The organism is Streptomyces sp. NPDC044921, from assembly GCF_056432865.1.
The window spans coordinates 1-112152 of the sequence record NZ_JBWKIF010000017.1; the positions used below are offsets into that span (position 1 = coordinate 1).

Below are 112152 nucleotides of genomic sequence, written 5' to 3' on the forward strand. Positions count from 1 at the left end.
GCTGGAACAGTTCCCACAGCTCGTCCGGCACCATGCGCTCGACCATCACCACACGGTGCAGACTACCCAGGCACGCCAAATGAGACGACGTCTTAGCCGTCGCCCCGTCCGAACACCGGCCCCAGCACCAGCTGGGCCGCTCCCACCGCCACGGCTCGCCCGCCGCCCGGCGCGAGCCGGACGGGGACCACGTCCTGGCCCGTGCGCCGGGCCCGTTCCTCCAGGACCGCACCGACCCCGCGGACGAACGGCTCCGGCGCCGAGGTCACCGTGCGGCCGCCCAGCAGGACCACGTCGATGTCGAGCAGGCCCACCAGGTTCGCCGCCCCGGCCCCGAGCACCCGCGCCGCCTCCTCGACGTCGCCGCGCGCCACCGCACCGAGGCACAGGGCCTCCAGGCAGCCGCGGTCACCGCAGGTGCACGGCGGGCCGTCGAGCTGGATCACCTGGTGGCCGAACTCACCCGCTCCGGTCCTGGCCCCCCGGTGGACACTGCCGCCGATCACGAGCCCGGCTCCCAGCCCCGTACCGAGGTGCAGGTAGGCGAAGGAGCCGCCCTCTCCCCCGACGGCCAGTCCGAGGGCCGCGGCGTTGGTGTCCTTGTCGACCACGACCGGTACTCCGAGCCGCCCGGCCAGGGCCTCCCGCAGGGGAAAGCCGTCCCACTCGGGGAACCCCGTCACCCGGTGCAGCACCCCCCGCGCATGGTCGAGCGGCCCGGGCAACACGACCCCGGCCCCGAGCAGGGCCACGTCCCCCCTGCCCGGCAACGCGCCGGGCAGCGCCGCGCCGACTCCGCGCGGGATCCCGGCCGTCGGCAGCGCGTCGGCCCGACCCGGCGGGGGGCCGGCCACGCCGCCCGGCGGCACCTCGCCCGATCCACCCGGCGGGGCCGCCCCGGCCCCGCCCCGCGGCGCCACGTCCTCCCGACCCGGCGACACCGCCTCACCTCCGCCCGGCAGCGCCACGTCCACGCCCACCCCGCGCGACGACACCGCCTCACTCCGGCCCGGCAGCGCCACGCCCACCCCGCGCGACGACACCGCCGCACCCTCACCCGGCAGCGCCACCTCCACGCCCGCTCCACCCGGCGGCAACGCCTCAACCCCACCCGGCGACGCCCCGCCCGGCTTGCCCGGGAGCGCCGCGCCGGGGCCGCACGGCGCCACTCCGTCGCCCTCCCCGGGCAAACCCCGGCCGGGGGGGGGGGGGGGGGGGGGGGGGGGGGGGGGGGGCGCCCCCCGCCGCGGCCCCCCCCCCCCCCCCCCCCCCCCCCCCCCCCCCCGGCCGCCAGGACCGCGGCCACCGCATCCGTCACCGCACCCAGCACGGCCTCCGCCCCGGCCCCCAGGTCCAGCGCGGTCCGCCGCTCCCCCACCACGGCCCCCCGCAGATCCACAAGTACGACCCGCAACTCGTCGCGGTCCAGATGGACGCCGACCGCGTGTCCGGCCTCCGGCACCAGGCGCAGGACCGTGCGGGGCTTGCCCCCGGTCGACGCCCGCCGCCCCGCCTCCGCGGCCAGCCCGTCCTCCCGCAGCCGTGCCGTGATCTTGCTGACGGCCTGCGGGGTGAGCCCGGTCCGCTCGGCCAGTTCGAGCCGGCTGATGCCCTCGGCCCCGGCCCTCCGCAGCAGGTCAAGCACCAGCGCCGTGTTGTGGCTGCGCAGGGCGGGCAGATTCGCCCCGGCCCCGGTCCCGCGCCTGCCGACCCCTCCGGCCGTACCATCGTTCGCCCTGTTCACGCCTCCATTGTCCCCGGCGCTTGCACTTTGGCAACAGCGTTGCGAAAGTGGACGGCATGACTGGCACACCCCTCGGCTCACTCTCCGGCTCACCCTCCGGCACGGCCCCCGGCTCGCCCCTGCGCGTCGGCCTCGTCGGCTACGGCCTCGCCGGCTCCGTCTTCCACGCCCCGCTGATCGCCGCCACCGAGGGCCTCGTCCTCGACACGGTGGTCACCTCGAACCCCGAGCGGCAGCAGCAGGCCCGCGCCGAGTTCCCGGACGTACGCCTCGCCGCCTCACCGGACGAGCTGTTCGACCGGGCCGCCGAGCTGGACCTGGTCGTCGTCGCGTCCCCGAACAAGACGCACGTACCGCTCGCGACCACCGCCATGGAGGCGGGCCTGCCGGTCGTGGTCGACAAGCCCGTCGCGGGCACGGCCGCCGAGGCCCGCGCGCTCGCCGCCCTCGCCGAGGAGCGCGGACTGCTCCTGTCCGTCTTCCAGAACCGCCGCTGGGACAACGACTTCCTGACCCTGCGCAAGCTGCTCGCCGAGGGCGAGTTGGGCGACGTCTGGCGGTTCGAGTCGCGCTTCGAGCGCTGGCGTCCGAAGCCGAAGGGCGGCTGGCGGGAGTCCGGCGACCCGGCGGAGATCGGAGGTCTGCTCTACGACCTCGGCAGCCACGTCGTCGACCAGGCCCTGGTCCTCTTCGGCCCGGCCGCCGCCGTGTACGCGGAGACGGACGTCCGGCGCCCGGGCGCCGAGACGGACGACGACACCTTCATCGCGCTCACGCACGCGAGCGGCGTCCGCTCCCACCTCTACGTCTCCGCGACGACCGCCCAGCTCGGCCCCCGCTTCCGCGTCCTGGGCTCGCGGGCGGGCTACGTCAAGTACGGCCTGGACCCGCAGGAGGCGGCCCTGCGCGAGGGGCGGCGCCCCGGCCCGGACTGGGGCACCGAGCCCGAGTCGCAGTGGGGGCGCGTGGGCTCCGGCGAGTCCCCGGTGACCGGCGGCGGCCGCCCCGAACCGACCCTCCCGGGCGACTACCCCGCTTACTATGCGGCCGTGGCGCAGGCCCTGCTGGCGGGCGCCCCGAACCCGGTGACCGCGCTGGAGGCGGCCGCCGCCCTGGACGTACTGGAGGCGGCCCGTCGTTCGGCCCGCGAGAAGACGGTGGTGACGCTGTGACGCACAAGAGCCCGCACGGTTCCTCGCACAACCAGGAGCTCACCCCCAAGTTCCATCCGGAACTCACCCCGAGTCTGGAGGAGCTGGAGAAGGAGGAACGCCGCCTGGTGTTCCGCCAGTTCACCCACGACGACGCCTGGGCGCTCGGTTCGCTCCTGGTGGAGCTGGCCCGGGAGCGGCAGGCCCCGGTCGCCATCGACATCCACCGCGCCGGCCAGCAGCTCTTCCACGCGGCGCTGCCCGGCTCGACGCCCGACAACGACGCCTGGATCGCCCGCAAGCGCCGGGTCGTGGAGCGCTACGGCTCGGCCTCCTACCTGGTCGGCGCCCGCTTCCGCGCCAAGGGCACCACGTTCGAGGAGTCCTCGCGCCTCGACCCCGACACCTACGCGGCGCACGGCGGCTCCTTCCCGATCACCGTGGAGGGCGTGGGCGTGATCGGCGCGGTGACGGTGTCCGGCCTGCCGCAGCTGCAGGACCACCGGCTCGTGGTGGAGGCCCTGGAGCAATTCCTCGGCGCCTAGGCCACTTGGAATCATCACCGGCTCCCTCCGGTTGGCACCTGCGTACACGTGATCGAGCAGGCGTCCACCGGAGGGAACCGAACAGATGAGCACTCCCGTGAAGGAAGCGGTCGGCAGGTACGGAATCTGGAGCATGGCACTGCGCTCGGAGGACACGGACCGCCGCGGTGAACGGGCCGAGGCCGCCGCCGAACTGGAGGAACTCGGCTTCGGTGCCGTCTGGCTGGGCGGCAACAGCTCCGCGGCCAACGCCGCCCCGCTGATCGAGGCGACGTCGACGCTGACCGTCGGCACCAGCATCCAGAGCATCTGGCAGCACGAACCGGACGCCGCCGGCACGGCGTTCGCCGAGCTGGAGTCCGCCCATCCCGGCCGTTTCGTGCTCGGTCTCGGCGTCAGCCACGCCAAGCTCGCGGAACAGTACCGCCGCCCGTACTCGGCGCTGGTCTCCTACCTGGACCGCCTGGACGCCGCCGGGGTGCCCGCCGACCGCCGGGTCCTGGCCGCCCTCGGTCCCAAGAGCCTGAAGCTGACGCGCGACCGTTCGGCCGGGGCGATCCCCTACCTGGTCACCCCCGAGCACACCGCCCACGCCCGCGAGGTCCTGGGCGACGGCCCCCTGCTCGCCCCCGAACTGGCGGTGGTCCCGGAGACGGACCCGGCCCGGGCCCGCGCCCTGGCCCGGGAGTTCCTGGCGTTCTACCTCTCCCTGCCGAACTACACCAACAACTTCCTCCGCCACGGCTTCACGGAGGAGGACCTGGAGGACGGCGGCAGCGACCGCCTCGTCGACGCCCTGTTCGCCTGGGGCGACGAGACGGCCGTCCGCGCCAGGATCGACAGCTTCTTCGAGGCGGGCGCGGACCACGTGGCCCTCCAGGTGGTCGACGGCGCGCCGGGCGACACCCTCCCGCGCAAGGCCTGGCGCGACCTCGCGGCGCTGCTGGGCTGACGCCCCCGGGGCGCGGGGAACGTCGCGACCGGCCACGGACTGCCCGCAGCCGGAGGCCGGTCGCGGACTACCCACAGCCGGAGGCCGGCCGCGGTTCCCCGCTCGCCACGGAAACCGGCCGCGGTTCCCCGCTCGCACGGAAACCAGCCACGGTTCCCCGGCCCACCCGGCGGACGGAGCGCCTACGCGTCCTTGAACTCCTGCCGCTGCCGCCCCAGCCCCTCGACCTCCAGCTCCACCACGTCCCCGGCCCGCAGGAACGGCTTCGGCTCCGGCGCCCCGAGCGCCACCCCCGCCGGCGTCCCGGTGTTGATCACATCGCCCGGGTACAGCGTCATGAACCGGCTGAGGTACCGCACGACCTCCCCCACGGGAAAGATCTGCTCGGCCGTCGTCCCGTCCTGCTTCAACTCGCCGTTGACCCACAGCTTCAGCGAGAGGTCCTGGGGGTCGGCCACCTCGTCCGCCGTCACCAGCCACGGCCCGAGCGGGTTGAACGTCTCGCAGTTCTTGCCCTTGTCCCAGGTGCCGCCCCGCTCGATCTGGAACTCCCGCTCGGACACGTCGTGCGCCACGGCGTACCCGGCGACGTGCGCCAACGCCTCCTGAGCCGACTCCAGGTACCGGGCCGTACGTCCGATGACGACGGCCAGTTCGACCTCCCAGTCGGTCTTCAGCGACCCGCGCGGCACCAGGACGGTGTCGTTCGGTCCGACGACCGTGTCGGGCGCCTTCATGAAGACGACGGGCTCGGCGGGCGGCTCGGCGCCCGTCTCCCGCGCGTGGTCGTGGTAGTTCAGCCCGATGCAGACGATCTTGCCGATCCGCGCCAGCGGCGGCCCGATCCGCAGCCCGGTGGCGTCCAGCACGGGCAGTTCCCCCGCGTCGGCGGCCGCCCGGAGGCGGCCGAGCGCGTCCTCGTCGGCCAGCAGCGCGCCGTCGATGTCCGCGACGACGCCCGACAGGTCCCGCAGGGTCCCCTCGGCGTCGAGCAGCGCGGGCCGCTCCGCCCCCGCCGTACCGACTCGCAGCAGCTTCATGATCCGTCTCCCTCGATCGCGGGCGCCCGCCCGATGCGCGGCCCGGATGCGGCGGGGGAGCCATCGGAGGACTGGTCGATCCTCCAAGCTCGGCGTTCGCTCGGCAATACCCCGTTCACGTACTGGACCGTCACCTCACCGGCCGGCTACCGGTACAGCACGGCCCGCTCGACGGCACTCCACGTCGTACTGGTCACCACGTAGAGCGCGGCGGCCAGCGGCACCACCGCCACGGTGACCAGCGTGAAGAACGACAGGAACGGCATCACCCCGGTCACCGCCGCCAGCCCCGGGACCCGCTCCCCCGTACCGGCCGCGACGACCGGGTCGGCGGCCATCATGCGCTTGCTCAGGCGGTAGCTGAACGCGGCGACGCACGCGACGACGGCGAACAGCACGGCGTACACGAGCCCAGCCCCGCCGAGGAGCCCGTCCTGGAGCACGTCGGCCCACCGCCCGCCCAGCGGCGCGGCGAACAGCTCGTGGCCGAGCAGTTCGTTGGCCCGCCCGCCGATCGTGTCGCTGGAGAACAGGTGGTACAGCAGGAAGAACGCGGGCACCTGCAGCAGCCCGGGCAGGCAGCCGGCCAGCGGCGACACCTTCTCCCGCGCGTGCAGCTCCAGCACGGCCCGCCGCAGCCCCTCGGGGTTCTTCGCGTGCTTCCTCCGCAGCTCGGCGATCTTCGGCTGCAGCGCGGTGCGGGCCTTCTGGCCGCGCGCGGCGGCCCGGGACAGGGGGTGGACGAGGAGTCGTACGAGCGCGGTGAACAGGACGATCGCGGCGGCGGCAGCGGACGCGCCGAACAGCGGCTGGAGCAGGTCGGCGAGTCGCTCGACCAGGGTGGCGAAGACGGACATGGGTGAGCCCTCCGGGGGTCTCGTCGTGCCGGATCGGGACAGGCGGCATGACGACCCGCGCGGGGACGGCTCCCTGAAGGGCCGGTGGAGGTCCGTGAACTCCCGGGAGGTTCCCTACGCGACGGTCGCCCGGAGGGGGTGACCGGGTGCGCGCGGACGGGTGCGCCCCCGGGCGTCGGGATCGCGCTGGGGCAGGAAGGCCGTACGGCGGTCGCGGTCGCGGATGGCCGTACGGACCCGGGTGCGCGGCACGGCGGGCGCGCAGCGGGAGGCGACGACGGCGCACAGCGCGAGGGCGGCCGAGGCCGTGGCGGTCGCGGCCAGGGCGACGGTGGCGGAGAGGCTGCCGGTGTCGAGCAGCGCCACCTGGACGATCAGGAGGAGCAGCGCGAGAGCGGGACGCAGAGCCGTCCGACCGCGGTTCACCGGCTGCCCCCTCTCGTACGCGTGTGTGCCCTGCCGTCGGTTATACAGGATCACCCTCCCGTGCGGACGCGGCACTTCCTAAACGGGTTTGAGAAACCCCCGTCGTAACTCTCGACAACCCACCCGCCACACCCGATGCTTCTCGATGCCACCGGCCCGTCACCCCGCACGGGCCGGCACCCGTGACGCCGGTCCGGGAACCGGCGCCTGCCCCGAAACCCTCTGGGCCCGAATCCCTTACGGAGGAGCCGTGATCCGACGCAGATCCCTGCTGGCCGCAGCGGGGGGTACGTTCCTCGGCAGCGCCCTGGCGACGGGCACCGCGCACGCGGACGCCACGATCGCCGTCAACCCGTCGACCACGTACGGCACGTGGGAGGGCTGGGGCACCTCCCTCGCCTGGTGGGCCAACGTCTTCGGCGCCCGGGACGACTTCGCCGACCTGTTCTTCACCACCAAGTCGGTGACGTACAACGGCAGAACGCTCCCCGGCCTGGGCCTCAACATCGCCCGGTACAACCTCGGCGCGTGCAGCTGGAACAGCGTCGGGGGCGAGACCATGGTGGAGTCGCCCAACATCCCCGGCTTCAAGCAGATCGAGGGCTTCTGGCAGGACTGGAACAACGAGGACCCCTCCTCCTCCGCCTGGAAGTGGACGGCGGACGCCAACCAGCGCGCGATGCTGGTCAAGGCCACGCAACGGGGCGCGATCACCGAACTGTTCGCCAACTCCCCGATGTGGTGGATGTGCAGCAACCACAACCCCTCGGGCGCGGCCGGCGGCGGCAACAACCTCCAGACCTGGAACTACCGCCAGCACGCCTCCCACCTGGCGGCCACGGCCCTGTACGCGCGGAACAACTGGGGGGTGAACTTCGCGACGGTCGACCCCTTCAACGAGCCGGCCTCCACCTGGTGGACCGCGACCGGCACGCAGGAGGGCTGCCACATGGACCCGGCCGTCCAGGCCGCCGTCCTCCCCCACATGCGCAGCGAACTGGACAAGCGGGGCCTGACGAACGTCCGGATAGCCGCCTCGGACGAGACGAACTACGACACGGCCCGCTCCACCTGGGCCTCCTTCGGCTCGTCGACGAAATCCCTGGTCTCCCAGGTCAACGTGCACGGCTACCAGGGCTCGGGCGGGCGACGCGACCTGCTCTACACGGACGTGGTGACGACGTCCCGCAAGAAGCTGTGGAACTCCGAGACCGGCGACAGCGACGGCACCGGACTGACCATGGCCTCCAACCTCTGCTACGACTTCCGCTGGCTGCACCCCACGGCGTGGTGCTACTGGCAGGTCATGGACCCCACGGCGGGCTGGGCGATGATCGCCTACGACCCGAACACGCTCCAGCCGACCACCGTCCAGACCAAGCACTACGTCATGGCCCAGTTCAGCCGCCACATCCGCCCCGGCATGACGATCCTGGACACCGGGGTCGGCTACGCCGTGGCGGCGTACGACGCGCAGTCCCGCCGCCTGGTCCTGGTCGCCGTGAACACGGCCACCACACCCCAGACCCTCACCTTCGACCTCTCCCGCTTCACGACGGTGACGGGCGGCTCCGCAGGCCTGGTCCCCCGCTGGAACACGGTGACGACGGGAGGCGGCGACCTCTACACCCCCCGCTCGGACATCCGCCTGTCCGGGAAATCGGTCAGCGTCCCCTTCGCCGCGAAGTCGGTCCAGACCCTCCACGTCGACGGTGTGACGCCCTAGCGGGCCCCGGCGACGGTTCGGGGCGGGCCGTGGAGCCCTGGTGACGAGCGTGCGCGCGGACACGGTCCGGCCTGCGCATCCCTCACGCTCGTCACCTCGCGGCAGTACGGTGTCCCCCATGCGCCCCGACACGCCTGCCGAGAACGTCGACCACACCGCCGAGGCGGCACGCCTGGAGCGGACCGCCGGCCTGTACCCCGAGGACGCCGAGGCCCTGCTGCTGCGGGCGGCGGCCCACCTGGAACTCGCCGGCGACCGCCCCACCGCGACCAAGCTCTACGACCGCCTCCTGTCCTCCCCCGAGTCCCTGGACCACCCCCACCTGGTGCGGGCCTTGAAGGCCTCGAACCTCTGGGAGTACGGCCACGAGGCCGAGGCCAGGGCGATCATCGACGGCGTCCGGGCGGCGGCCCCGCGGGACCCGGCGCCCTGGGTGATCGTGGCCGAGGCCCTGGAGTCGCACGACGAGCTGGAAGCGGCGCACGACACCTTCACGGAGGCCGTGCGCCTCCTCCTGACGGACGTGCCGCGGCCCCCGCAGCCGACCCACCCCCTGCTCTTCGGCCGCCACCGGGTCCGCCGGATGCTGGGCCGCTCCCACGACGAGTGGGACGCCCTGGCCGACACGGTCCACTCCCTCCCGGTCTCCCTGGACGAACTGCACGACCCCAAGCGCGTGTGGTCCCTCGGCTCGGAGAACCCGGCGGAGCTGGAAGCGGAGATCCTCCGCCTCCGCGCGGAACTGGGCGCCTACCGCGAGGCCCTCTCCCGCCCGTTCCCGGTGGCGATCCTGCACTGGCCGGCGGCGGAACTGACGGAGCTCCTTCAGGCGTATCCGGCCCTGGCCGAGGAGTACCCCTCCCACGGCGAACACCTCGCCTCGATAGAGCACGCCCTGCGCGAACTCTCCGCCTCCGGCACCCCGAACCTGGGCATCGTCACGGGCACGGTCCCGTCGTACGAGGCCTTCGCGGCATCGGAGGGCTCCTCCCCCGGCGACGCGACACTCCTCCCCCAGTACGCCACGACCCTGGCGGCCCGGGGGCGCGCGGTGGCGTGGCCGCCGCAGGAGGGGGCGGGGTGCTGGTGCGGGTCGGGGCGGACTTACGGCGAGTGCCACGGCAGCACGGACTGATCCCGCCCGGGGCCGACCACCACGACCACCGACGGAGCGCCGCTGAACCGCCCGGCGTACGCGAAACCGCTGCCGCGCCCGCCACGCCGAGCGGCCGGCAGCACACCTCCGCGTCACGAGAGCCTGGCCCTCAGCTCACCTGGCCATACAGCCCGTGCGTGTGAGTCGTTGCTGTTAGAACTGATCCTTATCGCCACGAGATCGTCTGCGTGGGAGTAAAGGATCAGGGGGATCAGGCATGGCCGAAGCAGCCGACCAGCCGCAGCCCATCGCGGGCGTCTACGAGAAGCTGATCACCAGCGACCTCCAGGACGAGCTAGAACAGTTCAAAGCCGCTGGCTGGACGGCCATTGACGCTGAGGTCACACCTGAATCCGCCCCCCACGTCCTGGCCCGCTACATCAGTGAAGCCGTCGGCCACAAACTGAGCCAGCTACGCCCCGAAGACCGAGTCACGGTAGCGAACCGCATCCTCGCTTCCCTTGCTGAGAGCGCCTGCGAGCAGAACGAGACAACAGGTCCGAGCACCATCGCCGAGGGTCCTCGCCAGTTGCTGACGCTCGCCCAACAGGAAGCTCCAGGCGTCTATGCACTGCGCCCTCTCACGCCCCTGTCCGAAACGTCCCTGATCACCAATGCTCCCGAAGATCTCAGCCTCGGTGCAGAACTGAGGGCGGAACTCGCCACCGCCGATCGCATTGACCTGCTCTGTGCCTTCGTGAAGTGGTACGGCATTCGTGTCCTTGAGGATTCCTTGCGTGCCGCGAAGGAACGGGGGGTGCCGATCCGTGTCATCACGACCACGTACATCGGTGCGACCGACCGTCACGCACTCGACCGCCTGGTCCGCGACTTCGGTGCCATCGTCAAGGTCAACTACGAGATCCGATCTACGCGGTTGCACGCCAAGGCGTGGCTGTTCCGCCGCCGCACGGGCTTCGATACGGCGTACGTCGGCAGCTCGAACCTTTCGAAAGCAGCGCTCCTGGACGGCTTGGAATGGAATGTCCGGCTGTCTTCTGTCGCCACACCAGCCGTACTCAACAAGTTCGAGGCGACCTTCGACGCCTACTGGAGTGACTCCGCATTCGAAACGTATGACCCTGACCGCCACGGCGCACGTCTCGACCAAGCCCTGGCTCAGGCGGGAGGTAGCACCTCCACCACCGACCTGAAGATCAACCTGTCTGGACTGGAAGTACGTCCCTTCCCCTACCAGCAGGACATGCTGGAACGCCTACGGGTGGAGCGCGAGCTCCGAGGACGCAACCGCAACTTGTTGGTCGCCGCCACCGGTACAGGCAAGACCGTCATGGCGGCTCTGGACTATCGGAGCCTCGCCAAGGGCTTCCCTCACCGCCGGCCGAAACTGCTGTTCGTGGCACACCGCAAGGAAATCCTCAAGCAGTCTCTCCGCACCTACCGAGAGGTACTCGACGATGCCTCGTTCGGTGAGTTGCTCTACGGCGGAGAGGACCCGCAAGCGTGGAACCACGTCTTTGCCAGCGTTCAATCTCTCAACATCCGACGTCTTGAAGAACTGGCCCCGGACCACTTCGACATCATCGTCATCGACGAGTTCCATCACGCCACGGCGACCACCTACCGGCGGGTCATCGACCACTTCAAGCCCAAGCAACTACTCGGTCTGACCGCTACCCCCGAGCGGATGGACGGGCGCAATGTGCAAGACGAGTTCTTCGATGGCCGCATCGCAGCCGAGATGCGCCTCTGGGAGGCCCTGGAGAACGACCTGCTGTGCCCCTTCCATTACTTCGGCATCCCCGATGGGACAGACCTGACGAACCTCACTTGGCAGAAGGGCGCGTACGCGGATCAAGACCTCGGAAACCTCTACACAGGCAATGAGGCGCGTGCTCGGATTGTCGTCAAGCAGATCCAGGACAAGGTCTCCCAGCCCGGAACCATGCGCGCGCTGGGCTTCTGTGTGGACAAGAAGCACGCCCACTTCATGGCGGACTACTTCGAGAGGGCCGGTTTCCAGGCAACGGCCCTCACCAGTGACTCTCCTGCCGCAGTGCGAGCTCAAGCGCTCGCTGATCTGCGGGAAGGGAAGCTGCAGGTCATCTTCTCCGTGGACCTCTTCAACGAGGGCCTCGACATCCCTGATGTCGATACGCTCCTCCTCTTGCGTCCCACCAACAGCGCTACGGTCTTCCTCCAGCAACTCGGCCGCGGGCTGCGGCGTACTGAAACGAAACCTGTTCTCACCGTCCTTGACTTCATCGGCCAGCATCGGGCGGAGTTTCGCTTCGAGGAGCAGTTCCGGGCGCTAACGAATCTCTCCAGGAACCGTCTCGTCGATCACATCGAGCATGACTTCCCGCTCCTGCCGTCCGGGTGCCAGATCATCCTGGAAGGCAAGGCCAAGAACTTGGTGCTCGACAACATCCGCACGCAGCTCAATGCGAACGTCAAGACCTTGGCCAAAGAGGCCAGGGCTTACGAGACACCGCTGCTGGCGGACTACCTGCGGGAGAGCCGCAGGGAGCTCAAGGAGCTGTACAAGAGCGACAACTCCTGGACCTCTACTCTGCGCCGAGCTGGTCTCATCACGACCGCCGCCCCCGCGGGCGAATCGGCGCTCCTCAAGCGTGTCCACGCTTTCCTGCACGTGGATGACCCTGACCGAGCCAACGCCTACCTCCGCCTCCTGGCCGACGAGGTACCGCGCTACGACGATCTAGACCGCACAGACCAGGCATACGCCCGCATGCTCTTCTTCAACCTGTGGGACAACGCGGGCGGTTTCACCAGCTACCAGGAAGGCTTCGACTCGCTACGGGACCAGCGCGCCGTCCGCGATGAACTTCGACAAGTCCTGTCCTACGTGGTCGACCAAGCAGACCACTTCCCGATCCCGCTAACTGGCAGCCACCGTCAGCTGCCGCTCAGGGTGCACTGCTCCTACAACCGCTCCGAAATCCTGGCCGCCCTGGGGGTGGCCCGCCTGGGCGGGCAGATGCCCAGGTCCTTCGCTCAGGGCGTGCAGTGGGTTGAGGAGTTGCAGACAGACGCGCTCCTGATCACGTTGGAGAAGAACGAGAAGGACTTCTCCCCCACTGTCCGATACAAGGACTACGCACTGAGCCCAACGCTCTTCCACTGGGAGTCACAGAACGCAACGGCCGCGAACTCCCCCACTGGCCTGCGGTACCAGCACCATGCCGAGCGGGGCAGCCACATCTTGCTCTTCGTCCGCCGCTACACGAGCACCGACATCGGCAAGTCTCAGCCGTGGATGCTCCTAGGCCCCGCGACCTACGAGGGCCACACGGGGAGCAAGCCCATGGCGATCACGTGGCGGCTGGAGCACAAGCTGCCTGCCGACGTGTGGACGTACGCAGCCATCACTGCCGGGGGTTGAGCAAGTCCAGTGTCAGAGCGGTCAGTTAACGTCATGGCATGGACTTAGCTTCGATCAAACCTGGGCTGCTGACCACCCGCTCGGCGATGCACGAACTGTTCGGCGGAGGTAGCCAAGGGGGGATCATCATCCCCAAGAACAGCCCGACCATCCTCATCTACACGGATCACGACAGCGGTAAGAAGTACGGCTACGAGGACGGTTGGCTGGAGGAAGAGGACGGGTTCGGTCCGGTCTTCGAGTACACGGGGCAGGGCACCCGCGGTGACCAAACGTTTCTGGGACACCGCGGGTCTCGTAACGCCGCGGTTCTGTCCCACGCAGAGGCCGGCAAGTCACTGCGCGTCTTCATGGCCGCGGGGAAGGTCCCCGATCCGACCTCGGCCGCTAAGCAGCAGCGGTACGTGGGCGAGTTCGAGCTGGACGCACAGCTGCCGTACACACTACGTGAGGCACTCGACGAGGAGCGTAAGCCTCGTCTCATCATCGTTTTCCGACTACGCCCCAAGGGCGACTTCGAGCGCCTTGCCGAGGACGTCATTACGCGTGCGGAAGTAACCGACCCCCAACGGGTCTCCGCTGAAGTAGTCACCACCACATTGGTGGAGCCGAAGAGGAAACGAGCCTCGGAGAGCAGGCGGGCTGCGCAGCCAAGCCTGATCGCGGACTTGCGTCAGGCAGTGATGCGAGAGCAGTACCTCGCGGAGCTCACCAAGCGCGGTCACGATGTCGGCGCATTCCAAATCAAGATCTCAGGCACGACCACCATCCTAAAAACTGACCTCTACGACGCCACCGAGCACGAACTCTACGCCATAAGAGGAGCGAATAGCCGCGAGGAGATAAGGATGGCCGTTGGCCAACTCAAGGATTGCGCGCGACACATCAGACCGAAGAACCCAAAGCTGACTGCACTGCTCCCCGACAAGCCGCAGGATGACTTGGTCAACTTCCTCCACGCAGAAGGAATCGACCTCGTCTTCGGTGACACCAATGGCTACACGAGATGCGCAGCACAGTAGCGATACCGCGCCCCTATCCCAGGAGCAACCTTGCCCGAGTCAGCAGAGCACGTATTCCTTTCTCAAACAGCCCTGAAGATCATGGAGAGCGCATCTAGATCTCAGCTCTTCGGATACACAGAGGGCCAGCGCAAGCGTTTTGACTTCTCCTGCGACCTCAAGAAGGACTGGTCGAAGGTGGTGGCAGGACAGACCCTCTGGAGGCATGGTGGGGACGGGATAGACAAGGATATGCGCACGCTCCTCCACGAGCAGGACATTGCCGCGGCCGTCTACATAGCGCGCCACGAGAGCAGCAACCGTTCTCGCCTTGCCGAGGTAATCCAGGACTACCGCAACACCATGCGAGAAAGCCTATCTCGCCTGCGGGTCTTTTGGGTGCCGGCGGACTTCGACGCGGACAACGAGGTATCGTGTAACGCCGTCCATGACTTGCTAAGAGAGGAGATCACCAAGGACCTGCTCCTGCACGTAGCACTCGGCGGCCTCACAGCCAAGGACGTGACACGATTTGCTTCCTCCAGGCGCCCGAGCCTGCCCCTTAAAATCCTGTCACACGTCAAAAATCACGGATACCGTAACCATCGCCATACAGCCAGAGCCCTGGACGTGGATCTCAACGCTCTCCGACTCGAGATAGAACGGCTCTTCGCCATCGGATTCCTGAAGAGTGAAAGCCTACAAGGGGGTGAATACACCGTGACGGACAGCGGACAGGCCATGCTTGATATCTGCTCCCGTCTACGGGCTTACCTCCACGGAAACCTGGGCAACGGTAACGAGAATGAGGACTTTGAGCACATTTGCAAGCTGCTAGGAATCGACTATCCATCGATACCCGTAACGGCTAGCTTACTGATCGGCGACGCTGATATCGACATCCAGAACCCGACGGCACTGCTGTTGCAGCACGTGGCCCAGGCGGACGCGGACGGTTCCGTCGACTGGCCCGAACCGCACTACAGCTTGCCTTCAGGCTCCGAGCCCTGCGCTCCTGAAACGGGTCAGGCGACCACCGATTCTGCCTCGTAGTGCATGTGGGCGCGGTCGAGGATGTCGTCCGGGTCATGGCCGCGACCACTGGTCCAGTGGAGCAGATCAGCGATCAACTCGACTGCGGACTCAACGAGGTGGCCCTCTCGAACGCGACCCTGCTGATCCGGCTGACGTGCGACTCGCGCGTAGCTCTCGAGCACCTGGACGGCGCGCTGGATGCGACGACAGCCTTCCTGGTGGCTGAGCTGGAGCTCGCACCAGACCGCCTTGCCTGCCGCAGTGACAACCGTTCCCCAGTCCACTGCCATCGCCTCGATCAGATGCAGGCCACGACCACATTCGTCACCACACCCCGCCGCCTTGAGCGTAGGCACGACCGGACTCTTGTCATGAACTTCAAGGCGCAACCGCTCTCCCCTCCACTCAACGATGAGAGTCGCCGACGTTCCTTCGCCCACGTGCTTGACCACGTTGGTGGCCAGCTCGGTGACCAGCAACTGGACCTCATCGATAGCGAGGGGCGCACCCCACCGGCTGAGCTGCTGCGCAGTCGCCATTCTCAGCAGACGCACTTCTGCCGGCGCAGCTTCGAAGGGCAGAACACATCGAAGTCGGGGCTCCGTGACGTGATGGTCGGGCATGCCCACTCCTCCCTCCTTGGCCACGCGATGCGCCGGTTGCCGTATCCGTACGACTGCGCTGCGTAGCGACTGGAAAGAGCATGGCACAGAGAAATCTCGCTGTGTAACTTCTCATGAGAATCTATCGAGTGAATCCGGTGGTGAGCCCGGTTCACCGCTACCTAGCCTGTGGGGCGTCTTATGGGCTGCGGCCCTGCACACGGCGAAGGAGCCACATGCCCGAACGGAGCACTACTCGGCGTCGTCAACTGGGCGCCACCATGCGCAAGTTGCGCTCCCGTACGGGGATGACGCTTGAGGAGGCCGGGAGGCTGGTCGGCGTATCGAAAGCGACCGTCAGTAGGTACGAGACCACCGCCGGACCGGTCAAGTGGCTTGTCATCGACGCGCTCTGCCGCGAGTACGGAGCAACGGACGCAGAGCGTCGGGCAGTGGTCAACCTGGCCAAGAACGCCAAGGAACAGGGCTGGTGGAGTTCCTTCGCCGACTCCATCCCGGAGAGCATGAACCTGATGCTCACCCTTGAGGACGAAGCAGTCAGGGAGAACCACTTCTGCTGCGTGTACGTCCCCGGGCTGTTGCAGACGCGCGCCTACAGCACAGCTCTCCAGAAGGCCAACGAGGTGCCGTTGGACCCCGCCGAGGTCGAGCGGCTCGTCGACATCCGGATGAAGCGGCAGAAGATCCTGACCCGCCCCAAGCCACTCCACCTCTGGGCGATCCTTGATGAGTCGGTGATTCGCCGCGTCGTCGGTTCACCAGCGGTCATGGAGGAGCAGCTCAACCGACTGCTCGAAGCCAACGAGTCCCCGCACATCACCCTTCAGGTATTGCCGTTCTCAAAAGGCGCCCACGCTGCCGCACTGGGCAGCTTCGTCATCATCGGCGGCCCCGAACCGGCCCTCGACGTCGTGTACGTCGACTTCCACACGGGTTCGCTCTTCCTGGAGAAGGAAGAGGAACTGGAGCGATACAGACTTGCGTTCGAGTACCTGCGCGCACAAGCGTTGGACATGGAGGCTTCCTCCGCCCTGATCCATCGCGCCCGCAAGGAGCTCTGAATGACCGCTGGCCCCCAGATAGCCTGCGAGCCCACGTGGTTCAAGTCGTCCTACAGCGGCGCCAACACCACCGAGTGTGTGGAGTGCGCCTACGTGTCGTGCGCTGCACTCATACGGGATTCCAAGAACACCCGAGGGCCCATCATCCGAGTAGGGCACGAGGCGTGGCGTTGGTTCGTGAGTGCGGCGCCGAGGCTGTGACTAACCGCCCTGCTCGTGCGGGACGCTGCGAGGCTACTTTGGGTTCTCGGGCAGGTTCCCGTTCCCGCCCAGGTTGGCGACCATGCGGCGCAGGACGTTGATCGTGGTGATGAAGTCGGTCTGAGAGATGCCCTCGTGCGTCTGGTGGTGGACTCGGAGGTTGCGTTCCTTGGCGCGGAGGCGGGCGGCCTCGCCCTCGTCCGTGAGGGTCAGGCCTCCTGTTGTGTCGTCCTCGGTGAGCCAGCCCCGGGCCGCCAAGTCGTCGTAGACCGCGTCGAAGTCGGTGTCCTGGTCGTCGTAGGGGGTCAGGCGGGCGGTGAGGGTGGTGCGGGTCCAGGTGCCCGGGGCGCCGGAGGCGTGGTTGAGGGTCCACCAGTGGGGCTGGGTGAGGTTCTCCACCGCCAGTTGGGCCCGGATGGCCCCTACGACCCTGCGGTAGGCCTCACCGGTCCATGCGCCGATGGGCTGGGCGGCCAGTTCCTCCGGAGAGTAGTCCCTGATCGGGTTCTCGGCGTGGGTGTTCACGGGGCCTTGTCGTCCCTTCTGCGCCGTGGTGGGGCGGACGGGACGAAACCTAGGACCTCAATCGAGGTCGAGGTCAAGGACGAAGGTGCGGACCGCCTCGTGGAGGCGGGCCGGCTGGTCCAGGTGGACGTCGTGGGAGGCGTCGGGGATGCGGACGACCTTGGTGTCGGGGCGGTGGGTGAGCATCGTCGCCGGTTCGTCGGGGCGCATCGTGCCGTGTTCGCCCTGGACGAGGAGGGTCGGGCGGGTGACGCGGGACCACTCGGACCAGTAGGCGGTGGTGGCGAGTTCGGCGACCGTGTCGATGATCGTGGTGCGGTCGAAGGTGGGGTGCCAGCCGTCGTCGCGCTGTTCCAGGGTTCTGGTCCATGCCTCGTGGCCCAGGAAGGCTTCCGCCTGCCGCAGTGACGTGAAGGGGGTCGGCCAGCTGTCCAGCCAGCTCGCGATCCGGGCGGGGAGGTCGGGGGTCGGTCCCGCCGGGCCTGCTTCGACCAGGATCAGGGAGTGCACCAGGTGCGGGTGCGACGCGGTCAGCAGCATCGCCGTGTGGCCGCCGAGTGACTGGCCGAGCAGGGTCACGGGTGCCAGGTCCAGGTGCTCGATGAGCGTGACGGCGTCCTCGACGTGCGCCGCGCGGGTCGTGGTCGGTGGTGTGCGGGTACTGGCGCCGTGGCCTCGGGCGTCGTACGTCACCACGCGGTGGCCGTCGGAGAGCAGGCGCGGGGCGAGGGTGTCCCACTCGCCCTGGTGGCCCGCCAGGCCGTGCAGGAGGAGGAAGGTGAACCTCGGGTCCGTGGCGGGGCGGTGGTCGGTGTGGGCGAGGCGCGTGCCGTCGGGGGTGGTGAGGGTCGCGGACGTCGGAGAGGGCATGTGGCGGCTTCCTGTCGTCGTCGACGGCACGGTCGTCCGGGGCGGCCGATTCCGGAGGCGCCGGCGACTCGGGCGCGTCGGCGACTCGGGCGCGTCGGCGCCCTCAGCAGGCCGGCGGCCTCGGCGGTCGCGCGACGGCCACCGCCGGTTTCTCACCGTGGTGGCCGTCGTACGCGGTTCAGGAGCCTACGCCGCCGGGCTCAGGTCCGCGCGGCCGAACAGGAGGGCGTAGCCCGGGGGGAGTTGGGCCAGGATGCGGGTCACCAGGTCGTCGCCGATCAGGGGTGGTAGCACGCTGAGGACGGAGCTGACGTCCCAGCGGGCCGTGGCGGAGGTGGCTCCCGGAGTGCGGGACGCCACCTCGTCGACGAACCGCGCGGCGGTCAGCCGGTGCGTGGCCGGTATCTGGGAGGCGATCAGGCGGGCCGCCTCTTCGGGGAGGGCGCGGGCGAGGTCGACCCGTTCGTCGCCGATGACGTGGGCCCCGAGGGCCGCCAGGACGGTACGCGTGACCTGCTCGGCCTTGGTCCAGGTGTCGTACTGGCCCGACGTGCGGACTGCCTCGACGAGTCGGGGCCAGCCGTTGTCGTCATCGTGGTCTCTCGTGGTCACACCGGGCACTGTCGCCGTGCTCATGTGCGGGTTTTTCCTCCGGGTGCGTGGGTGCGGCCCCGGGTCGCGCCACCGGCCGGCGGGAGCGGGACCCCGTACGGCAGCTGGTACGGGAGCTCGTTAGCGGCGGCGCGACCCGTGGACGGGCGGTCGTTCGCGGTGCCGTGCGGTCAGCCGCTGATCTGCTTGCGGCTGTCGCCGCCCGTGATCTGGATGCGGCGGGGCTTGGCCTGCTCGGCCACGGGGATGCGCAGGGTCAGGACGCCGGCCTCGTACGAGGCGTCGATGCGCTCCGTGTCGAGCGTGTCGCCGAGGAAGAGCTGGCGCGTGAACGTGCCGGTGGGGCGCTCGGCGACCAGCGGTTCCGCGCCCTCGGGGGCGGGGGACCTGCGCTCGGCTCGCACGTTGAGGACGTTGCGTTCGACGTCCAGTTCGATCGTCTCGGGATCGATGCCGGGGAGGTCGAAGTGGACGAAGAAGTCGTCCCCGGAACGGTAGGCGTCCATCGCCATCGCGGACGGGCGGGTGGCGGAGCCCAGGACCTGCTGGGTGAGTCGGTCGAGCTCACGGAAGGGGTCCGTGCGCATGAGCATCACGGGTCAACTCCTTTCATCAGGCGCTGTGAGTGCGATGCCCTACGTTCTGCGTCTTCTTATATAGCTCGGAGGAGGAAACTTGACAACCCCCGACTCAGGTTCGAGTTCGGGGGTGGTCCCGGGGTGTGGGGAGCGGAGGGTTAGCCTCGTGATCTCGCAAGCGTGGCAGGAGGCAGGTATGGCGAAGGTTCCCAGCGCGGTGGTGGCGGCGAGCGGGCTCGTGGGCGGGTACGGCGTGGCCCGGTGGACCAGGCAGCGGCCGCTCGGCGGGGTCGTGCTGGCCGTCGCCGGGGCGACGGCCGCGCGGCAGTGGCGGCAGCAGGCCGGCGGGGTGGCCGCGGGGGCGTTGTCGGCCGCGTACGTCGCCGCGTTCGCCGGGTCGCACCCGTTGGCCCGGAAGGTGGGGGCCTGGCCCGCCGTGTTCGGCGTGGCGGGGGCCGTGGGGCTGGCGTCGTGGGCGGTCGCGGATCGGCGCCGGCGCGGCGCGTAGGCGCGTAGGAAGCGGCGCGGCACGTAGGAGGCGGCGCGGCACGTAGGAAGCGGGCGGCGCAAGGGCGGCGGCACGGCCCGTACGTGGCGCCGCGGACCGTACGCGGCGGCACGGCGCAAAGGCGGCGGCACGCCCCCTGCCCTGGCGGCCCGGCCCGGCCCACGCGCGTAGGCGACGGGGCGGCGGGAGCGACGGGGCGTGAACCCCGGCCCGGCGTCGCCTCCCGGTGGGCCGCGCCCGGCCCCCGGACACACAGCAGAGAACCCGGCCCTGTCACCAGGGCCGGGTTCTCATGTGGAGCGCCGGGCAGGCCTTGCACCTGCATCTCCCCACAGGAAGTGGGGCGTCTTTCCTTGGACCACCAACGCATCGTCCGCTTGCCGGAGTTCCGGCCGCTGGACGCAGATCAACTATAGCGCAGATCCAGTTACCGGCTTCACCACCCGTCGTCGCCCCACCGTCCCTCGCCCGTACGCGAGTTACGACGCCGGCGTGCGACGACGCGACGTCTCCCGGCGGGCGGGGGCGTAGCGCCCCGGGAGGGCCCGGTGCCGCGGACGCGGCGGTCGGGCCCTCCCCCGCCCGGCGGGGTCACGTCGCCGTGCTCGACGTCGGCTGCGCCTTGCCCGCCGCCGTCAGCGGCTTGGCGATGTCCTCCAGGGAGCGGCGTTCCGCCTTCACCGCGAGGAGCGCCGCGACCAGGCCCGCCAGGCACATCAGCGTCGCGCCGATCGAAAAGGCGAGGACCGTGTCGCCGACGACGCCGGACTCCGTGAGCTTGGCGAACAGCAGGGGGCCGCTGATGCCGCCGGCCGCGGTGCCGATGGCGTAGAAGAACGCGATCGACATCGCGCGGGTCTCCATCGGGAAGACCTCGGAGACCGTCAGGTAGGCGCTGGAGGCTCCGGCCGAGGCGAAGAACAGGACCACGCACCAGCAGGCCGTCATCGTGGCCGCGCTGAGGGAGCCCTGGTCGAACAGCCAGGCCGTGCCGAACAGGAGCAGGCCGGACAGGATGTACGTGCCGGAGATCATCACGCGGCGGCCGACCGTGTCGAAGAGCTTGCCCAGCAGCAGCGGGCCGAAGAAGTTGCCGAGCGCGATCACGGCGAAGTAGTAGCCGGTGCTGCCGCTCGGGACGTCGAAGAACGTCGTCAGGATCGCGCCGAAGCCGAAGGTGATCGCGTTGTACAGGAACGCCTGGCCGATGAAGAGGGAGAAGCCGAGGATGGCGCGCTTGCGGTAGTCGGAGAAGACCGTGCGGCCGATCTCCAGGAAGGAGACGCTGCGGCGCTGGTGGATGGTGATCTCGCCCTCCGCGGGCGGCAGCGGCTTGCCGTTCCCGCGTTCGATCTCCTGCTCGATGGAGGAGACGATGCGTTCCGCTTCCTCGTCGCGGCCGTGGATCAGCAGCCAGCGCGGGCTCTCCGGGACGTGCCGGCGGACCAGCAGGATGACCAGGGCGAGGACCGCGCCGAGGGCGAAGGTGAGGCGCCAGCCGACGTTGGCGGCGAAGATGTCGGTGTCCAGCGCGACGATCGACAGCAGCGAGCCGAAGACCGCGCCCAGCCAGAAGCTGCCGTTGATCATGAGGTCGACGCGGCCGCGGTACTCCTTGGGGATCAGCTCGTCGATCGCGGAGTTGATGGCCGCGTACTCGCCGCCGATGCCGAAGCCGGTGAGGAAGCGGAAGAGGAAGAACCACCACGTGTCGAAGGCGATCGCGGTGAGGGCGGTGGCGCCCAGGTAGACCGCCAGGGTGATCATGAAGAGTTTTTTGCGCCCCCATTTGTCGGTGAGGCGGCCCCAGAACAGGGCTCCGGTGCAGGCCCCCGCCACATAGAGGGCGGCGGCGATGCCGGTGACCTCGCCCGAGGTGATGGGCAGGCCGCTGCCGGGTTCCGACAGGCGGCTTGCGATGTTGCCTACGACGGTGACTTCGAGACCGTCGAGGATCCACACGGTGCCGAGACCGATGACGATCGTCCAGTGCCAGCGTGACCAGGGGAGGCGGTCGAGTCTGGCGGGGATGTCGGTGGTCAGGGTCCGGCCGGTCTCGGCCTGCGCGGTGCTCATGGGCTCCCTCCTCAGCGAGAAGAACTCCCCTCTAGTGCCCGGGCCGGGTCCCCTTACGCTCCGAGCGCGTGCGTCACCGTGTAGATCAGCAGGCCCGCCAGGGAGCCGACCACCGTGCCGTTGATGCGGATGAACTGCAGGTCGCGGCCGATGTTCGCCTCGATCTTCTTCGTCGTGTGCTCGGCGTCCCAGCTCGCGACCGTGTCGGTGATCAGGGAGGTGATCTCCTTGCGGTAGGTGGTGACGACGTAGACGGCCGCGTCCTCCACCCACCTGTCGACCTTGTCCTGCACCTTGCGCTCGCCCGCCATCCGGGCGCCCAGCGACAGCAGTGAGGCCCGTACGCGCAGCCGCAGCTCGCTGCGCTCGTCCTCCGCGGCCGCGACGATCATGGACCGGACGGCCGTCCAGGCGCTGGCGATGAGGTCCTGGACCTCGCCGCGGCCGAGCACCTCGCCCTTGAGCCGCTCGACGCGGGCGCGGGTGTCGGTGTCGGACTGCAGGTCGGAGGCGAAGTCGGCGAGGAAGCGGTCGAGGGCGCCGCGCGCGGGGTGGGCGGGCATGTCGCGCATCTCGGTGACGAAGCGCAGCAGTTCCTTGTAGACACGCTCGCCGACCTTCCGGTCCACGAACTTGGGGGTCCAGCCGGGGGCGCCGCCCTGTACGGCGTCCATGACCGAGTCGCCGTGCAGCACGAGCCAGTCGTGGGCGCGGCCGACGATCAGGTCGACGACGCGCTTGTGGCCGCCGTCGGCGACGACCTTCTCCAGCATCTTGCCGATGCCGGGCGCGATCTCCTGGGCGCCCGCGCGGCGCGTGATGGCCTCGCCGACCACCGCCTGGACGTCGGAGTCGCGCAGCACGGTCAGGGCGCCGCGCAGGGCGGTGGACAGCTCGGCCGTGACCCGGTCGGCGTGCTCGGGGACGGCGAGCCAGGCGCCGAGGCGGCTGCCGATGCCGACGGCGCGCAGCCGCTGCCGTACGACGTCCTCGGAGAGGAAGTTCTCCCCGACGAACTCGCCCAGGGAGACGCCCAGCTGGTCCTTCTTGGTGGGGATGATCGCGGTGTGCGGGATGGGGATGCCGAGGGGGTGACGGAAGAGGGCCGTGACGGCGAACCAGTCGGCGAGCGCGCCGACCATGCCCGCCTCGGAGGCGGCGGCGACGTAGCCCGCCCAGGCGCCCGCGCCGGAGTTCTGGGCGATCTTGGCGAGCACGTAGACGACGGCCACGAACAGCAGCAGTCCGGTGGCGGTGAGCTTCATCCGGCGTACGCCGCGCTGTTTCTCCTCGTCCGCCGGGCTGAAGGTCGTCATCGCACGGTTCACGGTGGCGCCGGGACGGGCATGCTCCCCGCCGACACCGCCCTTTTCTTCCGCTTTCGTCCGTTCCATCCGCTCCACCCGTTCGGTGATCCCGCACACATTGTCCCTTCCTGACCGACTCCTGGAACGGAACAGGAGTTCCCGGCGTCTGTCGGGAGGGGGTACTGCCACGGGGTCCTGTGAGCCTCCCCCGGTCCATGACGCATCATGGGCACATCAGATCGGAGCCCCGGGGGCTCCCATCGCCCGAGGAGAACTACACAGCATGACCCGAGGACGTGGCTACGCCCTCTTGGCCCTGGTCGTCGCAGCGATCGTGGCCCTTTCCACCGCCATATTCGTCGGGGTGGCGTCCGACAACGGCGAGCCGGGCCGCGACGCCCTCGGTGACGGCCGCGCCCCGAACTCCGCCGCTCCCGCCTCCACCGGCACCTGGGTCAGCACGTGGTCCACGTCCCCGGCCGCCGGCGAACCCGGCACCGAGACGACGGGCATGGCCGACCGCTCGGTGCGCAACGTCGTCCACACCAGCGTCGGCGGTACGAGTGCCCGCGTGACGCTGTCCAATCTCTACGGCCGCTCCCCGCTGAGCATCACGGGCGCCTCGATCGCCCTCGCCGCGGGCCCCGGCACGCCCGCCGCGCTGCCGGACACCCTGCGGCAGCTGACCTTCAACGGCGGTCCCACGGTCGTCATCCCGCCCGGCCGGCAGGTGATGAGCGACGCCGTGCGCATCGCCGTCCCGCACGACGCGGACGTGCTGATCACCACCTACACGCCGGCGGGCTCGGGCACGGTGACGTACCACCCGCACGCCCGGCAGATCTCCTACCTCGCGCAGGGTGACCACACCCGGGACGCGACCGGCGCGCCGTACACGGAGCAGACCAAGAGCTGGCGGTACCTGACCGCGCTGGACGTGCTGAGCAACGAGTCCGAGGGGACCGTCGTCGCGCTCGGCGACTCGCTGACGGACGGCATCACGTCCACCATGAACGCCAACAACCGCTGGCCCGACGTCCTGTCCGACCGGCTGCGCGCGGAGATCGCCGCCGGACGCGACCTGCCGCGCTACAGCGTCGTGAACCAGGGCATCAGCGGCAACCGGGTCCTCACCGACGGGCTGGGCCGCCCCGCGGACAACCCCAGCGGGCTGAACCGCTTCTCGCGGGACGTGCTGCAGCGGACGAACGTCAAGGTCGTCGTCATCGACCTCGGCGTCAACGACATCCTGCGCAACCCGCGGCTCGCCGACCCCCAGGCCATCCTGGGCGGCCTGCGCACGCTGGTGGACCAGGCCCACGCGCGCGGCCTGAAGGTGGTGGGCGCGACCCTGATGCCGTTCCACGGCCACCGCGGCTACACGGACGCGCGCGAGTCGGTGCGCCAGACCATCAACGCCGAGATCCGCTCCGGGCGGGTCTTCGACGCGGTGGTCGACTTCGACAAGGCGCTGCGCGACCCGTACGACCCGCGCCGGCTGCGCGCCGACTACGACTCGGGCGACCACCTGCACCCCAGCGACAAGGGCTACACGCGCATGGCCGAGGTGTTCGACCTGGAGTCCCTGAAGGGCGCGGCACCGGCGGAACTGTAGTTCCGGCGGCGGTGGACCGCCCCCCTCCCGGGGGGGGGGCGGCGGGCGCGTCAGTCCAGCTCCCGGCGCTCCGCCCGGCGCTCCAGTTTCTCCTGGCGCCGCGCCTCGCGGATCCGCTGCTTCTCCGCGCGCGTCAGCTTCCGCTGGACCCCGACGCCGCCCCAGAAGGCGAACCCGGTGACGATCACGCGCGGGGCGCCGGGTCCGCCCGGCACGCCCTCCTCGCGGTGGTCGAAGCCGCCCATGACGCCGATGCCGCGGACGACGACCTCCACACCGGGCGGGACGATCACGTCCACGCCGCCCATGATCGCGATCGCGTTGATCTCGACCTCGCGCTCGGCGAAGTTCGCCTCGCGCAGGTCGATCTCCCCGCCGCCCCAGAAGGCGAAGCAGGTGAACCGCCGCGGCACCGTCCAGCGCCCCTTGCGCTGGAAGCCGGACATCACGGCGACGGCCCACGTCGAGGACCCCTCGCCGCCGACGATCCGCCCGGACCAGTCCGGCCCGGCGGCGGGCTCCTTGTGCAGCGACACCACCGGCGTCGTGACGCCGGGGGCGGGCAGGTCCCGGGTGATCGGCGCCAGCTCCCCGTAGGTCCGCGCCCGGTACGTCGCGTCCAGCCGTTCCTCGAACTCCGCCATGTCGAGCCGCCCCTCCGCGAGGGCGTCCCGCAGGATGGCGGCGACCTTCTCACGGTCGGCGTCGGAGGCGCGGAGGTCCGGGACTGCGTCGTCGGTCATACCCAGCAGCCTACGAGTTGCCCCTGCCGCGCACTACGCGCTCGCACGCTCCGGCGGGGGTTCGCGGGTCTCCCCCGGGGCATGCAGCATCCTGGCGATCACCGCCTCGATGTCCGGCTCCCGCACCGACAGGTCGACCAGCGGGTAGCGCGCCGCGATCCCGGCCACCAGCGGCGCCGCCGACTCGGCCGCCGGGAACGCCAGCCACTGCCGCGGCCCCTCCACCCGGACCACCCGCGCGGGTGCCGGCGCCTCGATGGGCGGCAGTTCCCGCTCCAGGTCCACCACCAGGGTCCGTTCGCTCTCCCCGGCCTCGTGCAGCCCGGTCAGCGGCCCGTCGTACATCAGCCGCCCGTGGTCGATGACCATCACCCGCCTGCACAACTGCTCGATGTCCTGCAGGTCGTGCGTGGTCAGCAGCACCGTCGTGCCGCGCTCGGCGTTCAACTCCCGCAGGAACTCCCGCACCTTCGCCTTGGAGACCACGTCGAGACCGATGGTCGGCTCGTCCAGGTACAGCACCTCCGGGTCGTGCAGCAGCGCCGCCGCGATGTCCCCGCGCATCCGCTGCCCGAGCGAGAGCTGGCGCACCGGCACGTCCAGCAGGTCGGCCAGGCCGAGGAGTTCGACCAGCCGGTCGAGGTTCGCCCGGTAACGGGTGCCGGGGATCCGGTACATGCGGTGCATCAGCCGGTAGGAGTCGATCAGCGGCAGGTCCCACCACAGCGTCGTACGCTGCCCGAACACCACCCCGATGCGGTGCGCGAGGCGGACGCGGTCCCGGGAGGGCTCGATGCCCGCCACCCGCACCCGGCCCGCGCTGGGCGTGAGGATGCCGGTCAGCATCTTGATCGTGGTGGACTTCCCGGCGCCGTTCGGACCGATGTAGCCGACCATCTCGCCGCGCTCCACCCGGAACGAGATCCCGTCGACGGCCCGCACCCGCCGCCGCTCCCGCTTCATGAAACCGGTCTTCCGGCGCACCTCGAAGACCTTCTCGACACCGTCGAGCTCGATGAACCCGCTGTCCGGACCGGTCAACTCAACTCCCTGTACTCCGGTACGAGCGCAGCCCCGCCCGCCATGCCGTGCCCGCCAGCGCGCCGCACACCACCGCCACCAGCGGCGAGGCGTACGCCGCCCACCCGGGCAGCCCGATCGGATACGGCCTGCCCAGCACATGGGCGGCGGGCACCCAGTTGACGAAGGCCAGCGGCACCACGAAGGTCACCGAGCGCACCAGGTCCCTGCCGAACACACCGGGCGGGTACTGCAGCAGGGTCGTCCCGCCGTAGGTGAAGGCGTTCTGCACCTCGGCGGCGTCCTGCGCGAAGATCTGGAAGGCCGCGCCCGCCACGAACACCGCCGAGAAGATCGCCGCGCCGCTGACCACCATCACCGGCACCAGCAGCGCCTTCGCCACGGTCCAGTCGACGTCCACCGACACCAGCGCCCAGCCCAGCACCACCGCGCCCTGGGTGACCCGGCCCAGCCGGCGCAGCGCGAAGCGGTCGGCCCCGACCTGGGCGAGCACCGGCGCGGGGCGCACCAGCAGCGTGTCGAAGGAACCGTCGCGCATGCGGGCGCCCACGGTCTCCATCGAGCCGAGCAGCAGATCGGCGATGCCGAACGCCGTCACCGACAGCCCGTACAGGAAGGCCACCTCGGGCAGCGACCAGCCGCCCAGCGAGTCCACCTGCGAGAACATCAGCAGGATCGCCACGAAGTCCAGGCCGGTCACCGTCAGGTTGCCGACCACCGTGACGGCGAAGGAGGCGCGGTAGGTCATGCTGGAGCGCACCCACATGCCGGCGATCAGCCGGTAGGCCCGCACCCCCTCGGCCAGGGCACTGCGCTCACCCACCCTGCACCACCACCCGCCGGGTCGCGGCCGACTGCACCAGCCGGCCCGCTGCGAGCAGCGCCACCGCCCACGCCGCCTGGAACGCGAACGCCCGCAGGGCGCTCGTCTCCCCCATCAGCACGTCCGCCGGCATCTGGATCTGCGCCGCCCACGGCAGCACCCGCACGACCTCGCCGAAGGCGCCCGGGAACGCGTTCAGCGGCAGCACCATGCCGGAGAAGAAGATGCCCGTGACCATCAGGGCCTGGTTGACGCCCATGCCGTCCATCAGCCAGAAGACGCTCAGCGCCGCCAGGTAGCGGATCGCGAAGCTGACGACCGCCGCCAGCAGCAGCGTGATGACGAAGGCCGCCCACGCGATGACGTCCGCCGGCAGCGCCATGGGGAAGAACGCCGCGCCGAACAGGAAGGGGATCACACCCCGCCCCAGCATCTGGAACAGCGCCCGCCCCAAGTCCCCCGCCAGCCACCACAGCTGAAGATCGGCCGGCCGGTACAGGTCGACGGCGATCTCACCGGTGCGGATGCGCTCCATCAGGTCCCGCTCGGCACCGCCGCCCTGGATGGCGAGGGTGGCGTAGAGGCACTGCCCCAGCCAGACGTAGGTGACGGCCTGCGCCTGGTCGTACCCGCCGAGGTGCGGCTTCTCGTCCCACAGGGCGAGGTACGTGTGGACGAGGATGACGCCGAAGACCGTGTTGGTGAACACCCCGGCCGCCGTGGCCGCCCGATAGGTCGCGTACCGCCTGAATCCCCCCGCCGCGACGGCCGCGTACAACCGTCCCGAGCCCACCTCCACCACCCTCCCCGCCGCCCGGCACCGAAGCGCAGGAGCCTAGTGCTCCGACGGACCGGCCCGCCACGCGATTTCCCGCACGGGCGGGGGCGCCACGGGGCGAGCGCGCGCCGGCAATGACGGTACGATCCGTTGCGTCCGCGTGGGCCGAGGCGCCCGTGGCCAGGGCGAGCGGCGTGACGGCGGTGCCGGCCGGGCGGAGCGTGCGGGCCGGCGCGTCCCCGGCCGGACCACCCTCGGGGGCGTGTCCCCCTCGGGGCGGATCTCGCACGAGCAGGATCTCGGCGCGCACAGGCGGGCGAGGGTGCGGTCCACCCTGGGCTCGCCTGCGCGTTCGTCCGCGCCGCCCGCCTCGCCCACGGCTCACGGCACGGCCCTCGATCAGGGAACTGATCGCCGGATGGGACAGTCTTCATCACAGGGGCGCAAGAGCGAGCAGAGACGTACGGGAACGACGTACGACGCGAAACAGGAGTCCGTGCACGACATGAGTGACGAGCCTCAGCCGCAGCAGCCGAACCCGGGCTGGGCACCGGGAGAGCCGCAACCGGACGGCGACTCCGGCACGCCCGCCGGGAAACCGAAGCGGACGGGCTGGCGCCGGGCCATCCCGACCTGGCGCATGACGCTGGGCGCGTTCCTCGTCACCGCCCTGCTGCTCGTCGGCGCGTTCTTCCTGGGCTACTCCCTGGTGAAGATCCCGCCGGCCAACGCGCTCGCCACCAAGCAGGCCAACGTGTACCTGTACGCGGACGGCTCCGTGATCGCCCGCGACGGCGAGGTCAACCGGGAGAACGTCACCCTCGCGCAGGTCTCCAAGGACGCCCAGCACGCCATCCTGGCCGCCGAGGACCGCGACTTCTACACGGAGTCGGCCGTCGACCCCAAGGCCATGGTCCGCGCCGCCTGGAACACGGCCCTCGGCAAGGGCAAGCAGTCCGGCTCCACGATCACCCAGCAGTACGTGAAGAACTACTACCTGCGCCAGGAGCAGACCGTCACGCGCAAGGCCAAGGAGTTCTTCATCGCGATCAAGCTGGACCGCGAGGTGAGCAAGGACCACATCCTGGAGGGCTACCTCAACACCAGCTTCTTCGGCCGCAACGCCTACGGCATCCAGGCCGCCGCCCAGGCCTACTACGGCATGGACGCCAAGGACCTCGACCCGGCCCGGGCCGCCTACCTGGCCGCGCTCGTCAACGCGCCCAGTCAGTACGACGTCGTCGCCCACCCCGAGAACCGCAAGGCCGCCGAGTCCCGCTGGAACTACGTGCTGGACGGCATGGTCAAGAAGGGCTGGCTCAGCGAGTCGAAGCGGGCCGGCATGAAGTTCCCGGTGCCGAAGGAGTCCACCCTCTCCACCGGCATGTCCGGGCAGCGCGGCTACATCGTCCGGATCGTCAAGGACTACCTCGTCCAGAACAAGATCGTCGACGAGGCCAGGCTCGACGCCGGCGGCTACCGCATCACCACCACCCTGCAGAAGCCCAAGCAGGACGCCTTCGTGAAGGCCGTCAACGACAAGCTGATGGACAAGCTGGACAAGAAGGGCAACAAGGTCGACCGCTACGTGCGCGCGGGCGGTGCCGCCGTCGACCCCAAGACCGGCAAGGTCGTGGCGATGTACAACGGCATCGACTACGTCAAGCAGTACACCCCGAACGCCACCCGCAGGGACTTCCAGGTCGGCTCCACGTTCAAGCCCTTCGTGTTCACCGCGGCCGTCGAGAACCACAGCGAGACGCAGGACGGCCGCGTCATCACCCCGAACACGATCTACGACGGCACCAACAAGCGCCCCGTCCAGGGCTGGGCCGGCGACCCGTACGCCCCCGAGAACGAGGACCAGGTCTCCTACGGCGACATCACCGTCACCGAGGCCACCGACAAGTCCGTGAACTCGGTGTACGCGCAGATGGCCGCCGACGTCGGCCCGCAGAAGGTCAAGCAGACCGCCATCGACCTCGGCATCCCCGAGGCCACGCCCGACCTGGCCGACGGCCCCGCCATCGCGCTCGGCACCGCCACCGCCAGCGTCCTCGACATGGCCGAGGCCTACGCCACCCTCGCCAACCACGGCCGCCACGGCGCCTACACGATGGTCGAGAAGGTCACCCGGGAGGGCACCCCGATCGACCTGCCCGAACGGCGCACCCGGCAGGCCGTCAGCCGCGAGGCCGCCGACACCACCACCAAGGTCCTGCAGAGCGTCGTCCAGAACGGCACGGCCGCCGCCGCCCAGGCCACGGGCCGCCCCGTCGCCGGCAAGACCGGCACCGCGGAGAACGACAAGGCGGCCTGGTTCGCCGGCTACACGCCCGACCTCGCCGTGGTCGTCTCCGTCATGGGCCAGGACCCCGTCACCGCCGCCCAGAAGCCGCTGTACGGCGCCCTGGGCCTGCCGCGCATCAACGGCGGCGGGCCGCCCGCCGAGATCTGGGCGCAGTTCACCCGCGACGCCCTCAAGGGCAAGCCGGCCAAGGACTTCGACCTGCGGCTCCAGCCCGGCGCCGACGTCGCCCAGGCCCCCGGCACCGAGGCCCCGGCCGACCCGGCCACCGGAGCCACCGACGGCGGCTCCTCCACCGGCGGCCAGGACGACGGCGCCCAGACGCCCAGCCAGACCCCGAGCGCGCCCGAGGGGCAGAACCAGGGCCAGAGCGCCGGCGCCACCACCGACGGCGGCACGGGCGGGGAGTCCCCCACCGGCGGCGGCACCGCGGACGGCGGCACGGGCGACGGCGGCGCCACCGGCGGTGACGGCGGCACGGCCGACGGCGGGGCCACCGGCGGCGACACCGGCGACGGCGGCACCGCGGAAGGCCCGACGGGCCCCGGCTGGGGCGTCGTCCCGCAGGGCGCGCGCCGCGAATGACGCGATGACTCAGTGGCCGCTGGTCGCCTTCAGCCCCACCACGGCGACCAGCAGCAGGCACACGAAGAAGATCCGGGCGGCGGTGGCCGGCTCCCCCAGCACCACCATGCCGAACACCGCCGCCCCGGCCGCGCCGATCCCCACCCACACGCCGTAGGCGGTACCGATGGGCAGGGTCTTGGCGGCCTGCGACAGCAGCAGCATGCTGGCGACGATTCCGGCGCCGGTGAGCACACTCGGGACCGGGCGCGTGAAGCCGTCGGTGTACTTCAGGCCGACGGACCACGCCACTTCGAGCAGACCGGCGACGACGAGCAGGACCCAGGCCATGGCGGCACCTCCGGGAAACGGGCTGACGGTGGCGGTGCGTCGTCTTTGCCTTGATCCCGGTACGGCGCGTCTCGTCGGGGTCCCTCCAACGTAGCAAAGCCCCGGTCCACGGCGAAGGGGCCGGTGACGAGCGTCACCGGCCCCTTTCCGCTGCCGCGCGGACCTACAGGTACAGGCCCGTCGAGTCCTCCGACCCCTCGAACCGGTCCGCGGCCACGGCGTGCAGGTCGCGCTCGCGCATGAGCACGTACGCGATGCCCCGCACCTCGACCTCGGCACGGTCCTCCGGGTCGAACAGGACCCGGTCGCCCGGCTCCACGGTCCGCACGTTCTGCCCCACCGCGACGACCTCCGCCCAGGCCAGCCGCCGGCCGACCGCCGCCGTGGCGGGGATCAGGATGCCGCCGCCGGAACGCCGCTCGCCCTCGCTGGTGTCCTGCCGCACGAGTACGCGGTCGTGCAGCATCCGGATGGGCAGCTTGTCGGGATGGGTGCTGTGCTCGTTTCTGTTGGCGCTCACGCCCTGAAACCTACCTGTCTTCCCGGGGGACGTCCGCAGTCGGGTCAGCCCTTGCGCCGTCGCGAGCCGAGCGCGAGCAGCCCGACCACACCCACGACGACGAGCGCGACGGGCACGACCCGCTCCAGCCGGGGCGCCCCGTCCTCGTCCACGAAGCGCGCGCGCACGTCCGAGACGGCCTTGTTGACCCCCACGTAAGCCCGCCCGAGGGTGTGGTCGATGTTCGAGGCGACCTTGGCCTTGGCATCCCCGACGATCGTCTTCGGGTGCACGCGCACCCCGATCTCGTCGAGCGTCTCGGCCAGGGTCGCGCGGCGGCGCCTGATGTCCGCCTCGATCTGCGCCGGGGTTCTGGTGTCCGCCGTGTCCGCCACCGTGTCGCCTTTCGAAGTCGGTATGAGCCTGTGCCGGACAGTCTGTCAGCTCCACGGCTCATCGCATCGCGTCGACCCCCGGTTAGGCTGGCCCGATGAGCGAGCGACTGCAGCCGGGGGACGTGGCCCCCGCCTTCACCCTGCCCGACGCCGACGGCACCGAGGTGTCCCTGGCGGACCGCGAGGGCCGCAAGGTCATCGTGTACTTCTACCCGGCCGCCCTCACGCCGGGCTGCACGAAGCAGGCCTGCGACTTCACGGACAACCTCGAGCTGCTGGCGGGCGCGGGCTACGACGTCATCGGGATCTCCCCCGACAAGCCGGAGAAGCTGGCGAAGTTCCGCGACAAGGAGTCCCTGAAGGTGACCCTCCTCGCCGACCCGGACAAGAAGGTGCTGGAGGCCTACGGGGCCTTCGGCGAGAAGAAGCTGTACGGCAAGACGGTCGTCGGCGTCATCCGCTCCACGGTGATCGTGGACGAGCAGGGCAAGGTCGAACGCGCCCTGTACAACGTCAAGGCGACGGGCCACGTGGCCAAGATCATCAAGGATCTGGGGATCTGACCCACCCTGCCCCACCCGAGAGCGGCTCGCACCGGTACACGCCGGCCCGGGCCGCTCCGCTTTTCGGGCGTGACGATCGGATGAACGGTTCGTTATTCCGTACGAGATCACGAACGCGTGGTCGACGTGCGATCGGCAGGGGGCGCGATGGGGGCCAGTGCGTACACGAGGGAACGCCTGGAGGAGGCGGCCCGGGGGGCGCGGACGCTGTCGGAGGCGTTGGGGAGGTTGGGGGTGGAGCCGGGGAGTTCGACGCGGCACTACGTCAGCCGGCGGATGAAGAAGCTGGGCGTGGACACGTCCCACTTCGCGCGGGAGGGCGGCAAGTGGACGAAAGAGGTCCTGCAGGCGGCCGTGGCGGTCTCGGCCAGCACGAATGACGTGTTGCGTCATCTCGGCCTGGATCTGGTCGGAGGACATCACACGCACATCAGCCGCAGGATCAGGGCGTACGGCATCGACACCTCGCACTTCGTGCCCGTGGCCCGCACGGAGAGGATGAGGGACAACCAGCGCCGCCGAACCGCCGCGGACATCCTCGTCGAGGACACGTCGCCACACGCCCGGCGGGTGCCCGGCGCCCGCCTCAAAAGGGCGATGCGGGAGGTGGGCGTCGAGGAGCGCTGCGCCCTGTGCGGCATCGAAGCGCTCTGGCTGGGCGAACCCCTGCCCCTGGAGGTGGACCACATCGACGCCGACTGGCGGAACAACAGGGTGGAGAACCTCCGGCTCCTGTGCCCCAACTGCCACGCGACGACCGACAGGTACCGGGGACGCGGCGCGCGGCGCGGACAGGGGCGTACCGCATGAGTCCACGACAGGCCCCGCCCACAGCCGGGCAGGTACGGGCCGCGGTCGCCGCGTCCACCTCCCTGGCGGAGGTGCTGCGCCGCCTGGGCCGTCCGGACAACGGCGGCCAGCGGGTGATGCTGCGCCGTTGGCTCGCCCAGGAGCACCTCGACACGGCGCATTTCCTGGGACAGGCGCACAACCGCGGCAAGCCGGGCACAGTTCCGGTCAAGCGTCCCGAGGAGATTCTGGTCCGGCACGGCGGCCGGCACCGCACCCGAACCTCGCTGTTGCGCCGGGCGCTCGCGGCCGTCGGTGTGCCGGAGCGGTGCGCGCGCTGCGGCACGGGACCCGAGTGGCTCGGCAAGCCCATGACGCTGGAGGTGGATCACGTCAACGGGGACTGGAGCGACGACCGGCGCGAGAACCTGCGCCTGCTGTGCCCGAATTGCCATGCGATCACCAGGACGTGGTGCCGAGGAGGCCGCCGGGCGATCCGCGAGGCCCAGTAGAGTAGGCACCGCTGTGGGCCCGTACCCCAGCTGGCAAGAGGGCGCCGGTTTAGGTCCGGTGTGTCGTGGGTTCGAGTCCCACCGGGCTCATCCGGGAAGGGCGCACACATCAGTGGGCGCCCTTCCGCGTACCTCAGCCCACCAGCTCCCGCACCACTGGTACCAGTGCCCGGAACGCCTTCCCCCGGTGGCTGATCGCGTTCTTCTCCTGGGGGGTCAGTTCCGCGCAGGTGCGGGTCTCGCCCTCGGGCTGGAGGATCGGGTCGTAGCCGAAGCCGCCCGTGCCGGCGGGTTCGTGGCGCAGGACGCCGCGGAGCTGCCCCTCGACGACCCGCTCCGTGCCGTCGGGCAGGGCCAGGGCCGCCGCGCAGGCGAAGTGGGCCTGGCGGTGTTCGTCGGCGATGTCCGAGAGCTGCGCGAGGAGCAGGTCCAGGTTGGCCTTGTCGTCGCCGTGGCGGCCGGCCCAGCGGGCGGAGAAGATGCCGGGGGCGCCGTTGAGGACGTCCACGCACAGTCCCGAGTCGTCGGCGACGGCCGGCAGGCCCGTGGCCCGGGCCAGGGCGTGGGCCTTGAGCAGGGCGTTCTCGGCGAAGGTGACGCCCGTTTCCCTGACGTCGGGGATGTCGGGGTAGGCGTCGGCGCCGACGAGTTCGTGGGGCAGTCCGGCTTCGGCGAGGATCGCGCGCAGCTCGGTGATCTTTCCGGCGTTGCGGGTGGCGAGGATCAGGCGGCTCATGGGGTCACAGTATTCCGCGCCCGGAAAGGGGCGTGGGGACCTGGGCGGGCGACCGGGGCGAGCTCGCGGCCGGTCACCCGCCGTCCGTCGCCGGCGTTACGGCGTGCACACCTTCGTCAGTTCGCCCGCCGCGTCCGTGACGGGGCTGATGTCGGGCGTCTCGTCGCCGTTCCTGATCGACGTGCGGACGTTGTCCACGGCCTTGTCGAGGTCGTTCACGGCCTGTTCGACGTCCGCGTTGTCGGTCTTGTCGCCGATCTCGCCGAGGTTCTCGTCGATGGAGTCGAGGGACTTGTCGAGCTGCGTCGGGTCGTTCGCGGCGTTCTCCACGGCCTGCTGGAGGTCGGTGACGCTGTCGGCGATGGCGTCGGCGGTCTGGACGCAGTCCAGCGCCTTGTCGACGGCGGCGCAGCCGGTGGTGAGTCCGGCGGTCAGCGCGACGGCCGCCAGGGTGGCGGCGACGGCTGCGGTGCGACGTCGGCGGCTCGCGGCCATGGAACGGTCCCTCTCGTTCGGTCGGGCCGGTCGGGCCCGTGTGGCTGGCCGGGCGCACAGGGATGAGCCGTGCGCCCGTACTCCTTCAGACGCGCCGGTGCTCGGCGCGGTTGCCCGTGCCGAGCACCCGTTTTGGTGCGCCCTTTACTTTTCGAGGACCGTACCGAGGGCGTCGCGCTGGTGGGCGGCGAGTTCGGTGCAGCCGGCGACGGCGAGGTCGAGGAGGGCGTCGAGTTCCTCGCGGGCGAAGGGCTCGGCCTCGGCGGTGCCCTGGACCTCGACGAAGCGGCCGTCGCCGGTGCAGACCACGTTCATGTCGGTGTCGGCCTTGACGTCCTCCTCGTAGCAGAGGTCGAGGAGCGGGACGCCGCCGACGATGCCGACGGAGACGGCGGAGACGGTGCCGGTCAGGGGCTTGCGGCCGGCCTTGATCAGCTTCTTGCCCTGGGCCCAGGCGACGGCGTCGGCCAGGGCCACGTACGCGCCGGTGATGGCGGCGGTGCGGGTGCCGCCGTCGGCCTGGAGGACGTCGCAGTCGAGGACGATCGTGTTCTCGCCGAGGGCCTTGTAGTCGATGACGGCGCGCAGCGAGCGGCCGATGAGCCGGCTGATCTCGTGGGTGCGGCCGCCGATGCGGCCCTTGACGGACTCGCGGTCGCCGCGGGTGTTGGTGGAGCGGGGCAGCATGGAGTATTCGGCGGTGACCCAGCCCTCGCCGCTGCCCTTGCGCCAGCGCGGGACGCCTTCGGTGACGGAGGCGGTGCAGAAGACCTTGGTGTCGCCGAAGGAGACGAGGACGGAGCCCTCGGCGTGCTTGCTCCAGCCGCGCTCGATGGTGATGGGGCGGAGCTGCTGGGGGGTGCGGCCGTCGATTCGAGACATGGCGCCGAGCCTATCCGTACGCGCGGAACGGGCCCCTCCCGCGGTGGGGAGGGGCCCGTCGCCGGTGGTGTCAGGGTCCGTCAGGGGTGAAGCCCGGGACGATCCCCGCGCTTCACATCATGTCCTCGATCTCCGCCGCGATGGGGTCGGCGTCGGTGCCGATGACGACCTGGATGGCGCTGCCCATCTTGACGACGCCGTGGGCGCCGGCGGCCTTCAGGGCGGCCTCGTCGACCTTGGCGGGGTCCACGACCTCGGTGCGGAGGCGGGTGATGCAGCCTTCGACTTCTTCGATGTTGTCGATGCCGCCGAGCCCGGCAACGATCTTCTCAGCCTTGGTGGCCATGTTCGTTCTCCCTGATCCGAACCGCTTTGTCGCAGTAACCCACAGTTGGCCCATCTTCGCGAGCGGTCCTGTCGTGTGTGCCGAAGGATGGCGTCACGCCGGTGCGACCGTCTCGAACGACTGGTCTACACCACGAGCCCGTCTCACGACAAAAGTCTCTCGCCGGAGGGGACCGGAATGAGTGCCGACAGCCCCACCGGCGCCGAGGCCGCCGCCCGTCCCGCGCGCGCCCGCTGGAACCGGCTGTTCCAGGGGCTGCAGAAGATGGGCCGCAGCCTGCAGCTGCCGATCGCGGTGCTGCCCGCGGCGGGGATCCTCAACCGGCTCGGGCAGCCGGACGTGTTCGGGGACGACGGGCTGGGCTGGACGAACGTCTCGAAGGTGATGGTGGGGGCGGGCGGGGCGCTGCTGGACAGTTCGCTGGGGCTGCCGCTGCTGTTCTGCGTGGGTGTCGCGATCGGGATGGCGAGGAAGGCCGACGGGTCGACGGCGCTGGCGGCGGTGGCCGGTTTCCTCGTGTACTTCACGGTGCTGCGGCAGTTCCCGGAGGACTGTCCGGAGGGGTCGGTGGCGGTGCCGAACGTGGGCTGCCAGCTGACCGACGGGGCGCGGACGGTGACGGCGTTCACGTTCCAGAACCCGGGGGTGTTCGGGGGCATCGTGATGGGGCTGCTGGCGGCGTTCTTCTGGGCGCGGTTCCACCGGACCCGGCTGGTGGACTGGCTGGGGTTCTTCAACGGGCGGCGGCTGGTGCCGATCCTGATGGCGTTCGTGGCGATCGCGTTCGCGGCGCTGTGCCTGTGGGTGTGGCCGCCGATCGGTGACGCGCTGGAGAGCTTCAGCGACTGGATGGACGGGCTGGACGCGTGGGGCGCCGGTGTGTTCGGGGTGGCGAACCGGGCGCTGCTGGTGGTGGGGCTGCACCAGTTCCTGAACGTGCCCATCTGGTTCCAGTTCGGTTCGTACACGAAGCCGGACGGGACGGTGGTGCACGGTGACATCAACATGTTCCTGGCGGGCGACCCGGATGCGGGGCAGTTCACCTCGGGCTTCTTCCCGATCATGATGTTCGCGCTGCCGGCGGCGGCCCTGGCGATCACGCACTGCGCGCGGCCGGACCGGCGCAAGGAGGTCGGCGGTCTGATGCTGTCGGTGGCGCTGACGTCGTTCGTCACCGGCATCACGGAGCCGATCGAGTACTCGTTCCTGTTCGTGGCGCCGGTGCTGTACGCGGTGCACGCGCTGCTGACGGGGGTGTCGATGGCGGTGACGTGGGGGCTGGGGGTGCACGACGGGTTCAGCTTCTCGGCGGGGCTGATCGACTACGTCATCAACTGGAACCTGGCGACCAGACCGTGGCTGATCATCCCGATCGGGCTGGGCTTCGCGCTCCTCTACTACGTGATCTTCCGGTTCGCGATCACGAAGTGGGACCTGCGGACTCCGGGGCGGGAGCCGGAGGAGGACGTGGAGGACAGCGCCAAGGCGTGATCGTCCGGGGCGGGCGGAATTGGCGGGTTCCACTCGTTCGGCCTACCGTGCTACAACTGGTCTACACCACTCACCGGTGGAGGTCGCGCGGTGGATACCGCGTTCCCCTTTCTTTGAGACGCCGCCGTCCCCCGTCGATTTTCTCCTGGGCGGCGCCGTGCCCCATGGAGGAAGTTCATGTCCACAGACACCGCCGCGCCCGCGAGCCCGAGCAGAGGGTCGGCCGTGATGGCCGTCCTGCAGCGCATCGGGCGCAGCCTGATGCTGCCCGTCGCGGTGCTGCCCGCCGCCGCCCTGCTGGTCCGGCTCGGCAACACCGACATGCTGGGGCGCGAGTCGTTCCCCGCCTTCATCACGAAGATCGCCGGTTTCATGGCGGCCGGCGGCAACGCCATCCTCGACAACATGGCGCTGCTGTTCGCCGTGGGCATCGCCATCGGCTTCGCCAAGAAGTCGGACGGCTCCACCGCCCTGGCGGCCGTGGTCGGTTACCTGGTCTTCAAGAACGTGCTGGCCACGTTCACCGACGGCAGCCTGCCGAAGAAGGAAGCCATCGTCGACGGCAAGATCGTGATGGTCGAGCAGGCGGTCGACGCCAAGGTGCTCGGCGGTGTGGTGATGGGCCTCGTCGTCGCCCTGCTCTACCAGCGCTTCTACCGCACCAAGCTGCCCGACTGGGCGGGCTTCTTCGGCGGCCGCCGCCTGGTTCCGATCCTGTCGGCCTTCGCGGGCCTGCTCATCGGCATCGTCTTCGGTTACATCTGGCCGGTCCTCGGCACGGGCCTGCACAACTTCGGCGAGTGGCTGGTCGGCTCCGGCGCGGTCGGCGCGGGCATCTTCGGTGTCGCCAACCGCGCGCTGATCCCGATCGGCATGCACCACCTGCTCAACTCCTTCCCCTGGTTCCAGGCCGGCACCTACGAGGGCAAGAGCGGCGACATCGCCCGGTTCCTGGCGGGCGACCCGACCGCCGGGCAGTTCATGACCGGCTTCTTCCCGATCATGATGTTCGCGCTGCCCGCCGCGTGCCTCGCGATCGTGCACTGCGCCCGCCCCGAGCGCCGCAAGGTCGTCGGCGGCATGATGTTCTCCCTCGCGCTGACCTCGTTCGTCACCGGCGTCACCGAGCCGATCGAGTTCACCTTCATGTTCATCGCCCCGGTGCTGTACGCCATCCACGCGGTGCTCACCGGTGTCTCGATGGCTCTGACCTGGGCCCTGGGGATGAAGGACGGCTTCGGCTTCTCCGCCGGCGCGGTCGACTTCTTCCTCAACCTGGGCATCGCGACCAACCCGTGGGGCCTGGCCCTGGTCGGCCTGTGCTTCGCGGCGGTCTACTACGCGGTCTTCCGCTTCGCGATCACCAAGTTCAACCTGCCCACGCCCGGCCGGGAGTCCGACGAGGAACTCGCCGAGCTGCAGAAGGCGGAGGCCAAGTAGCCCGCACGACGGCCGAAGGCCCCGGAACCGCTCGGTTCCGGGGCCTTCGCGCGTGCGGGCCGTTCAGATCTCGTACGTCTGCCGGGGCGCGGCGAGCTCCACGGGACCGTCGTAGACCTCGCGGGCGTCGACCAGGTTGACCTGCGGGTCCGTCCACGGCGGGATGTGCGTGAGGACCAGGCGCCGGGCACCGGCCCGGGCGGCCGTCTCACCCGCCTCGCGGCCGTTGAGGTGCAGGTCGGGGATGCTCTCCTTGCCGTGCGTGAACGCGGCCTCGCACAGGAACAGGTCGGCGTCCCGGGCGAGTTCGTCCAGGGCGGGGCTCACGCCGGTGTCGCCGGAGTACGTCAGGACCCTGCCCTCGTGCTCGACGCGGATGCCGTACGCCTCCACGGGGTGGGCCACCCTGTCGGTGTGCACCGTGAAGGGGCCGATGTCGAAGGTGGACGGCTTGACCGTGTGGAAGTCGAAGACCTCGCTCATGGACGAGGCGGTGGGGGTGTCCGCGTAGGCGGTGGTCAGCCGGTGTTCCGTGCCCTCGGGGCCGAAGACGGGGAGCGGGGCGCAGCGGCCGCCGTCGTGGCGGTAGTAGCGCGCCACGAAGTACGCGCACATGTCGATGCAGTGGTCGGCGTGCAGGTGGCTGAGGAAGATCGCGTCGAGGTCGTAGAGACCGCAGTGGCGCTGCAGCTCGCCCAGGGCGCCGTTGCCCATGTCGAGGAGCAGCCGGAAGCCGTCGGCCTCGACGAGGTAGCTCGAGCAGGCCGATTCCGCGGACGGGAACGACCCCGAGCAGCCGACGACGGTGAGCTTCATGAAGCAGAAACCTCCGCTGGCGGGATGAGTCCGGTAGGGGCGTCGGGGGTCGTGCGGTTCGTCGAGCGTAAGGCGCGAAACCTCCGGTAGCTCCTCCGCCAAGGCCCGTTGTGGGCGAACTCACCTGTGGTGTCACCGGTTCGGCTGGCAGCGCCGGGCGCGGTCCCCGGAAGGAGGGGCGCGCGGGAGGGAGTACGCCGGTACCGTCTCAGTATGGACACGTCCTGGTGGCTGGCGCTCGCCGCGCTGGTACTGCTCGCGCTCGTCGCCACGCTCGTCGACGGCTGGGGACGCGGGCGGCGCACGCTGGAGCGGCGCACCCGGGCGACGGCGCCGCGCACCGCGGTGGCGGACCGGCCGCAGCCCGCGGAGATCTGGTGGGCGGACGTGCCCTACGAGGACGCCGCGCGGACCAAGGACCGGCCGTGCCTGGTGCTGGCGGTGCGCGGGGAGCGGGCCACCGTCGCGAAGATCACCACCCGGTTCCGGGCCGGGCGCGCCGGCGTCATCCCCCTGCCGCCCGGCTCCGTCGGCGACACCCGGGGCCGGGCGAGCTTCCTGGAGACCGACGAGCTGCGGGAGGTTCCGGTGTGGGGCTTCCGGCGGCGGGTGGGCGTGGTGGATCCGGCACTGTGGGACCAGGTGCGGTACCTGGCCGGGTGACGGCGAACAGCGAAGGGGCCGCAGTCGCGACTCCGGCCCCTCGGTGTGTCCGTGCCGTGGGCTACGCCCAGAGCTGCCCCTGCAGCGTCTCGATGGCCTCCTGCGTGGTGGCGGCCGTGTAGACGCCGGTGGAGAGGTACTTCCAGCCGCCGTCGGCGACGACGAAGACGATGTCGGCGGGCTCACCGGCCTTGACGGCCTTCCTGCCCACGCCGATCGCGGCGTGCAGCGCGGCGCCCGTGGAGACGCCGGCGAAGATGCCCTCCTGCTGCAGCAGCTCGCGGGTGCGGGTCACCGCGTCCGCCGAGCCGACCGAGAAGCGTGAGGTCAGCACGGACGCGTCGTACAGCTCGGGCACGAACCCCTCGTCGAGGTTGCGCAGGCCGTAGACCAGGTCGTCGTAGCGCGGTTCGGCCGCGACGATCTGCACGCCGGGCTTGTGCTCGCGCAGGTAGCGGCCGACGCCCATGAGCGTGCCGGTGGTGCCGAGGCCGGCCACGAAGTGCGTGACGGACGGCAGGTCGGCGAGGATCTCGGGGCCCGTGGTCGCGTAGTGGGCGCCCGCGTTGTCCGGGTTGCCGTACTGGTAGAGCATCACCCAGTCGGGGTGCTCGGCCGAGAGCTCCTTGGCTACGCGCACGGCGGTGTTGGAGCCGCCCGCGGCCGGGGAGGAGATGATCTCGGCGCCCCACATGGCCAGCAGGTCACGGCGTTCCTGCGAGGTGTTCTCGGGCATCACGCACACGATGCGGTAGCCCTTGAGCTTCGCCGCCATGGCCAGGGAGATGCCGGTGTTGCCCGAGGTCGGCTCCAGGATCGTGCAGCCGGGGGTGAGCCGGCCGTCCTTCTCCGCCTGCTCGATCATGTGCAGGGCGGGGCGGTCCTTGACCGAGCCGGTCGGGTTGCGGTCCTCCAGCTTCGCCCAGATGCGGACGTCGGGGGACGGCGACAGCCGCGGCAGGCGCACCAGAGGGGTGTTGCCCACCGCGGCCAGGGGTGAGTCGTAGCGCATGATCAGACCATGCCGCCGGCCACGGCCGGCAGGATCGTGACGTTGTCGCCGTCCGACAGCTTGGTGTTGATGCCGTCGAGGAAGCGCACGTCCTCGTCGTTCAGGTAGACGTTGACGAAGCGGCGCAGCTGGTCGCCGTCCACGATGCGGGCCTGGATGCCCGCGTGCCGGGTCTCGAGGTCGTTGAACAGGTCGGCGAGGGTGTCCCCGGTGCCCTCCACCGCCTTCTGACCGTCGGTGTAGGTGCGGAGGATGGTCGGGATGCGGACCTCGATGGCCATGGCTCAGGGCTCCTGTCGGAAGGTGTCGTCGGGTGGTGGCGCGCGGCGGCGCGGGCGTGCGTGGTCGTACGCAGGTGGAGCGTTTCGCCGCGGCTCACGGCCGTACGGCGGCAGGGTGCTGCGTCAACAGATGGCGCTGGCGAGCCTGCACAGGTCGACGTGCAGCCGCGCCACGAGCAGATCGCCCGGCGTCTTTTCGCTCACGTCGTGGAAAACCATGGGCTCATCGTATCGATTCCCGGCCGGGCTCCCCGAGTGTGATCCCACACTTCGGACGTTGTTCATCCGCATCACGAGATGTCCGGGCTGCGTGCGAGCTCAGGCCCGGCTCAGTACGCCGCCACGATCCGGACCTCCTCCTCCGTGACCTCGCCCTCGACGATCCGGAAGGAGCGGAACTGGAACTCGCCGGCCCCGTCGGTGTCGGCGGTGGAGACCAGGACGTAGTGCGCGCCGGGCTCGTTGGCGTAGGAGATGTCGGTGCGCGAGGGGTAGGCCTCGGTCGCCGTGTGCGAGTGGTAGATGACCACCGGCTCCTCGTCGCGGTCGTCCATCTCGCGGTAGAGCCTGAGCAGGTCGCCGGAGTCGAACTCGTAGAACGTGGGCGACATGGCCGCGTTCAGCATGGGGATGAAGCGCTCGGGGCGGTCCGAGCCGGCCGGTCCGGCGACGACGCCGCACGCCTCGTCGGGGTGGTCCTTGCGCGCGTGCGCGACGATCCGGTCGACCAGGTCCTGGGTGATGGTCAGCATGCCGGCAAGGATAAGCAGAAGGGCCGTTCCGTACCGATGGCTGGTACGGAACGGCCCACATGCCGGACGCCCTGAGCGGCAGCCGCAGGGGGTGCCACGAGTACTCCCTGCGGCTGGGCGCCGGCAGGCCCGTCAGCCGACCTTCTCGAACTCCGCGTCGTCGCGGCGCTCGGCGATCTGCGGGTTGCGGCTCTTGAGGACCGCCCAGCCGATGCCGAGGGCGACGGCCCAGCCGGCCGCGACGTACAGGCAGACCCGGGCGTCCTTGTCGTAGGCGATCATGCAGGTCACGCCGATGAGGAAGAGGAGCGCGACCCAGCTGAACAGCGCTCCGCCGGGGGCCGGGAAGGACGAGGCGCGCAGCCGGCCCGCGTCGACCGCGGCGCGGTAGCGGATGTGGCTGATCAGGATCATCATCCAGGTCCAGATGCCGGCCGCGGTGGCGACGGAGGTGACGTAGAGGAACGCCTTCTCCGGGACCACGTAGTTCAGGACCACGCCGATGCCCATGAGCGCCACGGAGACGGTGATGCCGACGGCGGGCGTCTTGCGGGCGTTGAGCCTGCCGAAGGCCTGCGGAGCCTCGCTGTTGGAGGCCAGGTCGCGCAGCATGCGGCCGGTGGAGTACATGCCGGAGTTGCAGGACGACAGGGCGGCGGTGAGCACCACGAAGTTGACGATGCCCGCGGCGAGCGGGATGCCGATCTCGCCGAAGGCGTGCACGAAGGGGCTCTCGCCGGCGGAGAACTCGGTCCACTTCACGACGGACAGGATCACCAGCAGCGCGCCGACGTAGAAGACGATGATGCGCCAGGGCAGGGTGTTGATGGCCTTGGGCAGGGTCTTCTCGGGGTTCTCCGACTCGCCCGCGGTGACGCCGACGAGCTCGACGGCGAGGTAGGCGAACATGACGCCCTGCAGGGTCATCAGGCTGGAGCCGATGCCGTTGGGGAAGAAGCCGTCGTGCGCCCAGAGGTTGGAGACGGTGGCGGTGTCACCGGCGTCGGAGAAGCCGAGGGTGAGCACGCCGAGGCCGATGACGATCATGCCGATGATGGCCGTGACCTTGATCATCGAGAACCAGAACTCGACCTCGCCGAAGATCTTCACCGAGATCAGGTTGACGCCGAAGAGCACCACCAGGAAGACCAGGGCGCTGACCCACTGCGGGATCTCCGGGAACCAGAAGTGGATGTAGATGGCGGCGGCCGTGAGCTCGGCCATGCCGGTGACCACCCACATGAGCCAGTACGTCCAGCCCGTGACGAACCCGAAGAACGGGCCGAGGAACTCACGGGCGTACTCGGCGAAGGAGCCGGAGACGGGCCGATAGAGGAGCAGCTCGCCCAGGGCCCGCATGATGAAGAAGATCACGACGCCCGCGAGGGCGTACATGAGGACGATGCTGGGTCCCGCCTTGGCGATGTTCGCTCCGGCACCCATGAACAGGCCGACGCCGATGGCGCCGCCGATCGCGATCATCTGGACCTGGCGACTGCCGAGGCCCCGCTCGTAGCCCTCCTCGGGCACGTTTTCCGTGTCGACCTGCGCAGAGGTCATGTGTGGTGCGCCTTTCTCCATGCCGACCCGGGCCTCTCGTCGGCCGCGGATCGGGTCTCGATCCCCCCGGATTGCTGGAGTCGTGCCTGGCCGGCGGTTGCCGGCTCGGTGGCGCACCCGGCCGGACATTCGGGTGGTGTCCCGCCGGGCGATCGTGAAGATTTATCACGGTCGTCGGACTGATCACCGGGTGACAGTGTGGGGCACGGCACAAGCAAAAGCGGACAAACCGATGCCCGGGCGGCCATAGGAGGCGGGCGCGGTGACGGGATCGTTATCCGGATTTGAGTGTCCTCTGAGCGAACACGGATCGCCCCGCCCGACGAGGGCCACGGGACCTTCACCGATCAGGGCATGAGCGTTCCGACCAGCGTCTCCTGGAGTCCGCCGAGCCACAGGTAGGCCATCACCATCGGCTTGCGCGGGTCGTCGTCCGGGAGGCGGTAGAGGAGGTCGGTGTCCTCCTCCTCGGCGATCTCCAGGCGGGAGCCGATCGCGAGACGGAGGTCGTTCAGCGCGCCCAGCCACTGCCGGGACTCCTCCACCGACAGCTTCAGCACCGCCCCGCCCTCGCCGGCCGAGGCCGAGGCGAGCGCGTCCAGGGAGCGGACCACCGCGAGGGCGTTGTCCCGCTTGCCCGCCCGCAGGTCGTTCTCGGTGTAGCGGCGGAACTCGGCCGAGTAGGCCCGTTGCTCCTCGGCGTCCCGGGGCGAGGCGGGCCGCTCGGGGTCGCCGTAGGCGTCCGGGAACAGGCGCCGGAGCACCGGGTCGGCGGGCGGCTCGCTCGGGCCCTCGGCGAACAGCTCGGCGAGCGGGTCGCCGGAGGCGTCCTCGGCGGGGCCGGGGCCGATGAGTTCCAGGAGCTGGACGGCCAGCGACCGGATGATGGAGATCTCGACGTCGTCGAGGGCGACGGCCGCGCCGCCGCCGGGGAGCGGTTCGAAGGTTCCGGGCATGAACGCCTTTTCGCTGCTGGGCGGGGTGCTGGCTACTTGCGGTCCTGCTGGAGGGTGGCCCACAGGCCGTAGCCGTGCATGGCCTGCACGTCGCGTTCCATCTCCTCGCGCGTGCCGCTGGAGACGACCGCCCTGCCCTTGTGGTGGACGTCGAGCATGAGCTTGGTGGCCTTGTCCTTGGAGTAGCCGAAGTAGGTCTGGAAGACGTACGTCACGTAGCTCATGAGGTTGACCGGGTCGTTGTGCACGATGGTGACCCAGGGGACGTCGGGCTCGGGTACGGCGAAGACCTCCTCCGCCGACTCGGTGCGTTCGATCTCCAGGGGCGCGGGTGACGTCACACTGCCCATGCTGCCACCCGAGGGGGGTAGTCGCACAAACGGGCCTGGCCGCAAGGCGATCGCGTCCCCCGGGACCGCAATCGTCAGATTGACGAAATGGGGGTACTCTCCTCTCCATGAACACAGCGGACCTTGGGCTGCCGGTGGACGTTCCCTCGACGGCGCTCTTCACGGACCAGTACGAGCTGACGATGCTGCGGGCCGCCCTGACGGCGGGCACGGCCGAGCGGCGCAGCGTGTTCGAGGTCTTCACCCGCAGGTTGCCGGACGGCCGCCGCTACGGCGTCGTGGCGGGCACCGGACGGGTGCTGGACGCGGTGGAGAACTTCCGCTTCGACCCGGGCGTCCTGGGCTTCCTGCGCGAGCGCGGGATCGTCGACGAGCGGACCCTGGAGTGGCTCGCCGGCTACCGCTTCGGCGGCGACATCTGGGGCTACCCGGAGGGCGAGGTGTACTTCCCGGGCTCGCCGATCATGCGGGTGGAGGGCACCTTCGCCGAGTGCGTGCTGCTGGAGACCGTGATCCTGTCGATCCTCAACCACGACTCGGCGATCGCCGCGGCCGCCTCGCGCATGTCGGCGGCGGCGGGCGAGCGGCCGCTGATCGAGATGGGCGCCCGGCGCACCCACGAGCTGGCGGCGGTGGCGGCCTCCCGGGCCGCGTACGTCGGCGGCTTCTCGACCACCTCCGACCTGGCCGCCGGCTTCCGCTACGGCATCCCCACCGTCGGCACCTCCGCGCACGCCTTCACGCTGCTGCACGACAGCGAGCGGGACGCCTTCCGGGCCCAGGTGGAGACGCTGGGCCGGGGGACCACGCTGCTGGTGGACACCTACGACGTCGACGAGGCGGTCCGCACCGCCGTGGAGGTCGCCGGGACCGGGCTCGGGGCCGTGCGGATCGACTCCGGCGACCTGCTGCTGGTCGCGCACCGGGTGCGCCGGCAGCTGGACGAGCTGGGCGCGACCGACACGAAGATCGTCGTCACCTCCGACCTGGACGAGTACGCCATCGCCTCGCTGGCGGCGGCGCCCGTGGACGCCTACGGCGTCGGCACGCAGCTGGTGACCGGCTCCGGCCACCCCACCTCCTCGATGGTCTACAAGCTGGTGGCGCGGGCCGAGTCCGCGGACCCGAAGGCGCCGCTGGTGCCGGTGGCGAAGAAGTCCAGCGGCGGCAAGGCGTCGGTGGGCGGGCGCAAGTGGGCCGCGCGGCGGCTGGACTCCCACGGGGTCGCCGAGGCCGAGGTGGTCGGCACCGGGCGGGTGCCGGCCGCGCTCGCGGACCGGCAGCTGCTGGTGGAGCTGGTCAAGGGCGGCGAGGTGGTGGCGCGCGAGCCGCTGGACGCGGCGCGCGACCGGCACGCGGCGGCGCGCGCGGGGCTCCCGATGTCGGCCACCCAGCTCTCCCGGGGGGAGCCGGTCATTCCGACGGAGTACGTGCACGAGGGCTCGGGTAGCTAATGGCGGTGTGCCGCGATGCGCCGACCCGCGCCCCCTCCCGACCCCGCTCACTTGTTCGTAGGCTCGGCAGTGCACCGGCCGGGCTCGCCGACCCCATAGCCGAAGGACACCGACCATGCGCCGCGCCTTGATCGTCGTAGACGTGCAGAACGACTTCTGCGAGGGGGGCAGCCTCGCCGTGGCCGGCGGTGCCGACGTGGCCGCCGCCGTCACCGAGCTGATCGGACAGGCCGGCGGGTCCGGCTACCAGCACGTGGTGGCCACCCGCGACCACCACATCGCGCCGGGCGGCCACTTCTCCGCCAGCCCCGACTACGTCCGCTCCTGGCCCGCGCACTGCGTCGCCGGCACGGAGGGCGTGGGCTTCCACCCGAACTTCGCGCCGGCCGTCGCCTCCGGTGCGATCGACGCGGTGTTCGACAAGGGGGCGTACGCGGCGGCGTACAGCGGCTTCGAGGGGACCGACGAGAACGGCACCACCCTGGCCGACTGGCTTCGCTCCCGCGACGTCACCGAGGTCGACGTGGTCGGCATCGCCACGGACCACTGCGTGCGCGCCACGGCCCTGGACGCCGCGAAGGAGGGCTTCCGCACCCACGTCCTGCTCGACCTCACCGCGGGGGTGGCCGCCGAGACCACCGAGCGGGCCCTGGAGGAGCTGCGGGAGGCGGGCGTGGAGCTCTCCGGCAAGCCGGTCGTCCAGTAGCCGGAGGCCGTCCGGCGGCCGGGCGGCCGTCCGCCGGAGCGGGGGGCTCCGGCGCGCGGCCGGCCCCGCGGGTCAGGTCCGGGCAACGGGGCCCCTCAGCAGCGACCTGATCGGCCGCCACAGCTCCTGGACCAGGTCCGGGCCGCTGACGACACCGTTGCCGGGGGCCGTGCGCCATATCAGGCCGTCGGGGTGGTGCAGGACCGCCGTGATCTCGTCGGGGGTCGGCGGGGCGGCGTTGCCGCGCAGGTACACCGACCGCAGACCCAGGTTGCGGAGCCTGGTCAGGGCCCGCGCGCGGTTCGCGGAGTGGACGAGCACACGGACGGCGCCGGGGGCGTCGGCGGCGGGGCTGGGCAGGTTCAGCGCCACCACCACCGTGCCGTTCGGCAGCTTGCAGAAACCTCCTGCGGCCATGCGCTCATCCCCCCGTGTCGGTCGGTGTCAATAAGAGAGCCACAGGACGCACCTAAACACGGATCGGCGGTGACCCGCCAGTGGGTCACCGCCGATCATGCTCTGACCTGCAAGGATGCGGATTACCTACCCGCGGGGCCGACCTCCAGCTCGATCGTCGAGCCGTCCTTGGCCTCCTTGAGGATCTTGATCTTCGTGTTGGTGTCAGTGATCTTGACACCAGCGGTCGGGTTCGACTCGTCGTAGTAGTCGTTCGTCCGGTCGTTGAAGACCGGCACGCCCTTCGAGCCCGGGATGTACTTCGCCACGTCCGCCTTGTGCAGCGTCATGCCGTCGGTGCGGTAGAGGCTGAACGGCGAGTCGTAGGCCTGGATGCGGTTGCGCATCAGCGTGCCGTCGGCCCACCTCAGCGCGGTCGGGTGGGAGTCGACCGGGAGGACCAGACCGGTGCCCTTGTGCTCACTGGTGTTGTTGTCCGCCTGGGAGGTGTCCCACTTCCAGATCAGCAGGCCGTTCTGGTACGCGTAGTGCTCGACCCAGTCCGGGCGCTCGGTGAAGCCGAAGTTGTACGGGCCGACCTTGAGGGTCTTGTCGTACGACACGTACTGCCGGTTCTCGGCGATGTAGTACTGCGCGTAGTCCCGGGTGAAGGACGCGCCGATGCGGGAGAAGCCGTTCGCCGTCCAGGCCGCGTCCGCCGACTCGGCGTCGTCGGAGAAGACCGGGGCACCGTCGGCGGTCACCGCGATCCGGTCGGCCGCGAAGCCCTTCATCGCCAGGCCACCGTCGGTCTGGTAGCGGAAGCGCAGGTCGAACTTCTTGCCCGCGTAGGCGTCCAGGGAGTACGCCAGCTTCTTGTAGCCGTCCACCGTGCCGTGCAGGGCCGGCTTGTCGCTGCCGTCCCGCGGGATCGGCTTGCCGTCCACCGTGCCGTCCAGGGCGGTCCAGTTGGCGCCGCCGTCGGTCGAGACCTCGGTGTAGAGGTAGTCGTAGTTGGACTCGATCTCGTACCAGCCGTCGAGGGTCAGCGACGCCGACGTCTTGCCGGTGAGGTCGACGGAACGGGTCAGCGTGTTCTTCAGATTGTTGCCGCTGCCGCTCCACCACTGGGTCTTGCCCTCGGCGGGGGTGACGAGCTCGGTGGTGACCGCCTTCTTGGGCAGGTCGACGATCAGCGCCTGCTTGTGCTTGGTGTTGTACTCCGCGACACCCAGCTTGTGCCAGGAGTCGACGCCGGCCTTGGCGCGGTCGTAGTTCAGCCAGCCCAGCTGGAGCTTGTCCCAGGCGGTCATGTCGCCGGGCAGGTCACCGATCTCGTTCTTGCCGGTGCCCAGCCAGGAACCGGACGACATCAGCGTCCAGAAACCGGTGGAGTTCTCGCCGCCCGCGGTGTCGTAGTGGTCGGGCAGGCCGAGGTCGTGGCCGTACTCGTGGGCGTAGACGCCGAGTCCGCCGTTCTCCGGCTGGACGGTGTAGTCGCCGACCCAGATGCCGGTGTCGCCGATCTTCGCGCCGCCGAGCTTGTTGTTCTCGGGGCCGGTGGCGCCGGCGTCGGTGCCGAAGGCGTACCAGCGGTGCGCCCAGATCGCGTCGGTGCCCTGGGCGCCGCCGCCCGCGGACTCGTCCTCGCCCGCGTGCACGATCTGGAAGTGGTCGATGTAGCCGTCGGGCTCGTTGAAGTCGCCGTCGCCGTCGAAGTCGTAGCGGTCCCACTCGTCGAAGCGCGCGACGTCCGCCTTGATCTGCGCGTCGGTCCTCCCCGCTGCCTTCTGCTGGGAGACCCAGGCGTCCAGGCCGTCGCTGACGACGTTCCACACGCTCGGGCAGTTGGTGTCACCGCAGGCGTTGTTGCCGTAACGGGCCTCGTTGTAGGGCACCTTGACCCAGTCGGAGACCTCGCCCTCGACCGAGTAGCGGCCCGAGGACTGCTTCTCGTAGTACGTCTTGACGGAGTCGACGCCCTTGCCGGAGCCGAAGTACAGGTCCCGGAAGTAGTCCCGGTCGTAGTCGGCCCGCCAGGCGGTGGAGTTGTCCTTCTTGCGGTCCGGCTTGGGTATCTGGTTGTGCAGCGGGCCCGGGGTGCCGCCGTAGCGCGGGTCGGTCTTGTCGCCGAACTCGACCAGGATCGTGAAGATCTTGTCGGTCTTCTCGCGGCCGAGCTCGACGTACTTGCTGTCGCCCTTCTTGCTCTTGAGCTCGACGACCTTCGAGCCCTCGCGGTCCTTGACCTTGGTCTTGCCGGATATGACCTGGGTCAGGGCCTCCTGGCGCTGCGCCTCCCGGGTCTTGCTCAGGGGGCCTTCGAGGTCGTGCTCGTCGTGGTGGCGGTCCGCCGGGTCGTGCCGGTCCACGGTGGTGGACCGGGGAGCGGAGGTGTCGTCGGCCACGGCGTACGTCGAGGCGGTGGCGGTGGCCGCCGCGAGCGCCACACCGATGGCGGCCGCTCTGAACGTCCAGGGTCTACTGGTCACTTGAGTTCCTCCCCCGCGTGCGTGCGCGCGGAAGGAAGGGGTCCCTGGTCAGGTGCGGGTCCGCGCGCGCGTGATCAACGCGTGTAGTCAAGTGACGACATTTGACTAGAGGTTTAGCGGAAAAGACAGACCTTGACTTGGACAAGTCAAGTGCACTATGCGGAGTCGACGTTTCGTTTTACGGACAACCAAACGGTTGTCCCCGCGGTGGGCGGGCGCGTACACATGTCCACTCCGTGGACGCCATGACTCCGTGCGCCCCCTGTGCACCGCCCTTGTTGATTAGGTCACGCTTACCGCTCGTTCCCGTCGGGCAGCCTGCCGGTTAGAGTCGCTTGGCGGAACGCCCGGAAGCCGGCGGAATGCCAGGCCGACGCCCCCGTGGACCCCCACTTTCGAGGACATGATGGCCATGCCCCGTCCGACCGCCGCCCAGCTCGCCTACGGTTCGTGCACCGTGATCCTCTCGACCCTCGCCATGCTGCTGCTGTCGCAGACGAGTTCGGGTGCGGGGATCGCGCTCATCGCCGTCGCGGCGCTCGCCCTCGGGCTCCTGGTCGCCATGACGGTGCCGCTGCCCGGCAGGCGCGCCGCCGCCGTGGAACGGCCCGCGCCCCGGGAGCCGGTGCGGGCCCCGGTCGCCGCCCCGGCCCCGGAGCCGGTGCGGCAGCGGGCGGCGTCCTGACCGCCGCTCTTCCGTCCCCGTGAGGCAGTTGGCGCCGCGCTGCCTCAATTGGTGCTGACCACGACCGTTTTGGCCGCCTTGTCGTGCAGGCCCTGTTTGTAGGGCCGGTCGAAGAAGCTCCAGCCGCCGGAGATCGCCGTCCAGACGCAGGCGCAGCAGAAGGCGAACGGGATCCACAGCACGGCCGCGCGCGCCAGCGCGGTCTGCACGGAGGGCGTGGCGCCGTTGCCGAGGTTGGCCACGCGCAGGTGCAGCAGCCTCTTGCCGAGGGTCTGGCCGGTCCTGGCGGTCAGGAGGGTGTCGTAGGCGATGTAGAGGACGGCGGCGACCGCCGACTGCCAGAAGGACTTGCCGACCTCGATGCGGTCGCCGTCGACGTCGTACTCGTTGACGCCGAAGCCCAGGGTGAGCAGCCAGACGACGACACCCACGAGGATCATGTCGATGACGCGGGCGAGCGTGCGCTTGCCGCTGTCGGCGAGCGGGGGCATGCCGGCGAGCGGGTCGGAGGGGTAGGACCCTCCGCCGTAGGGGTCACCGCCGTAGGGGCCGCCACCGGGTGGGCCGCCGGGTCCGCCGTACGGGCCGCCACCGGGTCCGGAACCGCCGGGTGGGCCGCCAAAGCCGCCGGGGCCGCCCGGACCGCCAGAGCCCGCGGGGCCGCCCGAGCCCGCGGGGCCGCCCGGGTACGGCGGGGGACCGTCGCCGTACGGGGAGCCCGTGCCCTCTCCGGGCGGCTCGCCCGGGGGCCGCTTCCGGAACGGGTCGTCTTCCGGGGGCTGCTGACCGGAGCCGGGGGGCGGTTCACTGCTCATGGCCCGAGTCGATCGCGAAGCGCCGGGCTCCGCATCCGGCAGACGGCCGTCCGGGGGAGTTCAGCCCGCCACGAACGTGCGCGCGGCCTTGTCGTGCCAGCACTGGCGCCACGGCTTGTCGAACAGGCACCAGGCGACGCCGACCACGCCGACGACGAGGAGGCCGGGCACGCTGTAGACCAGCCAGCGGCGCAGGGCCGCGCCGAACTCGGGGGTGTCGTGCCCCTCGATGTCCCGCACGTCCAGGCCCATCAGTCTCTTGCCGAGGGTGCGCCCCCACTTGGCGGTGGGCAGCACCTCGCACAGGAGACCGGCGAGCAGCAGCACGGCCAGGATGATGCCGAGGTGGACCGAGGTCGTGCCGTCGAGCAGCCACACCGTGACGGTCTCGCCGGAGAGCCGGGCCGCGTCGATCTTCTCGTTGACGTGGTCGACGGCCGCGATGCCGAGCGGGACGGCGGCGGTGGCGGTCAGGCCCAGCAGCACGACGGTGTCCACGAGACGGGCGGCCAGCCGCTTGCCGAGTCCCGCGGGCCGGGCCGAGGCCTGGCGCCGGGCAGCCGCCTGGAACACGTCCTCGACCGGCGGCTTCCAGGGCGCGACCGGCGGCTCGTCGCCCCCGCCGGCTCCGGCGAGCCGGTGCACCTGCTGCGCCCAGGAGGACTGGCCGCCCCCGGGGCCGGGACTGAGGGGGGTGGCCGCGGCGGGGGCGCCGGACTGCGGGGGGATGGTGGGCGCCGCCTGCGGCCCGGACAGCGCCGTGGCACCGGCGGCGGGAGCCGCGGCGGGGGCCTGGGCACCCACGGGTCCGGCCGCGGCCTGTGCGGCGGCGGCCTTGCCGGCTCCGAAGCCGGGCCGGTTCGCCCCGTCGGCGGAACCGGCCGCGCCGCCCCGCGCGCTGAAGGCGGGTCCGGCCGGAGCCTGCGCGGGACCGGCCGCGCCGGCGGGACCACCGAAACCGGAGCCGCCCGGCCCGGCGGGCGCCGCCGGGCCGCCGAAACCGGCCCCCGCAAAAGCACTGCCCGACGCGGCCGCGCCGCCGAACGCGGCCCCGGCCGAGCCTCCGCCCGCCCCCGGCGAACCGGCCGGAGCGCCGAAGCCCGGCCCGGCCGGGCCCCTGCCCGGTCCCGAGCCCGGGGAACCGGCCGGGCCGGGAGCACCGGAGGAAGCCTGGGCCGTCGACGAGCCCTGGGAACCGGCGGCACCCGGCGAACCCGCGGCACCGGCCGAACCGAGGCCCGGCCCCCCGGCGTCGCCTCCCGCGCCCGCCGCGCCGCCCCGCGCCCCCGGGCCGGGTCCGGCCGGGTCCCGGCCCGCAGCGCCCCCGGCCGGTTTCGCGCCGCTCCGGGAGCCGCCCGGGCGCGACGCGACCGGGCGGAACGTCATCGTGCCCTCGTCGGGCGCCTCGGCGGTCCCTCCCCCGGGCTTGCCCGACGGGCGGCGGAAGACGAACGTGCTGCCGGAGGCCGCCGCGTGCCCCTCCCGGTCGGCCGGCGGGACCGACGCCGTGCCGTCGGCCCGCGGGGACTCGTCGGCCGGCCGGCCGTGCGCCACCCTCGGGTCGGCGCCCTGCCGGTCCCCGGCCCCGGCGCCCCCCGCCTGCTGGGCCGCCCCCTGCGCGCCCTGCGGCGCGCCCCACGACACGCGGCGGTCCTGGTCGCCGCCGAAGCCGGACTGGCGGGAGCGGTCCGCGCCCCAGGCGGAGGCCGGTTCGGGTCGGCTGCCGTGCTGGGCGTCGGCGGCGGGCTCGTCGACCGGGTCCTCGTCGAAGAAGTGCGGGCCGGTCTCCTCCACCGAGGCGGCGGGGGCCGCCCCCGCGCCCGGCGGCGGCGCGAGCGACTCGCCGTCCTTGGGCGCCGGACGGCTGGTGCCCGGCACCCAGGAGGCGCCGTTCCAGTACCGGACGTATCCAGGGATGGAGGGGTCCGGGTAATACCCTTCGCGGGGCCTGTCGTCACCGGGGGCCGGGGTTGGGGCGCTCATGTCCGTCGTCCCGTATCTGCTCGGGGGCCAAATGGGGGCCTCCACATCTATCAGACGCGCGCGAGCCCCACCCCCGCTCCCACCGGACCCGCCCCTTTCGAGCACCGATGTGCTACGCGGGGGGACGCCCCGGGGCGTCCCCCTGCGAAAAAACTTCCGGCAACGCGCGTAATGGCGCCGCCCCCGCCCGCTCTCTCCTGCTGACCGGCCCTCACGGGCAGCCGTCAGAAGAAGGGAACACCGCCATGCGGACCGTGGTGGAGCGGGAACTGGAGCTGAACCTCGTCCTGTCACCGGAGCGCAGGATCCCGGTGCAGTCGCGGCTCGGGTACGTCACCGACGACCCGTACGCCGTCCACGTCACCTTCCACACCGACTGCGCGCACCCGGTGCACTGGACGTTCGCCCGGGACCTGCTGGTGGAGGGCGTGTTCCGGCCCTGCGGACAGGGGGACGTGCGGGTGTGGCCGACGAAGGCGGAGGGGCGCGGCGTGGTGCTGATGGCGCTGAGTTCGCCCGACGGGGACGCCCTGCTGGAGGCCCCGGCGGCGCAGGTGTCGGCGTGGCTGGAGCGGACGCTGCGGGTGGTGCCGCCGGGGACGGAGGGCGAACAGCTGGGACTCGACGACGAGTGGGACCAGTTGCTCGCCCAGTGAGGCGACGGCGTCAGAACAGCTTGCCCGGGTTGAGGATGTTCAGCGGGTCGAAGGCCCGCTTCACGGCCCGCTGCATCTCCATCCCGACGGGGCCGATCTCGCGCGCCAGCCACTCCTTCTTCAGCACGCCGACGCCGTGTTCGCCGGTGATGGTGCCGCCGAGTTCCAGGCCGAGCGCCATGATCTCGTCGAAGGACTCGCGGGCGCGGCGGGACTCGTCGGGGTCGGCCGGGTCGAAGCAGACCGTCGGGTGGGTGTTGCCGTCGCCCGCGTGGGCGACGACGCCGATGGTGAGCCGGTACTTCCCGGCGATGCGGTCGACGCCGTCGAGCATCTCGGCGAGCCGGGAGCGCGGCACGCACACGTCGTCGATCATCGTGACGCCCTTGACCGCCTCCAGCGCGGTGAGCGACAGCCGGCGTGCCTGGAGGAGCAGTTCGGACTCGGCCGCGTCGTCGGCGGGGACGACCTGGGTGGCGCCGGCGGCCTCGCACAGCGCGGCGACGGCGGCGAGGTCGGATGCCGGGGCGGCGGTGTCGAAGGCGGCCAGCAGCAGGGCCTCGGTGGTCTCGGGCAGGCCCATCTGCGCCAGGTCGTTGACGGCCTTGACCGTCGTACGGTCCATGAGTTCGAGGAGTGACGGGACGTGGCCGCCCTCCATGACGCGGCACACGGCGTCGCAGGCGGCGGCCCCGGAGGCGAACTCCGCGGCCAGCACGAGTTGCCGGGGCGGCTTGGGCCGCAGCCCGAGCACGGCCCGCACGACGATGCCGAGCGAGCCCTCGGAGCCGACGAACAGCCGGGTCAGGTCGTAGCCGGCGACGCCCTTGGCGGTGCGGCGGCCGGTGGACATGAGACGGCCGTCGGCGAGCACCACGTCGAGGCCGAGGACGTACTCGGCGGTGACGCCGTACTTCACGCAGCACAGGCCGCCGGAAGCCGTGCCGATGTTGCCGCCGATGGTGCACATCTCCCAGCTGGAGGGGTCCGGCGGGTAGTACAGGCCGTGTTCGCCGACGGCGCGGGACAGGGCGGCGTTGACGACGCCGGGCTCGACGACGGCGATGCGGTCGACCGGGTTGATCTCCAGGATCCGGTCCATCTTGGTCAGGGAGAGCACGATGCAGCCGTCACTGGCGTTGGCGGCGCCGGACAGGCCGGTGCGGGCGCCCTGCGGGACGACCGGGACGCGCAGGGCGGTGGCCGTGCGCATCACGTGCTGGACCTGTTCGGTCGTCCGGGGCAGCACGACGACGGCCGGGGTGCCCGCCGGGCAGAAGCTCGCCATGTCGTGCGCGTAGGAGGCCGTGATGTCGGGGTCGGTGAGCACCGCCTCGGCGGGCAGGCCGCCGAGCAGCAGGTCGACGAGGTTGCCGGTCCTGTCGTCGGGAGGCGCTTCGATACGGCTCATGATCACAGGGTCGCACCGGTGGTCACCGGTGTGAAGCCCGCCTGCGGCAGCCGTCACCTGCCCGGGTGCGGAAGGGGCCGTGCGGGTGCCCGGTGACACCCGCACGTCCCGGGACGCGCCGCCGGGCTACAGGTTGCCGCGGCGGGCCTGCTCGCGCTCGATCGCCTCGAACAGGGCCTTGAAGTTGCCCTTGCCGAAGCCCATGGAGCCGTGGCGTTCGATGATCTCGAAGAAGACCGTCGGGCGGTCCTGGACCGGCTTGGTGAAGATCTGCAGCAGGTAGCCGTCCTCGTCGCGGTCGGCAAGGATCTTCAGCTCGCGCAGGGTGTCGATCGGCACGCGGGTCTCGCCGACCCACTCGCCGAGCGTGTCGTAGTAGGAGTCGGGCGTGTTGAGGAACTCCACGCCGGCCGCGCGCATGGTGCGGACCGTCTGCACGATGTCGTTGGTGTTGAGCGCGATGTGCTGCACGCCCGCGCCGCCGTAGAACTCCAGGTACTCGTCGATCTGGGACTTCTTCTTGGCGATGGCCGGCTCGTTGATCGGGAACTTGACCTTGAGCGTGCCGTCGGCGACGACCTTGGACATGAGCGCGCTGTACTCGGTGGCGATGTCGTCGCCCACGAACTCCTTCATGTTCGTGAAGCCCATCACCTTGTTGTAGAAGCCGACCCACTCGTTCATCCGGCCGAGCTCGACGTTGCCGACGCAGTGGTCGATCGCCTGGAAGGTGCGCTGCGCGGGCGGCTCGACGATCGGCTTGGCCGCGACGTAGCCGGGCAGGTAGGGGCCGTCGTAGCCGGAGCGCTCGACGAGGGTGTGGCGGGTCTCGCCGTAGGTGGCGATCGCGGCCAGGACGACCGTGCCGTGCTCGTCCTTCATCTCGTACGGCTCGGCGACCGAGCGGGCGCCGTGCTCCAGGGCGTAGGCGTACGCGGCGCGCGCGTCCGGCACCTCGATGGCGAGGTCGACGACGCCGTCGCCGTGCTCGGCCACGTGCCGGGCGAGGAAGTGGCCCCAGTCGGTGGCGGGCTTGATCACCGAGGTGAGGACGAAGCGGGCGGAGCCGTTCTCCAGGACGTAGCTCGCGGTCTCGCGACTGCCGTTCTCCGGTCCGGAGTAGGCGACCAGCTTCATGCCGAAGGCGGTGGAGTAGTAGTGCGCCGCCTGCTTGGCGTTGCCCACGGCGAAGACGACCGCGTCCATTCCCTTGACCGGGAAGGGGTCGGCCTGCCGGGCGGTGTCGGGAGTGTGGTGTGTGGTCTGCGTCATAGCCGCAGGGTCTCCCCGACCGGCAAGGTGCGCAATAGTTTGCGTTTCTGCTGGGCAATCTGTTCAGCAATACGGCCGAAGAACCGGCCTTTCTGTACAGGATGACCACCTCGGGAGGCTGCTGTGGCGATCGATCACCTGGACGGCCGGATCATCCTCCTGCTCGCCCGGGAGCCGCGGATCGGGGTGCTGGAGATGTCCCGGCGGCTGGGCGTGGCCCGGGGCACCGTGCAGGCGCGGCTGGACCGGCTTCAGTCGAACGGAGTCATCCGCGGATTCGGCCCCGAGGTGGATCCGGCCGCGCTCGGCTACCCGGTCACGGCGTTCGCCACGCTGCAGATCCGGCAGGGGCAAGGCGCCGACGTACGGGCCCACTTGACGACCGTGCCGGAGGTGCTGGAGCTGCACACCACAACGGGCAGCGGGGACATGCTGTGCCGGCTGGTGGCCCGTTCCAACGCCGATCTCCAACGTGTGATCGACCGGGTCGTCGGTTTTGATGGCATCGTCCGGGCCTCCACGGCGATCGTCATGGAGAACCCCGTTCCGCTGCGGATCATCCCGCTCGTGGAGCAGGCCGCGGAGGAGACCTGACGTCATGGGGTGAGCGCGTGTGAACTTCTGGGAGTACCTGGCGGGCCGGCACCAGCAGCTGCTCGCCGACGCCTACCAGCACGCGAGCGCCGTCTTCCAGTGCATGGTCGTCGCGACGCTGCTCGGGGTGCTGATCGCCGTCGTCACCTACCGCAGCGAGTGGGCCGGGAACCTCGCGACCACGGCCACCTCCACCGTCCTGACCGTGCCGGCGCTCGCCCTGATCGGCCTGCTGATCCCGGTCGTGGGCCTGGGCGTGGCGCCCACGGTGACCGCGCTGACGCTGTACGGCCTGCTGCCGGTGGTCCGCAACGCCGTCGTCGGGCTGCGCGGGGTCGACCCGGCGCTGGTGGACGCGGCCACGGGCATCGGGATGTCCCGCCCGGCCCGGCTGCTGCGGGTCGAGCTGCCGCTGGCCTGGCCGCCGATCCTGACCGGGGTCCGGGTCGCCACGCAGATGCTGATGGGCATCGCCGCCATCGCCGCGTACGCCTCCGGCCCGGGCCTGGGCAACGTCATCTTCCGCGGGCTCGCCTCCCTGGGCAGCGCCAACGCGCTCAACCAGGTCCTCGCGGGCACGCTCGGCATCATCGTCCTCGCCCTGCTGTTCGACGCCGCGTACGTCCTGATCGGGCGGCTGACCATTCCCAGGGGGATCCGTGCCTGAGACCGGTGACCACGGGGCCTCCATCGAGCTGGAGAACCTGACCAAGCGGTTCCCCGGCAGCGCGCAGCCGGCCGTGGACAACGTGAGCATGGAGATCAAGGCGGGTGAGGTCGTCGTCCTCGTCGGACCCTCGGGCTGCGGGAAGTCGACCACGCTGCGGATGATCAACCGGCTGATCGAGCCGTCCGGCGGCCGCATCCGCATGGGCGGCGAGGACGTCACCGACATCGACCCGGTCGGGCTGCGCCGGAAGGTCGGTTACGCGATCCAGTCCGCCGGGCTGTTCCCGCACATGACGGTCGCGCAGAACATCGGCCTGGTCCCGAAGATGTGCGGCTGGCCGAAGGCCCGGATCAGGGAGCGGACCGAGGAGCTGCTCGACCTCGTCGGCCTCGACCCCGGCGAGTTCCACGGCCGCTATCCGCGCCAGCTCTCCGGCGGCCAGCAGCAGCGTGTGGGCGTGGCCCGGGCGCTGGCGGCCGATCCCCCGGTGCTGCTGATGGACGAGCCGTTCGGGGCGGTGGACCCGATCACCCGGGACCACCTCCAGGACGAGCTGATCCGGCTGCAGCACGAGCTGCGCAAGACGATCGTCTTCGTCACCCACGACTTCGACGAGGCGATCAAGCTCGGCGACCGCATCGCCGTGCTGCGCGAGCGCTCGCACATCGCCCAGTTCGACACCCCCGAGGCGATCCTGACCAACCCGGCGGACGACTTCGTCTCCGGGTTCGTGGGCGCCGGGGCGGCGCTGAAACGGCTGAACCTGACCCGCGTGCGGGACGTGGGGATCACCGACTACCCGACCGTCACGGTGGACGACCCGCTGCAGCAGATCTTCAACCGGCTGCGCGCCGCCGGCACCAACGAGATCCTGCTGCTCGACCGGCGGGGCCGTCCCTACAAGTGGCTGCGGCGCGGCGACCTGATGCGGGCCAGGGGCTCCCTGGCCCGGGCCGGGACGCTGGTGCACGACACGGTCACCCGGGACGCGACCCTGCGCGACGCGCTGGAGGCGGTGCTCACCGACAACGCGGGCCGGGTGGCGGTGACCGGGCGGCGCGGCGAGTACACGGGTGTCGTCGACATGGAGACCCTCATGAACTCGGTGCACGAGATGCTGGAGGCCGACCGGCTCGACGCGATGGAGCACCGGCACGAGCTGGAGTCGCTGCGGGCCGCGCAGACCCAGGCGGAGCAGGAGGGGGCCGGGGGTGCGACGGGTGTGGGCCCGGGAGGAAAACGGTGAGGGCCGCGGCGGCCGAGGGAACACCGGGGCGTCCCGGGCGGAACCCGGGGCCGGACGGGAAACCCTCCGGCCCGGGCGGGGAGTCCTCCGGCCCGGGCGGGGAGCCCTCCGGCCCGGACGGGAAGACGGCCGGGCCTCCTTTTGGACCCGGCGGACCGGAGCGCCGTCCCGCCCGGGTCAGCCGACGGAAGCTCACCGTGCTGCCCGTGGGCCTGATCGCCGTGCTCCTCGCCACCTGGCTCTGGTTCGAGCAGGCCGACCTGGACGCGCTGACACGGAACGCCCTGTCGGACGGCCAGGTGTCCAAGGCACTGTGGCAGCACATCCAGCTGACCGCGATCTCCACCTTCTTCGTGCTGGTCATCGCCATCCCGCTGGGCGTCCTGCTGACCCGCGGGGCGTTCCGCAGGGCCACGCCGGCGGTGATGGCCCTCGCCAACACGGGCCAGGCGACCCCGGCGATCGGCCTGCTCGCCCTGCTGGTGATCTGGCTGGGCATCGGCCGCCGGGCCGCCCTGATCGGCATGGTCCTCTACGCCGTCCTGCCGGTACTGGCCAACACGATCGCGGGCCTGCGGGCGAACGACCCGACCCTGCTGGAGGCGGGCCGCGGCATCGGCATGTCCCCGATGGGCGTGCTGACCCGGGTCGAACTCCCCCTCGCCGTCCCGCTGATCCTGGCGGGCGTGCGCACGGCCCTCGTCCTCAACGTCGGTACGGCGACCCTGGCGGTCTTCGGCGGGGGCGGCGGTCTCGGGGTGCTGATCACGACCGGCATCACCAACCAGCGGATGCCGGTGCTGGTGCTGGGCTCGGTCCTCACCGTCGTACTGGCGCTGCTGGTGGACTGGCTGGCCTCGCTCGCCGAACTGCTGCTGCGGCCGCGGGGGTTGCGGGCATGAGGGGGCGGGTGGGGCTGGCCGTGCTGCTGCTGGCGGCCTCGGGATGCGGCCTCACCAGCGGCTCCCCCATGGCCGACGACGTCCGGCCCGGGTCGGTCGGGCGGGGCGAGCCGCTCCGGGGCGCGCGCCTGACGGTGACGTCGAAGTCGTTCACCGAGGGCCTGATCCTCGGCGCGATCATGGGCATCGCCCTGGAGGCGGCCGGGGCCGAGGTGCTCGACCGGACGGGCATCCAGGGCTCCCTCGGCAGCCGCGAGGCGGTCCGCAAGGGCGACGCGGACGCCGGGTACGAGTACACGGGCACGGCCTGGATCACGTACCTCGGGCACAGCGAACCGATCGCGGATCCGCGGCGGCAGTGGGAGGCGGTGCGCAGGGAGGACGCGGCGAACGGGCTGGCGTGGCTGCGGCCGTCGTCCCTCGACAACACCTACGCGCTGGCGATGAACCGGCAGAACGCGCGGAAGTACGGCACGAGGACCATGTCGGACGTGGCGAGGCTGGCGAAGTCCGACCCCGGTGCCGTGAAGCTGTGCGTGGAGGTCGAGTTCGCGAACCGGGCGGACGGACTGCCGGGCATGCAGAAGCGGTACGGGATGGACCTGCCGGCGCGGAACGTCACGCAGATGGACACGGGGATCATCTACACGCAGACGGCGAAGGGGAGTTGCCCCTACGGCGAGGTGTTCACGACGGACGGGCGCATCAAGTCGATGGACCTGGTCGTGATGGAGGACGACCGGAAGTTCTTCCCCAACTACAACGCCGCGCCGATGGTCAACGCGAAGACGCTGAGGAAGTGGCCGGCGATCGCGGACGTACTGGATCCGGTGACGGCACGGCTGGACAACGCCGTGGCGCGGGACCTGAACGCGAGGGTGGACGTGGACGGGGAGGATCCGCACGAGGTGGCGCTGGCGTGGATGGTGGCGGAGGGGCTGGTCAGGGAGGGGTGACGCGAGGACTTGCAAAGAACCCCTTGCAAAGGCTTCTTTGCAACGCTACCTTTGTGCGCATGCCCGAGAAACCGGCTCCCCGACTGCTCGACGCCCGCTCGCTGCGCGGACTGGCCCATCCCCTGCGGATGCAGCTGCTGATCGCGCTGCGGCGCGGCGGACCCGCCACCGCCTCCCAACTGGCCGGAAAGCTGGGCGAGTCGAGCGGCGCGACCAGCTACCACCTGCGGCAGCTCGCCGCGCACGGCTTCGTCACGGACGATCCCGGGCGCGGCAAAGGGCGGGAGCGCTGGTGGAAGGCGGTGGACCAAGGCGTCCAGCTCGACGAGACCCTGATCAAGGACCCCGATCCGGCCGTGCGCGGGGCCGTCGCCCTGTTCCGCTACGAGCTGGCGAACGTGCACACCAGGGAGGTCGCCACCTGGCTCGGCACCGCGAACGACTGGGCCGAGGAATGGGACGGCGCCACCGATCTGAGCGACTTCACCCTGCGGCTCACTCCGGAACTCGCCCGTGAGCTGATCGGCAGGATGCACGAGCTCGTGCAGAGCTACCGTCCCCTGCCCGAGGACACCCCGGACGCCGAGACGGTACGCGTCCACACGCACGTCTTCCCCAGTCGGACGAAGCTGTGAGAGGCCATCACCCATGCACCCCGACATCCACCTCGCCCTGCACCACGCCCGCGCCGCCGAGCTCCGGGCGGAGGCCGGGTGCCGCCCGGCGCGTCGCCGGGATCTCCGGACGCGCCTGGGCTGGGCCCTCGTGGAGGTCGGGCTGAAGCTCGCCGTCCGGCCCCGGCCGGCCGCCGCCGCGCATTAACAGCTCGGCACGGAACCCTTGCCCGTCTGCAGGGCCAGCAGGGAGCTCACCGTGCCCTTCAGCGTCGTGACGGGGATCAGCCGCAGGCCCTCGGGGAGCTCCGCGCGCGCGTCCGCGCACTCCGCCTTCGGCACCAGGAACACGGTCGCCCCGTCCCGCTTCGCGGCCTGCGTCTTCAGGGCGACGCCGCCCACCGCCCCGACCGTGCCGTCCGCGTCGATCGTGCCCGTGCCGGCGATGACCCGGCCGCCCGTGAGGTCGCCGCCCGTGCCGTCGCCGTCGAGCTTGTCGACGATCCCGAGGGAGAACAGCAGTCCCGCGCTGGGCCCGCCCACGTCGGCGAGCTTCAGGCTGACCTTGACGTCGTCGGCGTCGAGCCCGAGGTAGTCGAGCGCGGCCTCGGTCGCCGCGTCCTGGGACTCCTTCATCTGCCTGGCGTTGTGCCGCTCGATCTCCTTGACGCTTTCCCCGCTCGGGTACAGGGCGTCGCGGGGCATCACGGCCTCGTCGGTGCGGAACCAGCTGTCGACGACGTCCGGGAGGGAGACACGGGTGTCCGGCGAGGTCGCGACGATGGTCGTCATCCGCAGTTGCCCGCTGGTGTCCCGGGTCGGCGCGCCCGAGATGGTGATCACCGGCTCGCCCTTGTGCTCACCGAGCACGTTCGCCGTCTCCCCCGGCTGGGCCACCGAGAACGGCAGGGGCGCGAACACGACCGTGGCGAGCAGGGCCACGACGGGCAGGGCGCAGACGGCGACGGCCTGGGGGCGCGTGAGGCGAGAGAGCACGGGATCAATCTAACGCGGGCGGGAGGGGCGCCCCGGGGCAGGTCGTCCCGCCCCCGCGGGTCCCCGCCCGGGCCGTCGGCCGCGGGTGCGGGGTCCGCGTCAGCGCAGCGCGTCCGCGACCTCGCGGGCCGCGTCGACCACCCGTGGGCCGACCCGTTCCGGTACGACGTCGGCCAGCATCACCACGCCCACGCTGCCCTCGACGCCCGTCACACCCAGCAGCGGGGCCGCCGCCCCGCACGCGCCCGCCTCCAGCTCCCCGTGGGTGAGCGTGTAGCCCGGGTCCGACCGCGGGTGCTGCCGGGCCGCGAGGATGGCCTTGCCCGCGGCGCCCCGGTCCAGGGGGTGCCGGAACCCGGCCCGGTACGCCACGTGGTAGTCCGTCCAGGTCGGCTCCACCACGGCCACGGCGAGCGCGTCCGCCCCGTCGACCAGGGTCAGGTGCGCCGTCGCGCCGATGTCCTCGGCCAGCGACCGCAGCGCCGGCATCGCGGCCTCCCGCACCAGCGGGTGGACCTGCCGTCCCAGACGCAGCACTCCGAGACCGACCCGGGCACGTCCGCCCAGGTCACGACGTATGAGTGCGTGCTGTTCCAGCGTGGCGAGCAACCGGTACACCACGGTCCGGTTCACGCCCAGCCGGAGGGAGAGCTCGGTCACGGTCAGCCCGTGGTCCGTGTCGGCGAGCAACTTGAGGACCCGCAGTCCCCGGTCGAGCGTCTGGGAGGTCTCCGCGGTCACGACGCCCACTCCTTAGTGGTGAGGTCGGCGGCCCCCTGGTCGGCGGATGCGTCACCGAGTCCCGTCGGCGACGCGCTCGAGAGGCCGCCGATCGGCCGGCGGCCCGGCCTGTCCGGGCCGCGTCGCTTCACGGCTGCGCTCCGCGGCGGCGCTGCCACGGGGCGTGTGCGTAGCGGGACAGTAGCGAAGGGGGTTCGCTGAGCGGAAGGCTCCGTCCAGAATCCGGGCACGGGTCCGGGCGCAGTGCTCTGTTTGGGGCGGTATGCGCGCCCCCCAGGTTGTGGAGCCCCCCGGTCCCGTCACTTCATGCGGGTGGCCCACTCCTGGACCTTGGCGATCCGCTGCCGCAGCTGCCCCGCCGTCGCCTCGGCCGCCGGAGGCCCGCCGCACACGCGCCGCAGCTCGGTGTGGATCACGCCGTGCGGCTTGCCGCTCTGGTGCACGTACGCGCCGACCATCGTGTTGAGCTGCCGCCGCAGCTCCATCATCTCCTTGTGGGAGACCACCGGCCGCCGCTCGGCGGGCAGTTCGAGCAGGTCGGCCTCCTCGTCCGGCTTCTTGCGGCTGTGCGCGATCTGCCGGGCCTGCCGCTTCTGCAGCAGCAGCTGCACCTGGTCGGGCTCCAGCAGTCCCGGGATGCCGAGGTAGTCCTGCTCCTCCTCACTCCCCGGGTGGGCCTGCATGCCGAACTCGGCGCCGTTGTACATGACCCGGTCGAAGACGGCGTCGGACTCCAGCGCCTCGAAGGGCAGCATGTCCTGCTCGCCGGTGTCCTCGTCCTGCTCCCGGTTGGCCTCGTCCATCTCCTTCTCGGACTCGGCGTAGGGGTCCTCCTCGCCCTCCTTCTTGGGCTTGTCGAGGACGTGGTCGCGCTCGCGCTCCATCTCGTTGGCGAAGGAGAGCAGGTCGGGCACGGTCGGCAGGAACACGGAGGCGGTCTCGCCGCGCCTGCGGGACCGTACGAAACGGCCGACGGCCTGTGCGAAGAACAACGGCGTCGAGATGGTGGTGGCGTACACCCCGACCGCCAGCCGGGGCACGTCGACGCCCTCGGACACCATCCGCACCGCGACCATCCACCGGTCGGTGTTGTTGCTGAACTCGTCGATCCGCTCGGAGGCGCCGGAGTCGTCGGACAGCACGAGGGTCGCCTTGCTGCCGGTGATCTCCCGGATCAGCTTGGCGTAGGCGCGGGCCGAGTCCTGGTCGGAGGCGATGACGAGGGCACCGGCGTCCGGGATGGCCTTCCTGACCTCGGTCAGCCGCTGGTCGGCGGCGCGCAGCACGGCCGGCATCCACTCGCCGCGCGGGTCGAGCGCGGTCCGCCAGGCCTGGCTGATGGCGTCCTTCGTCATGGGCTCGCCGAGCCGGGCCGCGACCTCGTCACCGGCCTTGGTGCGCCAGCGCATGTTGCCGCTGTAGGAGAGGAAGATGACCGGCCGGACGACGTTGTCGGCGAGGGCGTTGCCGTAGCCGTAGGTGTAGTCGGCCGCCGACCGCCGGATCCCGTCGTCGCCCTCCTCGTAGGTCACGAAGGGGATGGGGTTGGTGTCGGACCGGAACGGCGTGCCGGTCAGCGCCAGCCGCCGCGTCGCCGGCTCGAACGCCTCCAGGCAGGCCTCGCCCCACGACTTGCTGTCACCTGCGTGGTGGATCTCGTCGAGGATGACGAGGGTCTTGCGCTGCTCCACGCGGTTGCGGTGCAGCATGGGCCGCACGCCGACGCCGGCGTACGTCACGGCGACCCCGTGGTACTCCCGGCCGAGCGGCCCCGCGCTGTACTCCGGGTCGAGCTTGATCCCTATCCGCGCGGCGGCCTCGGCCCACTGCTTCTTCAGGTGCTCGGTCGGGGCCACGACGGTCACCTGCTGCACGACGTGGTGGTGCAGCAGCCAGGACGCCAGCGTCAGCGCGAAGGTCGTCTTGCCGGCGCCGGGCGTGGCGACCGCCAGGAAGTCCCGCGGCTGCTCCTGGATGTACTTCTCCATCGCGCCCTGCTGCCAGGCGCGGAGCTTGCTGGCGGTGCCCCAGGGGGCACGCCCGGGGAACGCCGGGGAGAGGTGGTGCGAAGCGGTGCTGGTGCCGGCGGTGGTAGTCACGGTCTCCGTTGGGGGTCGGGCGGCTCGTGCGAGGAGCCTGACGGCTCGGCTACGTATGACAACCGGGCCACCCTACCGGCGCGCCCGGCCCCTCAACGCGCGGACCGGGCCGGGTCCCGTGCCGGTGGGACCGACGTCACAGCTCCCTCAACCGCCCCGCGATCCCGCGGACCTCAGCCTCCGCCCCGGACGCCACGTCGACGACCAGCGTCTACGCCACGTCCTGGTCCGCCCCGGCCGGGTCGACGCCGTTGAGGGCGAAGAAGGTGGCGGTGGCCAGCCAGGCGGTGCGCTTGTTGCCGTCCACCAGGGGGTGGTTGGCGGCGATGGCGTGCAGCAGGGCGGCGGCCCGCTCGTACAGGTCCTCGTAGGCGGCCGTACCGAACATCCGGGCCCGCGGGCGGTGCACGGCTGAGGCGAGCAGCCCCGGGGCACGCGCCTCGGGCGGCCGCCCGCCGAAAGCGGCCTCGGCGACGGCGGTGACCTCGTCGACGGTCAGGTAACGGGTCGGCCGAGTCATTCGCCGAGCCTCCTCAGCAGGTCGGCGTGGTCCCGCGCGAGCCCTTCCGCGACGGCGAGCACCCGCTCGCCCTCCCGGCGCAGATATCCGCGCAGGGCTTCCAGCACCACCTCTTCCGGCGTGCGGCCCCGCGCGTCCGCGAGGTCGTCGAGGGACTGCCGGAGGGCCGGGTCGAGGGACAGGAGGAGATCGGACACGAGCAGAGGCTACGGCCGGAAACAGGGCACGACGACCGGTTCTACGGTGAACAGGGCGGGCGGGGGCAGGGCCGGTGGGGGCACGGGCAGGCCGGTGGTGGCCCGACCGGGTCGCGGTCGGTGGGGCCACAGCCGGACCCACCGTGGCCACGGCCGGTGGAGCTACGGCCGGGGCCGTCGTTCCCGCAGCCGGGTGGAGACCCAGGCTCCCACCAGGGCCACCGCCGCCATCGGCAGGAACACCGCGGCGAAGGCGGCCGGGTGGGAGCCGGAGGCGTGGGTGCCGGCGTGGGAGACCGTGCCGCCGCCCAGGGCCGCGAAGGCGGCGCCGCCGGCGGACAGGAGGACGACGTTGGACAGGCCGTCGGAGATCTGCAGGGCCGCGGAGTTGCTGCCCGCCTCCTCCGGGGCGGAGAGCTTGAGCAGGAGCACGCTCGTGGAGGAGATGACCAGCCCCATGCCGAAGCAGCCGACACCCCAGGCGGCGGCCACGGTCCACACGGGCACGGAGCCGACCAGCACGCTCGGCGCCGTGGCGATGGCAGCGGCGACCAGGAGCATGCCGACGGTCGTCAACCGCTCCCGGTACGGTTCGAGCCGCGGTCGCGACTGCACCCAGGACCCCAGCGCCCACGTCCCGCCGCCCGCGGCGAGCGAGAAGCCGGCCAGGGTCGGGCTGAGCCCGCGCTGGGTGACCAGCATCAGCGGCACGAACGACTCCGCGGCGATGAACGACCCCGCGGCCACACCGCGCAGCAGTACGACGGACGGCAGCCCGCGGGCGGCCCGGTAGGTGCCGCGCGGCAGCAGTCCGAGCACGGCGGGCACGAGCAGGGCCACGCCGAGCGCGCCGGGCAGGAGCGAGCGGGGGCGCGGGTCCTGCGCGGCGTACTGGAGAAGCCCGGCACCGAGGGAAATGGCCAGGGCGAGCCGGATGCGACGGCGGTCGAAGGACGCCTTCGGGCCGCCGGCCTCGCCGGGGACACCGGCTGCGTCTCCCACGACGGCCTCACCGCGCTCACCCTGGCCACTCCCGCGGCCCCGGCGGCCCTGGCCACCCTGGCGGCCCTGGCCACCCGGGGTCCCCGGGGCATCCGGGGCATCCGGGACACCCGGGACACCCGGGTCGTCCCCGCCACCCGGCTCGGCCACGGGTCCGGACGCGCGCCGGCGTATCTGCGGCAGGGCGAAGGCGAGCGGGAGCAGGACGAGGACCGGTATGCCCACGAACACCCAGCGCCACCCGAGCCGCTCGGTCACCGTGCCGGCGGCGAGCGGGCCCACGATCGACGGCACGATCCATGCCGCCGCGAAGGCGGCCATGATCCCCGGCCGCAGCCGTTCCGGATAGGCCCGCCCGACCACCACGTACAGCGCGACGATCACCATCCCGCCGCCGAGCCCCTGCACGGCCCGCCCCAGGATGAACACCCACATCGCCCCGGCGGTCCCCGACAGCAGCAGCCCGGCGCCGAAGGAGGCGATGCCCGCCGTCAACGGCCCGAGGGGCCCGTTGCGGTCCGACCACTGCCCGGCGAACACCATCCCGAACAGGCTCGTCGTGAAGTACCCGGAGAAGGCGAAGGCGTACAGCGGGATCCCGTCCAGCTCCCGCGCGGCGACGGGCATCGCCGTACCGACGGCGGTCGCCTCGAAGGCGATGAGCAGCACGACGGAGACGATCCCGACGCTCAACGCCCGGTACCCCGGTCCCAGCACACCCTCGTCCTCCTCGGCGAGAGGGGACGGGAGGGCGGCACTCACGAGATCGGCGTCACGCGGCTTGGAGTCAGGCATGTCGGCCAGCGTAAGGTCCACGCGCTCCCTTGACCCCTGTCGCGGGACGGTCCCGGACTGAGACCTTGGTCGTACGCCGCCGCCTTCGACCACCGCCTTTCATGAACGGCGTATGGCAGTCGCATTGCACCCCGCCGGATGCCCTTGAGTCCCAGTCCGGCGGAACCGTACGGTCACCGCACCGAGTTCGAGTCGAGCCCGGACAAGGCCGTGTGCCCGAGTGGTTCAGGCGCTCGCCTGCGCCGCATCCATCAGCGAGCTCCGCTCGCGGGGAGTCACGCGGGTTCGAAGCCCGCCACGGCCTCTGCACGCAAGGCGCTCGGCGCTCCGCGGACGAGCGGAAGACGGTCCGGCGGCGTCAGCCGGCGTTCGGGAGGGGGGCCGGGGGCGTTCCGCCGGCGGCCCGTCGCCGGGCCCGGCCTGCGTTCTCCAGGCGCACCGCGTCCAGCCACCGCCACAGACCGGCCTCCTCGAGCCGCAGGCAGGGGCAGGTGATGCGGTGCGGTACGCGGCACACCGCTCCCGGCGCCGGCTCGTCGTCGCGGCTGTTCCAGGCCGTGCCGTTGGCGTCGACGTACCAGCGGTGCCAGGCGGGCACCATGTGCGCCGGTACCGGCAGGTCCGGTTCGAGCAGGACGTGCCGGCCGTAGTAGGTGACGCACCGGTCGCCCAGGAGCCCGCAGTTGGGGCAGAGCGGTGGGGCGGGCGGCTCCGGGCCGGTGGCGCCTTCCAGTGCCGCCTGGGCACGGTCGGTCTTCTCCCACGGCCGCGGCGCGCCCGGTGGCCGCTGCCGGTGTCCGTCGGGGTGGTGCAGCGGGATGATGCCCGGTTCGCCTGTGTCCCCCATGGCCCGAGCATCCGCCCGGGCGCAGAACGGGGGAAGGGCGCGTTCAGAGCGCAACAGGGGCAAGCCGTTGGGTCGTCGGGGCCCGCCGCGCGGCCCGGGAGGCGCACGACCGGCCCGACACCACTCGGAACGTGACCGAACCGGTTGCCGGCCGCACAACCCCGAGCGCCGTTCGGGTGTCCAGGACATGACCGGTAGCCGATGCTCCGGTCGTCGTGCCGTTCGGTGCGACGATCCGTCCCGACAAGGAGAACCACCGTGCACCTGCGCCCCCCGGCAGCCGTCCTGGCCGCTGCCGTGATCGCCGTCGCCGGACCCGCTGTCGCCGCGCCCGTGGCACATGCCGAGGAGGGCGAGCCGAACCTGGTCGTGTCGGCGCTTCCGGCCGCGTCCCTGGAACCGGGTGAGGTCTACGACGAGTCCGTCACGGTCACCAACAAGGGCACGGCGGCCGTGGACGGCGTCACCTTCCGGGTGCGTCTGACGCGCGGGCTGGACTTCCCCGAGCAGGTGACGGGCTGCACCTACTCGACCGTGCGGGACCAGGTCAGGCAGGCCCTGTGCGAGCTCGACGCGGTCGTCGAACCGGGCGCCTCCGTCACGGCGCCCGTCCGGTTCAAGGCGCTCGGCAAGGCCCTGATGGAGGCCGTCGAGTACGGCACGAGCGCGAGCGGGGACGCGCCGGGTGAGGGGTATGACGACAGCCACCGGCGGATGACCCTGACCGCGGACAACACCGCCGACCTCGTCGCGGTCGGCGACGACACCGAAGCCCTGGCCGGCGAGCGGCAGTCCGTCACGGCGACCCTGCGCAACGACGGCCCGGGCTGGGTGCAGAACCAGGACAGCGACGACCTGCCGGCCCTGCTGGTGCAGATACCGCCGGGCACCACCGCCGTCGAGGTGCCCAAGGACTGCGCGCCGTTCGGGATCGACGGGCCGAGCGCGCCGCAGGGCACCCCGGGCAGGCCGAAGTACGTCTGCTGGCCCGCCGACGGCACCCTGGACGTCGGCCAGTTGCTCGCCTACACCTTCCTGCTGCGGGTCGAGGAGTCCGCACAGGACACCGAGGGCAAGGTCACCGCGTCCTCCGTCTACGGCACCACCCCCGCCTACGACGGCGACCGTGCCAACAACACCGCCCTGATCCGCATCGACCTGCCGAGCGACTACGAGCCCGGACCGAGCCCGTCCGACGGCGCCGACGGTGGCGGCAACGGCGGCAACGGCAACGAGCCGGAGGGCCAGGCCGCCGGCGGCAGCGGCGCCACGGCCTCCCCCTCGGCCACGGCCCCGGCCGGCACCACCGGTGGGTCCGGCGGCACCACGGCCGGCGGCACCACCGGTGGCAGCCTCGCCGCCACCGGCTCCGACGGCACGCCGCTGCTCGCCGGTGCCGCGACGGCCGCCGCGGTGATCGGCGGCGGCCTGGTCCTCGTCGTGCGCCGCCGCGGCGCCTGACGGGTCCGCCGGACGGCGGGCCCGTCAGAGCACCCCGCCCGCCTCGTCCTGGAACGTGGTCGTCCAGTAGTGCCGGGACGAGGCCGGCGCCGTGCTGCCCGTGGGGTCGACGGTGGACAGGACCTGGAGCATCGTCATGGCCAGCTGGTCGTGCGTGCCGGCCGTCAGCTCGTGGTCCGACGCGGCGTCGATCGCCCGCTCGCGGTGCAGGAGCCAGAGCGTGAAGGCGAGCGTCGAGACGTCCGTGTTGAGCGGGTGGAGCGCCGCCTCGGCCTCGCTCCAGTCCAGGACCGCGCCCGTGGTGCCGTCGACGACCAGGCTGTGGTCCTCGACCAGGTGGCCGAGGCGTATGAGCCGGTCGGCGCCGGCGGGCAGGCGCGCCGGGGTGTCCGCGTCGGCGTGGAACTCGGCCAGGGTCGCCAGCGGGACGTCCGTGTCCAGGGAGAAGACGTGGGCGTCCTCGGGCAGGCCCACCTCGCGCAGGAAGCGGCGGGTCGGCTCGTGCGTGAGCGTCGCGGGGAAGTCGACGTCCTCGAAGCGCGCCACCTTGCCGGGGCCGAACTCCTGGTCCAGCAGGCGGTGCGGGAGGTCCAGGGAGAGGCCGGAGGCGCCGGAGCGGCCCGCGACCAGGGACAGGGGGCGGATCAGGGCCGCCATCTTCCAGAACGGGGCCGGTTCGCCGTCCGTACCGTCCCGGAAGACGGACAGCAGGTGCTGGGAGGCCTCCGCCACGGCCTGGGGGCCGAAGCGGCCCGCGTAGGAGGCGAACTGACCGCGCAGGCCCGCCAGTTCGTCCGTGGCCTCCGCGAAGCGGACCAGGGTCCGCAGCGAGGGCGCCAGGGGGCGGCGGTCCGTCGGGCCGGGGCGCTCGCGCAGGAGGAACGCCGTCGAGACCTCGCCCGTCGCGCCGTCCAGCAGGACCGCTTCGGTCTCCAGGCCCGCGGGGCCCAGGAGTCCGCCTATCACCAGCTGTTCGCGCAGCTCGGCCGCGAGCAGGCCGTCCGGGCCGGCCGTGGAGCCCGCCACCGTGCGCAGGCCGTCGCGGCGCATGTCGTCGAAGGTCAGCACCCCGCTGCCGGCCGGCAGGCCCGGTCCCGTCAGCCAGTGCCGCGTCGACGCGTGCGTCACCCACGGGTCCAGCTCGGACTCGGACAGGGTGATCACCGCGGCAGCGGCGTCGATCGTACTCATGGGCTCCCCCGCATGCGCTTGCTCCCGTCCCCCGGCGGGGCACGGCGGAACGCCCGGCCAGGCCCGGCAGCCGTCCCCCACTGACCGGAACACTACGCCCCACCACTGACAACGCCCCGGAACAGCGACGCGTGCCCGGCGAGCACGACGCGTCCGTCCCTGATGACGCTCAGAGGACCCTCGCGCGTTCCCTTCCCGCCCGAATCGCCTCGACCGTCTGCCCCACCGTCAGCTCCGAGGTGTCCAGCCACAGTCCGGTCCGCGGGGTGCGGGTGCGCAGCACCTCGTCCAGCGCCCCGACCGTCCAGCCGGCGCCGTACCCCGTCTTCGCCCGCTCCGCCTCCCGCGCGGCCACCGCCCCGGGGCGCGGCGCGAGGACGACCACGTACAGCGGGCGGGCGCGCACCAGGCCGGTGTAGGTCGTGAGGTCCTCGCCGAGCACCACGTCCTGGACGACCGCCGTGAAACCGGCCTCCGCGTACGCGTCCGCCGTCGCGGCCGAGAGCCGGTAGCGCAGGAGCAGTTGCGCCCGTGCCTCGCCGTCCGCGCCGGGGACGTACTCCTCCCGGCCGGACACGATCATGCGCCGGAACACGTCGCCGCGTACGTGCGCGGCCCTCGGCAGCGTCTCGGCCAGCGCCTGTGCCACCGTGGACTTGCCGGCCGCCATCACGCCGGTGATCAGGACGACCCCCGCCGGGAACGGCATCAGGCCCGCTCCGTGACCACCGCGGCCTGCGGGCGGATCGGCAGCCGGTTCACGGGGCGGCCCGTCGCGGCCCGTACGGCGGACGCGACGGCCGCCGGGGAGGCCACCACCGGCACCGCGCTGACCGCCTTGGCCCCGAAGGGCGCGACCACGTCCCGCTCCTCGACCAGCCGCACGATGCGGATGTCGGGCGCGTCGAGTGCGGTCGGCAGGGCGTAGCCGGTCAGGTCGGGGTGGCGGATGAGGCCGCGGGGCGTGCGCAGGTTCTCCGTGAGCGCGATGCCCACGCCCTGCGTCACGCCCGCCTCGATCCGGGCGGCCAGCTGGGCGGGGTTGAGCACCCGGCCCACGTCCTGGGCGACGGCCAGTTCCACGACCCGGACGGAACCGATCTCGATGTCGACGTCCACCACCGCGCGGATCGCGCAGAAGGCCATGCCGACGAAGGCGTCGCCCTGACCGGCCTCGTTCAGCGGCTCGGTGGGGTGGGGGCGGCACTGGGCGGTGGCCCACAGTTCCTTGCCGTCCAGCGCCTCGGTGACGGTCGTGGAGAGGACCCCGTCGTACGACGTGATCTTGCCGTCGGTGATCTGGAGCAGCTCCGTCGACATGCCGAACTTGTGCGCGAGCGGCTGGAGGAGCTGGGTGCGGACCATCTTGGCCGCGCGTTCCACCGCGCCGCCCGACACCCAGGTGTGCCGGCCGCGGCAGCCCGCGCCCGCGGGCGGCTGGTCGGTGTCGACCGGGGCCACGTGCACCTCGTCGATGCCGAGGGTCTCCTGGACGATCTGCCGGGCCAGGGTGGTGAAGCCCTGGCCGGTCTCGACGGCCGCGCACAGCACCGTCGCGACCCCGTCGTGGACCTTCACGGTCGCCGTGGAGACCTCGTCCGCGCCCTCCGCGCCGAGCATGTGCACCATGCCCACGCCGTAGCCCACGCCGCGGCGCACCGCTCCCGGTTCACCGGCGCCCTCGGGGCCGCCGGGCAGCAGCCACTCGTCCTCGGGGGTGTCCTTGGGCAGCGGCGGCAGCGGGAAGTCCCGGACGGCCTGGAGGAGTTCGGCGACCGGGGCCGGGCAGGTCACGGTCTGGCCGGTCGGCAGGACGTCGCCGGTGGCCATGGCGTTGCGCAGGCGCACCTCCGCCGGGTCGAGGCCGAGCTTCTTGGCGATCTTGTCCATCTGCGCCTCATAGGCGGCGCAGACCTGCATGGCGCCCTCGCCGCGCACGTGTCCGGACGGGGGGTTGTTGGTGCGCACGGCCCAGCCCTCGATGAAGGCGTTCGGAACGACGTACGGGCCGCAGGCGAAGGCGACGGCGGCGGCCAGGGCGTCGCCGGAGGTGTCGGCGTAGGCGCCCGCGTCGAGCAGGATCTGCGCCTCGACCTTGACGACTCTGCCCTCGCCGTCGGCGTGGTGCCGGTAGCGCAGGAGGGTGGGGTGCCGGTGGGCGTGGCCGAGGAAGGACTCCTCGCGCGTGGCGGTGAGCTTCACCGGGCAGCCGGTGCGCAGGGCCAGCAGCCCGAGCGGCAGCTGGAAGCCCTGGTCCTCGCGGTCGGCGGTGGCGCCGGGCACACCGGTGACGACGATCTTGACCCGCTCGGGTTCCAGGCCGAACGCGGCGGCGGCCGCGTCCCGGTCGGCGTGCGGATCGGTGGAGGCGAGGTACAGCTCCACGCCGCCGTCCGGGCGCGGGACGGCCAGGCCGGCCTCGGCGCCGATGGGCGCGGGGTCCTGGCGGCCGATGCGGTACAGCCCCTCGACGACGATCTCGCCGGACGCCTGCGGGTCGCCGTGGTGCAGCGGGATGTGCCGGATCAGGTTGCCGTCGGGGTGCAGCGGCTCGGCCTCGAAGGCCTGCTCCGGGTCGGTCACCGGGTCGAGCACCTCGTACTCGACGATGACGGCGGCCGCCGCCATGCGCGCGGTGTCCGGGTGGTCGGCGGCCACGGCGGCGATGGGCTCGCCGTGGTGGCGCACGACCTCGGAGGCGAAGACGGGACGGTCGGCCTTGCCGCGGCCGTGCAACGGACTGCCGGGGACGTCCTCGTGCGTGACGACGGCACGGACGCCGGGCATCTCGCGCGCGTGGGTGGTGTCGATGGAGACGATGCGCGCGCGCGGGTGCGGGGAGCGCAGCACGGCCGCCCACAGCAGGCCCTCGGCCCACAGGTCGGCGGCGTACGGGAAGGTGCCCTCCGTCTTGGCGCGGGCGTCGGCGGCCGGGAGGGAGGCGCCGAGGCCGTGCGGCAGGGGGTCGGGTGCGGGGGCGGCCTCCGCGGCCTGCGCGGTGGCTGCTTCGTTGCTCACGCCTGGCCTCCGTCCTGGCCGTAGGGCTGGTCATGCGGTTCCGGGGAGTGCGGTTCGGGCCCGTGCGGTTCCGGGGGCGCTCCGAAGGCCGACGCGTTCACGCCACCCGCGCCCGGGCCCGCCTGGTGCGGGATCCGGGGCTCCTCGCCGTCGCCCTCGCCCGGGGCGGCGTGCGCCTCGCGCTCGGCGACGACCTCCTTGACGGCGTCCACCACGCCCCGGTAGCCGGAGCAGCGGCACAGGTTGCCGCACAGGGCCTGGCGGGTCTCCAGCTCGGTGGGGGCCGGGTTGCCCTCCAGCAGGTCGTGGACGGTCATCGCCATACCGGGGATGCAGAAGCCGCACTGCACGGCGCCGCAGCGCGCGAGCGCCCGCTGCACGTCGGACGGGTGGCCGTCCTCGGCCAGGCCCTCGACGGTGCGGACCTCGCTGCCGGCGGCGGTCACGGCCGGGACCAGGCAGGACGCGACGAGCCGTCCGTCGACCTGGACGTTGCACGCCCCGCACTCGCCCTGCGAGCAGCCGTCCTTGGCGCCGGCGAGTCCGAGCCGCTCGCGCAGCACGTACAGCAGGGACTCCCCGATCCACGCGTCGGTCACCGGGCGCTCGGCGCCGTTGACGCGCAGGACGTAGGAGGCGAGGGGGTGTTCCTCCCGCGGTGCGGCGGGCGCGGCGGCAGGGTCGTCCGGACCGCCGGCCGCGGCGGGGGCGTCATCCGGGCTGTCGACGGCGTCCCCGGGAGTCGCGTCCTCGGCGGTCGCGTGTCCGGCAGTCGCACGGCCGGACGCTGCTTCGTCCTGCGTCCCGCCGTGGGCGGACGGTTCGCCGGCGGCCCCGGGTCCGGCCTGCGTGTCCGCCAGGCCGGGGAGCGGCCCGGCCGCGGCCTCGGCGGGCCCGTCGGCGCCGCCCCCGCCTTCAACGTCCCCCGGGGCGCCTTCCGCTCCCTCGGCGTCCGCGCGCGGCTCACCGGTGCCGGTGGCGCGCTGCGCGGCCTCCTGGGGGGCCTGGTCGCTGCTGTCGGCCGCCACGTCCCCTTCGGGCACGGCACCGGCCCCCTCGGGGGCGTCCCCGGGGTGCTCGGCGTAGGGCTGGGCGGACTCGGGGTCGGTGGAGGGCTGCTCGGGGTCCGGGCGGCCGGGCGCGTGAGCGGCGGGGCCGGACGGGTCCGGGGCGTGACCGGGCACGCCGGTCCCATCCGGATGGCCCGGCGCGTGTCCGGGTACGTCAGCCCGCTCGGTCCGGCGAGCGGGTGCGTCTGCGTGGCCCGGTTCGTGGCCGGGCACGCCCGCCTGCTCCGGTCCCTGACCGGACTCGTGGGCCCCCTCCGACGCGTGGCCGGGGGAACCCGACGACGACGCCTCCTGGTCGCCACGGCCCGAGGGCACTCGCCCGTGGTCGGCGTAACCCGAGGGGTCCTGCACGTGGTGGGCGAGGACCGAGGGGTCCTGCGGGTGACCGGCATGGCCCGAGGGGTCCTGCGGGTGACCGGCGAAGTCCGGGGCCTCCGGCGCGTGGTCGGCGAATCCGGACCGCTCCGGACCCTGCCCGGCGGTGTCCGCCCGGCCCGATCCCTCGGCGGCACCCTGATGCTCCAGCTCCGCGGCGGCGTCGGCGTGGCCCGGGGACTGCGGCCCGGGGGCCGCGAAACCGGACCGCTCCGGCCCGTGGCCGGGCGCCGACGGCTCGCCGGCGTGACCGGGCGCCGACGGCTGACCGGGTGCCGCGTGCTCGTCCGGGCCCGTCCCGTGCGGCAGGTGGGTCGCGTGCCCCGGGCCGGTCTCCTGCGGCAGGGGCCCGGCAGGAGCGTGCTCCTGGGCGCGGACGCCCCGCGTGCCCCCGTCCGTCGCGTATCCGGAGGCGGATCCCGTGTCCTCCGGCCGGCCGGACCCGTGGCCCTGCCCGGGCGGGAGACCGTGTCCCTGCCCGGACCCATGCCCCTGGCCCTGGCTTTGGCCCAAGTCCTGCCGGTGGTCCTGCTCGGTCCCGAGCCCCTGCGTGTGCTCGGTGCCGTGTCCATGGCCCTGCTCGGTCCCGTGCCCATGGCTCTGCCCGGCCCCGTGCCGGTGCCCCGGGTCGTGGCCGTGCGACGGGTCGGCCGGGTGTCCCTGGTCCTGCCCGGGCCCGTGGTGGTGTCCGGCATCCTGCTGGTGTCCAGGGCCCTGCTGCTGTCCAGGGCCCTGCTCGTACCCCTGCTCCGGCTCGGCCCCCTGCGGGTACGCCCCGGTGCGGTCCTGTTCCGCCGTGTCCTGCCCGGGCTGCTGCCCCCACGGCCGGCCGGTCGCCTGGGTCGCCCACGGGGCGGGCGCGCCGCCCGGGAGCGTGGCCGGCGGGGTGCCGCCCCACTGCTCGACCAGCGACGACGTCGTGAACTCGCCCGACTCGTCCGGCAGGTCTCCCCCGGCGACGGGGATGGACCACTGCCCGGTCACGTCATGGCCGGGCGCGGGCTGCGCCGGTGCGGACTCCTCGAAGTGCCACTGCCCGGTGACGCCCGGGTCGTACGTGAAGCGGTCGTCCGCGCCGTGCCCGCCCGGCGCCGTGCCGGAACCGTACGGCGGCGTGCCGTAGGGCGCCTCTGAGCCGCCGTACGGCTGCTCGCCGGCGTCGTGGCCCTGCTGGTGCGCCGCGTGCGGGTCGTGCCACTGGGCGCCGTCGACGGGCGCGCCGGGCACCGGCCAGGTGCCCGTGGCCGCCGGGTCGGTGCCCGCGGTCGTGGCGGGGGCGACCGTTATCTGCGGCGGTACGTAGCCGTGGCCCGGCGCGGCGAGCGGGCTGTCGGCGGCCAGCAGGGCGTCGACGCCCCCCTCGGGCAGTTCGACGAAGGCGGTGGCGCCGTCGTCGTACTCGCCCTGGGGCAGCGGGTCCCAGCGGCTCCCGCCCCGGGGCATGCCCTCTCCGTGCTGGTCGTCGGTCACGACAGCGCCCTCCCCAGTGCTCGTCGGGCCAGCGCGGCGACGGTGCGCCGCAGGTGCAGTACGGCGGGCGGGAGCTGTGGGACGGTGCCGTCCTCGCCCGGGGCCGCGTCGGGGATGCAGGCCGCGGCGACGTACTCCCCGAAGGCGTTGAGGGCTTCGGGGACGAGTGTGCGGCTGTTGTCCCAGTCGATGAGCCGGCCGACCCACTGCTCGGCCTCCAGGGGGCGCAGCGGCATCGGCGCTATGGCGCCCACCGCGCAGCGCACGCCCCGGCGCGCGGGGTCCAGGACCAGCGCCACGGAGGCGACCGCCCTGCCCGGGCCGGTGCGGCCGGTGGCCTTCAGGAAGACCTGCGGGGCGTGCAGCAGGGGCACGCGCACGTAGCCGATGAGTTCGCCGGCGCGCAGCATGTCCATCCCGGCGAGCAGGTGCGACACCGGGATCTCCCGGCGGGCTCCGGCCGGGCCCGCGATGATCAGGGTCGCCTCCAGGGCGGCCAGCACCGGCAGCGCGTCGCCGGTGGGGGCGGCCGAGGCGATGTTGCCGCCCAGAGTGCCCGCGTTGCGGATGTGCGGCGGGCCAGCGGCGCGCGCGGCGGCGGCGAGCGCCGGGATGAGGGCCGCGAAGTCGGGGCGGCCCATGCGCGCGTGCGTGAGCCCGGCGCCCAGCAGCGCGTGGCCGTCCTGGTACTGCCAGCCGCGGATCTCGCTGATCCGGCCGAGGCCCACGAGCGCGGCGGGCCTGAGCTGCCCGGAGTTGACGGCGGCCATCAGGTCGGTGCCGCCCGCGACGGGCACGGCGGCGGGCACGGCGGTGAGTGCCGCGACGGCCTCGTCCAGCGTCGTGGGCAGCGTGACGGCCTGCGCCGCCTGCGGTGCGTGCGTGGTCAAACCGGCTGCCCCTTCCCGCTGCCCCACCTGGTCCCACCTGTGCTGCCGTACGGTACGTGCTGACAGGGCGGACGTGGCAACTCTGGCACATCTTGGCGAGAGCCGAAGACACGGGTCCGCTAGGAGGCATTCGCCCACCTCACCGGGGAGATGGTCCGTTTTCGCACAGGTTCACCAATGCGTGCCGATTGGCACTTTGGGTGACCCTTGTACGCTTTTTCCGTGGCCTGTTCGAGCTGTTCGGTAGCGGCGGCCGGTGTCACCGGCGGGGCGGCGGACCGTCGATCGGGCGGCCGAGCACCCCGGGCCGCCGCTGCCACGGCAGCGGGCCGGCGGGTGGCCGGTAAGCGACGCCGAGGGCGTCGAGCCGTCGGTAGTGGGCGGCCATCCGGCGCTCGAACCCGTCGAAGTCCCGTTCCGCGGGGGCGGGCAGGGCGCTCCAGGCGACCTCGGCGAAGGCGGCCAGCCGGGGGAACGCCTGGTAGTCCACGCGCGCCTGGTCCTCCATCACCTCGGTCCACAGGTTGGCCTGGGTGCCCAGCACGTGCCGGGCCTCCTCCGGCGTCAGCTCCGGGGGAACGGGCTCGAACCGGTAGACGTCCTCCAGGGTGCGCACCCACCCGATCGGTACCGGCTCGTCGGGGCCGGGCGCCTGACGGTGGTCCAGATACACCTGCTGCTCGGGGCACATGACGACGTCGTGGCCGGCCCGGGCGGCGGCGATGCCTCCGGCGTAGCCGCGCCAGGAGGACACGGCCGCGCCCTCGGCCAGGCCGCCCTCCAGGATCTCGTCCCAGCCGATCAGCCGGCGCCCGCGCGCGGCGAGCCAGATGTCGAAGTGCCGGACGAACCAGGACTGGAGCTCGTCCTCGTCCGCGAGCCCGAGTTCCCGGATGCGCGCCTGGGCGGCCGCGGACCGCCGCCACTGCTCCTTGGGGCACTCGTCGCCGCCGATGTGGACGAACTCCGAGGGGAACAGGTCCAGTACCTCCTCGAAGACGCCCTCGTAGAAGCGCAGGGTGGTGTCAGTGGGGGCGAGTACGTTCGGGTTGATTCCCCAGGTGTCCCAGACGGAGAGCGCGGAGGTGTCGATGACGTCGGTGTTGCCCAGTTCCGGGTACGCGGCGATGGCGGCCTGCGAGTGCCCGGGTACGTCGATTTCGGGGACGACGGTGATATGCCGCTCGGCGGCGTAGGCGACGATCTCCCGGATGTCGTCCTGGGTGTAGTAGCCGCCGTGCGGCTTCTCCTCCCACAAAGGGGAGGCCCGGTGGCCGGTTTTGGTCCGGGCCCGCCAGGAGCCGATCTCCGTCAGCCGCGGGTGCCGCCGGATCTCGATGCGCCAGCCCTGGTCGTCCGTCAGATGGAAGTGGAACACGTTGAGTTTGTGCGCCGCCATCAGATCGAGGTAGCGCAGGACGCCTTCCTTGGGCGTGAAGTGCCGGGCGACGTCGAGCATCAGGCCGCGCCAGCGGAATCGGGGAGCGTCCTCGACGGTGACGGCGGGCACGTCCCAGGCCCGTTTCCCGGACACCGGGGCCCGGCGGAAGGCCTCGGGGCCGAGGAGCTGCCGGAAGGTCTGCGCGCCCCAGAACAGGCCCGCGGCGCTCCCGCCTTCGATGAGGACCCGGTCGGCGCCGACCGCGAGGCGGTACGCCTCGGGCCCGCCGAGGCCGGGCCGGACGCGCAGGCGGAGACGGCCCGCCCCGCCGGTGTCGCCGGTGTGCGGGTCCAGCGGCAGGCCGGTCGCCGCGCCCACGGTCGCCCGCAGCCACCGCGCGACCTGCCCGGCGCCGGGGCCCGCCTCGACGCCGGTGTCCGCGTCGAGGACGAACCCCGGTCCGTCGGCGGTGCCGATGCGCAGGGGCGCCGGAATCAGGTCCGCGACAGGGGTCGCGCCGGACGGAGTTACGCCGAAAGGAGTCACGTCAGTCCTTCACCGCTCCGCCCAGTCCGGAGACCAGGCGCCGCTGTACGAGTACGAAGAAGACCAGCACCGGAATCGTCATCACCGTGGAAGCGGCCATGACCCCGCCCCAGTCGGGGTCGTCGGGCTTGTAGAAGACCAGCAGTGCCATCGGCAGCGTCGACTGGGAAGTGTCGCTGATGATGAACGACTTGGCGAACAGGAAGTCGTTCCAGGCGGAGATGAAGGAGAACACGCTGGTGGCCACGAGACCCGGCAGGACCAGGGGGAAAAGGATCTGCCAGAGGAATCGCGCCCGGCTCGCCCCGTCGATGTAGGCGGCCTCCTCCAGCGCCTCCGGAACGGCTTTCACGAACCCCCGCAGCATCCAGATCGCGAAGGGCAGCGAGAAGGCGATGTGAGGCAGGATCAGCGCACCCAGCGTGTTCAGCTGACCGGCGTCCCGCATGAGGAAGAACAGGGGGATCGTGAGGGCTTCCACGGGCACCATCTGGGCCACCAGAAACATGATCAGCAAGGTGGTCCGCAGGCGGAAACGGAATCGTGTCACGGCGGTCGCGGCGAGAAACGCGATCAGCGCGGAGGCGATCACGACACTGCCCGCGACGACGAGGCTGTTGAGGAAGTAGCGGCCGAATTCCTGTTGCCCGAAGACGCGCCGGAAGGATTCCAGGGAGGGCGCGAGCGTCCACGGCCTGGGCTCGCTGGACTCGATCTCCCCGGCCGGTTTGAAGGCGCCGAGCACCATCCAGTAGAGGGGGAAGGCGACGACGAGGGCGATCAGCAGCGCCGAGGCCTCGGCGGCCAGCCGGCCCGGGCGGCGCACGCGGGCGCGAAGAAGATTCACAGTTCCTCCCCCTGCCGGCGCAGCAGCCGCAGGTACACGAGGGTGACGGCGAGCAGGATCAGCAGCATCACGACGCCGATCGCGGAGCCGAGGCCGTACTGCGAGGACGCGAAGGCCTGCTGGTAGGCGTAGACGTTGAGGACCAGGTTCTGGCCGGCGATGCCGCCGCCGTTCGTCATGACGTAGATCTGTGTGAAGACCTTGAAGTCCCAGATGACCGACTGGATCGTGACGACGACCAGGATCGGCCGGAGCATCGGGGCGAGGACGGAGCGCCAGATCCGCCACTGCGAGGCGCCGTCGAGGGAGGCGGCCTCCAGCACTTCGGCGGGTACGGCGCGGATGCCGGCGTAGACGGTCACCATCACGAACGGGAAGGAGCACCACACCACTTCGAGCAGGACGAGGAAGAAGGCGCTGATCCGGCCGTACGTCCACGAGTGGTCACCGAGGCCGAGCATCCGGTTGACCGGGCCGAAGTCCGGGTCGAAGAGGAACAGCCACACCGTCGAGCCGGTCACGGCCGGGGTCGCCCACGCGCCGAGCGCGGCGAGCATCAGCGCCAGGCGCGGTACGGCGCGCACGCGGGTCAGCAGCACGGCCAGGGCGCATCCGGCCACGAGTGTGGAGACGACGCAGGCAGCGGCGAACAGCACGGTGGCGAGCAGCACCTGCCAGAACTGCGGGTCCCCGAACAGTGCGGCGTAGTTCCCGAACCCCTCGAAGGTGGCCGGCTCCCCGCCGCTGACCTGCGCCTGCGTGTACTGGAAGAGGGAGATCAGCCCGAGCTGGTAGATCGGGTAGACGAGCAGCCCGCCGAGCACGACGAGCGCGGGTGCGAGGTAGAGCCAGGGTGTCCACCCGCCCGACACGAGCGGCGAGGAACCGCCCGTACGCCGACGCCCCCCTCCCTCCGCCGACCGCCCCGCCGCACCACGAACCTCGCCGACCACCCCGGCCACGGCGAACTCGCCCTTGGCGGACCCGCCCACGCCGGATCCGACCTCGGCGGACCCACCCAGGCCGGATCCGACCTCGGCGAACCCGCCCAGGCCGGATCCGACCTCGGCGAACCCGCCTACGACGGGTTCGGGTCGGCCGGACCCACCCACAGGGGAAACCGGCCCGGCGGACACCATCGCCACGGGACCGGGCCCGCCGGATCCACCCACGGCACAATCCAGCCGGGCGGACGCTACCGCGGCGGGGTCAGCCTCAGCGGACCCGCCCACGTCGGCCGACGCCACCGCGGTGGGGTCGGACTCGGCGGACCCGCCCACGCCGGTATTGGGCCCGTCGGACCCATCCACACGGGAAACCGGCCCGGCGGACACCACCGCGACGGGGTCAGGCTCGGCGGCCCGGGTCGCGGCGGGCCCGCTCACGGCGGGATCGGGCCCGGTGGCTCCAGCCACTACCGGATCGGGGGAGCGGCCCGAAGGTGGTCCGACCGGCGCGGCGATCGGCGCCGTGGGGCGGCGGGCGAGCGAGCCGGGCTCGGAGCCGCCCGGGCCGGCTCCCGGGCGGTCACCTTCCTCGTCACTGACCGGGACGTCTCCCACCGGCCCGGCCCCGGCCCGCTCGCCCCCGCCCACGGCGGCCCCGTGCGCGGCCGGCCCGGCCGTCCCGGTCGTCGTCGCGTCCTGTCCCGCCGGGTCCGCGGCGGCCGCACCGGCCGGGTCGGCCGCCGCCCGCTCCCACCGGTCGTTCATCCCGCTCATCCCGCTCATCCCGCGGAGCCGAACGCCGCGTCCATCTTCTTCGCGGCGTCCCCGGAGGCCCGGGCCACGTCCTTCCGGCCGCTGATGATCTCCTGGAACATGGTCGGCAGGACGAGCTGGGAGTCGATCTGGGCCCAGGCGGGGGACGCGGGGACGAACTTGGTGCCGGCCGAGAGGGTCTCGACGAAGGGCTTCACGAAGGGTTCCTCGCGGGCGACCTGTTGGCGGACGTCCGTGAAGGTCGGCAGGAAGCCCATCGCGTCGAAGAGTTCGGCCTGGGTCCTCTTCGACGCGAGCCGCTGCATCAGCTGCACGGCGAGCGTGCGGTGCGAGGTGCTCTTCAGGACGCCGATGTTGTTGCCGCCGGCGAAGGCGGGAGCGATCGAGCCGGGCTTCACCCCCGGCAGCGGGACGACGGCGTACTTGCCCTTGACCTTGCCGGCCTCGACGGCGGTGTGGCTGAAGTCGCCGCCGATCGCCATGCCGGCCTTGCCCGCGGCGAACGCGGAGATCGTGTCGTTGCCGCCCATGCCCGCGCACTTGGCGGCCGGGCAGTTGTCGTCGCCGAAGAGGGAGGTGTACGCCTTGATGCCCTTGCGGGCCTCGGGGCTGTCGATGCCGGACGCGTACGTGCCGCCCTCCTCGCGTGCGATCTCACCGCCGTTGGCCCACACGAACGGCATCGCCCCGTAGGTGTAGGCGCCGCCGACGACCAGGCCGTACAGCTCCGGCTTGGCCTTGCGTATCTCTCGGGCGGTGGAGGCGAGTTCGGCCATCGTCCTCGGGACGGACAGGCCGAGCTCCTCGAACACGTCCGTGCGGTAGTACAGGGCGCGCACGCCCACGTAGAAGGGCGCGCCGTAGACCTTGCCGTCCACGGTGACCGACTGCCGCGCGGTCGGGTCGGTGTCCTTCGCCTCGGTCCAGTCGCCGAACTCCTCCGTGACGTCGAGGAGTCCGCCGTCCTTCACGTATCCGGCCGTGTCGGTGTTGCCGTACTCCATGACGTCCGGGGCGGAGGCGGGGTCGTTGAAGGCGGCCTTGACGCGCTGGGCGCGGGTGTCGATGGGGATGTACTCGACGCTGACCTCGGTGCCCTCGTGGGCCTTCTCGAAGTCGGCGACGACCGCGTCGACGACCTTCTCCTTGGGGGTGTTGCCGACCTCCTGGAAGAGCCACACGCGCAGCGTGCCGGTCTTCTCGTCCTTGTCGGAGGAGGTGTTGCCGGAGGTCTGGGGGGCGCAGGCGGTGGCCAGGAGGGCGGCGAGCGCGCTGAGGCCGACGAGACGGACGGACAGCTTCATGGAGTGCTCCTCCGAGAGGGTGTTGCAACATGCGCAATGAAGGTTTCGCTGTGCACAACACCTCGGAGGCTAAGGACTGCATGAACACGCCGACAAGAGGTCTCAACCACTCTGTGACCGGCGGACGCACCCCGTGCAACGCCCGGACAGCACAAAAGCCTCCAGGGCGCACAAAACGCACCCTGGAGGCTTTACGCCGCGCGGACCGGGCCTGCGCGGCCTACTTGTCGCCCTTGCCGCTGCCCTTGTCGTCGCCGCCGGAGCCCATGGACTCGTAGATCTCCTTGCACATGGGACACACGGGGTACTTCTTCGGGTCGCGGCCCGGAACCCAGACCTTGCCGCACAGCGCCACGACGGGGGTGCCGTCGAGGGCGCTCGCCATGATCTTGTCCTTCTGGACGTAATGGGCGAAGCGCTCGTGGTCACCGTCACCGTGGGAGGTCTGCGGCGTCGGCTCTACGAGGGTCCCCGTACCAGTCCCGCGCTCGGGCTCGAGAGTGCTCATAGGCCCAAGGGTACTGAAGCTCACACGCATCAGTTGAGCGAAGGGTCGTCGGGGTACGTCGCCACCATCGCCAGCTCGTTGCGCTGGCGGCGCAGCACCTCGCGCCACAGCCGCTCCGGGGACGGTGAGGACACGTCGCCGGGCTCGGACTCGACGACGTACCAGGCGCCGTCGGCCAGCTCGTCCTCCAGCTGGCCCGGGCCCCAGCCGGCGTACCCCGCGAAGATCCGCAGCGAGCCGAGGGCCGAGGCCAGCAGCTCCGGCGGGGCCTCCAGGTCCACCAGGCCGATGGCGCCGTGCACCCGGCGCCAGCCCAGCGGGGCGGCCTCCCCGGCCGCGCCGCCGGGGACGACGGCGACCCCGAGGGCCGAGTCCAGCGACACCGGGCCGCCCTGGAAGACCACGCCGGGCTCGACGGCGAGATCCCCCCAGCCCTCCAGGATGTCGCCCACGTCCACCGGGGTGGGGCGGTTGAGGACGACACCGAGGGAGCCCTCCTCGTCGTGGTCGAGGAGCAGCACCACCGCGCGGTCGAAGTTCGGGTCCGCCAGGGCGGGTGTGGCCACGAGCAACCGCCCTGTGAGCGAGGACACCTCGGTCATGCCAGACATGATCCCGCATCTTCCCTCTCCGTGGGGAGCGATGCGGGCGTCCGGAGTGCGCGCAGCTCAGGGCGCACCGGTGCGCCCCGAGCGCACGAAGGTGATCGTGACCCCACGTGCCCGGCACGGAACGGTTCGTGTTGTGACAGAGCTATGACGTGGCTGGGTCCGACTCAGGCTTACAGAAGGGGGGTGGAGGGCGATTACCCTTTCCCTCCTGGCCCCTGCCCGACTCCACGGAACGCGAGATTCATGACCGTCAACGACGATGTCCTGCTTGTCCACGGCGGAACCCCGCTGGAGGGCGAGATCCGTGTCCGCGGTGCGAAGAACCTCGTACCGAAGGCCATGGTGGCGGCGCTGCTCGGCAGCGCTCCGAGCCGGCTGCGCAATGTTCCGGACATCCGCGACGTGCGAGTCGTACGGGGTCTGCTGCAGCTGCACGGTGTGACGGTCCGTCCGGGTGACGCCCCCGGCGAACTGGTGATGGACCCGACGCGCGTGGAGAGCGCGAACGTCGCTGACATCGATGCCCACGCCGGTTCCAGCCGAATCCCGATCCTGTTCTGCGGCCCGCTGCTGCACCGCCTCGGCCACGCCTTCATCCCCGGCCTGGGCGGCTGCGACATCGGCGGCCGGCCGATCGACTTCCACTTCGAGGTGCTGCGGCAGTTCGGCGCGAAGATCGAGAAGCGGGCGGACGGCCAGTACCTGGAGGCGCCCCGGCGGCTGCGCGGCACGAAGATCCGGCTCCCGTACCCGTCCGTCGGCGCGACCGAGCAGGTGCTGCTGACGGCCGTCCTCGCCGAGGGCGTCACGGAGTTGTCCAACGCGGCCGTCGAGCCGGAGATCGAGGACCTCATCTGCGTGCTGCAGAAGATGGGCGCGATCATCGCGATGGACACCGACCGGACCATCCGCATCACCGGTGTGGACCAGCTCGGCGGCTACAACCACCGCGCCCTGCCGGACCGGCTGGAGGCCGCGTCCTGGGCGTCGGCGGCGCTGGCGACCGAGGGCAACATCTACGTCCGCGGCGCGCAGCAGCGGTCGATGATGACGTTCCTGAACACCTACCGGAAGGTGGGCGGTGCCTTCGAGATCGACGACGAGGGCATCCGCTTCTGGCACCCCGGCGGGCAGCTGAAGTCCATCGCGCTGGAGACGGACGTCCACCCGGGCTTCCAGACCGACTGGCAGCAGCCCCTGGTGGTCGCCCTGACGCAGGCCACGGGTCTGTCGATCATCCACGAGACGGTCTACGAGTCCCGCCTGGGCTTCACGTCCGCGCTGAACCAGATGGGCGCGCACATCCAGCTCTACCGCGAGTGCCTGGGCGGCTCCGACTGCCGCTTCGGCCAGCGCAACTTCCTGCACTCGGCGGTCGTCTCCGGCCCCACCAGGCTCCAGGGCGCCGACCTGGTCATCCCCGACCTGCGCGGCGGCTTCTCGTACCTCATCGCGGCCCTGGCGGCCCAGGGCACGTCCCGGGTCCACGGCATCGGCCTGATCAACCGCGGCTACGAGAACTTCATGGAGAAGCTCGTCGAGCTCGGCGCGAAGGTCGAACTGCCGGGCAAGGCGCTCGGCTAGTCCCGCGAGGCCCGTACACGCCGAGGGGCGGCCACCTGGTCCAGGTGGCCGCCCCTCGGCATTTCACGCGGCTCTCGGCGGGCTCACGCGCCCCGAAGGGGCGCGGGGAACTGCGCGACCAGCCACAGGCGGCCCGCAGTTGCCCACGGCGCACGCGACGGAACGCTTACTTGCCCTTGGCGGCTTCCTTGAGCTTCGAACCCGCGGAGACCTTCACGCTGTAGCCGGCCGGGATCTGGATGGGCTCGCCGGTCTGCGGGTTGCGGGCGGTGCGAGCGGCACGGTGGGTGCGCTCGAAGGTCAGGAAGCCGGGGATGGTGACCTTCTCGTCCCCCTTGGAGACGATGTCGCCGACGACGTCGGCGAACGCGGCCAGCACGGCGTCGGCGTCCTTGCGGGTCACCTCGGCGCGGTCGGCCAGCGCGGCCACCAGCTCACTGCGGTTCATGTTGTTACTCCCGTGTTCATCTTGCCGTTGAGGCGTCAGATCGAAGCCGATGCTGCCAGGGTCCTCGATGAGTCCCCGGACCCGGGTCCGTCGTCAGACCCTCGCGCCCAGGGACGCATCCTGCCCCTACCTGCGGCGGGAAAGCCAATCCGGCACCCGCAGGAGTCGTGAGAACACCCTTGGGGAGTCACACGAAAAGAGGGCCTGAGCCTGGCCGCCACGATAGCTCCGCTGCTGACGGGGGTCGTGCGACGCGCCGGTCTCCCGGCCGCCGTGGGCTTGCTCACAGTCCGGGGACAGCCCGCCCCGGGGCCGCTCACCAGGCCCCGGACCAACCGTCCCGGACCGCTCACAGGGCCCAGGACGGCCCCCTCACCACACGGCCGTGGACGTCCCCGTCCTCACACCGCGGACGGGCTGCTCGCCGTCGCGCCGGCCGCCTTGGCCGCCTCGCGCACCGCACCGGCCACCGCGCCCGCGACCTTGTCGTTGAAGACGCTCGGGACGATGTAGTTCGGGTTGAGCTCGTCCTCGGTCACCACGTTCGCGAGGGCGGTCGCGGCGGCCAGCATCATCTCCGTGTTGACCGTGCGGGACTGCGCGTCCAGCAGACCGCGGAAGACGCCCGGGAAGACCAGCACGTTGTTGATCTGGTTCGGGAAGTCGGAGCGGCCCGTGGCCACAACGGCCGCGGTCTGGCGGGCGATTGCCGGGTCGACCTCGGGATCGGGGTTCGCGAGCGCGAACACGATGGCGTCCTCGGCCATGGCGGCCACGTCGTCGCCGTCGAGGACGTTCGGGGCGGAGACGCCGATGAAGACGTCGGCGCCGCGCACGGCCTCCTTGAGCGTGCCGGTCAGGCCCTCGGGGTTGGTGTTGTCGGCGATCCAGCGCAGCGCCGAGCCGGGGGCCGCGTCGACCAGGTCCTCGCGGCCGGCGTGCACCACGCCGTGGATGTCGGCGACGACGGCGTTCTTCACTCCGGCGGCGAGCAGCAGTTTGAGGATGGCCGTACCGGCCGCGCCGGCGCCGGACATCACGACGCGGATGTTCTCGATCGCCTTGCCCGCGACGCGCAGCGCGTTGGTGAGGGCGGCCAGGACGACGATCGCGGTGCCGTGCTGGTCGTCGTGGAAGACGGGGATGTCCAGGGCCTCGCGCAGCCGGGCCTCGATCTCGAAGCAGCGCGGGGCGGAGATGTCCTCCAGGTTGATGCCCGCGAAGCCCGGGGCGATCGCCTTGACGATCTCGACGATCGCGTCGGTGTCCTGGGTGTCGAGGCAGATCGGCCAGGCGTCGATGCCGGCGAACCGCTTGAACAGCGCGGCCTTGCCCTCCATGACCGGCAGCGCGGCCTTGGGGCCGATGTTGCCCAGGCCCAGCACGGCGGAACCGTCCGTCACGACCGCAACGGAGTTGCGCTTGATGGTGAGGCGGCGGGCGTCCTCGGGGTTCTCGGCGATCGCCATGCAGACGCGGGCCACGCCCGGCGTGTAGACCATGGAGAGGTCGTCACGGTTGCGGATGGGGTGCTTCGACGCCATCTCGATCTTGCCGCCGAGGTGCATGAGGAAGGTCCGGTCCGAGACCTTGCCCAGGGTGACGCCCTCGATGCGGCGGAGCTCCTCGACGATCTCGTCCGCGTGCGCGGTCGACGAGGCCGCGATCGTGACGTCGATGCGGAGCTTCTCGTGACCGGACGCGGTGACGTCGAGGCCGGTCACCGAGCCTCCGGAGGACTCCACGGCGGCGGTGAGCTGCGAGACGGCGGTTCCGCTCGCGGGCACCTCCAGCCGGACCGTCATCGAGTAGGAGACGCTGGGCGCCGTTGCCATGGCCGACTTCCTCTGCTTTCACCTGACGCTGAGTTGTGCCGTCCGATCGTCGCACCTACCACTCGGTAGCGGGTAGCCGCCCTCGATTGCGAACGTTTTGTTCGCGGAACGGGCAGCGAAAAGAGACCCACGTCACGCTGACGTGGGCCTCTTCCGGTGAGTCAGTGGCACCGACCCGCCATGCTCGCCTCGCGGCAAGTGGTCGCTCGTAGCGACGAAGGTTGGGCCCGGGGGCTTGGATCGGGCCGGTGCCACCTCCAGGCTAACAAACGGATCCCGTAAGGCCATTCCCGTACCGGTGGTTCATTTCGCCGGCAAGTGGGTAACGGGTTGCGGTCCCCCGCCTCAGTCCCTGAGCAGGTCGGGTACACCCGCCGCGTCGGGCTCGTCCCGTTCGGCGGAGACGACCGTGAGCTGCTGGGTGGCCCGGGTCAGTGCGACGTAGAGCACCCGCAGTCCGGCCGGGGACTCGTCGGCGATCTCCGCCGGGGAGACCACGACCGTCGCGTCGTACTCCAGGCCCTTGGCCTCCAGGCTGCCGAGCGCCACCACCCGGTCGCCGAGTCCGGCGAGCCAGCGGCGGGCCTCCTCGCGGCGCTGCATGGCGACGACCACGCCGACCGTGCCGTCGACGCGCTCCAGCAGCCGGGCGGCCTCGTCGCGGACGGTGGCGCCGAGGCTCTCCCCGGCGATCCTGAAGCGCGGCTCGACGCCGGTGGAGCGGACCGCCTTCGGGGCGACGGAGCCGGGCATGGCGAGGGCGAGGACCTTCGCGGCGAGCTCGGCGATCTCCGCCGGGTTGCGGTAGTTCACGGTGAGCTCGAAGCGGCGGCGCGGGCGGGTGCCCAGGGCCTCGTCGCGGGCCTCGGCGGCCTCGTCCGGGTCGGACCAGGAGGACTGCGCCGGGTCGCCGACGACCGTCCAGGTGGCGTGCCGGCCGCGGCGGCCGACCATGCGCCACTGCATCGGGGTGAGGTCCTGGGCCTCGTCGACGATGACGTGGGCGTACTCGACGCGCTCCTGGGCGAGCCGCTCGGCCCGCTCGCGCTGGCTCTCCTCGCGCACCGGCATCAGCTCCTCCAGGCCGGTGAGCTGGTCCAGCGGGTCGGCTTCGCGCTTGCGGCGGGGGCGGGCCGGGGCGCCCAGGATGGCCTGGAGCTCGTCGAGCAGCGCGATGTCGTGCACGGAGTGCCCCTCGCGCTTGAGGGAGCGGGCGACCTTGCGGACCTCGCCGGGGTTGAGGATCCGCCGGGCCCAGCGGCCCAGGCGCCGCTCGTCGGCCATGGCGTCCAGGACGGCGGCCGGGGTCAGCTCCGGCCACCAGGCGTCCAGGAAGGCGAGGAAGTCGTCCTCGGTGCTGACGTCCTCGTCGAAGGAGGAGCGCAGCTCGGCGGCGAGCTCCGGGTCGGTGTGCCGGCCGGCCGCGCCGGAGCGCTCCCACAGGGCGTCGAGCAGCAGCTTGCGGGCGCGCGGGCGCAGCAGGTTGACGGGGGCGGTACCGCCGAGCGCGGCGCGGCGGATGCCCGCGAGCTCCCCGGCCTCCAGCTCCAGGCGCCGGCCGAAGGCGACCACGCGCAGCCGGGCCGGTGAATCGTTCAGCTCCAGGGCGCCGCGCGCGGCCTTGCGCAGCACCTTGAGCATGCGCGAGGAGCCCTTGGCGCGGGCGACGGACGGGGAGTCGTACAGCGTGGCCTCGGCGCCCTCGACCAGGGAGCCGATGGCGCGGATGGCGACCTGGCCCTCCTCGCCGAGGGAGGGCAGCACGCCCTCGGTGTAGGCGACGAGCAGCGGGGTCGGCGAGACGATCAGGATGCCGCCCGCGTAGCGGCGCCGGTCCTGGTAGAGGAGGTAGGCCGCGCGGTGCAGGGCGACGGCGGTCTTGCCGGTGCCGGGGCCGCCCTCGACGTAGGTCACGGAGGCGGCGGGGGCGCGGATGACCAGGTCCTGCTCGGCCTGGATGGAGGCGACGATGTCGCGCATGGAGTGGCCGCGGGCCTGGCCGAGCGCGGCCATCAGGGCGCCGTCGCCGATGGCGGGCAGTTCCCGGCCGTCGAGGAAGGCCGTCAGCTCGGGGCGCATCAGGTCGTCCTCGACGCCGAGGACCTTGCGGCCCTTGGAGCGGATGACCCGGCGGCGGACGACGCGGCCGGGGTCCACGGGCGTCGACCGGTAGAAGGGCGCGGCGGCCGGGGCCCGCCAGTCGATGACCAGCGGTGCGTAGTCCTGGTCGAGCACGCCGATGCGGCCGATGTGCAGGGTCTCGGCGATGTCGGCGGTGTTGTCCGGGCGCACCGCGCCCTCCGCCGGCTCGACGGCGGTGTACGCGCCGTCCGGCCCCTTCTTGCCGTCCTTGCCGAGCAGCAGGTCGATACGGCCGAAGAGGAAGTCCTCGAACTCGTTGTTGAGCCGGTTGAGGTGGATGCCCGCGCGGAAGACCTGGGCGTCCCGCTCGGCGAGCGCGCCGGGCGTGCCGACCTGGCCGCGCTGGGCCGCGTCGTTCATCAGGAACTCCGCCTCGTGGATCTTCTCCTCGAGACGCCGGTACACCCGGTCCAGGTGTTCCTGTTCGACGCCGATCTCGCGGGCTCTCCGAGAGTCTTCGAGCGCGGTCTCCTGTTGAGCCTGAGCGGCCACCGGGCCCCCTTCTGACGTGCTGGGCAGCCGTCCACCGTACGCGAAGGGGACCCGGTAAGGCTACGCGTCGACCTCGACCAGCCGCTTGCCGTCGAAGGTCACGACCTCGAAGTGGTCGATCTCGTTCGGCTCGAAGGCGGCGCCGCCCTGGACGTACAGCGGTTCCTTGGCCTTCTCCGTCTTCGCGTCCGGGACGCCGTAGCCCCAGTTCGGGACGGACCAGGAGGACAGGGTCTCCCGCTCGCCGTTCTTGCCGACCGCGACGAGGGCGCACTTGAGCGGGCCCTTGACGTTCTTCAGCTCCAGGACCGTGCCGGTCCCCCAGTCCTTCTTCTGGAGGGCGACGGTCGCGGAGACCTTGGTGGCCGGGTCCGTGGCGGAGATCTTGTCGGAGATGCGGTCGAACGCGTCCTTGGCGGGGCTCACCGCGAGCGGGCGCTGCTCCGTGCCGCCGCTGTCACCGCCGCCGCCGTTCGTCGCGACCGCGACGAAGGGACCGCCGACGATCAGCGCGCCGGCCGCGGCCACCATGTAGAGACTGCGGCGGCGCTTGCGGGCGCGGCGGTCGGCGACCTCGTCGACCAGCTTCTCCACCAGGCGCGGGCGCGGCTTCGCGGACAGCGACTCGCCGATCGCGGGTGTGCTGCCGGAGCCGGGCAGGTCGGCGAGGGCGGCGAGCATCGGCTCCATGCCGGCCAGCTCGTCGAGCTGCTGGGCGCACCATTCGCAGGTGGCGAGGTGGGCCTCGAACGCGGTGGCCTCGGCGTCGTCGAGGATGCCGAGGGCGTAGGCACCGACGGTCTCGTGCTCGTTCGGCACCGGAGATCCCTGCATGGGACCAGACATACCCATGCCTCCCGTACCGAACCCTTGGTTACCCCCGTAAACACTCATCACGCCGTCACCCCCCGCTCCTCCAGTGCCAGCTTCATCGAACGCAGGGCGTAGAACACCCTGGAGCGGACCGTTCCGCTGGGTATGCCCAGGGTCTCGGCCGCCTCATTGACGGTACGCCCCTTGAAGTACGTCTCGACGAGCACCTCCCGGTGAGCGGGGGTCAGGTCGTCGAGTGCGTCCGAGAGAGTCATCAGCCACAGCGCCTTGTCGATCTCGTCCTCCGCGGGGATGACCTCCAGCGGCGACGGGTCGACCTCCTGCGGCCGGGCCTGCCGGCTGCGGTGGCCGTCGATGACGATGCGCCGGGCGACCGTCACCAGCCAGGGGCGTACCGATCCGGTCGCCCGATTGAGCTGACCGGCGTTCTTCCAGGCACGGATGAGCGTCTCCTGCACGACGTCCTCGGCGCGCTGCCGGTCTCCGGCGACCAGGCGCAGAACGTAGGCCAGCAGGGGTCCGGCGTGTTCGCGGTAGAGCGCACGCATCAGCTCCTCGTCGGGTTCCGAGGGCTGGGACATGCGATGTCGGGCCCTCGGTGCTCGTTCATTGGCCACGACGGAATCCTTGCGCACGCCCACCTCCGATGTCCGGGGGTTCCCCCAGTCGGTCGCTCGACAAGCCGTACGGAAGCGAGCCGTTGGGCGTTCAAAGGAACGTGGCAGATTTCTTCGAAGTGACGTGACGAGCGGGACATGGGGTCACATTCCCACCCCGCGTTCTTTACATTTCCACCACACTGGCAAGATCACGCCGGGGCTTCCCTACGGGGGCGTAGGTAAACGGCGTGTAATCGAAATCACTTCGGCCGCGCGGGCGCAGAAGTCGCATTCAGGACACGGGATTTCCGTGCACGGACCACTCAATTCCGTTTCAGGCGCGGGCGAGTGCCGCGCGGCGGCGGTGCCGTGCGACGCGTTCGCGGTTCCCGCAGACCTCGCTGGAGCACCAGCGCCGGCGGCGTCCCCGCGAGGTGTCGAGGTACACGATGCGGCAGTTGTCGCCCTCGCACTGGCGCAGGGCCGCCCGCGCCACGGGGTCGGTCAGCAGGTCCACGGCGTCCCGGGCAACGGAGGCGAGCAGGGCCGAGCAGTCGGGCGGAGCGTCCAACTGCCGTACGAGCTGCCCGTCTCCACCGCGTACGGCACGCGGGGCGGGAGGCGCGGCACGGGCCAGGTCGTTGACGCGCGCGAGCGCGAAGTCGTGGGCCGCCACGCCGGTGCCCGGCCAGCCCCGCACCAACCGGTCGATCTGGGCGCGCAGTTCGCGGAAGGCGGCGAGCCAGGTGGCGTCGGCGTGGGTCAGGGCGGTGCCCGGCGGCACCAGCCCGGAGCCGGTGATCCAGGCGCGCAGCACGGGCACGGAGTCGAGCCGCTCCTGCGGGTGCGTGGTGGAGAGCAGATCCAGGCAGATCCGCCCGGCGTCGAACCGCAGCTCGTAGGGGGCCGTGGCTGTACCCAGTGCCATGTGCCTGTCACCGCCTAGGTCGGTGAGACGCCAGTGAGAGGGCTCCGCAACCGTTCCCCTCTTACAGTGCCTGCCCGGCGACGCGCCGGAAAGACCTCGCGCGGGGGCGGGCGCGACGAGCGGGTCCGCCCGGGGCCGGTCCGCCCCGGGCCGGTCCGCCCGGGGCGGCCACCGTCGACGGGCCCCGGGAGGGTCGTGTCCGGAAGGCGCGGTGCGGTGTCGGTGCCGGGAAGGGACGCTGTGGCGTCCCGGAGGCGTGCAGCCCGGTGCGGGCGCCGCCCGCACGGCCGAGAGGCCCGCGCCGACCTCGAGCCCGGGCGGCCCGGCCACGCCACCCGCAGCCGTCCAACGCCCGGCCACATCCCGTGCCACCCGGCGGTCCGGCGGTCCGGCCCCCTCACCGCCCGGCGACCCGGCCCCGCCCCTGGACCGCTGGGCCGCTGGGCCACTGGGCCGCTGGACCGCTGGGCCACGGGTTACCTGGGCCACCTCGGCCACTGAGCCACCTGAGTCACATGGACCACGTGGTCCACCTGGCGATCCGCCAGCGCACGATGTCCAGGCCGAGCCCGGTCGAGCCGTCGCTGGCCACATGACACGCCACGCGGCTCCCAGCACCGCCCCGCGCCCACCGGCAACCCGGCCACCACCCCGCGAGCCCGACAGCCGTCCACCCGCCACCCCGCAACCACCCACCGGCGCCCCTGCACAGCCCGTGAGCCCGACGGCCGGACGCCCTCTACCCCGCAGCCGCCCAACGGCCGACCACCCACCACCCCGGGCAGCGCCCGACGGCCGTTCACCCACCACCCCGCGCCCACCCGGCAACCCGGCCACCACCCCGCGAGCCCGACGGCCGTCCACCACGGCCCCGCCCGGCTGGCCGTCCACCATCGCCCGGCCCGGCTCCCCCGGGGACCAGCCCTCGCCCCCACCCCCGGCACGCCTCCCGCAGGGCACCGCTTCAGGGCGGGTCGGCCGGGCCGTCCGCAGGTCGCCGCCGTGTGACCGGGTCCGCTCCTCGGCGTGTTTCCGCTCAACCCCCGGCGCGGCTCACGCGTCCGCGTACTTCGTTTCCGCCGCCGGGTCCACGGCCAGGCGGTAGCCGCGTTTGACGACCGTCTGGATCAGCTTGGGCGTGCCCAGGGCCGTGCGCAGGCGGGCCATGGCCGTCTCGACGGCGTGTTCGTCGCGGCCGGAGCCGGGCAGGGCACGCAGCAGGTCGGCGCGGGAGACGACCCAGCCGGGGCGGCGGGACAGGGCACGCAGCAGGGACATGCCGGCGGGTGGCACGGGCTTGAGCTCGCCGTCGACCAGCACGGCGTGCCCGCGGATCTCCACCCGGTGCCCGGCGACCGGCAGCGAGCGCGCCCGCGCGGGCAGCTCCTGGCAGAGCAGTTGCACGAGCGGCCCGAGGCGGAAGCGCTCGGGCTGGACCGTGTCGATGCCGCGGGACTGCAGCGGCAGGGCCGTGACCGGTCCCACGCAGGCCGGCAGGACGTCGTGGCCCAGCGCGGCCAGCACCTCCGGCAGCAGCCCGCGTTCCTCCGCCCGGGACAGCAGCGAGGCCGCCGCCGGGGCGCTGGTGAACGTGAGGGCGTCCAGGCCCCTGGAGACCGTCGCGTCGAGCAGCCGGTCCACCGGGCCGAGGTCCTCCGGCGGCAGCCACCGGTACACCGGCACCCCGACCACCTCCGCCCCGCCCACCCGCAACGCCTCCACGAACCCCGGCAGCGGCTCACCGTGCAGCTGGATCGCGATGCGCTGCCCCTCGACGCCCTCCTCCAGCAGCCGGTCGAGCACCTCCGCCATCGATTCCGAGGACGGCGACCACTCCTCCGTCAGCCCGGCGGCTCTGACCGCGCCCTTCACCTTCGGCCCGCGCGCCAGGATCCGCACGCCGCCCAGCCGCGAGAGCAGGTCCTCGCCCAGGCCCCAGCCGTCGGCGGCCTCCACCCAGCCGCGGAAGCCGATCGCGGTCGTGGCGACCACGATGTCGGGTGCCTGCTGGACGATGTCCTTCGTCGCGGCCAGCAGTTCGCTGTCGTCGGCGAGCGGCACGATCCGCAGGGCGGGGGCGTGCAGGACGGCGGCACCGCGCCGCTGCAGCAGCGCCCCGAGTTCATCGGCCCGGCGCGCGGCCGTCACACCGACGGTGAATCCCGCCAGTGGCCCGTGGTCCGGTCGTCGTTCTTCCTGGTACATGGCTCTCGTCCCGCACTCGAGTCGTCGAACTGCTCGTGCACTGCTCGTCGTACTGTCCGTCCACTGCTCGTCGCACTTGTCCGCGTACGGCGCACCCGCATGCCGATCGAGCCTGTCAACGGCTCGTGACAGGCCCGGATCGGCTGGATGTCGCCGGTGTTACGTCACACCTCGGCGTAGCTGAGCTGCGGCTTCGCCTCCGAGGCCGCCGATGTGGCGGGCACCCGGGGGGCGGTGCGCCGAAGGTATACGGCCCACGTGACCGCGAAGCACACCACGTAGAAGGCCAGGAAGGCGACGAACGCGCCGGTGCCGGAGCCGTACGAGAGGAAGGACTGGCGGAAGGCGAGGTTGATGCCGACGCCGCCGAGCGCGCCGACCGCGCCGATGAGTCCCATGGAGGCACCGGAGAGCCGGCGCCCGTAGGCCGCGGCCGCCTCGCCCTCCAGCCCCTTGGCGAGGGCCTTGTGCTGGAAGATGCCCGGGATCATCTTGAACGTCGAGCCGTTGCCGAGCCCGCTGAGCACGAACAGCACCACGAACGCCCCGGTGAACAGGGCCAGCGACTTCTCCATGGAGGCGCTGATCAGGACCGCCGTCGCGACGCCCATCGCCACGTAGTTCCACAGGCTGATCTTCGCGCCGCCGTAGCGGTCGGCGAGCCAGCCGCCGACGGGCCGGATGAGGGAGCCGAGCAGCGGGCCGAGGAAGGTGACGTACGCGGCCTGCAGCGGCGTGCGGCCGAACTGGTTCTGCAGGACCTGGCCGAAGGCGAAGCTGTAGCCGATGAAGGAGCCGAAGGTGCCGATGTAGAGCAGGGACATGATCCACGTGTGGGCGTCCCGGGCGGCGTCCTTGGCGGCCCCGGTGTCGTTCTTGACGTTCTCCAGGTTGTCCATGAACAGCGCGGCCATCGCCGCGGCGACGACGATCAGCGGGATGTAGACGCCGAGCAGCACGCGCGGACCGCCGCCGGCGCCGATGATCGCGAGCGCGGCCAGCTGGATGACCGGTACGCCGATGTTGCCGCCGCCCGCGTTCAGGCCGAGGGCCCAGCCCTTCTTCCGCAGCGGGAAGAACGCGTTGATGTTGGTCATGGAGGAGGCGAAGTTGCCGCCGCCGACGCCGGCGAGGAGGCCGACCAGCAGGAAGGTGGAGAAGGAGGTGCCGGGCTCCATCACGGTGAACGCGGCGACGGTCGGGATCAGCAGCATGCCGGCCGAGACGATCGTCCAGTTGCGCCCGCCGAAGATCGCGACGGCGAACGTGTAGGGGACGCGGACGACGGCGCCGACCAGCGTGACCACCGAGGTCAGGAGGAACTTGTCGGCGGGGGTCAGCCCGTACTCGGGGCCCATGAAGAGCACCAGCACGGACCACATCGTCCAGACGGAGAAGCCGATGTGCTCGGACAGCACCGAGAAGTAGAGGTTCCGGCGGGCGACCTTCTCGCCGGTCTCCTTCCAGAACGCCTCGTTCTCGGGATCCCAGTGCTGGATCCAGCGGCCGCCCCTGCTCGGGGGTGCGGGTGCCGTGCCGGGGCCTGTCATGACGCCTCCACTGTGCTCCGGGACTCGGTGGTACTTCGCGTGACTGGTCCCGAAGGTAGGGAGGGCGCGTTTCCTGCCTGTGCCGGTGGGTGACCGCGAGGGAACTTTGCTCTCACCCCAGGCCGGGGCGGGATGAGAGGTTGTGCCGGTTTTCCGCGATCAGCGCCGCATGGGGCCGCCCCCGGGGGGGTCGGCCGAACCCGGCCGGTTCCCCGTCGGCCGCTATCCTCTAGCGGACCCACACGGGAACGGGAGAGTCCATGTCCGCTGAGTCGGGGGCCGGCCGGCCGAAGGCACCGCGCCCGCAGCGTTCCGCCGCCGGAAACGTCGCCTTCGGAGCGGGAGTGCTCGCGGTGCTGGCGACGGCCACGCTCGGCGCGTTCGCGGTCGTGGCGCTGGTCGGCAGGATCGTGGACACGGGCCCCCTGTCGAGCGTGGTGCCCGACGAGGGGCACCACGCCTTGGTCGTCGGTGGTATCGCGGCCGGCGGGCTGACCGGACTGATGCTTCCGGTGATCCTCTTCGGGATGGTGCGGGGCAACGCGGAGACTCCCCGCGTCGGTCCCGCGGCCGCCGTCCGCAAGGTGCTGGCGGTGCTGGCCTTCGACATCCTCCTGCTGGTCGTGTCGTTCCTCGTCGCCCAGCTGGGGTGGCTCCTTCCGGCGCAGGTCACGACGGTGGTCGCCGTCTTCGCCGTCGGGTTCAGCTGGATGCCGCTCGCGATGGTGCCCTGGGAGCGCTTCGGTCTGGGCGACACGTTCGGCAAGCCGCGCGGTCCGTCCGCGTCACACCAGGCGCAGTGAGTCAGCGAGTTCGTCGGCGACCTTGACGAGCTCGGCGCCGAGTCCCAGGGACGTCCACAGCAGTCGGCACTCGAGTGCCGTGGGGTACCGGAGCGGCAGGACATAGTGGGCGATGCCCTCCACGACCGTTCCGTGCTCCGCCTGCGGATCGGTGGGCTCCTGGCGGTGCACCCGCAGGGCCGGCCCCACAGGCAGCCCGACCTCGGTGAGCACCTGGCCGTCACCGAAGCAGGGGCCCTGCGCTTGCTCCACTTCCGCTCGCAGCGCTTCCACCGTGCGGGCTTCCGGCGGGACGGTCAGCTCCCGCACCGTGTAACTCGCCACGACGGGCCCGTTCCACGGGGCCTGTACGGCCGCGCACAGGGCCCCTTGCCGGACAGCCGCGCCCCAGTACCAGAGCAGGTCCGTCGCGAACGCCTCCCGCCACTGCTCCGGTACGTCACCGCCGAGGTGCTCTCCCGCGAGGGTGCGCGCCCAAACCTCGGGCTCCTCGCTCCGCAGATCCAGGACCAGCCAGTTGTGCGGGGCGGGCAGCTCGACTCGGCACTCCCGCCAGTCCTCCGAACGCGTCATGACCGCGCTCCCGCTTCGGCCAGCGACGCGTCGGAGCCGGTGACGTCAACGTCCGGTTCGCCGCCGAACAGGCCGATGAAGCTCTTGGTGTCGGAGGCCGATCCCGTCCCGGTGCCGCCGAGACCCACCACGTTGTACGCCATGGCCTGCTTGAACGCGTCCGGCGTGCCGATGAAGGCCAGGTCAGCCGGGTCGATGTTCTTGATCCGGGCGAGTTCGTCGACCATGCCCGGCCCCGCGTACATGCTGGCCAGCCCGCGCGGACCGGCGGCGGTGTAGGCATCACGGGCCGCCGAGAAGTTGTCACCGATCTTGAAGAGGTCCCGCCAGTTGCCGCGGATCGTGCTCAGGTCGTTCGCGAAGGAGCTCGGCAGGCCGCGGAAGGCTGCTCTCAGGCCCACGTCGGGCAGGGCCGCTCCGGGGCGTGCCCCGGCCCGTGCCCCGACCATGGACTCGACGAGCGCGCGGCGCGCGGCCGAGTTCATGCCCGGGTTCCAGCCGCGCACGTACTGCGTGGCCGCCGTCCACACGCGGCTGCGGCCGACGGTGGCGGCGGCCTTGGCGCCCGCGGAGAAGACCCGACCGATGCCGAACGTGGCGAGACCCAGTACGTCGACGGCCACGTCACCCCAGGAGCCGTCGCCGTTGACGGCGAGCAGCACATGGCAGATCAGGGAGATCGCCGTCATCACCAGGGCGATGGTGCCGAGCACTCCCGCCAGTGCCTGGCCGATCACGGGAATCCAGCCGACGAGCAGCGACAGCACCCCGCAGACGGCGGCGATGGCCCCCGTGATGTCGCTGACGAGTTTCAGGGTGTCGCGCAAATCGTCGAGCAAGCCGTCGTTCAGGCCGTCGCCCTCGGTGGTGTCGTGAATGCGCCGGGCGGCCTTGTCACCGGCCTCCCTGTGCCGGGTCTTCAGCTTGGCGAGCTCCCCGCGCAGCCCGTCCAGACCCTCCTGGAGGTCGGTGACCGTCTTGTCGAGTCTGCGCCGGGCGGCGTCATCCGTGCCCTCGGGCGGGTTCTCCGCCTTGTTCTTGGCCGTGCTCAGGCTGTTCTGCTGCGTCTCGGCCCGGGTGAGGAGCTTGTCGGCCTCGCCCTGGATGGTCTCCAGGTCGGTGGAGTAGTCCTTGAGGGCGATACCGGCGTCCGCGTAGCGGTCGTGGGCCTTGCTCACCGTCTTGGCCGTCTCGGACGCCTTCTCGGCGAAGGCACGGCCGGCCTCGGAGTCCCAGCTCTCCAGGTTGCCGATCCGGCGCAGCGCGTCGGCGGTCTTGGTGATGGTCTCGGCCGTGGCCGTGAACCGGCGGGCGAGGGCCTTCATGTCGTGGACGTCGCCGGGCACGGGGTCGTCGCTCTCCCCCAGCACCTCCCACCGGTGGGCGGCGGGGCGGGTCACTTCTTCTTCCTCTTGCCGGTGAGCACGTCGTACAGCGCGGTGTCGAGCTCGGTGTAGGCCTTTCCGGCCTCCTTCGCGAGCGTGCCGAGTCCCTTGATCTCCTCGATCATCTTCTTGCGGTTGTCGTCCCAGCCGTCGGAGAACTCCTGGAGCCGGTCGTGCAGTGTCTGATGGCCGACGGTCCGGCGGTCGTAGGCGTCCATGAGCTTGTCGAGCCCTTCCAGCTCGGTCGCCACCGTCCGCAGTCCGGTCCCGGCCGTCTCGAGATCCCGCGTCGAGACCCTGAGCTTCTTGCTCACCGGCGCTCCTCCCCCGCCCGCTCCCCGTCGCGCTGCTGCCAGCGCAGCGTTCCGGCCACCGCGTCGAACAGCTCCACCATGGCGTCCGCGATCGGCTCCAGCGGAGTGCTGAACGTCAGCATCAGCACCTCTTCGCGGTCCGGGACCGGCACGAAGTACTCGACGACGGTGTCCTCGAACTCGGAGCCCAGCTTGCGCGACTGCTTCGCGCGCTCCCGGCGCAGCACCCTGGCCACCCGCCCGACGGCGGGCAGCGTTTCCAGGGTGACCTCGCCGGACCCGGCCAGCGCCGCCACGACGTCGAGGCCGTCGAATTCCTCGTACAGGCGCGAGATCAGCAGGGACGCGGACAGCGGGATGCCGCCCGCCTCGAGGAACGACAGGTACAGCACCACGCCGCCCTGCCCGACCGCTGCCTCGGCCGTTCCGAGCAGGTGTTCCTCGGCCTTCCGGCGCAGCACGGGCTGGTCGTCGACCCCCATGAACTGGCGCTTGATCAAGGCGTGCACGGACGCCTCGCGGCGGTCCGCGGGCAGCAGCGGGACGCGGTACCAGTCCTCGGGCGTGATCAGCCCGAAGACCGGCGCCCGCGTCTCGGCCGGCTGGGATGTCGGAGCTCGTCTCACTGTCGTTCTCTCACCGGCGACGGAACAGGGACCCTCGCCAAGGGCCGCTCATCGCCCGCCCCCGTCGATGCCGGCTCAGCTTAGCCGCCGGACGCGGCATGCCTGCGGCCCTCGCGAACCCTCACCCGAGGCTCACCGCTCGGCCACAACCGAGGCCTCTGCCTGGCCGCCAGGTCCTCCGCCCAGCCGAAGGCCAGGACGCACGCGCCGATGAGGAGCCAGACCAGGGCCATGACCGGCCAGGGGCTTTCCAGGAGGCCGGGGACGTTCTGTTCCAGGAGCGGGAAGCCCCACAGGTGGTCCCAGAGGGTGGCGGCGATCAGGATGCACGTGTTGTGCCAGAGGTAGATCGTGACGGCCCGGGAGTTGAGCAGGGTGATCGTGCCGGCCAGGGGGCGCAGCCGGCGGGGCCATTCGGACCAGGACGGGCTGACGTGGAGCAGCAGCAGGACCGTGCCCAAGGACCACAGGGCCTGGGCCAGGGGCATGCTGTCGAGGTCGTTGCCGGTGCCGAAGCCGTGGCGCAGGGCGTACCAGAGGCCAGCCAGGGCGATGACGGGCGCCACGGACGGGACGACATAGCGCGGCAGGCGCCGCAGGATGCCCTCCTGGTGGGCCATGCCGAGGATCCAGCAGGCGCCGAACGTGGAGAAGTCCGTGAGCGCCGAGGGGATCCGCTCGCCGGGCAGCGTCAGCCAGCCCTGTTCGAAGGCGACGGCCAGGACGACCGGCGCGGACAGCGTGACCACGGGCAGGGCGCGCAGGGCCTTCAGCAGCAGCGGGGACAGCAGGACGTACCAGAGGTAGGCGCGGATGTACCAGAGCGGCCCCGCGAGGTCCGCCGCCCAGTTCTCGCCGATGAGGCCGGGCACGCCGGGCAGCCCCTCGGCGTACGGCGGGTCGCTGAACGGGACGATCCAGAAGGTGAGGTGGAGCCACCACCAGCCGGGGTGCCCGTCCGCGTCCGGTCCCCAGCCCTGCAGGACCATGCCGGTGACGCCGACGACGCCCAGCAGCCACAGCGGGGGCAGCAGCCGGCGCATCCGGCCGCGGATCACCTGGACCGGCGGGCGCTTCAGCGAGCGGGCCATGAGGTTGCCGGCCAGCGCGAACATCACGCCCATGGACGGGAACACCAGCGGCAGCCACGCCCACCCGGTCAGGTGGTACAGCACGACACGGAACAGCGCGACGGCGCGCAGCAGGTCGAAGTAGCGGTCGCGCCCGGGCTTCGGCGAAGGGCTCTGTTCCTTCGGCAGGTCCGGCAGGGCCTCGGTGGCGGGAGCCGTGGTCATGCGACCGGCCTCCCGTCCATCTGCTGCTGGGGCGCGGCGGTCCCGCCCCCGGGCAGCCCGACCGCGCCCGTGCGCCGCAGCTTCTGCCAGCGCAGCCGTCCGCCGGTGAGGGCGGTGATCCAGGACTGCAGCAGGACGACGTACATGAGCTGCCGGTAGAGGAGCTGCTGCAGCGGCAGGGAGATGAGGTGGGTCATGCGTTCCTTGTCGAGGTGGAACGCGTAGGCCGCGCAGACCCCTTGGACGGCGAGGACGCCCAGCCAGGCGCCGATGGTCTTCTCGGTCGGGCCGAACACCAGCCCGTACAGCAGGAACACGTCGATCAGCGGGGCGAGCAGCGGGGCCACGACCATGAACATCGACACCAGCGGCAGGCCCACCCGCCCGAAGCGGCCGGAGGGCCCGCGGTCGACGAGGGCCCGGCGGTGCTTCCAGATGGCCTGCATGGTGCCGTACGACCAGCGGTAGCGCTGGGACCACAGCTGCTGCACGGACTCGGGGGCCTCGGTCCAGGCGATGGCCTTCTCCGCGTAGACGACGTGCCAGCCGTCGCGGTGCAGGGCCATGGTGATGTCGGTGTCCTCGGCGAGCGTGTCGTCGCTCATGCCGCCGACCCGTTCCAGGGCGCTGCGCCGGAACGCGCCGACCGCGCCGGGGATGGTGGGCATGCAGCGCAGCACGTCGTACATGCGGCGGTCGAGGTTGAAGCCCATCACGTACTCGATGTGCTGCCAGGCGCCGATGAGGGAGTCGCGGTTGCCGACCTTGGCGTTGCCGGCGACGGCGCCCACGCGCGGGTCGCCGAAGGGCTGCACGAGTTCGCGGACGGTGGTGGGCTCGAAGACGGTGTCGCCGTCCATCATCACGATGATGTCGTGGCGGGCGTTGGCGATGCCCCGGTTGAGGGCGGCCGGCTTGCCCGCGTTGAGCTGGCGGACGACACGCACCCCGGGCAGGCCGAGGTTCTCGACGATGCGCGCGGTGCCGTCGCTGGAGCCGTCGTCGATGACCAGCACCTCGATGGGGTGGTCGCTGGCGACCAGGGAGCGGACCGTCTGCTCGATGCACTTGGCCTCGTTGTAGGCGGGCACGAGCACGGACACCGGTTCGGTGACGGGCTCGCCCCAGCGGAAGCCCTTGCGCCGGACGCGGCGGGCGTGGGCGACGGAGAGGACCAGCATCAGCCCGAGGCGGGCGAAGACCAGGACGCCGACGACCGCGAGACCGGCGACGAGGACGTCGGTCGTCTTCTCGGAGGCCTGCACCAGGAAGACCCAGGCGTCGCCCTTGAGCGCCTCCAGCCCGGCGACGGGGGTGTGCGCGCTCGGGGCGTGGAGGGCGCCGGTGAGGGTGTGGAAGCGGTAGCCCTCGTCCTGCAGCCCCCTGATGTACCGGTCGAGGGCGGCCACGGTCTGGGACCGGTCGCCGCCGGAGTCGTGCATCAGCACTATGGCGCCCTTGCCGCCCTTCGGCGTGGCGTTGCTGATGATCTTCTCGACCCCGGGCCGGCGCCAGTCCTCGCTGTCGGTGTCGTTGACGATGGTGATGTAGCCCTTGCTGCCGATGTACTCGGTGACCGGCCAGGAGTTGTTGTCCATGTTCCGGGCGTACGAGGAGTAGGGCGGGCGGAACAGCGAGGTGCGGATGCCGGCCGCCCCGGCCAGCGCGAGCTGGTTCTGGGACAGTTCCCAGTCGACGCGGCTCTTGCTCTGCAGCGACAGGTCGGGGTGGTTGAAGGTGTGCAGGCCGATCTCGTGACCCTCGTCGACCATGCGCTGGACGAGGTCCGGGTAGCGGGAGGCCATGGTGCCGGTGATGAAGAAGACGGCCCGGGCGTCGTGCTTCTTCAGCACGTCGAGCACCTTCGGCGTCCACTTCGGGTCGGGGCCGTCGTCGAAGGTGAGGACCAGCTCGTGGTCCGGCAGTTGCAGGCTGGTGGGGCGCCCGTTCCGGGTGTCGATGACGGGTCCGCCCTTCAGGATGTCCTGCGGGACGCGGTCGTTGGCCGCGGGCGGACCGACGCGGTGGTCGGCGAGGATCTCGCTGTGCACGTAGCCGCGCAGCATGAGCATCGCCATCAGCGCGACGAGCACGAGCAGGGGCAACAGCAGACGCAGGGGCAGGCGGCGGCGCCGGGAGCCCCCACGGGCTCGTGACGCGGGCCCGGAACGGCGGACTGGGGATGCCATGGGTGGTGGTACCTCGAGGTGGTGCGATGCGGGGTGCTGCGGGGACGGTGGTGCGGGGACGGTGGTGCGGCGGGAGTTCGGGTCTGGGTCGCGGCGCGGTGGCGGCCCGGGCCGCGGATCGGTGTCACCGGACGGGCGGGCGGGGCGCGGGACGGCACCGGCGGAGGGCGGGGTGGGGTGTGCCGCCGCCCGCTCCTGGGGCCGCGGCGGTGGCAGGGTCCCTGCCGCGCGGCCGCACGCCCGGGGCGTCGTACCGGCGATGTGCCCGGAGCGCTCCCGGCGCCGCCGCCCGGCCGTGGCCCGGCGGGCCGGAGGTCACACGGCGGCCGTCGTCGACGACGGCGGGGCTAGGCCGCCGGTGTCCCGGTGACGGGCACGGGCTCCGCCGGGCCGCCGGCCACCGTGTCGGGGTCGCCTCCGCCGTCGCCGGTTCCCGTGGTCGTGGTGGGCTCCGGCGAGGTGCCGCCCGTGGGCGTGGGATCGGTGACCGGCGTGCTCGGCGGGTCGGCCGGCTTGCTCGGGGCCGGGGCGGTGGCGCCGGTGCCCGGGGCGGGTGTGCTCCGGGTCGCGGTCGGCGTGGGATCGGCGGACGTGCCGGAACGGCCGGAGCCGGCGGTGGCCTCCGGCCGCAGGGCGCTGGGGCCGGACGAGGGCACCGTCGTCTCGCCGGTGGTGGGCGTGCCGCTCGGGGCGGTCGCGTCGGTACCGGTGGCCGGTGCCGACTCCGCGGGCAGCGACGGGCTGTCGACCTGCCCGGCCGGCGGGTTCTCCTTCTGGCCGGGCACGGGCAGCCAGGGCGCGTTGGAGTTGCCCGACATCAGCGTGGCGACGATGACGACGGCGTAGACGCCGCAGACCAGTGCGATGGCCATGCCTATCCGGCGGAAACGGCGGCTGCGGCGGCCGGACTCGTCGACGAAGACGGGCCGGTCGGCGGCGGGGGCGAGACCGGGGCCCTCCTTGACCTGCCGGACGAAGCCGTCCCCGAGCTGCACGGCGTCGAGCTGGACCGTGACCTCGTGCGGATCATGCGTGTGCTCGGCGGGGCCGGGAGCGGAACCGGGTCCGTCCGGGTCGCCCTCGCCCGGCTCCTGCCAGGGATCGCGGACGGCCGGCCGGGCCCCTTGGGAGGCGGGCACCGCGGTAAGCGAGTCGGCCTCGCCCTCGCTCTGCCGGGGAATGCCGCGCAGGATCTCGGTGCCGGCGGGCAGGCGCGCGCCGGTCACCCGGACGTCGTCCTCGGTGAAGACCTGCGTGGCTCTGCGGTCCCGGCCTGTGCCGTCCGCGGTGAGTTCACCGGTCGCCGTAGCGGCCTCGGGCCATTCGGGTTGGGCGTCTTCTCGCCACTTTGTCACGCGCACGCACTTCCCCCCACGGGATGGTTCCAGGTGCGCTTTCGACCTGAGCACCCGTCGTCGGACCGGGCCCCCACCCGTCCGAGCGCCCCCTATTACCACACCGTGCTCAGGCGTCGAATGTAGCGCACGCGCAGGTTCTGTGTGTGGGCCGTGTCGAATCGTGTCAGTCGTGAGACGCCATCACGACATGATCGGCGGCTGGAATCCATCCCCCCGAGGGCCGCCTCAGCCACCCTTCCCGTGCCGCGAGGCGGGCCGCCGCCCGGCGCAGCGCGTCGAACGCGGGGTGGGTCAGGCCCCTGCGCCACACCAGCGACACGGGCGACAACGGCACGGGATCGACCAGCGGCCGCAGCACGGTCGACGGCAGGACGGGGAATCCGACGACGGCGAGGACCGGGTGGCGCGTCCTTGCCATGATCCGCTGGAACTCCTCCTCCCCGACGGCCAGCGGCGCGGGTGGCGCGAGCTCGATCCCGCGTCCCTCGAAGAGCAGCCGCGCCAGGCCCGTCCACTCCGGTGTGCGGGGATTGCCGGCGCCCGCGTAGACGGTCTCGCCGGCCAGCTCGGCGAGCGGCACCTCCGCCGCCCCGGCGAGCCGGTGGTCCTCGGGCAGCACGACCGCCATCGGCTCGTAGCGCACCGGCTGGTGGTCGAGCCCGGTCCGCAGGGCGGGGTCCAGTCCGGCGAACCGTCCGAACGACGCGTCCAGCCGGCCCGCGAGCAGTTCACCGGCGGCCCAGGTCAGGCCGCTCTCGTAGCGGGCCATCAGCTCGTGGCCGGGAGCGAGTTCGCGTGCCAGGTGCAGCACGCGGCGCGGTGTGACCAGGCCCGGGGAGTTGAGGTCGACGAGCAGGGGCCGGGCCTGGCCGAAGGCGGCGAGCAGGTCGTCCTGGGCCCGCAGCACACGCCGGGCGTACGGCAGCAGCCGCTCCCCGTCGGGGGTGAGCGTCACCTGCCGGGTGGTCCGCACGAACAGCTCGGCGCCCAGTTCCCGCTCCAGCCGCCGCACGTCCCGGCTGAGCGCCTGCTGCGCCAGGTGGAGGCGGAGCGCGGCTCGCGTGAAGTGCAGTTCCTCGGCGACGGTGACGAAGGCGCGCAGCAGACGCGGGTCCAGGTGGGCGGGCATGCCGTGAACCTACAGCGGCCCACGGCGCGCGGGTCAGGGGTCGGCGAGCTGTCCCCGGGCCTCGTTCTCGCCCTTCGGCGCGTCCCCCGCGGCGGGCGACGGCGTCTGGCCCACCCGGTGCCGGGGCACCGACCGTACGGGCGGACGCGTCAGGGTGATCTGCCGGACGACCTGCTGGAAGCAGGCCAGTGCCGCGATGCCGGGCAGGGCGGCCGCCGCCGTGCCGAGCACGGTCCTGGGCGCCTGGGCGACACAGAGCAGCACGGCGACGCCGGAGAAGACCAGCACGACGGTCCAGGAGTGCGCGGCACGGCGCTGGTGCAGCGCGGCCCGCAGCACGGACAGCGAGGCCACCAGCCAGGGTCCGTACACCAGCAGGGGCCACCAGGTGCGCAGGCCGCGTTCCGCCGGGGACGCGGCGACCAGGCGCAGCGGGTCGTAGGCGACCATGCCGCTCAGGAGGCTGACGGCGGTGGCGATCACGGCCGCCAGGGCGGCGACGAGGAAACTGGTGGTGCGCAGCAGGCGCGGGGCCTTGCGGGTGCGCACCTTGCGGTGGCGCCGGGGGACGTCCCGGACGGGCGGGAGCTCCTCGGTGATGTCCTGGAGCCGTCTCATCCGCTCGCCGCCGGGCGCGGGGACGGGTTCCGCGGCTGCCGCGGGCGGTGGCTCGTCGCGCGGCACGGGGACGCGCGTCGCCTCCTGCTGGAGGGCCTCTTCGAGGATGAAGGCCAGTTCCTCGGCCGGGTCCCAGGTGGGGTCCGGCGGAGTCAGCGGGGTGATGAAATCCCGGGTCGGCGCCCGGTGCCGTCCGGTACCCTCGATTCCGTTGTCGTACATGACGTGGCCCGCTATTCCGCGAGGGCGAAAGCGGGCCATTCCGTCGCACTGATCCACCGTCGGGCGAGATCCTTTTCCAGGTCGCTCATGGCGTCGATGAAATCGCGCAGCACCGGTTCGGTCACCTGCAGCGTGACCGGACAACCGCCTCTGGTGAGCGTGCCGTTGACGGTGGCGGACGAGTGCGCCGGTGCCGGAATGTAGGTGTATGGGCCGAGCGTTACCGCCCAGCCGTCTTTCCTGGTCGCCTCGGTCATGTACCGACTAACCGTCGGCCCACTTCGGCGGATGCGCGGCAAACGAGTGAAGGATTTTCCCGAATCAACATCTTTTCCATGCGCGATGAGGAGCATTAGGAATCTCCATATCGCTGTATGAAGAACAAGGAGCGAACGTTTTCCGCCAGTGTGTTTTCGGCCCGGCCGACGGGGTGGTGCTCCTGGCAGGCGGGGCGGTGCTCCCTGGCCGGCGGGGCGGTGCCCCGGTGCGGGATTCACAACCCGGGTGCGTGAGTCTGTATCGAACAGGTGTTGGACGGCTTGATCACCGCCGGGCGACGGTGGGCACATGCCGCATCTCGCCCCCTACCGCGACCTGTTCCGCCTGCCCGGCACCCGGGCCTTCACCGCCGGGAACCTGATCGCCCGGCTGCCGATGGGCATGTTCAGCGTCAGCGCGGTCGTCATGATCGCCGGGACGCGGGGCTCGTACGCCCTGGCCGGTGCCGTCACGGCGACGGGGCTCGCGGCGACCGCCGTGGTCGCGCCGTGGACCGCGCGGCTCGTGGACCGCCACGGCCAGGCCCGGGTGGCGCTGCCCGCCACGGTGATCGCCGTCCTCGGCTCCCTCTCCCTGCTGCTCTGCGTCCGCCACGACGCCCCGGACTGGACCCTGTTCGCCTCCTACGCCACCACCGCCACCACCCCCAACACCGGCGGCATGTCCCGGGCCCGCTGGGCCCACCTGCTGGCCGGCGACCCGAAGGGCCTGCACACCGCCAACTCCTTCGAGCAGGCCGCGGACGAACTGTGCTTCATGCTGGGCCCGGTGCTGGCGGCCTTCCTCTGTGGGGTGCTGTTCCCGGAGGCGGGCACGCTCGTCGGCGCGGTGCTGCTGCTGACCGGCATGGTGCTGTTCACGAGCCGGCGCGCGACGGAGCCGCCGGTCCGGCGGCACCTACCCGGCAAGGCGCCGCTGCGCTCCCCCGGCATGCCCCCGCTGCTCGCGGTCTGCCTGGCGATGGGCGGGATCTTCGGCGCGACCGAGGTGGTCACACTCGCCTTCGCGGACGCCTCGGGGCACCGCACGGCGGCCGGTGCCGTGCTGGCCCTCCAGGCGGCGGGCTCCTGCGCGGCGGGCCTGCTCTACGGCGCCGCGGGACCGGCCGGGCCGCCCGCGAGGCGGCTCGCCCGCTGCGTGGCCGCGATGACCGCGCTGCTGACCCTGCCCCTGCTCGCGGCCGCGCTCACCGGGTCCCTCCCGATCCTGGCGGCGGCCCTGCTGGTGGCCGGGATGGCGACGGCCCCGACGATGGTCACGACCATGACACTGGTCCAGCGGCACACCCCCGAGGGCCGGCTCAACGAGGGCATGACCTTGGCGGTGACCGGCCTGCTCGGCGGCATCGCAGGCGGCAGCGCGCTCGGCGGCTGGACGGTGGAGCACGCGTCGGCGGCGGCGGGCTACGCGATCCCGGTGGCGGCCGCCGCCCTGGCCCTCGTCCTCACCCTGGCCGGTGTATCGAACCGCTTCACCGATCACCGCAGACCCCATTGACGCCCTCTCGCACCCCGCATACGTTCGTCCGTCGAAGCGCTTCGACGTCGGGCCACCGGGACAGTGAGGGACCCCCATGAACTCCACCGACGGCTGCCGGCTGCCGCGGGCGCGTGTCACCGCGGCGGATGCGGCGGCGGTGACCGGCCCACGCCGGGCCCACGAGCGGCATGGCTTCACCCGGGTGCCGCTGCCGGTCCGGGCGGGCGCGGTGCTCCTGGCCGGCGCACGGGACGACCGGCTCCGGTCCGGGGCCGCGACGGAGGGCGAGCGGCCCGCGGACCACGACCGCGACCACGACCACGACCACGGAGACACCCGGCGGACCTGGCGCGGCGAGCCGCCCCCCGCCCGAACCCTGCGCGACGAGCCACCCGGCTGCGCACCACACGACGAGCCGCCACCCCACCGGGCACCACACGACGAGCCGCAGCGACCGCCCGGCTGGGCACCACGCGACGAGCTGCCACCCCACCGCATACGGCACGCCCAACCGCCACCCCACCGGACACCACACGCCCAACCGCGCCCCCACCCGGCCCCGCCCAACGAGCCGCCGCCCGGCCGAACCCTGCGCGACGAGCCGCCCGGCCGGGCCCTGCGTGGCGGGTCGGCGGGTCCCGGGAGTCCGGTCGTCGGCCGCCGCCGGGGTCGGGCGGCGGTCCGGTGCGCCCGCCCGGTGC

General features: G+C 71.9%; 105 protein-coding genes, 2 tRNA genes, 2 pseudogenes and 1 riboswitch. Of the genes and pseudogenes, 36 read left to right on the top strand and 73 right to left on the bottom strand.

What is annotated here, in order from left to right:
* Positions 1-92: 92 nt before the first annotated feature.
* Positions 93-1097 carry an ROK family protein gene (locus tag AC07DA_RS24990; RefSeq protein ID WP_479130428.1) on the bottom strand — a complete coding sequence of 335 codons (1005 nt, stop codon included), beginning with the start codon at positions 1095-1097 and terminating at the stop codon, positions 93-95.
* Positions 1098-1279: 182 nt separating this feature from the next.
* Positions 1280-1744, bottom strand: a pseudogene (locus AC07DA_RS24995) (winged helix-turn-helix transcriptional regulator); the annotation flags it as partial.
* Positions 1745-1800: 56 nt separating this feature from the next.
* Here AC07DA_RS24995 and AC07DA_RS25000 point away from each other — a divergent pair.
* The 3 genes from AC07DA_RS25000 to AC07DA_RS25010 all read left to right on the top strand — a co-directional run bounded on the left by AC07DA_RS25000 (position 1801) and on the right by AC07DA_RS25010 (position 4392).
* The gene (locus AC07DA_RS25000) at positions 1801-2916 is read left to right on the top strand and encodes a Gfo/Idh/MocA family protein (RefSeq protein ID WP_479130429.1); all 1116 of its coding nucleotides are present in this window, start codon (positions 1801-1803) and stop codon (positions 2914-2916) included.
* Positions 2913-3440: a heme-degrading domain-containing protein gene (locus tag AC07DA_RS25005; RefSeq protein ID WP_479130430.1), complete on the top strand. Its 528-nt coding sequence runs from the start codon at positions 2913-2915 to the stop codon at positions 3438-3440. The genes AC07DA_RS25000 and AC07DA_RS25005 overlap by 4 nt, the downstream gene beginning before the upstream one ends.
* A gap of 85 nt (positions 3441-3525) precedes the next feature.
* Entirely contained in the window at positions 3526-4392 is an 867-nt protein-coding gene (locus tag AC07DA_RS25010) for an LLM class F420-dependent oxidoreductase (protein WP_479130431.1), read from the top strand.
* A 182-nt stretch (positions 4393-4574) separates the two neighbouring features.
* Here the strand turns inward: AC07DA_RS25010 and AC07DA_RS25015 are convergent, their stop codons facing one another.
* From AC07DA_RS25015 to AC07DA_RS25025, 3 genes are all read right to left on the bottom strand, one after another.
* Complete coding sequence (locus AC07DA_RS25015) at positions 4575-5432, bottom strand: fumarylacetoacetate hydrolase family protein (RefSeq protein WP_479130432.1); 858 nt, start codon at positions 5430-5432, stop codon at positions 4575-4577.
* 146 nt (positions 5433-5578) lie between these two features.
* Entirely contained in the window at positions 5579-6289 is a 711-nt protein-coding gene (locus tag AC07DA_RS25020; RefSeq protein WP_479130434.1) for a YidC/Oxa1 family membrane protein insertase, read from the bottom strand.
* A 114-nt stretch (positions 6290-6403) separates the two neighbouring features.
* A complete protein-coding gene (locus AC07DA_RS25025) occupies positions 6404-6715 on the bottom strand; it encodes a DUF6412 domain-containing protein (RefSeq protein WP_479130435.1) in 312 nt (103 codons plus the stop codon).
* A gap of 250 nt (positions 6716-6965) precedes the next feature.
* Here AC07DA_RS25025 and AC07DA_RS25030 point away from each other — a divergent pair, with 250 nt between their 5' ends.
* From AC07DA_RS25030 to AC07DA_RS25050, 5 genes are all read left to right on the top strand, one after another.
* Positions 6966-8441, top strand: a complete 1476-nt coding sequence (locus AC07DA_RS25030; protein ID WP_479130436.1) for a glycoside hydrolase — start codon at positions 6966-6968, stop codon at positions 8439-8441.
* Between the two features lie 118 nt (positions 8442-8559).
* Positions 8560-9576: an SEC-C domain-containing protein gene (locus AC07DA_RS25035; protein ID WP_479130437.1), complete on the top strand. Its 1017-nt coding sequence runs from the start codon at positions 8560-8562 to the stop codon at positions 9574-9576.
* A gap of 238 nt (positions 9577-9814) precedes the next feature.
* A complete protein-coding gene (locus tag AC07DA_RS25040; protein WP_479130438.1) occupies positions 9815-12964 on the top strand; it encodes a DEAD/DEAH box helicase in 3150 nt (1049 codons plus the stop codon).
* A 38-nt stretch (positions 12965-13002) separates the two neighbouring features.
* Positions 13003-13986 carry an SRA domain-containing endonuclease gene (locus tag AC07DA_RS25045; protein WP_479130439.1) on the top strand — a complete coding sequence of 328 codons (984 nt, stop codon included), beginning with the start codon at positions 13003-13005 and terminating at the stop codon, positions 13984-13986.
* A 30-nt stretch (positions 13987-14016) separates the two neighbouring features.
* Entirely contained in the window at positions 14017-15018 is a 1002-nt protein-coding gene (locus AC07DA_RS25050; protein WP_479130440.1) for a hypothetical protein, read from the top strand.
* On the opposite strand, the gene AC07DA_RS25055 is transcribed toward AC07DA_RS25050, so the two are convergent.
* Positions 14991-15623 carry an ATP-binding protein gene (locus AC07DA_RS25055; protein ID WP_479130441.1) on the bottom strand — a complete coding sequence of 211 codons (633 nt, stop codon included), beginning with the start codon at positions 15621-15623 and terminating at the stop codon, positions 14991-14993. The genes AC07DA_RS25050 and AC07DA_RS25055 overlap by 28 nt on opposite strands.
* A gap of 215 nt (positions 15624-15838) precedes the next feature.
* On the opposite strand from AC07DA_RS25055, the gene AC07DA_RS25060 reads away from it, so the two are divergent.
* Both AC07DA_RS25060 and AC07DA_RS25065 read left to right on the top strand, forming a co-directional pair.
* Positions 15839-16684: a helix-turn-helix domain-containing protein gene (locus AC07DA_RS25060; RefSeq protein ID WP_479130442.1), complete on the top strand. Its 846-nt coding sequence runs from the start codon at positions 15839-15841 to the stop codon at positions 16682-16684.
* Positions 16685-16885, top strand: a complete 201-nt coding sequence (locus AC07DA_RS25065) for a DUF397 domain-containing protein (protein WP_479130443.1) — start codon at positions 16685-16687, stop codon at positions 16883-16885.
* Positions 16886-16918: 33 nt separating this feature from the next.
* Here the strand turns inward: AC07DA_RS25065 and AC07DA_RS25070 are convergent, their stop codons facing one another.
* The 4 genes from AC07DA_RS25070 to AC07DA_RS25085 form a co-directional block, all read right to left on the bottom strand.
* Positions 16919-17410: a MarR family transcriptional regulator gene (locus AC07DA_RS25070; RefSeq protein ID WP_479130444.1), complete on the bottom strand. Its 492-nt coding sequence runs from the start codon at positions 17408-17410 to the stop codon at positions 16919-16921.
* A 57-nt stretch (positions 17411-17467) separates the two neighbouring features.
* Positions 17468-18280 (bottom strand): alpha/beta fold hydrolase, encoded by an 813-nt coding sequence (locus AC07DA_RS25075; RefSeq protein ID WP_479130445.1) that lies wholly within the window; start codon positions 18278-18280, stop codon positions 17468-17470.
* A gap of 186 nt (positions 18281-18466) precedes the next feature.
* Positions 18467-18916 (bottom strand): DUF2267 domain-containing protein, encoded by a 450-nt coding sequence (locus tag AC07DA_RS25080; protein WP_479130446.1) that lies wholly within the window; start codon positions 18914-18916, stop codon positions 18467-18469.
* Positions 18917-19062: 146 nt separating this feature from the next.
* On the bottom strand, positions 19063-19485 hold the full coding sequence (locus AC07DA_RS25085; RefSeq protein ID WP_479130447.1) for an Hsp20/alpha crystallin family protein: 423 nt from the start codon (positions 19483-19485) through the stop codon (positions 19063-19065).
* Positions 19486-19666: 181 nt separating this feature from the next.
* Here AC07DA_RS25085 and AC07DA_RS25090 point away from each other — a divergent pair, with 181 nt between their 5' ends.
* Complete coding sequence (locus tag AC07DA_RS25090; RefSeq protein ID WP_479130448.1) at positions 19667-19978, top strand: hypothetical protein; 312 nt, start codon at positions 19667-19669, stop codon at positions 19976-19978.
* 591 nt (positions 19979-20569) lie between these two features.
* On the opposite strand, the gene AC07DA_RS25095 is transcribed toward AC07DA_RS25090, so the two are convergent.
* Positions 20570-22054, bottom strand: coding sequence for an MFS transporter (locus AC07DA_RS25095; RefSeq protein WP_479130449.1), 1485 nt, complete (start codon positions 22052-22054; stop codon positions 20570-20572).
* Positions 22055-22107: 53 nt separating this feature from the next.
* The gene (locus tag AC07DA_RS25100; protein ID WP_479130450.1) at positions 22108-23448 is read right to left on the bottom strand and encodes a DUF445 domain-containing protein; all 1341 of its coding nucleotides are present in this window, start codon (positions 23446-23448) and stop codon (positions 22108-22110) included.
* A gap of 196 nt (positions 23449-23644) precedes the next feature.
* Between AC07DA_RS25100 and AC07DA_RS25105 the strand changes: the two genes are divergently transcribed.
* Complete coding sequence (locus AC07DA_RS25105) at positions 23645-24976, top strand: SGNH/GDSL hydrolase family protein (protein WP_479130451.1); 1332 nt, start codon at positions 23645-23647, stop codon at positions 24974-24976.
* 50 nt (positions 24977-25026) lie between these two features.
* Here the strand turns inward: AC07DA_RS25105 and AC07DA_RS25110 are convergent, their stop codons facing one another.
* From AC07DA_RS25110 to AC07DA_RS25125, 4 genes are read right to left on the bottom strand one after another with little or no spacing between them, the layout of a single operon-like run.
* Complete coding sequence (locus tag AC07DA_RS25110) at positions 25027-25719, bottom strand: DUF1707 SHOCT-like domain-containing protein (protein ID WP_479130452.1); 693 nt, start codon at positions 25717-25719, stop codon at positions 25027-25029.
* Positions 25720-25752: 33 nt separating this feature from the next.
* A complete protein-coding gene (locus AC07DA_RS25115; RefSeq protein WP_479130453.1) occupies positions 25753-26760 on the bottom strand; it encodes an ABC transporter ATP-binding protein in 1008 nt (335 codons plus the stop codon).
* A 1-nt stretch (position 26761) separates the two neighbouring features.
* On the bottom strand, positions 26762-27583 hold the full coding sequence (locus tag AC07DA_RS25120) for an ABC transporter permease (RefSeq protein WP_479130454.1): 822 nt from the start codon (positions 27581-27583) through the stop codon (positions 26762-26764).
* Complete coding sequence (locus AC07DA_RS25125) at positions 27576-28376, bottom strand: ABC transporter permease (RefSeq protein ID WP_479130455.1); 801 nt, start codon at positions 28374-28376, stop codon at positions 27576-27578. Before AC07DA_RS25125 ends, AC07DA_RS25120 begins: the two co-directional genes overlap by 8 nt.
* 490 nt (positions 28377-28866) lie before the next feature.
* Between AC07DA_RS25125 and AC07DA_RS25130 the strand changes: the two genes are divergently transcribed.
* Entirely contained in the window at positions 28867-31254 is a 2388-nt protein-coding gene (locus tag AC07DA_RS25130; RefSeq protein ID WP_479130456.1) for a transglycosylase domain-containing protein, read from the top strand.
* Between the two features lie 9 nt (positions 31255-31263).
* Here the strand turns inward: AC07DA_RS25130 and AC07DA_RS25135 are convergent, their stop codons facing one another.
* The 3 genes from AC07DA_RS25135 to AC07DA_RS25145 form a co-directional block, all read right to left on the bottom strand.
* Positions 31264-31584: a DMT family transporter gene (locus tag AC07DA_RS25135; RefSeq protein WP_479130457.1), complete on the bottom strand. Its 321-nt coding sequence runs from the start codon at positions 31582-31584 to the stop codon at positions 31264-31266.
* A 33-nt stretch (positions 31585-31617) separates the two neighbouring features.
* Positions 31618-31684: riboswitch (guanidine-III (ykkC-III) riboswitch) on the bottom strand.
* Between the two features lie 63 nt (positions 31685-31747).
* Complete coding sequence (locus AC07DA_RS25140; protein WP_094052261.1) at positions 31748-32104, bottom strand: GroES family chaperonin; 357 nt, start codon at positions 32102-32104, stop codon at positions 31748-31750.
* 44 nt (positions 32105-32148) lie between these two features.
* Positions 32149-32478 carry a DUF3618 domain-containing protein gene (locus tag AC07DA_RS25145; protein ID WP_479130458.1) on the bottom strand — a complete coding sequence of 110 codons (330 nt, stop codon included), beginning with the start codon at positions 32476-32478 and terminating at the stop codon, positions 32149-32151.
* Positions 32479-32573: 95 nt separating this feature from the next.
* Between AC07DA_RS25145 and bcp the strand changes: the two genes are divergently transcribed.
* The 4 genes from bcp (at position 32574) to AC07DA_RS25165 (ending at position 34432) form a co-directional block, all read left to right on the top strand.
* On the top strand, positions 32574-33041 hold the full coding sequence (bcp, locus tag AC07DA_RS25150) for a thioredoxin-dependent thiol peroxidase (protein ID WP_479130459.1): 468 nt from the start codon (positions 32574-32576) through the stop codon (positions 33039-33041).
* A gap of 147 nt (positions 33042-33188) precedes the next feature.
* Positions 33189-33851, top strand: coding sequence for an HNH endonuclease (locus AC07DA_RS25155; protein ID WP_479130460.1), 663 nt, complete (start codon positions 33189-33191; stop codon positions 33849-33851).
* Positions 33848-34342: an HNH endonuclease gene (locus AC07DA_RS25160; RefSeq protein ID WP_479130461.1), complete on the top strand. Its 495-nt coding sequence runs from the start codon at positions 33848-33850 to the stop codon at positions 34340-34342. The genes AC07DA_RS25155 and AC07DA_RS25160 overlap by 4 nt, the downstream gene beginning before the upstream one ends.
* Before the next feature lie 15 nt (positions 34343-34357).
* A tRNA-Leu gene (locus AC07DA_RS25165) sits at positions 34358-34432 on the top strand.
* 43 nt (positions 34433-34475) lie between these two features.
* Here AC07DA_RS25165 and rdgB read toward each other — a convergent pair.
* From rdgB to AC07DA_RS25185, 4 genes are all read right to left on the bottom strand, one after another.
* On the bottom strand, positions 34476-35078 hold the full coding sequence (gene rdgB, locus AC07DA_RS25170; protein ID WP_479130462.1) for an RdgB/HAM1 family non-canonical purine NTP pyrophosphatase: 603 nt from the start codon (positions 35076-35078) through the stop codon (positions 34476-34478).
* 96 nt (positions 35079-35174) lie between these two features.
* Positions 35175-35573 (bottom strand): hypothetical protein, encoded by a 399-nt coding sequence (locus AC07DA_RS25175; RefSeq protein ID WP_479130464.1) that lies wholly within the window; start codon positions 35571-35573, stop codon positions 35175-35177.
* A gap of 144 nt (positions 35574-35717) precedes the next feature.
* Positions 35718-36455 (bottom strand): ribonuclease PH, encoded by a 738-nt coding sequence (gene rph, locus AC07DA_RS25180; protein WP_479130465.1) that lies wholly within the window; start codon positions 36453-36455, stop codon positions 35718-35720.
* Positions 36456-36567: 112 nt separating this feature from the next.
* On the bottom strand, positions 36568-36801 hold the full coding sequence (locus tag AC07DA_RS25185; protein WP_030868674.1) for a PTS sugar transporter subunit IIB: 234 nt from the start codon (positions 36799-36801) through the stop codon (positions 36568-36570).
* 177 nt (positions 36802-36978) lie between these two features.
* Here AC07DA_RS25185 and AC07DA_RS25190 point away from each other — a divergent pair, with 177 nt between their 5' ends.
* Positions 36979-38292, top strand: a complete 1314-nt coding sequence (locus AC07DA_RS25190) for a PTS transporter subunit EIIC (RefSeq protein WP_479130466.1) — start codon at positions 36979-36981, stop codon at positions 38290-38292.
* Positions 38293-38469: 177 nt separating this feature from the next.
* Positions 38470-39732 carry a PTS transporter subunit EIIC gene (locus AC07DA_RS25195; RefSeq protein ID WP_479130467.1) on the top strand — a complete coding sequence of 421 codons (1263 nt, stop codon included), beginning with the start codon at positions 38470-38472 and terminating at the stop codon, positions 39730-39732.
* 63 nt (positions 39733-39795) lie between these two features.
* Here the strand turns inward: AC07DA_RS25195 and AC07DA_RS25200 are convergent, their stop codons facing one another.
* On the bottom strand, positions 39796-40548 hold the full coding sequence (locus tag AC07DA_RS25200; protein ID WP_479130468.1) for an MBL fold metallo-hydrolase: 753 nt from the start codon (positions 40546-40548) through the stop codon (positions 39796-39798).
* 213 nt (positions 40549-40761) lie between these two features.
* On the opposite strand from AC07DA_RS25200, the gene AC07DA_RS25205 reads away from it, so the two are divergent.
* The gene (locus AC07DA_RS25205) at positions 40762-41211 is read left to right on the top strand and encodes a type II toxin-antitoxin system PemK/MazF family toxin (protein WP_479130469.1); all 450 of its coding nucleotides are present in this window, start codon (positions 40762-40764) and stop codon (positions 41209-41211) included.
* 61 nt (positions 41212-41272) lie between these two features.
* Here the strand turns inward: AC07DA_RS25205 and AC07DA_RS25210 are convergent, their stop codons facing one another.
* The 7 genes from AC07DA_RS25210 to clpS all read right to left on the bottom strand — a co-directional run bounded on the left by AC07DA_RS25210 (position 41273) and on the right by clpS (position 46122).
* Positions 41273-42223 (bottom strand): PLP-dependent cysteine synthase family protein, encoded by a 951-nt coding sequence (locus AC07DA_RS25210; RefSeq protein WP_479130470.1) that lies wholly within the window; start codon positions 42221-42223, stop codon positions 41273-41275.
* A gap of 2 nt (positions 42224-42225) precedes the next feature.
* Positions 42226-42504 carry a MoaD/ThiS family protein gene (locus tag AC07DA_RS25215; RefSeq protein WP_383328533.1) on the bottom strand — a complete coding sequence of 93 codons (279 nt, stop codon included), beginning with the start codon at positions 42502-42504 and terminating at the stop codon, positions 42226-42228.
* A gap of 123 nt (positions 42505-42627) precedes the next feature.
* A complete protein-coding gene (locus AC07DA_RS25220) occupies positions 42628-42723 on the bottom strand; it encodes a putative leader peptide (protein ID WP_311688247.1) in 96 nt (31 codons plus the stop codon).
* Positions 42724-42833: 110 nt separating this feature from the next.
* Complete coding sequence (locus AC07DA_RS25225; RefSeq protein ID WP_479130471.1) at positions 42834-43256, bottom strand: M67 family metallopeptidase; 423 nt, start codon at positions 43254-43256, stop codon at positions 42834-42836.
* Positions 43257-43388: 132 nt separating this feature from the next.
* Positions 43389-44816, bottom strand: a complete 1428-nt coding sequence (locus tag AC07DA_RS25230; protein ID WP_479130472.1) for an amino acid permease — start codon at positions 44814-44816, stop codon at positions 43389-43391.
* Between the two features lie 347 nt (positions 44817-45163).
* Positions 45164-45772, bottom strand: a complete 609-nt coding sequence (locus AC07DA_RS25235; RefSeq protein ID WP_479130473.1) for a DUF2017 domain-containing protein — start codon at positions 45770-45772, stop codon at positions 45164-45166.
* Positions 45773-45804: 32 nt separating this feature from the next.
* Positions 45805-46122 (bottom strand): ATP-dependent Clp protease adapter ClpS, encoded by a 318-nt coding sequence (clpS, locus tag AC07DA_RS25240; RefSeq protein ID WP_137301422.1) that lies wholly within the window; start codon positions 46120-46122, stop codon positions 45805-45807.
* 107 nt (positions 46123-46229) lie between these two features.
* Here clpS and AC07DA_RS25245 point away from each other — a divergent pair, with 107 nt between their 5' ends.
* Both AC07DA_RS25245 and AC07DA_RS25250 read left to right on the top strand, forming a co-directional pair.
* On the top strand, positions 46230-47576 hold the full coding sequence (locus AC07DA_RS25245; RefSeq protein ID WP_479130474.1) for a nicotinate phosphoribosyltransferase: 1347 nt from the start codon (positions 46230-46232) through the stop codon (positions 47574-47576).
* A 115-nt stretch (positions 47577-47691) separates the two neighbouring features.
* Positions 47692-48282 (top strand): isochorismatase family protein, encoded by a 591-nt coding sequence (locus AC07DA_RS25250; protein ID WP_479130475.1) that lies wholly within the window; start codon positions 47692-47694, stop codon positions 48280-48282.
* Between the two features lie 72 nt (positions 48283-48354).
* Here AC07DA_RS25250 and AC07DA_RS25255 read toward each other — a convergent pair whose 3' ends face one another.
* Positions 48355-48699 (bottom strand): hypothetical protein, encoded by a 345-nt coding sequence (locus tag AC07DA_RS25255; protein ID WP_479130476.1) that lies wholly within the window; start codon positions 48697-48699, stop codon positions 48355-48357.
* A 122-nt stretch (positions 48700-48821) separates the two neighbouring features.
* Positions 48822-51170 (bottom strand): immune inhibitor A domain-containing protein, encoded by a 2349-nt coding sequence (locus tag AC07DA_RS25260; RefSeq protein WP_479130477.1) that lies wholly within the window; start codon positions 51168-51170, stop codon positions 48822-48824.
* A gap of 406 nt (positions 51171-51576) precedes the next feature.
* On the opposite strand from AC07DA_RS25260, the gene AC07DA_RS25265 reads away from it, so the two are divergent.
* Positions 51577-51855 (top strand): hypothetical protein, encoded by a 279-nt coding sequence (locus AC07DA_RS25265; protein ID WP_479130565.1) that lies wholly within the window; start codon positions 51577-51579, stop codon positions 51853-51855.
* A gap of 44 nt (positions 51856-51899) precedes the next feature.
* On the opposite strand, the gene AC07DA_RS25270 is transcribed toward AC07DA_RS25265, so the two are convergent.
* Both AC07DA_RS25270 and AC07DA_RS25275 read right to left on the bottom strand, forming a co-directional pair.
* On the bottom strand, positions 51900-52670 hold the full coding sequence (locus tag AC07DA_RS25270) for an RDD family protein (protein ID WP_479130478.1): 771 nt from the start codon (positions 52668-52670) through the stop codon (positions 51900-51902).
* A 60-nt stretch (positions 52671-52730) separates the two neighbouring features.
* A complete protein-coding gene (locus AC07DA_RS25275; protein ID WP_479130479.1) occupies positions 52731-54653 on the bottom strand; it encodes an RDD family protein in 1923 nt (640 codons plus the stop codon).
* A gap of 245 nt (positions 54654-54898) precedes the next feature.
* On the opposite strand from AC07DA_RS25275, the gene AC07DA_RS25280 reads away from it, so the two are divergent.
* Positions 54899-55309, top strand: coding sequence for an SsgA family sporulation/cell division regulator (locus AC07DA_RS25280; protein WP_479130480.1), 411 nt, complete (start codon positions 54899-54901; stop codon positions 55307-55309).
* Between the two features lie 10 nt (positions 55310-55319).
* Here the strand turns inward: AC07DA_RS25280 and AC07DA_RS25285 are convergent, their stop codons facing one another.
* Positions 55320-56726, bottom strand: coding sequence for an FAD-binding oxidoreductase (locus tag AC07DA_RS25285; protein ID WP_479130481.1), 1407 nt, complete (start codon positions 56724-56726; stop codon positions 55320-55322).
* Positions 56727-56846: 120 nt separating this feature from the next.
* Positions 56847-57992 carry a 4-hydroxyphenylpyruvate dioxygenase gene (gene hppD, locus AC07DA_RS25290; RefSeq protein ID WP_351350821.1) on the bottom strand — a complete coding sequence of 382 codons (1146 nt, stop codon included), beginning with the start codon at positions 57990-57992 and terminating at the stop codon, positions 56847-56849.
* A 123-nt stretch (positions 57993-58115) separates the two neighbouring features.
* Here hppD and AC07DA_RS25295 point away from each other — a divergent pair, with 123 nt between their 5' ends.
* The 7 genes from AC07DA_RS25295 to AC07DA_RS25325 are packed head-to-tail and all read left to right on the top strand — an operon-like array spanning position 58116 to position 63182.
* Complete coding sequence (locus AC07DA_RS25295) at positions 58116-58586, top strand: Lrp/AsnC family transcriptional regulator (RefSeq protein ID WP_397705731.1); 471 nt, start codon at positions 58116-58118, stop codon at positions 58584-58586.
* A 19-nt stretch (positions 58587-58605) separates the two neighbouring features.
* Positions 58606-59253: an ABC transporter permease gene (locus AC07DA_RS25300; RefSeq protein ID WP_479130482.1), complete on the top strand. Its 648-nt coding sequence runs from the start codon at positions 58606-58608 to the stop codon at positions 59251-59253.
* Positions 59246-60502 (top strand): betaine/proline/choline family ABC transporter ATP-binding protein, encoded by a 1257-nt coding sequence (locus tag AC07DA_RS25305; protein WP_479130484.1) that lies wholly within the window; start codon positions 59246-59248, stop codon positions 60500-60502. The genes AC07DA_RS25300 and AC07DA_RS25305 overlap by 8 nt, the downstream gene beginning before the upstream one ends.
* Positions 60499-61404 (top strand): ABC transporter permease, encoded by a 906-nt coding sequence (locus AC07DA_RS25310; RefSeq protein WP_479130485.1) that lies wholly within the window; start codon positions 60499-60501, stop codon positions 61402-61404. Before AC07DA_RS25305 ends, AC07DA_RS25310 begins: the two co-directional genes overlap by 4 nt.
* Complete coding sequence (locus AC07DA_RS25315; protein ID WP_479130486.1) at positions 61401-62360, top strand: glycine betaine ABC transporter substrate-binding protein; 960 nt, start codon at positions 61401-61403, stop codon at positions 62358-62360. The genes AC07DA_RS25310 and AC07DA_RS25315 overlap by 4 nt, the downstream gene beginning before the upstream one ends.
* A 59-nt stretch (positions 62361-62419) precedes the next feature.
* Positions 62420-62995, top strand: coding sequence for an ArsR/SmtB family transcription factor (locus AC07DA_RS25320; protein ID WP_479130487.1), 576 nt, complete (start codon positions 62420-62422; stop codon positions 62993-62995).
* 13 nt (positions 62996-63008) lie between these two features.
* Complete coding sequence (locus AC07DA_RS25325; RefSeq protein ID WP_479130488.1) at positions 63009-63182, top strand: hypothetical protein; 174 nt, start codon at positions 63009-63011, stop codon at positions 63180-63182.
* On the opposite strand, the gene AC07DA_RS25330 is transcribed toward AC07DA_RS25325, so the two are convergent.
* The 6 genes and pseudogenes from AC07DA_RS25330 to AC07DA_RS25355 form a co-directional block, all read right to left on the bottom strand.
* Positions 63179-63970, bottom strand: a complete 792-nt coding sequence (locus tag AC07DA_RS25330) for a S16 family serine protease (protein WP_479130489.1) — start codon at positions 63968-63970, stop codon at positions 63179-63181. The genes AC07DA_RS25325 and AC07DA_RS25330 overlap by 4 nt on opposite strands.
* 99 nt (positions 63971-64069) lie before the next feature.
* Positions 64070-64711 carry an IclR family transcriptional regulator gene (locus tag AC07DA_RS25335; protein WP_479130490.1) on the bottom strand — a complete coding sequence of 214 codons (642 nt, stop codon included), beginning with the start codon at positions 64709-64711 and terminating at the stop codon, positions 64070-64072.
* Positions 64712-65010: 299 nt separating this feature from the next.
* The gene (locus AC07DA_RS25340) at positions 65011-66810 is read right to left on the bottom strand and encodes a DEAD/DEAH box helicase (RefSeq protein ID WP_479130491.1); all 1800 of its coding nucleotides are present in this window, start codon (positions 66808-66810) and stop codon (positions 65011-65013) included.
* Between the two features lie 136 nt (positions 66811-66946).
* A pseudogene (locus AC07DA_RS25345) lies at positions 66947-67330 on the bottom strand (type II toxin-antitoxin system death-on-curing family toxin).
* Positions 67327-67527, bottom strand: coding sequence for a CopG family ribbon-helix-helix protein (locus AC07DA_RS25350; RefSeq protein WP_479130492.1), 201 nt, complete (start codon positions 67525-67527; stop codon positions 67327-67329). Before AC07DA_RS25350 ends, AC07DA_RS25345 begins: the two are co-directional and overlap by 4 nt.
* Positions 67528-67689: 162 nt before the next feature.
* Positions 67690-69324, bottom strand: coding sequence for an MFS transporter (locus AC07DA_RS25355; RefSeq protein ID WP_479130493.1), 1635 nt, complete (start codon positions 69322-69324; stop codon positions 67690-67692).
* Positions 69325-69530: 206 nt separating this feature from the next.
* Here AC07DA_RS25355 and AC07DA_RS25360 point away from each other — a divergent pair.
* A tRNA-OTHER gene (locus AC07DA_RS25360) sits at positions 69531-69628 on the top strand.
* A gap of 54 nt (positions 69629-69682) precedes the next feature.
* Here AC07DA_RS25360 and AC07DA_RS25365 read toward each other — a convergent pair.
* Positions 69683-70171, bottom strand: a complete 489-nt coding sequence (locus AC07DA_RS25365) for a DUF6083 domain-containing protein (protein WP_479130494.1) — start codon at positions 70169-70171, stop codon at positions 69683-69685.
* A 258-nt stretch (positions 70172-70429) separates the two neighbouring features.
* Here AC07DA_RS25365 and AC07DA_RS25370 point away from each other — a divergent pair, with 258 nt between their 5' ends.
* Positions 70430-71632, top strand: a complete 1203-nt coding sequence (locus tag AC07DA_RS25370) for a COG1361 family protein (protein WP_479130495.1) — start codon at positions 70430-70432, stop codon at positions 71630-71632.
* Between the two features lie 24 nt (positions 71633-71656).
* On the opposite strand, the gene AC07DA_RS25375 is transcribed toward AC07DA_RS25370, so the two are convergent.
* From AC07DA_RS25375 to AC07DA_RS25425, 11 genes are all read right to left on the bottom strand, one after another.
* Positions 71657-72823 carry an SUKH-4 family immunity protein gene (locus tag AC07DA_RS25375; protein ID WP_479130496.1) on the bottom strand — a complete coding sequence of 389 codons (1167 nt, stop codon included), beginning with the start codon at positions 72821-72823 and terminating at the stop codon, positions 71657-71659.
* Positions 72824-72992: 169 nt separating this feature from the next.
* Positions 72993-73532: an AAA family ATPase gene (locus tag AC07DA_RS25380; protein ID WP_479130497.1), complete on the bottom strand. Its 540-nt coding sequence runs from the start codon at positions 73530-73532 to the stop codon at positions 72993-72995.
* Entirely contained in the window at positions 73532-75841 is a 2310-nt protein-coding gene (locus AC07DA_RS25385; protein WP_479130498.1) for a xanthine dehydrogenase family protein molybdopterin-binding subunit, read from the bottom strand. Before AC07DA_RS25385 ends, AC07DA_RS25380 begins: the two co-directional genes overlap by 1 nt.
* Complete coding sequence (locus AC07DA_RS25390) at positions 75838-78756, bottom strand: 2Fe-2S iron-sulfur cluster-binding protein (RefSeq protein ID WP_479130499.1); 2919 nt, start codon at positions 78754-78756, stop codon at positions 75838-75840. Before AC07DA_RS25390 ends, AC07DA_RS25385 begins: the two co-directional genes overlap by 4 nt.
* On the bottom strand, positions 78753-79646 hold the full coding sequence (locus AC07DA_RS25395; RefSeq protein ID WP_479130500.1) for an FAD binding domain-containing protein: 894 nt from the start codon (positions 79644-79646) through the stop codon (positions 78753-78755). Before AC07DA_RS25395 ends, AC07DA_RS25390 begins: the two co-directional genes overlap by 4 nt.
* Positions 79647-79905: 259 nt before the next feature.
* Positions 79906-81573 carry a beta-N-acetylhexosaminidase gene (locus AC07DA_RS25400; RefSeq protein WP_479130501.1) on the bottom strand — a complete coding sequence of 556 codons (1668 nt, stop codon included), beginning with the start codon at positions 81571-81573 and terminating at the stop codon, positions 79906-79908.
* A gap of 1 nt (position 81574) precedes the next feature.
* Positions 81575-82420: a carbohydrate ABC transporter permease gene (locus AC07DA_RS25405; RefSeq protein ID WP_479130502.1), complete on the bottom strand. Its 846-nt coding sequence runs from the start codon at positions 82418-82420 to the stop codon at positions 81575-81577.
* Positions 82417-83373: a carbohydrate ABC transporter permease gene (locus AC07DA_RS25410; RefSeq protein ID WP_479130566.1), complete on the bottom strand. Its 957-nt coding sequence runs from the start codon at positions 83371-83373 to the stop codon at positions 82417-82419. Before AC07DA_RS25410 ends, AC07DA_RS25405 begins: the two co-directional genes overlap by 4 nt.
* 773 nt (positions 83374-84146) lie before the next feature.
* Complete coding sequence (locus tag AC07DA_RS25415) at positions 84147-85445, bottom strand: extracellular solute-binding protein (protein ID WP_479130503.1); 1299 nt, start codon at positions 85443-85445, stop codon at positions 84147-84149.
* Positions 85446-85665: 220 nt separating this feature from the next.
* The gene (locus AC07DA_RS25420) at positions 85666-85953 is read right to left on the bottom strand and encodes a DUF3039 domain-containing protein (RefSeq protein ID WP_479130504.1); all 288 of its coding nucleotides are present in this window, start codon (positions 85951-85953) and stop codon (positions 85666-85668) included.
* 29 nt (positions 85954-85982) lie between these two features.
* Positions 85983-86555 carry a YqgE/AlgH family protein gene (locus tag AC07DA_RS25425; RefSeq protein ID WP_479130505.1) on the bottom strand — a complete coding sequence of 191 codons (573 nt, stop codon included), beginning with the start codon at positions 86553-86555 and terminating at the stop codon, positions 85983-85985.
* A 252-nt stretch (positions 86556-86807) separates the two neighbouring features.
* On the opposite strand from AC07DA_RS25425, the gene murA reads away from it, so the two are divergent.
* Positions 86808-88148 carry a UDP-N-acetylglucosamine 1-carboxyvinyltransferase gene (gene murA / locus AC07DA_RS25430; protein WP_479130507.1) on the top strand — a complete coding sequence of 447 codons (1341 nt, stop codon included), beginning with the start codon at positions 86808-86810 and terminating at the stop codon, positions 88146-88148.
* Positions 88149-88314: 166 nt separating this feature from the next.
* On the opposite strand, the gene AC07DA_RS25435 is transcribed toward murA, so the two are convergent.
* The 8 genes from AC07DA_RS25435 to AC07DA_RS25470 form a co-directional block, all read right to left on the bottom strand.
* Positions 88315-88596: an HU family DNA-binding protein gene (locus AC07DA_RS25435; protein WP_003990598.1), complete on the bottom strand. Its 282-nt coding sequence runs from the start codon at positions 88594-88596 to the stop codon at positions 88315-88317.
* Positions 88597-88997: 401 nt separating this feature from the next.
* Positions 88998-90431: an NAD-dependent malic enzyme gene (locus tag AC07DA_RS25440; protein ID WP_479130508.1), complete on the bottom strand. Its 1434-nt coding sequence runs from the start codon at positions 90429-90431 to the stop codon at positions 88998-89000.
* 345 nt (positions 90432-90776) lie between these two features.
* A complete protein-coding gene (locus tag AC07DA_RS25445) occupies positions 90777-93065 on the bottom strand; it encodes a HelD family protein (protein WP_479130509.1) in 2289 nt (762 codons plus the stop codon).
* Positions 93066-93125: 60 nt separating this feature from the next.
* A complete protein-coding gene (locus AC07DA_RS25450; RefSeq protein WP_479130510.1) occupies positions 93126-93959 on the bottom strand; it encodes an anti-sigma factor family protein in 834 nt (277 codons plus the stop codon).
* Positions 93959-94480, bottom strand: a complete 522-nt coding sequence (locus AC07DA_RS25455; RefSeq protein WP_010039908.1) for a sigma-70 family RNA polymerase sigma factor — start codon at positions 94478-94480, stop codon at positions 93959-93961. Before AC07DA_RS25455 ends, AC07DA_RS25450 begins: the two co-directional genes overlap by 1 nt.
* A 352-nt stretch (positions 94481-94832) precedes the next feature.
* Entirely contained in the window at positions 94833-95426 is a 594-nt protein-coding gene (locus tag AC07DA_RS25460) for a CGNR zinc finger domain-containing protein (protein WP_479130511.1), read from the bottom strand.
* A 1053-nt stretch (positions 95427-96479) separates the two neighbouring features.
* Positions 96480-97631 (bottom strand): uroporphyrinogen-III synthase, encoded by a 1152-nt coding sequence (locus AC07DA_RS25465; RefSeq protein WP_479130512.1) that lies wholly within the window; start codon positions 97629-97631, stop codon positions 96480-96482.
* 164 nt (positions 97632-97795) lie between these two features.
* Positions 97796-99181, bottom strand: a complete 1386-nt coding sequence (locus AC07DA_RS25470; RefSeq protein WP_479130513.1) for a nitrate/nitrite transporter — start codon at positions 99179-99181, stop codon at positions 97796-97798.
* Between the two features lie 260 nt (positions 99182-99441).
* On the opposite strand from AC07DA_RS25470, the gene AC07DA_RS25475 reads away from it, so the two are divergent.
* Positions 99442-99984, top strand: coding sequence for a hypothetical protein (locus AC07DA_RS25475; RefSeq protein ID WP_479130514.1), 543 nt, complete (start codon positions 99442-99444; stop codon positions 99982-99984).
* Here AC07DA_RS25475 and AC07DA_RS25480 read toward each other — a convergent pair.
* The 10 genes from AC07DA_RS25480 to AC07DA_RS25525 form a co-directional block, all read right to left on the bottom strand.
* Positions 99967-100557, bottom strand: coding sequence for a hypothetical protein (locus tag AC07DA_RS25480; protein WP_479130515.1), 591 nt, complete (start codon positions 100555-100557; stop codon positions 99967-99969). The genes AC07DA_RS25475 and AC07DA_RS25480 overlap by 18 nt on opposite strands.
* Positions 100554-101957 (bottom strand): putative T7SS-secreted protein, encoded by a 1404-nt coding sequence (locus AC07DA_RS25485; protein ID WP_479130516.1) that lies wholly within the window; start codon positions 101955-101957, stop codon positions 100554-100556. Before AC07DA_RS25485 ends, AC07DA_RS25480 begins: the two co-directional genes overlap by 4 nt.
* On the bottom strand, positions 101954-102256 hold the full coding sequence (locus AC07DA_RS25490) for a hypothetical protein (RefSeq protein ID WP_479130517.1): 303 nt from the start codon (positions 102254-102256) through the stop codon (positions 101954-101956). Before AC07DA_RS25490 ends, AC07DA_RS25485 begins: the two co-directional genes overlap by 4 nt.
* Positions 102253-102882, bottom strand: coding sequence for a hypothetical protein (locus AC07DA_RS25495; protein WP_479130518.1), 630 nt, complete (start codon positions 102880-102882; stop codon positions 102253-102255). The genes AC07DA_RS25490 and AC07DA_RS25495 overlap by 4 nt, the downstream gene beginning before the upstream one ends.
* A gap of 80 nt (positions 102883-102962) precedes the next feature.
* Entirely contained in the window at positions 102963-104177 is a 1215-nt protein-coding gene (locus tag AC07DA_RS25500; RefSeq protein ID WP_479130519.1) for an acyltransferase family protein, read from the bottom strand.
* Complete coding sequence (locus tag AC07DA_RS25505) at positions 104174-106366, bottom strand: bifunctional polysaccharide deacetylase/glycosyltransferase family 2 protein (RefSeq protein ID WP_479130520.1); 2193 nt, start codon at positions 106364-106366, stop codon at positions 104174-104176. Before AC07DA_RS25505 ends, AC07DA_RS25500 begins: the two co-directional genes overlap by 4 nt.
* Before the next feature lie 347 nt (positions 106367-106713).
* Positions 106714-107721, bottom strand: a complete 1008-nt coding sequence (locus AC07DA_RS25510) for a hypothetical protein (RefSeq protein WP_479130521.1) — start codon at positions 107719-107721, stop codon at positions 106714-106716.
* A 166-nt stretch (positions 107722-107887) separates the two neighbouring features.
* Positions 107888-108853, bottom strand: coding sequence for a LysR family transcriptional regulator (locus AC07DA_RS25515; RefSeq protein ID WP_479130522.1), 966 nt, complete (start codon positions 108851-108853; stop codon positions 107888-107890).
* A 33-nt stretch (positions 108854-108886) separates the two neighbouring features.
* Positions 108887-109693: a hypothetical protein gene (locus AC07DA_RS25520; RefSeq protein WP_479130523.1), complete on the bottom strand. Its 807-nt coding sequence runs from the start codon at positions 109691-109693 to the stop codon at positions 108887-108889.
* 11 nt (positions 109694-109704) lie between these two features.
* Positions 109705-109950: a hypothetical protein gene (locus AC07DA_RS25525; protein ID WP_309094133.1), complete on the bottom strand. Its 246-nt coding sequence runs from the start codon at positions 109948-109950 to the stop codon at positions 109705-109707.
* A gap of 310 nt (positions 109951-110260) precedes the next feature.
* On the opposite strand from AC07DA_RS25525, the gene AC07DA_RS25530 reads away from it, so the two are divergent.
* Positions 110261-111469 carry an MFS transporter gene (locus AC07DA_RS25530; protein WP_479130524.1) on the top strand — a complete coding sequence of 403 codons (1209 nt, stop codon included), beginning with the start codon at positions 110261-110263 and terminating at the stop codon, positions 111467-111469.
* Positions 111470-112152 lie beyond the last annotated feature (683 nt).

What these genes read in the sequence shown, in the direction of transcription:
- AC07DA_RS25000 (WP_479130429.1), top strand. Translation starts at nt 1,801, where the DNA reads ATGACTGGCACACCCCTCGGCTCACTCTCCGGCTCACCCTCCGGCACG.
- AC07DA_RS25010 (WP_479130431.1), top strand. Translation starts at nt 3,526, where the DNA reads ATGAGCACTCCCGTGAAGGAAGCGGTCGGCAGGTACGGAATCTGGAGC.
- AC07DA_RS25015 (WP_479130432.1), bottom strand. Translation starts at nt 5,432, where the DNA reads ATGAAGCTGCTGCGAGTCGGTACGGCGGGGGCGGAGCGGCCCGCGCTG.
- AC07DA_RS25020 (WP_479130434.1), bottom strand. Translation starts at nt 6,289, where the DNA reads ATGTCCGTCTTCGCCACCCTGGTCGAGCGACTCGCCGACCTGCTCCAG.
- AC07DA_RS25035 (WP_479130437.1), top strand. Translation starts at nt 8,560, where the DNA reads ATGCGCCCCGACACGCCTGCCGAGAACGTCGACCACACCGCCGAGGCG.
- AC07DA_RS25040 (WP_479130438.1), top strand. Translation starts at nt 9,815, where the DNA reads ATGGCCGAAGCAGCCGACCAGCCGCAGCCCATCGCGGGCGTCTACGAG.
- AC07DA_RS25045 (WP_479130439.1), top strand. Translation starts at nt 13,003, where the DNA reads ATGGACTTAGCTTCGATCAAACCTGGGCTGCTGACCACCCGCTCGGCG.
- AC07DA_RS25055 (WP_479130441.1), bottom strand. Translation starts at nt 15,623, where the DNA reads ATGCCCGACCATCACGTCACGGAGCCCCGACTTCGATGTGTTCTGCCC.
- AC07DA_RS25060 (WP_479130442.1), top strand. Translation starts at nt 15,839, where the DNA reads ATGCCCGAACGGAGCACTACTCGGCGTCGTCAACTGGGCGCCACCATG.
- AC07DA_RS25065 (WP_479130443.1), top strand. Translation starts at nt 16,685, where the DNA reads ATGACCGCTGGCCCCCAGATAGCCTGCGAGCCCACGTGGTTCAAGTCG.
- AC07DA_RS25075 (WP_479130445.1), bottom strand. Translation starts at nt 18,280, where the DNA reads ATGCCCTCTCCGACGTCCGCGACCCTCACCACCCCCGACGGCACGCGC.
- AC07DA_RS25080 (WP_479130446.1), bottom strand. Translation starts at nt 18,916, where the DNA reads ATGAGCACGGCGACAGTGCCCGGTGTGACCACGAGAGACCACGATGAC.
- AC07DA_RS25085 (WP_479130447.1), bottom strand. Translation starts at nt 19,485, where the DNA reads ATGCTCATGCGCACGGACCCCTTCCGTGAGCTCGACCGACTCACCCAG.
- AC07DA_RS25090 (WP_479130448.1), top strand. Translation starts at nt 19,667, where the DNA reads ATGGCGAAGGTTCCCAGCGCGGTGGTGGCGGCGAGCGGGCTCGTGGGC.
- AC07DA_RS25095 (WP_479130449.1), bottom strand. Translation starts at nt 22,054, where the DNA reads ATGAGCACCGCGCAGGCCGAGACCGGCCGGACCCTGACCACCGACATC.
- AC07DA_RS25100 (WP_479130450.1), bottom strand. Translation starts at nt 23,448, where the DNA reads ATGGAACGGACGAAAGCGGAAGAAAAGGGCGGTGTCGGCGGGGAGCAT.
- AC07DA_RS25105 (WP_479130451.1), top strand. Translation starts at nt 23,645, where the DNA reads ATGACCCGAGGACGTGGCTACGCCCTCTTGGCCCTGGTCGTCGCAGCG.
- AC07DA_RS25110 (WP_479130452.1), bottom strand. Translation starts at nt 25,719, where the DNA reads ATGACCGACGACGCAGTCCCGGACCTCCGCGCCTCCGACGCCGACCGT.
- AC07DA_RS25130 (WP_479130456.1), top strand. Translation starts at nt 28,867, where the DNA reads ATGAGTGACGAGCCTCAGCCGCAGCAGCCGAACCCGGGCTGGGCACCG.
- AC07DA_RS25135 (WP_479130457.1), bottom strand. Translation starts at nt 31,584, where the DNA reads ATGGCCTGGGTCCTGCTCGTCGTCGCCGGTCTGCTCGAAGTGGCGTGG.
- bcp (WP_479130459.1), top strand. Translation starts at nt 32,574, where the DNA reads ATGAGCGAGCGACTGCAGCCGGGGGACGTGGCCCCCGCCTTCACCCTG.
- AC07DA_RS25155 (WP_479130460.1), top strand. Translation starts at nt 33,189, where the DNA reads ATGGGGGCCAGTGCGTACACGAGGGAACGCCTGGAGGAGGCGGCCCGG.
- AC07DA_RS25160 (WP_479130461.1), top strand. Translation starts at nt 33,848, where the DNA reads ATGAGTCCACGACAGGCCCCGCCCACAGCCGGGCAGGTACGGGCCGCG.
- rdgB (WP_479130462.1), bottom strand. Translation starts at nt 35,078, where the DNA reads ATGAGCCGCCTGATCCTCGCCACCCGCAACGCCGGAAAGATCACCGAG.
- AC07DA_RS25175 (WP_479130464.1), bottom strand. Translation starts at nt 35,573, where the DNA reads ATGGCCGCGAGCCGCCGACGTCGCACCGCAGCCGTCGCCGCCACCCTG.
- rph (WP_479130465.1), bottom strand. Translation starts at nt 36,455, where the DNA reads ATGTCTCGAATCGACGGCCGCACCCCCCAGCAGCTCCGCCCCATCACC.
- AC07DA_RS25185 (WP_030868674.1), bottom strand. Translation starts at nt 36,801, where the DNA reads ATGGCCACCAAGGCTGAGAAGATCGTTGCCGGGCTCGGCGGCATCGAC.
- AC07DA_RS25190 (WP_479130466.1), top strand. Translation starts at nt 36,979, where the DNA reads ATGAGTGCCGACAGCCCCACCGGCGCCGAGGCCGCCGCCCGTCCCGCG.
- AC07DA_RS25195 (WP_479130467.1), top strand. Translation starts at nt 38,470, where the DNA reads ATGTCCACAGACACCGCCGCGCCCGCGAGCCCGAGCAGAGGGTCGGCC.
- AC07DA_RS25200 (WP_479130468.1), bottom strand. Translation starts at nt 40,548, where the DNA reads ATGAAGCTCACCGTCGTCGGCTGCTCGGGGTCGTTCCCGTCCGCGGAA.
- AC07DA_RS25205 (WP_479130469.1), top strand. Translation starts at nt 40,762, where the DNA reads ATGGACACGTCCTGGTGGCTGGCGCTCGCCGCGCTGGTACTGCTCGCG.
- AC07DA_RS25210 (WP_479130470.1), bottom strand. Translation starts at nt 42,223, where the DNA reads ATGCGCTACGACTCACCCCTGGCCGCGGTGGGCAACACCCCTCTGGTG.
- AC07DA_RS25215 (WP_383328533.1), bottom strand. Translation starts at nt 42,504, where the DNA reads ATGGCCATCGAGGTCCGCATCCCGACCATCCTCCGCACCTACACCGAC.
- AC07DA_RS25220 (WP_311688247.1), bottom strand. Translation starts at nt 42,723, where the DNA reads ATGGTTTTCCACGACGTGAGCGAAAAGACGCCGGGCGATCTGCTCGTG.
- AC07DA_RS25225 (WP_479130471.1), bottom strand. Translation starts at nt 43,256, where the DNA reads ATGCTGACCATCACCCAGGACCTGGTCGACCGGATCGTCGCGCACGCG.
- AC07DA_RS25230 (WP_479130472.1), bottom strand. Translation starts at nt 44,816, where the DNA reads ATGACCTCTGCGCAGGTCGACACGGAAAACGTGCCCGAGGAGGGCTAC.
- AC07DA_RS25235 (WP_479130473.1), bottom strand. Translation starts at nt 45,772, where the DNA reads ATGCCCGGAACCTTCGAACCGCTCCCCGGCGGCGGCGCGGCCGTCGCC.
- clpS (WP_137301422.1), bottom strand. Translation starts at nt 46,122, where the DNA reads ATGGGCAGTGTGACGTCACCCGCGCCCCTGGAGATCGAACGCACCGAG.
- AC07DA_RS25245 (WP_479130474.1), top strand. Translation starts at nt 46,230, where the DNA reads ATGAACACAGCGGACCTTGGGCTGCCGGTGGACGTTCCCTCGACGGCG.
- AC07DA_RS25250 (WP_479130475.1), top strand. Translation starts at nt 47,692, where the DNA reads ATGCGCCGCGCCTTGATCGTCGTAGACGTGCAGAACGACTTCTGCGAG.
- AC07DA_RS25255 (WP_479130476.1), bottom strand. Translation starts at nt 48,699, where the DNA reads ATGGCCGCAGGAGGTTTCTGCAAGCTGCCGAACGGCACGGTGGTGGTG.
- AC07DA_RS25265 (WP_479130565.1), top strand. Translation starts at nt 51,577, where the DNA reads ATGGCCATGCCCCGTCCGACCGCCGCCCAGCTCGCCTACGGTTCGTGC.
- AC07DA_RS25270 (WP_479130478.1), bottom strand. Translation starts at nt 52,670, where the DNA reads ATGAGCAGTGAACCGCCCCCCGGCTCCGGTCAGCAGCCCCCGGAAGAC.
- AC07DA_RS25275 (WP_479130479.1), bottom strand. Translation starts at nt 54,653, where the DNA reads ATGAGCGCCCCAACCCCGGCCCCCGGTGACGACAGGCCCCGCGAAGGG.
- AC07DA_RS25280 (WP_479130480.1), top strand. Translation starts at nt 54,899, where the DNA reads ATGCGGACCGTGGTGGAGCGGGAACTGGAGCTGAACCTCGTCCTGTCA.
- hppD (WP_351350821.1), bottom strand. Translation starts at nt 57,992, where the DNA reads ATGACGCAGACCACACACCACACTCCCGACACCGCCCGGCAGGCCGAC.
- AC07DA_RS25315 (WP_479130486.1), top strand. Translation starts at nt 61,401, where the DNA reads ATGAGGGGGCGGGTGGGGCTGGCCGTGCTGCTGCTGGCGGCCTCGGGA.
- AC07DA_RS25320 (WP_479130487.1), top strand. Translation starts at nt 62,420, where the DNA reads ATGCCCGAGAAACCGGCTCCCCGACTGCTCGACGCCCGCTCGCTGCGC.
- AC07DA_RS25325 (WP_479130488.1), top strand. Translation starts at nt 63,009, where the DNA reads ATGCACCCCGACATCCACCTCGCCCTGCACCACGCCCGCGCCGCCGAG.
- AC07DA_RS25355 (WP_479130493.1), bottom strand. Translation starts at nt 69,324, where the DNA reads ATGCCTGACTCCAAGCCGCGTGACGCCGATCTCGTGAGTGCCGCCCTC.
- AC07DA_RS25365 (WP_479130494.1), bottom strand. Translation starts at nt 70,171, where the DNA reads ATGGGGGACACAGGCGAACCGGGCATCATCCCGCTGCACCACCCCGAC.
- AC07DA_RS25375 (WP_479130496.1), bottom strand. Translation starts at nt 72,823, where the DNA reads ATGAGTACGATCGACGCCGCTGCCGCGGTGATCACCCTGTCCGAGTCC.
- AC07DA_RS25380 (WP_479130497.1), bottom strand. Translation starts at nt 73,532, where the DNA reads ATGCCGTTCCCGGCGGGGGTCGTCCTGATCACCGGCGTGATGGCGGCC.
- AC07DA_RS25415 (WP_479130503.1), bottom strand. Translation starts at nt 85,445, where the DNA reads ATGAAGCTGTCCGTCCGTCTCGTCGGCCTCAGCGCGCTCGCCGCCCTC.
- AC07DA_RS25420 (WP_479130504.1), bottom strand. Translation starts at nt 85,953, where the DNA reads ATGAGCACTCTCGAGCCCGAGCGCGGGACTGGTACGGGGACCCTCGTA.
- AC07DA_RS25425 (WP_479130505.1), bottom strand. Translation starts at nt 86,555, where the DNA reads ATGACCGAGGTGTCCTCGCTCACAGGGCGGTTGCTCGTGGCCACACCC.
- murA (WP_479130507.1), top strand. Translation starts at nt 86,808, where the DNA reads ATGACCGTCAACGACGATGTCCTGCTTGTCCACGGCGGAACCCCGCTG.
- AC07DA_RS25435 (WP_003990598.1), bottom strand. Translation starts at nt 88,596, where the DNA reads ATGAACCGCAGTGAGCTGGTGGCCGCGCTGGCCGACCGCGCCGAGGTG.
- AC07DA_RS25440 (WP_479130508.1), bottom strand. Translation starts at nt 90,431, where the DNA reads ATGGCAACGGCGCCCAGCGTCTCCTACTCGATGACGGTCCGGCTGGAG.
- AC07DA_RS25450 (WP_479130510.1), bottom strand. Translation starts at nt 93,959, where the DNA reads ATGAGTGTTTACGGGGGTAACCAAGGGTTCGGTACGGGAGGCATGGGT.
- AC07DA_RS25455 (WP_010039908.1), bottom strand. Translation starts at nt 94,480, where the DNA reads ATGTCCCAGCCCTCGGAACCCGACGAGGAGCTGATGCGTGCGCTCTAC.
- AC07DA_RS25460 (WP_479130511.1), bottom strand. Translation starts at nt 95,426, where the DNA reads ATGGCACTGGGTACAGCCACGGCCCCCTACGAGCTGCGGTTCGACGCC.
- AC07DA_RS25465 (WP_479130512.1), bottom strand. Translation starts at nt 97,631, where the DNA reads ATGTACCAGGAAGAACGACGACCGGACCACGGGCCACTGGCGGGATTC.
- AC07DA_RS25470 (WP_479130513.1), bottom strand. Translation starts at nt 99,181, where the DNA reads ATGACAGGCCCCGGCACGGCACCCGCACCCCCGAGCAGGGGCGGCCGC.
- AC07DA_RS25475 (WP_479130514.1), top strand. Translation starts at nt 99,442, where the DNA reads ATGTCCGCTGAGTCGGGGGCCGGCCGGCCGAAGGCACCGCGCCCGCAG.
- AC07DA_RS25480 (WP_479130515.1), bottom strand. Translation starts at nt 100,557, where the DNA reads ATGACGCGTTCGGAGGACTGGCGGGAGTGCCGAGTCGAGCTGCCCGCC.
- AC07DA_RS25500 (WP_479130519.1), bottom strand. Translation starts at nt 104,177, where the DNA reads ATGACCACGGCTCCCGCCACCGAGGCCCTGCCGGACCTGCCGAAGGAA.
- AC07DA_RS25505 (WP_479130520.1), bottom strand. Translation starts at nt 106,366, where the DNA reads ATGGCATCCCCAGTCCGCCGTTCCGGGCCCGCGTCACGAGCCCGTGGG.
- AC07DA_RS25515 (WP_479130522.1), bottom strand. Translation starts at nt 108,853, where the DNA reads ATGCCCGCCCACCTGGACCCGCGTCTGCTGCGCGCCTTCGTCACCGTC.
- AC07DA_RS25520 (WP_479130523.1), bottom strand. Translation starts at nt 109,693, where the DNA reads ATGTACGACAACGGAATCGAGGGTACCGGACGGCACCGGGCGCCGACC.
- AC07DA_RS25525 (WP_309094133.1), bottom strand. Translation starts at nt 109,950, where the DNA reads ATGACCGAGGCGACCAGGAAAGACGGCTGGGCGGTAACGCTCGGCCCA.
- AC07DA_RS25530 (WP_479130524.1), top strand. Translation starts at nt 110,261, where the DNA reads ATGCCGCATCTCGCCCCCTACCGCGACCTGTTCCGCCTGCCCGGCACC.